110 protein-coding genes (1 of these 110 only partly in view) are annotated in these 114,300 nt (G+C 55.2%); 62 read left to right on the forward strand and 48 right to left on the reverse strand.

Annotated features, from left to right (window positions below):
* Positions 1–275: 275 nt before the first annotated feature.
* From WH277_RS09390 to mdcH, 12 genes are all read left to right on the forward strand, one after another.
* Complete coding sequence (locus WH277_RS09390; protein ID WP_339505392.1) at positions 276–758, forward strand: Hcp family type VI secretion system effector; 483 nt, start codon at positions 276–278, stop codon at positions 756–758.
* A 23-nt stretch (positions 759–781) separates the two neighbouring features.
* On the forward strand, positions 782–1,405 hold the full coding sequence (locus WH277_RS09395) for a peptidoglycan recognition protein family protein (RefSeq protein ID WP_339505394.1): 624 nt from the start codon (positions 782–784) through the stop codon (positions 1,403–1,405).
* Positions 1,406–1,824: 419 nt separating this feature from the next.
* Positions 1,825–2,331, forward strand: coding sequence for a hypothetical protein (locus WH277_RS09400; protein WP_339505396.1), 507 nt, complete (start codon positions 1,825–1,827; stop codon positions 2,329–2,331).
* On the forward strand, positions 2,325–2,822 hold the full coding sequence (locus WH277_RS09405; protein WP_339505398.1) for a hypothetical protein: 498 nt from the start codon (positions 2,325–2,327) through the stop codon (positions 2,820–2,822). Before WH277_RS09400 ends, WH277_RS09405 begins: the two co-directional genes overlap by 7 nt.
* A gap of 399 nt (positions 2,823–3,221) precedes the next feature.
* Positions 3,222–4,874, forward strand: a complete 1,653-nt coding sequence (gene mdcA, locus WH277_RS09410) for a malonate decarboxylase subunit alpha (protein ID WP_133843753.1) — start codon at positions 3,222–3,224, stop codon at positions 4,872–4,874.
* Positions 4,874–5,764 carry a triphosphoribosyl-dephospho-CoA synthase gene (locus tag WH277_RS09415; protein ID WP_167863433.1) on the forward strand — a complete coding sequence of 297 codons (891 nt, stop codon included), beginning with the start codon at positions 4,874–4,876 and terminating at the stop codon, positions 5,762–5,764. Before mdcA ends, WH277_RS09415 begins: the two co-directional genes overlap by 1 nt.
* Before the next feature lie 132 nt (positions 5,765–5,896).
* Positions 5,897–6,196, forward strand: coding sequence for a malonate decarboxylase acyl carrier protein (gene mdcC, locus WH277_RS09420; protein WP_133843749.1), 300 nt, complete (start codon positions 5,897–5,899; stop codon positions 6,194–6,196).
* Entirely contained in the window at positions 6,189–7,025 is an 837-nt protein-coding gene (locus tag WH277_RS09425; RefSeq protein WP_133843747.1) for a biotin-independent malonate decarboxylase subunit beta, read from the forward strand. Before mdcC ends, WH277_RS09425 begins: the two co-directional genes overlap by 8 nt.
* Positions 7,022–7,822 (forward strand): biotin-independent malonate decarboxylase subunit gamma, encoded by an 801-nt coding sequence (gene mdcE, locus WH277_RS09430; protein WP_159337366.1) that lies wholly within the window; start codon positions 7,022–7,024, stop codon positions 7,820–7,822. The genes WH277_RS09425 and mdcE overlap by 4 nt, the downstream gene beginning before the upstream one ends.
* A 116-nt stretch (positions 7,823–7,938) precedes the next feature.
* A complete protein-coding gene (locus WH277_RS09435) occupies positions 7,939–8,898 on the forward strand; it encodes an AEC family transporter (protein WP_133843743.1) in 960 nt (319 codons plus the stop codon).
* 1 nt (position 8,899) lies between these two features.
* Positions 8,900–9,511, forward strand: a complete 612-nt coding sequence (locus WH277_RS09440) for a malonate decarboxylase holo-ACP synthase (RefSeq protein WP_159337367.1) — start codon at positions 8,900–8,902, stop codon at positions 9,509–9,511.
* Entirely contained in the window at positions 9,508–10,413 is a 906-nt protein-coding gene (gene mdcH, locus WH277_RS09445; RefSeq protein ID WP_339505403.1) for a malonate decarboxylase subunit epsilon, read from the forward strand. The genes WH277_RS09440 and mdcH overlap by 4 nt, the downstream gene beginning before the upstream one ends.
* Before the next feature lie 3 nt (positions 10,414–10,416).
* On the opposite strand, the gene WH277_RS09450 is transcribed toward mdcH, so the two are convergent.
* Positions 10,417–11,340 (reverse strand): LysR family transcriptional regulator, encoded by a 924-nt coding sequence (locus WH277_RS09450; RefSeq protein WP_133843737.1) that lies wholly within the window; start codon positions 11,338–11,340, stop codon positions 10,417–10,419.
* Positions 11,341–11,748: 408 nt separating this feature from the next.
* Here WH277_RS09450 and WH277_RS09455 point away from each other — a divergent pair, with 408 nt between their 5' ends.
* The 4 genes from WH277_RS09455 to WH277_RS09470 all read left to right on the forward strand — a co-directional run bounded on the left by WH277_RS09455 (position 11,749) and on the right by WH277_RS09470 (position 17,261).
* Positions 11,749–12,969 (forward strand): oxalate decarboxylase family bicupin, encoded by a 1,221-nt coding sequence (locus WH277_RS09455; protein WP_159337368.1) that lies wholly within the window; start codon positions 11,749–11,751, stop codon positions 12,967–12,969.
* Between the two features lie 454 nt (positions 12,970–13,423).
* Positions 13,424–14,491, forward strand: a complete 1,068-nt coding sequence (locus WH277_RS09460) for an ABC transporter ATP-binding protein (RefSeq protein ID WP_159337369.1) — start codon at positions 13,424–13,426, stop codon at positions 14,489–14,491.
* 40 nt (positions 14,492–14,531) lie between these two features.
* Positions 14,532–15,509, forward strand: a complete 978-nt coding sequence (locus WH277_RS09465; RefSeq protein WP_171148869.1) for an ABC transporter substrate-binding protein — start codon at positions 14,532–14,534, stop codon at positions 15,507–15,509.
* A 3-nt stretch (positions 15,510–15,512) separates the two neighbouring features.
* Positions 15,513–17,261, forward strand: coding sequence for an ABC transporter permease (locus WH277_RS09470; protein WP_339505408.1), 1,749 nt, complete (start codon positions 15,513–15,515; stop codon positions 17,259–17,261).
* A 152-nt stretch (positions 17,262–17,413) separates the two neighbouring features.
* On the opposite strand, the gene abgT is transcribed toward WH277_RS09470, so the two are convergent.
* The 3 genes from abgT to WH277_RS09485 all read right to left on the reverse strand — a co-directional run bounded on the left by abgT (position 17,414) and on the right by WH277_RS09485 (position 21,802).
* Complete coding sequence (gene abgT / locus WH277_RS09475; RefSeq protein WP_133843727.1) at positions 17,414–18,937, reverse strand: p-aminobenzoyl-glutamate transporter; 1,524 nt, start codon at positions 18,935–18,937, stop codon at positions 17,414–17,416.
* Positions 18,938–19,037: 100 nt separating this feature from the next.
* The gene (locus tag WH277_RS09480) at positions 19,038–20,486 is read right to left on the reverse strand and encodes a M20 family metallopeptidase (RefSeq protein WP_339505411.1); all 1,449 of its coding nucleotides are present in this window, start codon (positions 20,484–20,486) and stop codon (positions 19,038–19,040) included.
* Entirely contained in the window at positions 20,486–21,802 is a 1,317-nt protein-coding gene (locus tag WH277_RS09485) for an amidohydrolase (protein WP_159337371.1), read from the reverse strand. Before WH277_RS09485 ends, WH277_RS09480 begins: the two co-directional genes overlap by 1 nt.
* Positions 21,803–21,931: 129 nt before the next feature.
* On the opposite strand from WH277_RS09485, the gene WH277_RS09490 reads away from it, so the two are divergent.
* The 7 genes from WH277_RS09490 to WH277_RS09520 all read left to right on the forward strand — a co-directional run bounded on the left by WH277_RS09490 (position 21,932) and on the right by WH277_RS09520 (position 29,924).
* On the forward strand, positions 21,932–22,846 hold the full coding sequence (locus tag WH277_RS09490; RefSeq protein WP_133843723.1) for a LysR family transcriptional regulator: 915 nt from the start codon (positions 21,932–21,934) through the stop codon (positions 22,844–22,846).
* Positions 22,847–22,956: 110 nt separating this feature from the next.
* Complete coding sequence (locus tag WH277_RS09495) at positions 22,957–24,078, forward strand: porin (RefSeq protein WP_339505414.1); 1,122 nt, start codon at positions 22,957–22,959, stop codon at positions 24,076–24,078.
* Between the two features lie 139 nt (positions 24,079–24,217).
* Positions 24,218–24,736: a GNAT family N-acetyltransferase gene (locus WH277_RS09500; protein WP_133843721.1), complete on the forward strand. Its 519-nt coding sequence runs from the start codon at positions 24,218–24,220 to the stop codon at positions 24,734–24,736.
* Between the two features lie 89 nt (positions 24,737–24,825).
* Positions 24,826–25,953: an ABC transporter substrate-binding protein gene (locus WH277_RS09505; protein WP_133843718.1), complete on the forward strand. Its 1,128-nt coding sequence runs from the start codon at positions 24,826–24,828 to the stop codon at positions 25,951–25,953.
* 230 nt (positions 25,954–26,183) lie between these two features.
* On the forward strand, positions 26,184–26,909 hold the full coding sequence (locus WH277_RS09510) for a gluconate 2-dehydrogenase subunit 3 family protein (RefSeq protein ID WP_133843716.1): 726 nt from the start codon (positions 26,184–26,186) through the stop codon (positions 26,907–26,909).
* Positions 26,906–28,684: a GMC family oxidoreductase gene (locus WH277_RS09515; RefSeq protein ID WP_133843714.1), complete on the forward strand. Its 1,779-nt coding sequence runs from the start codon at positions 26,906–26,908 to the stop codon at positions 28,682–28,684. The genes WH277_RS09510 and WH277_RS09515 overlap by 4 nt, the downstream gene beginning before the upstream one ends.
* A 13-nt stretch (positions 28,685–28,697) precedes the next feature.
* Complete coding sequence (locus WH277_RS09520; protein WP_339505417.1) at positions 28,698–29,924, forward strand: c-type cytochrome; 1,227 nt, start codon at positions 28,698–28,700, stop codon at positions 29,922–29,924.
* Positions 29,925–29,982: 58 nt separating this feature from the next.
* On the opposite strand, the gene ftnA is transcribed toward WH277_RS09520, so the two are convergent.
* Positions 29,983–30,492 carry a non-heme ferritin gene (ftnA, locus tag WH277_RS09525; RefSeq protein ID WP_133843710.1) on the reverse strand — a complete coding sequence of 170 codons (510 nt, stop codon included), beginning with the start codon at positions 30,490–30,492 and terminating at the stop codon, positions 29,983–29,985.
* A gap of 395 nt (positions 30,493–30,887) precedes the next feature.
* Positions 30,888–31,865, reverse strand: a complete 978-nt coding sequence (locus tag WH277_RS09530; RefSeq protein WP_244290481.1) for a sugar-binding transcriptional regulator — start codon at positions 31,863–31,865, stop codon at positions 30,888–30,890.
* A 198-nt stretch (positions 31,866–32,063) separates the two neighbouring features.
* Between WH277_RS09530 and WH277_RS09535 the strand changes: the two genes are divergently transcribed.
* From WH277_RS09535 to WH277_RS09560, 6 genes are all read left to right on the forward strand, one after another.
* A complete protein-coding gene (locus WH277_RS09535) occupies positions 32,064–32,993 on the forward strand; it encodes a tagatose-bisphosphate aldolase (protein WP_159337375.1) in 930 nt (309 codons plus the stop codon).
* A complete protein-coding gene (locus tag WH277_RS09540) occupies positions 32,986–33,567 on the forward strand; it encodes an AAA family ATPase (protein ID WP_166653728.1) in 582 nt (193 codons plus the stop codon). Before WH277_RS09535 ends, WH277_RS09540 begins: the two co-directional genes overlap by 8 nt.
* A 232-nt stretch (positions 33,568–33,799) precedes the next feature.
* Positions 33,800–34,243 (forward strand): PTS sugar transporter subunit IIA, encoded by a 444-nt coding sequence (locus WH277_RS09545; RefSeq protein WP_133843704.1) that lies wholly within the window; start codon positions 33,800–33,802, stop codon positions 34,241–34,243.
* Between the two features lie 83 nt (positions 34,244–34,326).
* Positions 34,327–34,626 carry a PTS sugar transporter subunit IIB gene (locus tag WH277_RS09550; protein ID WP_133843702.1) on the forward strand — a complete coding sequence of 100 codons (300 nt, stop codon included), beginning with the start codon at positions 34,327–34,329 and terminating at the stop codon, positions 34,624–34,626.
* A gap of 149 nt (positions 34,627–34,775) precedes the next feature.
* Positions 34,776–36,041 (forward strand): PTS sugar transporter subunit IIC, encoded by a 1,266-nt coding sequence (locus WH277_RS09555; protein WP_133843700.1) that lies wholly within the window; start codon positions 34,776–34,778, stop codon positions 36,039–36,041.
* A gap of 16 nt (positions 36,042–36,057) precedes the next feature.
* A complete protein-coding gene (locus tag WH277_RS09560) occupies positions 36,058–36,360 on the forward strand; it encodes a hypothetical protein (protein WP_133843698.1) in 303 nt (100 codons plus the stop codon).
* Between the two features lie 137 nt (positions 36,361–36,497).
* Here WH277_RS09560 and WH277_RS09565 read toward each other — a convergent pair whose 3' ends face one another.
* A complete protein-coding gene (locus tag WH277_RS09565) occupies positions 36,498–38,684 on the reverse strand; it encodes a TonB-dependent siderophore receptor (protein ID WP_133843696.1) in 2,187 nt (728 codons plus the stop codon).
* 455 nt (positions 38,685–39,139) lie between these two features.
* Between WH277_RS09565 and WH277_RS09570 the strand changes: the two genes are divergently transcribed.
* The 5 genes from WH277_RS09570 to WH277_RS09590 are packed head-to-tail and all read left to right on the forward strand — an operon-like array spanning position 39,140 to position 43,943.
* Positions 39,140–39,985: an ABC transporter ATP-binding protein gene (locus tag WH277_RS09570; protein WP_133843694.1), complete on the forward strand. Its 846-nt coding sequence runs from the start codon at positions 39,140–39,142 to the stop codon at positions 39,983–39,985.
* Positions 39,982–41,007 (forward strand): FecCD family ABC transporter permease, encoded by a 1,026-nt coding sequence (locus tag WH277_RS09575; RefSeq protein WP_133843692.1) that lies wholly within the window; start codon positions 39,982–39,984, stop codon positions 41,005–41,007. Before WH277_RS09570 ends, WH277_RS09575 begins: the two co-directional genes overlap by 4 nt.
* Entirely contained in the window at positions 41,004–42,056 is a 1,053-nt protein-coding gene (locus WH277_RS09580) for a FecCD family ABC transporter permease (protein WP_339505421.1), read from the forward strand. Before WH277_RS09575 ends, WH277_RS09580 begins: the two co-directional genes overlap by 4 nt.
* 40 nt (positions 42,057–42,096) lie before the next feature.
* The gene (locus WH277_RS09585; protein WP_339505423.1) at positions 42,097–43,053 is read left to right on the forward strand and encodes an ABC transporter substrate-binding protein; all 957 of its coding nucleotides are present in this window, start codon (positions 42,097–42,099) and stop codon (positions 43,051–43,053) included.
* The gene (locus WH277_RS09590) at positions 43,050–43,943 is read left to right on the forward strand and encodes a MurR/RpiR family transcriptional regulator (protein WP_133843687.1); all 894 of its coding nucleotides are present in this window, start codon (positions 43,050–43,052) and stop codon (positions 43,941–43,943) included. The genes WH277_RS09585 and WH277_RS09590 overlap by 4 nt, the downstream gene beginning before the upstream one ends.
* Positions 43,944–44,269: 326 nt before the next feature.
* On the opposite strand, the gene WH277_RS09595 is transcribed toward WH277_RS09590, so the two are convergent.
* The 5 genes from WH277_RS09595 to WH277_RS09615 all read right to left on the reverse strand — a co-directional run bounded on the left by WH277_RS09595 (position 44,270) and on the right by WH277_RS09615 (position 49,390).
* Positions 44,270–45,712 carry a 6-phospho-beta-glucosidase gene (locus WH277_RS09595; RefSeq protein ID WP_133843686.1) on the reverse strand — a complete coding sequence of 481 codons (1,443 nt, stop codon included), beginning with the start codon at positions 45,710–45,712 and terminating at the stop codon, positions 44,270–44,272.
* Between the two features lie 92 nt (positions 45,713–45,804).
* Positions 45,805–47,232 (reverse strand): glycoside hydrolase family 1 protein, encoded by a 1,428-nt coding sequence (locus tag WH277_RS09600; RefSeq protein WP_133843685.1) that lies wholly within the window; start codon positions 47,230–47,232, stop codon positions 45,805–45,807.
* Positions 47,233–47,424: 192 nt separating this feature from the next.
* Positions 47,425–47,748 carry a PTS lactose/cellobiose transporter subunit IIA gene (locus WH277_RS09605; RefSeq protein ID WP_133843684.1) on the reverse strand — a complete coding sequence of 108 codons (324 nt, stop codon included), beginning with the start codon at positions 47,746–47,748 and terminating at the stop codon, positions 47,425–47,427.
* Between the two features lie 2 nt (positions 47,749–47,750).
* Positions 47,751–49,070 carry a PTS sugar transporter subunit IIC gene (locus WH277_RS09610; RefSeq protein ID WP_133843683.1) on the reverse strand — a complete coding sequence of 440 codons (1,320 nt, stop codon included), beginning with the start codon at positions 49,068–49,070 and terminating at the stop codon, positions 47,751–47,753.
* Positions 49,067–49,390 carry a PTS sugar transporter subunit IIB gene (locus WH277_RS09615; RefSeq protein ID WP_133843682.1) on the reverse strand — a complete coding sequence of 108 codons (324 nt, stop codon included), beginning with the start codon at positions 49,388–49,390 and terminating at the stop codon, positions 49,067–49,069. Before WH277_RS09615 ends, WH277_RS09610 begins: the two co-directional genes overlap by 4 nt.
* A 336-nt stretch (positions 49,391–49,726) precedes the next feature.
* Between WH277_RS09615 and WH277_RS09620 the strand changes: the two genes are divergently transcribed.
* Positions 49,727–50,752, forward strand: coding sequence for a LacI family DNA-binding transcriptional regulator (locus tag WH277_RS09620; protein WP_159337380.1), 1,026 nt, complete (start codon positions 49,727–49,729; stop codon positions 50,750–50,752).
* 237 nt (positions 50,753–50,989) lie between these two features.
* Positions 50,990–52,117 carry an LPS O-antigen length regulator Wzz(fepE) gene (gene wzz(fepE), locus WH277_RS09625; RefSeq protein WP_167863878.1) on the forward strand — a complete coding sequence of 376 codons (1,128 nt, stop codon included), beginning with the start codon at positions 50,990–50,992 and terminating at the stop codon, positions 52,115–52,117.
* Between the two features lie 65 nt (positions 52,118–52,182).
* Here wzz(fepE) and WH277_RS09630 read toward each other — a convergent pair whose 3' ends face one another.
* The 3 genes from WH277_RS09630 to WH277_RS09640 are packed head-to-tail and all read right to left on the reverse strand — an operon-like array spanning position 52,183 to position 54,618.
* Positions 52,183–53,478 (reverse strand): cytosine permease, encoded by a 1,296-nt coding sequence (locus WH277_RS09630; RefSeq protein ID WP_339505428.1) that lies wholly within the window; start codon positions 53,476–53,478, stop codon positions 52,183–52,185.
* 19 nt (positions 53,479–53,497) lie between these two features.
* Positions 53,498–54,187 carry a helix-turn-helix transcriptional regulator gene (locus tag WH277_RS09635; RefSeq protein ID WP_133843678.1) on the reverse strand — a complete coding sequence of 230 codons (690 nt, stop codon included), beginning with the start codon at positions 54,185–54,187 and terminating at the stop codon, positions 53,498–53,500.
* Positions 54,188–54,207: 20 nt separating this feature from the next.
* Entirely contained in the window at positions 54,208–54,618 is a 411-nt protein-coding gene (locus WH277_RS09640; RefSeq protein WP_339505429.1) for a GNAT family N-acetyltransferase, read from the reverse strand.
* Between the two features lie 517 nt (positions 54,619–55,135).
* Between WH277_RS09640 and WH277_RS09645 the strand changes: the two genes are divergently transcribed.
* Positions 55,136–56,587, forward strand: a complete 1,452-nt coding sequence (locus WH277_RS09645; RefSeq protein ID WP_133843675.1) for a methyl-accepting chemotaxis protein — start codon at positions 55,136–55,138, stop codon at positions 56,585–56,587.
* A 6-nt stretch (positions 56,588–56,593) separates the two neighbouring features.
* Here WH277_RS09645 and WH277_RS09650 read toward each other — a convergent pair whose 3' ends face one another.
* From WH277_RS09650 to gatZ, 9 genes are all read right to left on the reverse strand, one after another.
* On the reverse strand, positions 56,594–56,932 hold the full coding sequence (locus WH277_RS09650) for a hypothetical protein (protein WP_171148863.1): 339 nt from the start codon (positions 56,930–56,932) through the stop codon (positions 56,594–56,596).
* A gap of 94 nt (positions 56,933–57,026) precedes the next feature.
* Complete coding sequence (locus WH277_RS09655; protein WP_339505430.1) at positions 57,027–59,159, reverse strand: putative bifunctional diguanylate cyclase/phosphodiesterase; 2,133 nt, start codon at positions 59,157–59,159, stop codon at positions 57,027–57,029.
* 243 nt (positions 59,160–59,402) lie between these two features.
* Positions 59,403–60,152, reverse strand: coding sequence for an NAD-dependent epimerase/dehydratase family protein (locus WH277_RS09660; RefSeq protein ID WP_133843669.1), 750 nt, complete (start codon positions 60,150–60,152; stop codon positions 59,403–59,405).
* 116 nt (positions 60,153–60,268) lie between these two features.
* On the reverse strand, positions 60,269–61,123 hold the full coding sequence (locus WH277_RS09665; RefSeq protein ID WP_133843667.1) for a tagatose bisphosphate family class II aldolase: 855 nt from the start codon (positions 61,121–61,123) through the stop codon (positions 60,269–60,271).
* Positions 61,124–61,138: 15 nt separating this feature from the next.
* Positions 61,139–62,188 (reverse strand): alcohol dehydrogenase catalytic domain-containing protein, encoded by a 1,050-nt coding sequence (locus WH277_RS09670; protein ID WP_159337387.1) that lies wholly within the window; start codon positions 62,186–62,188, stop codon positions 61,139–61,141.
* A gap of 38 nt (positions 62,189–62,226) precedes the next feature.
* On the reverse strand, positions 62,227–63,597 hold the full coding sequence (locus WH277_RS09675; protein ID WP_133843663.1) for a PTS galactitol transporter subunit IIC: 1,371 nt from the start codon (positions 63,595–63,597) through the stop codon (positions 62,227–62,229).
* Between the two features lie 4 nt (positions 63,598–63,601).
* Positions 63,602–63,886, reverse strand: a complete 285-nt coding sequence (gene gatB, locus WH277_RS09680) for a PTS galactitol transporter subunit IIB (protein WP_133843661.1) — start codon at positions 63,884–63,886, stop codon at positions 63,602–63,604.
* 36 nt (positions 63,887–63,922) lie between these two features.
* A complete protein-coding gene (gene gatA, locus WH277_RS09685) occupies positions 63,923–64,381 on the reverse strand; it encodes a PTS galactitol transporter subunit IIA (protein ID WP_133843659.1) in 459 nt (152 codons plus the stop codon).
* Entirely contained in the window at positions 64,374–65,669 is a 1,296-nt protein-coding gene (gene gatZ / locus WH277_RS09690) for a tagatose-bisphosphate aldolase subunit GatZ (protein WP_339505437.1), read from the reverse strand. The genes gatA and gatZ overlap by 8 nt, the downstream gene beginning before the upstream one ends.
* 185 nt (positions 65,670–65,854) lie before the next feature.
* On the opposite strand from gatZ, the gene WH277_RS09695 reads away from it, so the two are divergent.
* Entirely contained in the window at positions 65,855–66,640 is a 786-nt protein-coding gene (locus WH277_RS09695) for a DeoR/GlpR family DNA-binding transcription regulator (RefSeq protein ID WP_133843655.1), read from the forward strand.
* A gap of 16 nt (positions 66,641–66,656) precedes the next feature.
* Here WH277_RS09695 and WH277_RS09700 read toward each other — a convergent pair whose 3' ends face one another.
* From WH277_RS09700 to WH277_RS09710, 3 genes are all read right to left on the reverse strand, one after another.
* Entirely contained in the window at positions 66,657–66,929 is a 273-nt protein-coding gene (locus WH277_RS09700; protein WP_133843653.1) for a type II toxin-antitoxin system RelE/ParE family toxin, read from the reverse strand.
* 2 nt (positions 66,930–66,931) lie between these two features.
* The gene (locus WH277_RS09705; protein ID WP_133843651.1) at positions 66,932–67,366 is read right to left on the reverse strand and encodes a hypothetical protein; all 435 of its coding nucleotides are present in this window, start codon (positions 67,364–67,366) and stop codon (positions 66,932–66,934) included.
* Positions 67,367–67,447: 81 nt separating this feature from the next.
* Positions 67,448–67,915, reverse strand: coding sequence for an Lrp/AsnC family transcriptional regulator (locus tag WH277_RS09710; RefSeq protein WP_133843649.1), 468 nt, complete (start codon positions 67,913–67,915; stop codon positions 67,448–67,450).
* Positions 67,916–68,059: 144 nt separating this feature from the next.
* Here WH277_RS09710 and WH277_RS09715 point away from each other — a divergent pair, with 144 nt between their 5' ends.
* From WH277_RS09715 to WH277_RS09725, 3 genes are all read left to right on the forward strand, one after another.
* The gene (locus WH277_RS09715; RefSeq protein ID WP_167863871.1) at positions 68,060–68,482 is read left to right on the forward strand and encodes a DUF2000 domain-containing protein; all 423 of its coding nucleotides are present in this window, start codon (positions 68,060–68,062) and stop codon (positions 68,480–68,482) included.
* An 8-nt stretch (positions 68,483–68,490) separates the two neighbouring features.
* Positions 68,491–68,943, forward strand: coding sequence for an acyltransferase (locus WH277_RS09720; RefSeq protein WP_133843645.1), 453 nt, complete (start codon positions 68,491–68,493; stop codon positions 68,941–68,943).
* Positions 68,944–69,233: 290 nt separating this feature from the next.
* Positions 69,234–69,806 (forward strand): MepB family protein, encoded by a 573-nt coding sequence (locus WH277_RS09725; RefSeq protein WP_208868841.1) that lies wholly within the window; start codon positions 69,234–69,236, stop codon positions 69,804–69,806.
* An 88-nt stretch (positions 69,807–69,894) separates the two neighbouring features.
* Here WH277_RS09725 and WH277_RS09730 read toward each other — a convergent pair whose 3' ends face one another.
* Together WH277_RS09730 and WH277_RS09735 are read right to left on the reverse strand one after the other, a co-directional pair.
* Positions 69,895–70,221, reverse strand: coding sequence for a helix-turn-helix domain-containing protein (locus WH277_RS09730; RefSeq protein ID WP_238337068.1), 327 nt, complete (start codon positions 70,219–70,221; stop codon positions 69,895–69,897).
* Entirely contained in the window at positions 70,208–70,594 is a 387-nt protein-coding gene (locus WH277_RS09735) for a type II toxin-antitoxin system RelE/ParE family toxin (RefSeq protein WP_339506323.1), read from the reverse strand. Before WH277_RS09735 ends, WH277_RS09730 begins: the two co-directional genes overlap by 14 nt.
* 526 nt (positions 70,595–71,120) lie before the next feature.
* Here WH277_RS09735 and WH277_RS09740 point away from each other — a divergent pair.
* The 6 genes from WH277_RS09740 to WH277_RS09765 all read left to right on the forward strand — a co-directional run bounded on the left by WH277_RS09740 (position 71,121) and on the right by WH277_RS09765 (position 76,442).
* Positions 71,121–72,359 (forward strand): urea ABC transporter substrate-binding protein, encoded by a 1,239-nt coding sequence (locus tag WH277_RS09740; RefSeq protein WP_133843643.1) that lies wholly within the window; start codon positions 71,121–71,123, stop codon positions 72,357–72,359.
* 9 nt (positions 72,360–72,368) lie between these two features.
* A complete protein-coding gene (locus tag WH277_RS09745; RefSeq protein ID WP_133843641.1) occupies positions 72,369–73,238 on the forward strand; it encodes a branched-chain amino acid ABC transporter permease in 870 nt (289 codons plus the stop codon).
* On the forward strand, positions 73,238–74,260 hold the full coding sequence (locus WH277_RS09750) for a branched-chain amino acid ABC transporter permease (protein ID WP_133843639.1): 1,023 nt from the start codon (positions 73,238–73,240) through the stop codon (positions 74,258–74,260). The genes WH277_RS09745 and WH277_RS09750 overlap by 1 nt, the downstream gene beginning before the upstream one ends.
* On the forward strand, positions 74,257–74,988 hold the full coding sequence (locus WH277_RS09755; RefSeq protein WP_192933189.1) for an ATP-binding cassette domain-containing protein: 732 nt from the start codon (positions 74,257–74,259) through the stop codon (positions 74,986–74,988). Before WH277_RS09750 ends, WH277_RS09755 begins: the two co-directional genes overlap by 4 nt.
* On the forward strand, positions 74,981–75,688 hold the full coding sequence (locus tag WH277_RS09760; protein WP_133843637.1) for an ABC transporter ATP-binding protein: 708 nt from the start codon (positions 74,981–74,983) through the stop codon (positions 75,686–75,688). Before WH277_RS09755 ends, WH277_RS09760 begins: the two co-directional genes overlap by 8 nt.
* A gap of 151 nt (positions 75,689–75,839) precedes the next feature.
* Positions 75,840–76,442 (forward strand): ANTAR domain-containing response regulator, encoded by a 603-nt coding sequence (locus tag WH277_RS09765; RefSeq protein ID WP_167863869.1) that lies wholly within the window; start codon positions 75,840–75,842, stop codon positions 76,440–76,442.
* Here the strand turns inward: WH277_RS09765 and WH277_RS09770 are convergent.
* Together WH277_RS09770 and WH277_RS09775 are read right to left on the reverse strand one after the other, a co-directional pair.
* Positions 76,423–77,373 (reverse strand): helix-turn-helix domain-containing protein, encoded by a 951-nt coding sequence (locus tag WH277_RS09770; protein WP_133843633.1) that lies wholly within the window; start codon positions 77,371–77,373, stop codon positions 76,423–76,425. The genes WH277_RS09765 and WH277_RS09770 overlap by 20 nt on opposite strands.
* Before the next feature lie 209 nt (positions 77,374–77,582).
* Entirely contained in the window at positions 77,583–78,977 is a 1,395-nt protein-coding gene (locus WH277_RS09775) for an amidase (RefSeq protein WP_339505446.1), read from the reverse strand.
* A 36-nt stretch (positions 78,978–79,013) separates the two neighbouring features.
* On the opposite strand from WH277_RS09775, the gene WH277_RS09780 reads away from it, so the two are divergent.
* Complete coding sequence (locus tag WH277_RS09780; RefSeq protein WP_339505448.1) at positions 79,014–79,280, forward strand: hypothetical protein; 267 nt, start codon at positions 79,014–79,016, stop codon at positions 79,278–79,280.
* 166 nt (positions 79,281–79,446) lie between these two features.
* On the opposite strand, the gene lldD is transcribed toward WH277_RS09780, so the two are convergent.
* From lldD to WH277_RS09805, 5 genes are all read right to left on the reverse strand, one after another.
* The gene (lldD, locus tag WH277_RS09785; protein WP_159337394.1) at positions 79,447–80,592 is read right to left on the reverse strand and encodes an FMN-dependent L-lactate dehydrogenase LldD; all 1,146 of its coding nucleotides are present in this window, start codon (positions 80,590–80,592) and stop codon (positions 79,447–79,449) included.
* Positions 80,589–81,359 (reverse strand): transcriptional regulator LldR, encoded by a 771-nt coding sequence (gene lldR / locus WH277_RS09790; protein ID WP_133843625.1) that lies wholly within the window; start codon positions 81,357–81,359, stop codon positions 80,589–80,591. Before lldR ends, lldD begins: the two co-directional genes overlap by 4 nt.
* Complete coding sequence (gene lldP, locus WH277_RS09795) at positions 81,356–83,008, reverse strand: L-lactate permease (RefSeq protein ID WP_133843623.1); 1,653 nt, start codon at positions 83,006–83,008, stop codon at positions 81,356–81,358. Before lldP ends, lldR begins: the two co-directional genes overlap by 4 nt.
* Positions 83,009–83,261: 253 nt before the next feature.
* Complete coding sequence (locus WH277_RS09800; RefSeq protein WP_171148940.1) at positions 83,262–83,696, reverse strand: DoxX family protein; 435 nt, start codon at positions 83,694–83,696, stop codon at positions 83,262–83,264.
* A gap of 210 nt (positions 83,697–83,906) precedes the next feature.
* Positions 83,907–86,105: a TonB-dependent siderophore receptor gene (locus tag WH277_RS09805; protein WP_339505450.1), complete on the reverse strand. Its 2,199-nt coding sequence runs from the start codon at positions 86,103–86,105 to the stop codon at positions 83,907–83,909.
* Between the two features lie 346 nt (positions 86,106–86,451).
* On the opposite strand from WH277_RS09805, the gene WH277_RS09810 reads away from it, so the two are divergent.
* The 7 genes from WH277_RS09810 to WH277_RS09840 all read left to right on the forward strand — a co-directional run bounded on the left by WH277_RS09810 (position 86,452) and on the right by WH277_RS09840 (position 93,318).
* The gene (locus tag WH277_RS09810) at positions 86,452–87,393 is read left to right on the forward strand and encodes a siderophore ABC transporter substrate-binding protein (RefSeq protein ID WP_133843618.1); all 942 of its coding nucleotides are present in this window, start codon (positions 86,452–86,454) and stop codon (positions 87,391–87,393) included.
* The gene (locus tag WH277_RS09815) at positions 87,394–88,353 is read left to right on the forward strand and encodes an ABC transporter permease (protein ID WP_133843616.1); all 960 of its coding nucleotides are present in this window, start codon (positions 87,394–87,396) and stop codon (positions 88,351–88,353) included.
* On the forward strand, positions 88,343–89,305 hold the full coding sequence (locus WH277_RS09820) for an iron chelate uptake ABC transporter family permease subunit (RefSeq protein ID WP_339505452.1): 963 nt from the start codon (positions 88,343–88,345) through the stop codon (positions 89,303–89,305). The genes WH277_RS09815 and WH277_RS09820 overlap by 11 nt, the downstream gene beginning before the upstream one ends.
* Complete coding sequence (locus WH277_RS09825) at positions 89,302–90,060, forward strand: iron ABC transporter ATP-binding protein (RefSeq protein ID WP_339505454.1); 759 nt, start codon at positions 89,302–89,304, stop codon at positions 90,058–90,060. The genes WH277_RS09820 and WH277_RS09825 overlap by 4 nt, the downstream gene beginning before the upstream one ends.
* 320 nt (positions 90,061–90,380) lie before the next feature.
* A complete protein-coding gene (maiA, locus tag WH277_RS09830; RefSeq protein WP_133843610.1) occupies positions 90,381–91,016 on the forward strand; it encodes a maleylacetoacetate isomerase in 636 nt (211 codons plus the stop codon).
* A gap of 24 nt (positions 91,017–91,040) precedes the next feature.
* Positions 91,041–92,003, forward strand: coding sequence for a VOC family protein (locus WH277_RS09835; protein ID WP_339505457.1), 963 nt, complete (start codon positions 91,041–91,043; stop codon positions 92,001–92,003).
* A 64-nt stretch (positions 92,004–92,067) separates the two neighbouring features.
* A complete protein-coding gene (locus tag WH277_RS09840) occupies positions 92,068–93,318 on the forward strand; it encodes an MFS transporter (RefSeq protein ID WP_339505458.1) in 1,251 nt (416 codons plus the stop codon).
* 89 nt (positions 93,319–93,407) lie between these two features.
* On the opposite strand, the gene yddG is transcribed toward WH277_RS09840, so the two are convergent.
* The 7 genes from yddG to WH277_RS09875 form a co-directional block, all read right to left on the reverse strand.
* Positions 93,408–94,292, reverse strand: a complete 885-nt coding sequence (gene yddG / locus WH277_RS09845; protein WP_339505459.1) for an aromatic amino acid DMT transporter YddG — start codon at positions 94,290–94,292, stop codon at positions 93,408–93,410.
* 77 nt (positions 94,293–94,369) lie between these two features.
* On the reverse strand, positions 94,370–95,203 hold the full coding sequence (locus WH277_RS09850; protein ID WP_133843603.1) for a PRD domain-containing protein: 834 nt from the start codon (positions 95,201–95,203) through the stop codon (positions 94,370–94,372).
* A gap of 19 nt (positions 95,204–95,222) precedes the next feature.
* The gene (locus WH277_RS09855; protein WP_339505460.1) at positions 95,223–96,689 is read right to left on the reverse strand and encodes a glycoside hydrolase family 1 protein; all 1,467 of its coding nucleotides are present in this window, start codon (positions 96,687–96,689) and stop codon (positions 95,223–95,225) included.
* Positions 96,686–98,518 carry a beta-glucoside-specific PTS transporter subunit IIABC gene (locus tag WH277_RS09860; protein ID WP_159337402.1) on the reverse strand — a complete coding sequence of 611 codons (1,833 nt, stop codon included), beginning with the start codon at positions 98,516–98,518 and terminating at the stop codon, positions 96,686–96,688. The genes WH277_RS09855 and WH277_RS09860 overlap by 4 nt, the downstream gene beginning before the upstream one ends.
* 180 nt (positions 98,519–98,698) lie before the next feature.
* Entirely contained in the window at positions 98,699–99,028 is a 330-nt protein-coding gene (gene mdtI / locus WH277_RS09865; protein WP_133843596.1) for a multidrug/spermidine efflux SMR transporter subunit MdtI, read from the reverse strand.
* Positions 99,015–99,359, reverse strand: a complete 345-nt coding sequence (gene mdtJ, locus WH277_RS09870) for a multidrug/spermidine efflux SMR transporter subunit MdtJ (RefSeq protein WP_133843594.1) — start codon at positions 99,357–99,359, stop codon at positions 99,015–99,017. Before mdtJ ends, mdtI begins: the two co-directional genes overlap by 14 nt.
* Before the next feature lie 352 nt (positions 99,360–99,711).
* Positions 99,712–100,722 (reverse strand): LacI family DNA-binding transcriptional regulator, encoded by a 1,011-nt coding sequence (locus tag WH277_RS09875; RefSeq protein WP_339505463.1) that lies wholly within the window; start codon positions 100,720–100,722, stop codon positions 99,712–99,714.
* Positions 100,723–100,873: 151 nt separating this feature from the next.
* Between WH277_RS09875 and WH277_RS09880 the strand changes: the two genes are divergently transcribed.
* The 5 genes from WH277_RS09880 to btsR all read left to right on the forward strand — a co-directional run bounded on the left by WH277_RS09880 (position 100,874) and on the right by btsR (position 106,450).
* Positions 100,874–101,992, forward strand: a complete 1,119-nt coding sequence (locus tag WH277_RS09880; RefSeq protein WP_133843592.1) for an ABC transporter substrate-binding protein — start codon at positions 100,874–100,876, stop codon at positions 101,990–101,992.
* A gap of 65 nt (positions 101,993–102,057) precedes the next feature.
* The gene (locus tag WH277_RS09885) at positions 102,058–103,110 is read left to right on the forward strand and encodes a FecCD family ABC transporter permease (RefSeq protein WP_133843590.1); all 1,053 of its coding nucleotides are present in this window, start codon (positions 102,058–102,060) and stop codon (positions 103,108–103,110) included.
* Positions 103,107–103,892 carry an ABC transporter ATP-binding protein gene (locus WH277_RS09890; protein WP_133843588.1) on the forward strand — a complete coding sequence of 262 codons (786 nt, stop codon included), beginning with the start codon at positions 103,107–103,109 and terminating at the stop codon, positions 103,890–103,892. The genes WH277_RS09885 and WH277_RS09890 overlap by 4 nt, the downstream gene beginning before the upstream one ends.
* Positions 103,893–104,048: 156 nt before the next feature.
* Positions 104,049–105,734, forward strand: coding sequence for a sensor histidine kinase (locus tag WH277_RS09895; RefSeq protein ID WP_339505466.1), 1,686 nt, complete (start codon positions 104,049–104,051; stop codon positions 105,732–105,734).
* Positions 105,731–106,450 (forward strand): two-component system response regulator BtsR, encoded by a 720-nt coding sequence (gene btsR, locus WH277_RS09900; protein ID WP_133843584.1) that lies wholly within the window; start codon positions 105,731–105,733, stop codon positions 106,448–106,450. Before WH277_RS09895 ends, btsR begins: the two co-directional genes overlap by 4 nt.
* Before the next feature lies 1 nt (position 106,451).
* Here btsR and yjiA read toward each other — a convergent pair whose 3' ends face one another.
* The 5 genes from yjiA to WH277_RS09925 all read right to left on the reverse strand — a co-directional run bounded on the left by yjiA (position 106,452) and on the right by WH277_RS09925 (position 111,015).
* Positions 106,452–107,411 (reverse strand): GTPase, encoded by a 960-nt coding sequence (yjiA, locus tag WH277_RS09905; RefSeq protein ID WP_167864012.1) that lies wholly within the window; start codon positions 107,409–107,411, stop codon positions 106,452–106,454.
* A gap of 29 nt (positions 107,412–107,440) precedes the next feature.
* A complete protein-coding gene (locus WH277_RS09910; RefSeq protein WP_133843580.1) occupies positions 107,441–107,644 on the reverse strand; it encodes a YbdD/YjiX family protein in 204 nt (67 codons plus the stop codon).
* A 65-nt stretch (positions 107,645–107,709) separates the two neighbouring features.
* Positions 107,710–109,863, reverse strand: a complete 2,154-nt coding sequence (locus WH277_RS09915) for a carbon starvation CstA family protein (RefSeq protein ID WP_133843578.1) — start codon at positions 109,861–109,863, stop codon at positions 107,710–107,712.
* A gap of 281 nt (positions 109,864–110,144) precedes the next feature.
* A complete protein-coding gene (locus tag WH277_RS09920) occupies positions 110,145–110,630 on the reverse strand; it encodes a GNAT family N-acetyltransferase (RefSeq protein ID WP_167864014.1) in 486 nt (161 codons plus the stop codon).
* A gap of 73 nt (positions 110,631–110,703) precedes the next feature.
* A complete protein-coding gene (locus WH277_RS09925) occupies positions 110,704–111,015 on the reverse strand; it encodes a chorismate mutase (RefSeq protein WP_339505471.1) in 312 nt (103 codons plus the stop codon).
* Between the two features lie 227 nt (positions 111,016–111,242).
* On the opposite strand from WH277_RS09925, the gene WH277_RS09930 reads away from it, so the two are divergent.
* Together WH277_RS09930 and WH277_RS09935 are read left to right on the forward strand one after the other, a co-directional pair.
* On the forward strand, positions 111,243–113,354 hold the full coding sequence (locus tag WH277_RS09930; protein ID WP_339505473.1) for a DUF4034 domain-containing protein: 2,112 nt from the start codon (positions 111,243–111,245) through the stop codon (positions 113,352–113,354).
* A gap of 180 nt (positions 113,355–113,534) precedes the next feature.
* On the forward strand, positions 113,535–114,300 hold the 5' portion of the coding sequence (locus tag WH277_RS09935; protein ID WP_133843572.1) for a DUF4225 domain-containing protein. It continues 44 nt past the right edge of the window; 766 of the gene's 810 nt are visible here — the first part of the coding sequence; the start codon lies at positions 113,535–113,537; the stop codon falls past the right edge of the window.

A 114,300-nucleotide genomic window follows, 5' to 3' on the forward strand; every position in this document is an offset into this window, starting at 1 on the left:
CGCCATCCCTGGCGCGTGCCGCCCGGCTTACCTCAAACTGGCCCCCTCCCCGTAATAGAGTGCTCGCTGTGTGTGTTAAAACAGCCACGATGGTGTGTTTCTTTATTCTCCCGTAATCTTTTATAAATCGTTTTTTTACTATTTGTTATTCACCGCCATTGGCTTTACCTTTCCCTGTCCTTAACAGATTAAATCTATTAATCAATCCACTAACAGGTTCCGTTTAAATAAACAGCCATTCGTTTTATGATTTTATTCATCAACAAGGAAGAGATATGGCTCAGGATATTTTTATCAGATTTACCGGTATTGAGGGCGAATCCCAGGATTTTGCACATAAAGGCGAAATTGACGTTCTGCGCTGGACGTGGGCTGCCCGCCAGCCATCCAATATGCACTCAGGAAGCGGCGGTGGCGCAGGGAAATCCACCGTCGGCGATCTTTACTTCGATCACTTTATTGATAAATCCAGCCCCAATCTTCTCCAGTATTCCCTTAGCGGTAAATCGATCCCCGAAGCGGTGCTGACCGTGCGCAAAGCGGGCGGATCGCCGCTGGAATATCAGATCATCACCCTGCAAGAGGTCATCATTACCCGGGTGGCGTTGATCTGCTATGACAACATGCCCGCACCACTCGAAAAGGTCGCCATCGCGTTCTCGCGGGTGAAGATGGATTACGTGCTGCAAAATGCAGAGGGGAAAACGGCGGGAACCGTTTCAATGGGCTATGACATCAAAGCCAATACGGTGATCTAAATCGCCTCAAGGGAGGGAAACCAATGCTATACGTTAATGAAAATGGTCATATTTATGCCGACCGTATTAAGATCAAAATATTCAATAATATCGAGCATGAAAAAATGGATGCGGTGAATGGCATTGTCGTGCATCAGACCAATGCCTCTACAGCCAGCAGCACCTTTCATAGCTATCAAAACAAACGCGCCGCTGGCGCTCACTTTCTGATTGACAGAGATGGCACCATCTATCAAACCGCCTCATTGTTTAAAGTCACCTGGCATGTGGGAAGGCTACAATCCCGCTGCTATCTGACGAAAAAATGCGAGCCGGCAGATTTGCAAAAAGTGGCCGATCTGGAAAAGTCATGGAGAAATTACGATAAGGTGCATCAGATTGAAAAAGTAAAAAATTATCCGGATCGATTCTCCAGCAATATAGATAGTATTGGGATAGAAATTGTGGGTGAGTCAAAAAGAATGAAAAATAAAATAACAGGAAAAATAGAACCTGTTTATGAATCAGTCAACGATCAGCAAAATGACTCTTTGAAGTGGCTAATAAAGGAGTTATCTGAGACGTTAAGTGTTTCTATGAATGAAATATATCGCCATCCCGAAATTGGTCGAAAAAATCCAACAGAAGCGAGTACAGCAAAATGGTAAAAAAAAAATATACTTCTTGCTATTTTATCTTGTGTTGTTTTCTTTTCAAATCAAGTTAATGGTCGTGAAATTATTGATATTAAAGTCAAAGATATTGGGCAGTATGATGAAGGTCGAGGTTATAAAAATGAAAGAGAATCTTGTAAACATTTTAGGCCGACTAAAAAACAAATAATCCGTTTTTTTAATATTGCAAAGGAGTCAAAAGAAAGTGGTAATCTACTTCATGAGTATTACTCACCTTGCCTGTCATCAGGAACAATAAAATTCAAAGACGGTTCATCCGGGGACTGGACGGTACAATCCAGTGGCCTGGCATTTGCTATTCTGGATAATGGAGAGTCACTCGTCTTCTTCCATAAAGACAACCAATGGACCGATCCTTATGCCTGCACCTACGGATTAGGCAATGATCCCATATGTTAAATCAACCACTGCGCCAGGGATGGCGCAGTTTTCATGTTCAAAGCGAAAGGGAATTCAGTCTGGAAATGGAAAAGTTTATCACCAAAACTATTATTATTTTTTGGACGTTTATGGTCGTTTCAGTTCATGCGCAGGCAAGAGTTGTCAGCCACCTCGAGGTTAAAGGTATCGGGTTGTACTCTGACCAACGGAATGATAAGGATGAAGAAATAGCCTGCAAGGTCTTCAGGCCGACAAAAAAACAGATGACCCGATATTTCAATCTTTCTAAAGAATCGGAAGAAAGTGGAAATCTACTTCATGAATATTACTCACCGTGCCTGGCGATAGGTAGCGTCAAATTTAAAGACGGCACTTCAGGCCGATGGACAGTACAATCCAGCGGTTTAGGGATTGTTGTTTTTGAGAATGGGAAATCATCCGTCTTCTTCCATAAAGACAACCAATGGACAGATCCTTATGCCTGTACCTACGGTTTAGGCGACGATCCAATATGTTAAATCACCACTGCGCCAGAGATGGCGCAGTTTTTTCTGAAAAGGGAAATATATTTTCAATAATGAATGTAAATAAATCATTAATTATTATTTTTTTATCTCTGTTTTTTTGCTCGATGCAAGTTCAGGGAAGGACGGTTATCGATATCGATATCAAAGATGTTGGTCAACAGTCTCAAGGTCGTGAAGATAAAAATGAAGAAGAAGCCTGTAAAGTATTTATACCGAATAAAAAACAAATGATTCGTTTTTTTAATCTGGCAAAAGAATATAAAAAAAGTGGGAGTCTACTTCATGAATATTATTCTCCCTGTGTTTCATCTGGTTCAGTGAAATTCAAAGATGGTTCATCCGGAGACTGGACGGTACAATCCAGTGGCCTGGCATTTGCTATTCTGGATAATGGAGAGTCACTCGTCTTCTTCCATAAAGACAACCAATGGACCGATCCTTATGCCTGCACCTACGGTTTACAAAACGATCCTATATGCTAATTAACCCCCTTTTCTAACACGGGCACCGTTTGTGCGGGGATGGGGCTGGGGTGAGGTAAGCCGGACGTCACGCGCCAGAACGCTGCGTGCCGAGGCCCTCATGGGTGCGTCTTTTGCCGATCCGGCGTGCCCACCCCGGCTCCAGCCCTGTCACTGCACTACGAGCACACAGGCTTCTGCCATTATCTGCCCGCCTTTGTGCATTTAGCGCGAAAGCATTGTGACCACGATCCCGATTTAAAATCATTACACATCTGATTTAATTAATATTTAAAAAACCGTTACGCCTGGCGTAATGGTTATAGCACTGGGTGTAATTGTTTGACTGCGCCCCGGCGTGCAGACTCGGTAATCAGACTGAAGCATCCCTGACAGGATGCGCTTACAGGAGGTTACATCATGCTTACCCAATCATCCCCCAGAATCTGGGATACGCGCCGCCGCGAAAAACAGCGCCGTATTGCCAGCCTCGGGCTCACCCACAAAGTTCTCCCTACCGATGATTTGATCGCCATGCTGGAAAAACTGATTGTCCCTGGCGACCGCGTCGTTATGGAGGGTAACAACCAGAAACAGGCCGATTTTCTGTCCCGATCGCTGGCGCAGGTCAACCCGAAAAAACTGCACGATCTGCATATGATCATGCCGAGCGTCGGCCGTAGCGAGCATCTTGATATCTTCGAAAAAGGGATTGCCCGCAAGCTCGATTTCTCATTTTCCGGCACCCAGAGCCTGCGTATTTCGCAGCTGCTGGAGGACGGCCTGCTGGAAATTGGCGCCATTCACACCTACATCGAACTCTATTCGCGGCTGTATGTTGACCTGATCCCTAACGTGGCGCTGGTCGCGGGTTTCAAAGCCGATCGTAAAGGCAATCTCTACACCGGTCCCAGTACGGAAGACACCCCGGCACTGGTCGAAGCGGCGGCATTCCATGATGGCATCGTCATTGCCCAGGTGAATGAACTGGTGGATGACGAGAGCGATCTGCCGCGCGTCGATATCCCCGGTTCGTGGATCGACTTTGTGGTGGTGGCGGATAAACCCTTCTTTATCGAACCGTTGTTCACCCGTGACCCACGCCTGATCAAACAGGAGCATGTGCTGATGGCGATGCTGGCGATCAAAGGCATCTACGCCGAGCACAAAGTGCAGTCGCTCAACCACGGTATTGGGTTTAACACCGCCGCCATCGAACTGCTGCTACCCACTTACGGCGAACAGCTGGGCCTGAAAGGCAAAATCTGCCGTCACTGGACCCTGAATCCGCACCCGACGTTAATCCCGGCGATTGAAAGCGGCTGGGTGGAAAGCGTGCACTGCTTCGGCGGTGAGCTGGGAATGGAAAAATACGTTGCAGCGCGCCCGGACGTGTTCTTCACCGGGGCCGATGGTTCTATGAGATCCAACCGCGCCTTCTGCCAGATGGCGGGCCAGTATGCCGCCGATATGTTTATCGGCTCCACCTTACAGGTGGACGGCGATGCGAACTCCTCCACCGTGACGCGTGGCCGCCTGTCGGGCTTTGGCGGTGCGCCCAATATGGGGCACGACCCGCATGGTCGCCGCCATGCCACCCCAGCCTGGCTGGCTATGATCAACGAACCTGACCCGATGGCACGGGGTCGCAAGCTGGTGGTGCAGATGGTGGAAACCTTCCAGGCTGGCGCAAAACCGACCTTTGTTGAAAAACTGGAAGCGGTCGAGGTGGCAAAAGCGTCCGGCATGCCGCTGGCCCCGGTCATGATCTACGGCGATGACGTTACCCACGTACTGACCGAAGAGGGGATTGCTTACCTCTATCGTGCGCAGTCGCTGGAAGAACGGCGGGCGATGGTGGCGGCGGTCGCCGGGATTACCGATATCGGTCTGGGCGTGGATGCGAAGCGGGTGCAGCAGCTGCGGCGCGAAGGGAAGGTGGCCTTCCCGGAAGATCTTGGCATTCGCCGTACCGATGCCACCCGTTCCCTGCTGGCGGCAGGCAGCGTGGCTGACCTGGTCGAATGGTCCGGCGGGTTGTATGAGCCTCCGGCCAAATTCAGGAGCTGGTAATGAACCTGCAACGGCAGTGGGCTGCAAGTTCGGCGGAACGCCATGCACAGCGCCTGGCCGCGCTGGCAACACGTTGCCTGGTCATAGAAGCCAACCTCACGCCGAAACCAGGATTGGTGGATCGCCGGGGTAGCGGGGCGCATCACGACCTGACGTTGGCGCTGATGGAGCGTTCTGCTCACAGTCTGACGCCAATGTTCCGCGAGATGGCGCGACAGAGCTGGCAGCGTCCGGCGGATATCGCTCTGCGCCAGTTGGCGGGCCGACTGGGACGTGAAGGCGAAGCGGTGATGATGCAGGTGACGGGCGGAGTGAATACCCATCGCGGTGCTATCTGGGCTCTGGGGTTGCTGGTCTCTGCGGCTGCCATGTGCGGAGGGCGCGGTAGCCCGACGCAGATAACCCGTATGGCCGCGCGCCTGGCACAGCTGCCGGATGACGCTGCGCCGACGTTGTTCAGCAACGGCCTGCGCGCCTGTTCACGTTATCGTCTGCCCGGAGCACGGGAAGAGGCTCAGCAGGGGTTCCCCCATGTGATGAATCTGGCTCTGCCGCAGCTCTGGCAAAGTCGCCAGCAGGGGGCGAACAGCAACGCAGCACGGCTGGATGCGCTGATGGCGATCATGACCTCGCTCAGCGATACCTGTGTACTGTCGCGTGCCGGAATGCCAGGGCTGGAAGCGATGCAGCAGGGGGCGCGGGCGGTACTGGTGGCAGGCGGGGTGCAGCAACCTGCAGGGCAGCAGGCGCTTCAGCGGCTGGATGCAGCAATGCTGGCGCTGAATGCTTCACCAGGCGGTGCAGCCGACCTGCTGTCTGCCACGATTTTCCTGGACCATGTCCATTGCTCGGGCCGGGCATGCCCGACCCCTACAAAAGGATGGGCGTAGGGGCATGCCCCGCCCGCAACAAACGGTCGTCCTGGCGATGTGTGGCAACCCGATGTTCGTAGGGGCGGGGCATGCCCCGCCCGCAACAATTGCTCATCCCCGCAGACGAGCAATCAATTTTAAGAGGATCTTATGCAACAGATAACCTTGTCTTTTCCGGCTACACGCCACCTCAGCGGTAAGGCGCTGGCGGGTGTGGTAGGGTCCGGCGATATGGAAGTGCTGTTCACAGCGAACAGCAGCCATGTCCTGAGCGTGGCAATCACCACCTCGGTCGATAACAGCAGCCCGCGCTGGCAGGCGCTGTTTGAGCGTATCAGCAGCTTTGGCTCACTACCTGCCGGGCAGATGACCATTCATGATTTTGGTGCCACCCCCGGTGTGGCCCGCATCCGCATTGAACAGGTGTTTGAGGAGGTAGCCGATGCGTAATGACAGCAGCTTTATCGAACTGAAAGCGCGTGAGCGCGCACGTCTGCTGCTGGATGACGGTAGCTTCCGCGAACTGCTCGACCCGTTCGACGGCATCATGTCGCCGTGGCTGGGTGCACAAGGCGTTGTGCCGCAGTCTGATGACGGCATGGTGGTGGCAAAAGGCACCATCGATGGTCAACCCGCCGTGGTGATTGCCATTGAAGGGGCATTCCAGGGCGGCAGCATGGGCGAAGTCTCCGGGGCGAAAATGGCGGCTGCACTGGAACTGGCCGCTGAGGATAACCGCAAGGGCATCGCCACTCGCGCAGTGCTCTGCCTGGAAACGGGTGGCGTACGGCTACAGGAAGCCAACCTCGGTCTGGCAGCGATTGCGGATATCCACGCCGCCATTGTCGACCTGCGGCGCTACACCCCGGTGGTTGGCATTATCGCGGGCACGGTGGGCTGCTTTGGCGGGATGTCGATCGCCGCCGGGCTGTGCAGCTATCTGATTGTCACCCGTGAGGCCCGGCTGGGGCTGAATGGTCCGCAGGTGATTGAACAGGAAGCGGGTATTGATGAGTACGACTCTCGCGACAGGCCATTTATCTGGAGCATGACCGGAGGAGAAGTGCGCGCCCGCAGCGGCCTGGTGGATGCGATTGTCGCTGACGGTCAGCATGTCGTTCAACAGGCCATGCGTACGGCGCTGGCGAAGGGCGTTCCGGCGTTACATCGCTCACAGCATTATCAGCACTATCTGCCGCGTCTGGCACAGTTTGATACCCGCCAGCAGGCCGATGCACAACAGATTACACAGCTATTCAGTGGGGAGGATCACAAATGAAACAGCCAACAGGACGCGGTGAAATCTGGCTACAGCAACTCAGTGCTGGAGCGGCCCGTTTACCGGGGTTATGCCCGTCTGTGCAGGTCGCTGACGGTCACGTAAACGGGGAAGCCGTGCGTTTTATTGCCGTGGTACCGGATGCCGATAACCACTATCCCCGCGCCAGACAGGGCGAAGTCGGACTGTTAGAGGGCTGGACGCTGGCGAAAGTGGTCAGTGAAACCGTGGCGCAGGATGCCAAAAAAGCCGACAAGCGGCCGATTATCGCGGTGATTGACGTTGCCAGCCAGGCCTACGGTCGGCGTGAAGAGGCTTTTGGTATTCATCAGGCGCTGGCCGCTGCCGCCGGGGCTTACGCTGAAGCGCGGCTGGCGGGTCATGTGGTGATTGGGCTGATTGTTGGCAAAGCGATGTCGGGGGCTTTCCTGGCACACGGCTACCAGGCTAACCGGCTGATCGCCTTTAACGACAGCGGCGTGCTGATTCATGCGATGGGCAAAGCGGCGGCGGCGCGTATTACGCTGCGCAGCGTCGAGGCACTGGAAAAACTGGCGCAGACCATCCCGCCGATGGCTTACGACATCAAAAATTACCACAGTCTGGGATTGCTGGAAGCGCTGCTGGATATTCGTCAGCCTGATGCACCCGATGCTGCTGATGTGGCACAGGTGCAACAGGCGCTGACGGCGGCTATTACTGCGGCACGCCATGATCCTGGGTTGCAGTGCCGGCTAAAAGCAGAGAACCGTCGCAGTTCACACACCGTCAGAGAACGGATGCGTCAACTCTGGTAAGGCCCGTTGTGAAATCGATAAGACAACCTGCGAGACTGGCGGATATCTGACAGACATCCGCCAGTCTGAACTAATAATCATCGCGCCTGTGCTTACTTCAACTAACAGGTGATGTTATGACTTACGTGATTGTTCATGCTCTTGCCCCCATCTTTATCATTATGCTCCTGGGCTTTTACGCCGGCAAAGCCGGGATGGTGGATAATAAGAATGTCTCTTTACTGAATATTTTTGTGATGGATTTTGCTCTGCCAGCGGCCTTGTTCAGTGCCACTGTGCAGACGCCGTGGGCCGGGATTATCCAGCAGTCGCCACTGATTCTGGTGCTGGTGCTGGCGATGTGGATTGTCTATGCCGCGATCTACTTTATCAGTACGCGGATGTTTAAAAAGTCACCACAGGATGCGGCGGTACTGACGCTGACCGTAGCATTGCCGAACTATGCTGCCCTGGGCTTGCCGATCCTCGGTAGCGTGCTGGGAGAAGGTGCATCCACCTCGCTGTCGGTCGCGGTGTCGATTGCCTGCGGCTCAGTGCTGATGACGCCGTTCTGTCTGCTGACGCTGGAGCGCGAAAAAGCGCGTGCAGCGGGTGATGCGGGCAGTGCGGGAATCGGCATGTTGCCGGTGCTGATGTGGCGTTCGGTGATCAAGCCGATTGTCTGGGGACCGCTGCTCGGTGTGGTGTTATCGGGGCTGGGTGTGAAGATGCCGGAGCTGGTGCTGGCGGCAATCAAACCGCTCGGACTGTCGGCCACGGCGGGCGCACTGTTCCTGACCGGGGTGATTCTGTCGGCGCGTCAGCTGAAAATCAACGGCGTGGTGGTGATATCGAGTATCACAACGATGCTTATTCAGCCGTTTATTGCCTGGGGGCTGGTGCTGGCCTTGGGTATCAGCGGACAGGTGGCGATCACGGCGATCCTGATGGTGGCGTTGTCAGCCGGTTTCTTCGGCGTCGTCTTTGGCAACCGTTTTGGCGTGCAGTCGCCGGATTCAGAAGCGACACTGTTGATCAGTTCGCTATTGTGTATCATCACGTTACCGCTGTTTATCACCCTGACATCCGGAATGTAAGATGACTATAACGCCACATGATTTGATCTGGATCCGCACTGCTGACGCGATGGAGGGCGACCTGCCCGACTGGGTTGCCAGCCAGTGGCGGCGAACTTTGCCGCTGGTCGTGCGTCGCGACCATGATCAGGATGGGCGTATTCCTGTTGGGGTGCGTGGCTTGCTCCGCGATCAGCGTGCCGCAGGTTGGGTAGCAGCAAAGCATGTGGTCCGCACGCTGTCGCCGGAGGCACTCAGTGTGGCGGAGCATCTGCTGGCTTCTCCTTTTGTTTCCCAGCCGCCAGTACAGGCGGCTATTCAACTGGCGCAGCAGCGCTGGTGGTGGACATGGGGCATTACCGGCAGCGTAGGCTATGCGCTGGCAACGGAAATCCCGGTACTGCATAACGATAGCGATCTCGACCTGCTGATCCGCTGCCCGGAACCCGTGGCGCAGCAGGAGCTGGAACGCTGGCAGCAGTTTGTCAGCCAACTGCCTTGTCGTGTGGATACACAGGTGGAAGTGCCACAAGGCGCCTTTGCCTTAAGTGAATGGCTGCGTGACGGGCGCGTGCTGCTGAAAACCAACGCAGGCCCGCGCATCACCACCCAGCCGTGGAGTGTCATACCATGAAAATACTGTTCTCTTTTCCAGGTCAGGGGCCACAGCGCCCCGGAATGCTGCAACAGCTCCCCAACGGACAGGCGTTACTTGATCAGGCCAGTGAGGTGCTGGCGGAGGATGCTCGCGAGTTAGATCAGGCCAGCGCGCTGCAACATACCCGGGCGGTACAGCTCTGTCTGCTGATTGCCGGCGTGGCGCATGCGCGTGAACTCCAGCGGCAGGGCATTGTGCCGGATATCACCTGCGGCCTGTCAATTGGGGCTTTTCCGGCGGCGGTGGTGGCCGGGGCGCTGGCGTTTGATGATGCCTTACGGCTGGTTGCGCTGCGCGGTACGCTGATGGAGGAGGCTTATCCGCAAGGCTACGGCTTGACGGCGATTATCGGGCTGGAGGTATCACAGCTGACACCGCTGCTGGGCAACGACTGCTGGCTGGCTAACATCAATGCGCCTCAGCAACTGGTGATTGCTGGCAGTGACGCCGCGATGAGCGCCGTCGCCACCCGCGCACGTCACGCCGGGGCGCAGAAAGTTCATCGACTGGCAGTGAGTGTGCCTTCTCACTGCGCGCTGCTGGCCGAACCGGCTATGAAACTGGCGATGGCATTTCAGACGGTGTCACTGACGCGCCCACACTGTGCGTATCTCAGTGGCAGCACGGCACGTGTGCTGTGGCAGCCGGAGCAGATTGCTGACGACCTGGCGAAAAATATGTCGCGTACGGTGCGCTGGCATGAGGCGATGGTGGCGGCCCGCGAACGGGATGTGGGGCTGGCGATTGAGATGCCGCCGGGATCGGTACTGACCGGCCTTGCGCGCAAAGCATTCTGTGGCAGCGCAGGGGAAGCGATCGCACTGGAACAGAGCGGTGAGCTGCTGGCTAAGCGCCTGGCGGAACGTCTAACGCGGTAGTCATTATGTTGTGCTGCGTTGGCGGCTGTACATGCGCCCTTCGGCCACCAGCGCCAGCAGATTCGGGTCATGCTCGCGGTTACGCTCAAAGACAATCCCGATCTTCTGGCGCATCTGATACGGCTCGGCCAGCCTGAGCAACTGCACGGAGTTCTCATACACCCGCTTCATTCTGCCCGGCAGTAGTGTAAACCCCACCCCCGCCTGCACCAGACTCAGCATCGAGAAAATATCATTCACCCGGGTGACAATATTCGGTGCATATCCGGCAACATGAAACGCTTCCTGGAAGCCCTGCCAGGTGGCGAAACCCTCCGCCAGGGAGACAAATTTTTGCTGACGAAAATCGCGCAGATCCGCCGGGAAGCGAGTGTCCAGCCCAGAAGTGGAAGGCGCGGCAAGAAAGATATCATCATCAAATAAAGGCAGACATTCGAAGCGATTGTAGTCCAGATCACCGGGGGCGATGGCGATCAGAATGGCATCCAGCGAGCCTTCTGAAAGGCGCGTGGTGAGCGTCTGGTTTGAACCCATAGTCAGTTCAAGCTCCAGATCGGGGCGGCGTAGTTTCATCCCCATAATCAACTGTGGAATCGTTTCCAGCGTCAGCGAATAGAGCGTTCCCAGACGCATATGTCCCTGTCCTATGCCCGCCGTTTTCCTCGTTTCTTCTACGCCGCGCGACATCATATCCAGCGCTTCTTGACTGTACTCCCACAGCGTATGCGCGGCAGGCAGCGGGACCAGGCTGCGGCCTTTATGAATGAACAGCGGGCAGCGTACGCTCTCTTCCAGACTGTGCAGCGCCCGATGAACACTGACGCTGCTGATACCGAGGGCATCAGCGGTACGCGACAGATTACCCCGGTTCATAAAGGCGATGAAAATTCCCAGTTTGCGAAAAGTGATGTCTGAATCAATGTTCATAGCAGCCTGTACTCAGGTGGCAGGAAAGTGTGGAAACAGGCTTTATTCTAGGCTCTAACAGAGCGCGTTGTTTAACGCAATCATGCGTTATCGCCTGTAACCAGGTGTTTCTTCGCACGGAAAACAGTCGATAAATAACATTAATGGCTGACCGCTGTTTTGTGCTTTTGGTGGATGAGGACAAAACAGAAAAGCAACAAGCGACAAAAAATTCGCTAATCATCCGTGTTATCGGTTTTATTCACTGTTATGCGATGAAATTTACTGATGGATCCTTGCTTACATTTCACTGAGTTTAGCGCCAATTATCTGACTGGCAGGGGAAAAAATATCGAATAGTCTTATCCACTATCGGTGCCTGTGCGCCGTAAAAAATGTTTATTTTGACTGACATAAGGAAATCAAAGGATGAATCCTCTTTCACGTCGCAGTTTTATGGCTTTTGCCGCCGGTGGTACCGTGGCGCTGGCCGCCGGTACGGTTCATGCTCACGAACAGCCCGCAGCCCAGCCCTGGAATGGGAAAATGGGCGGCACCGATCCCGGCCCGCGAGACCCGATCCGTGAGGGGGAAAACCCTGACATTGTAAATCCCCCGGCGACCGATAGCGGCACCTTACCGAATTTGCGTTTTTCCTTCAGCGACGCGCATGTGCGCAAAGGCAGCGGCGGATGGACTCGCCAGGTGACTCAGCGTGAGCTGGGGATCTCGACCACTATTGCGGGTGTGGATATGCGTCTGAACAGCGGTGGTATCCGTGAGCTGCACTGGCATAAAGAGGGCGAGTGGGCCTATATGCTGTATGGCAATGCGCGCATTACCGCGCTGGATACCGAGGGTGGCTGGTTTGTGGATGATGTCGGCGTGGGCGATTTGTGGTATTTCCCGTCAGGTATGCCGCACTCGATTCAGGGACTGGGGCCGGATGGCTGCGAGTTTTTGCTGGCTTTCGACGACGGCAACTTTGATGAAGACAGCACGTTCTTACTCAGTGACTGGTTCAAACATATTCCCCCGGACGTGCTGGCGAAAAACTTCGGCGTGCCTGCCAGCACGTTCAGCTCGCTGCCGTCACCGTCTGACGAGTATATTTTTGCCGGGCAGGTGCCGGGAGCGCTCAGTGCCGATGCCATCGCCGGAGCAAAACCTTCTACGCTGAAGTTTAGCCATCGTATGATGGCGCAAACGCCGATTAAGCTGAAAGGCGGGACGGTGCGCATTACCGACTCCTCCAACTTTAAAATCTCGAAAACCGTCGCCGCCGCGCTGGTGGAGTTACTGCCGGGGGCGATGCGTGAGCTGCACTGGCATCCGAATAACGATGAGTGGCAGTACTATCTGGAAGGGGAAGGGCGCATGGGGGTGTTTGCTTCCTCGGGTGAGGCGCGAACCTTTGATTTTCGCGCCGGTGATGTCGGCTATGTGCCGTTTGCCATGGGCCACTACATCGAGAACACCGGTGATAAACCGCTGCGTTTTTTAGAGCTGTTTAAAAGCGATTATTATGCGGATCTGTCGCTTAATCAGTGGCTGGCACTGACCCCTCCGGCGCTGGTGAAACAGCACCTGCACCTTGATGATGCCTTTATGAAGGCCCTGAACAAAACCAAAACTCCGATCGTGGAATAACCCTGCATCGCTTCGGGCGGGGCATGCCCCGCCCCTACGGCGGGGTCAGGCACGTCCGGCCCATTCCAACAACCCGCAGCATTCCGTAGGGGTCAGGCACGCCTGGCCCATTCCAACAACCCGCAGCATTCCGCAGGGGTCAGGCACGTCCGGCCCATTCCAACAACCCGCAGCATTCCGTAGGGGTCAGGCACGCCCGGCCCATTCCAATAACCCGCAGCATTCCGTAGGGGTCAGGCACGCCCGGCCCATTCCAACAACCCGCAGCATTCCGTAGGGGTCAGGCACGCCCGGCCCATTCCAATAACCCGCAGCATTCCGTAGGGGTCAGGCACGCCTGACCCGCCCTGGTCAGCAACGTCACAGCCGTTCGCTATCGCACTGTCACCTGCCTGTCATCTACGCTCAGTATGTTTTAACGCGTTACTGTGACTGACGGAGCTGAACTGCATTTATGTCTGCGATCCTGATCGACAACCTGTGTAAATCCTTTGGTTCGCAGCCGGTGCTGCGCGATGTGTCACTCCATATTGAACACGGTGAATTTATTGCGGTACTCGGCCCTTCCGGCTGCGGTAAGACCACTCTGTTGCGTACGCTGGCCGGTTTTGAAACCCCGGATGCGGGAACGATCAGCATAGGTGAACGCTGTTACAGCGCGCCGGGGCAGCATCTGCCGCCGGAACAGCGCGATCTGAGCATTGTCTTTCAGAACTACGCGCTGTGGCCGCATATGTCAGTGGCGGAAAACGTGGAATACGGTCTGAAAGTGAAAGGGATGGCACGTGAGCTGCGTCAGCAGCGGGTGGTTGCGGCTCTGTTACAGGTCGGGTTGGAAGGAATGGCCGAACGTAAGCCGGCCGATCTCTCAGGCGGCCAGCGGCAGCGTGTGGCACTGGCCCGCTGTCTGGTAACGCGTCCTCAGGTGGTGCTGCTCGACGAGCCTCTGGCCAACCTCGATGTGCATCTGCGCGCCACCATGGAAGAGGAATTCACCCGCTTTCACCAGCACTCTGGTGCCACGCTGTTGTATATCACTCACGATCAGCATGAAGCGATGGCGCTGGCCGACCGCATTGTGGTGATGCACGCCGGGCAGGTGATGCAGTTCGCCAGCCCGCAAACTCTCTACCGCCAGCCCGCCTGTGAAATGGTGGCGCGCTTTATTGACGATGGCCGCGTGGTCACCGTCAGCGATATTGAAGCGGACGGACACGGCCGCGCCTGGGTCACGCTTTACGGACAGCGCATCTCCCTGCGTGCCAGCCCCCAACAGCCCGTACTGCCTGTTGGGAAAATCTGTTTGCATGCAGCCGATTTACGTCTGGCAACGGAAGAACAGCCGGGCTTCTGGGGCACTATTCAGCGGGTGATTTACCGTGGCAGTTACCGCCAGTTGGAGATCGCGCCGGAGGCTGACCCGGAAAACCGCCTGACCCTGATGCTTACCGATGCGCCACTGTGGCAGACGGGTGAGCGCCTGAAGCTGTCGGTCGTTGATGGCTGGGTCATTCCTGCTTAATTTTTCTCTCATTTACCATCACTTAAAGGACTTCAGGGATATGCGTAACACGATAAAAATTCTGGCGCTGCTGGTGGGCTTCTCTTCACTGTCCACCCTGGCGGCCGATGGCAAACTGGTGGTGTATACCTCGCAGGCACCGGAAATTGCCCAGCAAACCATGGATGCCTTTAAAGCGGCGAACCCCGGCATCGAGGTGTCCTGGACGCGTAACGGCACCACGCAATTGATGAACGTGCTGCGGACCGAAATGATGAGCGGTGAGGTGAAAGCCGATGTGCTGCTGGTGGCAGATGCCATTAACCTTGGCGCGCTGAAAAAAGAGGGCAAACTGATGGCCTGGCCGGATGCGCCGGTCAGCAACATCAGCCCTGATTTCTATGACAAAGATAAGACCTGGTTTGGCACCAAAATCATCGCCACGGTGATTGGCTATAACACCCAAAAGGCCAAACCGGTAAACAGCTGGATGGCGTTGACGGCGGCAGATAACCGGGGGCAGGTGGCGGTGCCAAGCCCGCTTTACTCCGGTGCGGCGCTCTATCATCTGCACACGGTGATCAATACGCCGACGATTGGCTGGGATTTTTATCAGAAGCTGGCCGCGAACGGCGTGACCCCGGAAGGTGGCAACGGCCCGGCGCTGAAAGCGGTGGCCAGCGGCATGGCGAAATATGGCGTGATCACCGATGCCGATATCATCCGTGCTAAGAAGCAGGGATCCCCGGTGGACCTGGTCTATCCGCAGGAAGGCGTGTCCTATGTGACAGAGCCGGTGGCGATCCTCAAAGGGGCACATAACGTTGCGGCTGCCAAAGTCTTCGTCAGCTTTATGCTGTCGGAGAAAGGTCAGCAGTTAGTCGCGACCCAGGGGAACCGTCCTGTCGACAAACGTGTGGCTGCGCCGGAAGGCTTTGCGCCGATGGAGAGCATCAAACTGCTGACGCTGGATACCGATAAAGCGGTGGCCGACGATAAGCAGGTGCGGGATAAATTCACTGAAATTTTTGGTGGCTAAAGGATGAGCGTGCTGCCTTCTCTGACGCGCAGCCTGCCGGGGCAGCGCAGGTTGCGTCTGCCTGGCAGCGAGCACTGGGTGCTGTGGCTGCTGGCGCTGATGATCGGCCTGCTGTCGGTGGCCCCGCTGGCGCGGCTGGTCTGGGCCGCCGTGGCGCCGCAGGGTGTGCCGGACAGTCAGCGTCTGTTTGAGCTGCTTGCCACCCCGCGGGTGCTGCGTGCAACGGGCAACACGCTGCTGATTGCGCTGGCCTCGACGGCACTGGCGCTGCTGCTGGGTACGCTGGCTGCCTGGCTGGTGGCGCTGAGTAATATGCGTGCGAAAGCGGCATGGGTCTTTGCGTTTATCCTGCCACTGATGATCCCCCCACAGGTCACGGCGCTTGCGTGGGTACAGGCGCTGTCGCCGTCCAGTCTGGTTATGCAGGCGCTGGTGGCCCTTGGGTTGCCGTTTGACAGCGGCGGGCCACCGCCGCTCTATTCACTGGGTGGTATTATTCTGCTGCTCGGCCTGCACAATGCGCCGCTGGTGTTTCTGGCGGTGCGCGCCGGGTTGCAACGTCTGCCTGCTGAACTGGTGGAGGCGGCTCGCATTACCGGCGCATCGCCGCTGCACGTTCTGTTGACGGTGGTCCTGCCGCTGGCGCGTCCGGCGATCTTTGCCGGTGCGGCGCTGTCGTTTGTGGCGGCGGCAGGCAACTTTGGTATTCAGGCTATGCTCGGTATTCCTGGCCGGGTGCCCACGTTGATCACGCTGGTTTATCAGCAGCTTAATACCACCGGACCGGGCGCATTGCCTGATATGGCGGTGCTCTCGCTACTGCTGACGGCGATCACTCTGGGCGGTATGCTGGTCAGTAATCTGCTGGGCGGGCGACGCGATGTGCGCGTGAATGGCAGCACGCAGCCGTTCACTCAGTCCCTCGGGCGCTGGCGTCTGCCGGTGGAGTGTGCGGTATGGTTGCTGATGGTGCTGATGGTGCTGATCCTGCTGCTGCCGCTCTCGGCGCTGCTGACCACCTCGTTGACGCAGGGTTTTGGTCAGTCACTGAACCTGCAATCACTGACGCTGCTTAACTACCGCAATGCGCTGTTTGACTACCCCGCAGTGCGTCATGCTTTTCTCACCAGTCTGGGCCTGACGCTGCTGGCAGTGGCGATCCTCACGGTGATGGCGCTGTTTATGGCCTGTTTCCTCAGCTGGCGCCGCAGTCGCCTGGTACGGGTGCTGCATCTCTCCAGCGAACTGGCTTACGCTTTGCCTGGTGTGGTGACCGGGATTGCCGCGCTGCTGTTCTTCCTGAAACCGCTGCCGTTGGTGAATGTCAGTCTTTACGGCACGGTGTGGATTATTCTCGCGGCCTATCTTTCCAACTTTCTGGCGCTGGTGCTGCGGCCAACGCTGGCCGGTTTTGCCCGCATCGAGCGTTCGCTGGATGAAGCCGCACAGCTGGCGGGAGCGGGGTTTCTGCGGCGCATGCGTGACATTGTGCTGCCGCTGGTGGCGCCTTCGGCGATTGCCGGGGCGATTCTGGTATTCCTGACCGCGCTGAACGAAATTCAGGTATCGATTCTGTTGGTGACCTCTGCAACCCAGACCCTTGGGCCGACGATTGTCTTCCTCGATGAGGGCGGTTCCTCAACGCTGGCCGCCGCCGTTGGCTGTCTGATGATCCTGCTGGTGGTGCTGCTGATGCTGCTGGCGTCATGGCTGGCACGACGTCATCGTGGCGTGCTGCCATGGCAGGTTTAAACCGTTATCTTACGGCGTTTACGGTCAACGGCAGGTCAAGATTAACGGCCAGGCCAAGGGCGTTTCGCTTTCCCACTTTGTGGGCGAAGCGACCAAAGGGCGGCAGTCGCCCCGCCCTTTGGAATCCGCGCTTGCGGCAGGCGTCACGCCCCCTACGGCAACACCGGATATACCCCCGGCCCAATCGGCAGCCCCAGCGCATACCACGCCAGCAGCAGTGCAATCCACACGGCAAAAAACACCAGCGGATACGGCATAATCAGCGTGTAATAGGTCCCGAGCTGCGCGTCTTTGCGGTAGCGTTGCAGGAAGCCAAGGAACAGCGGCAGGAACGGTGACATTGGCGACAGCGGCAACACAGCAGAGTCAGCGATGCGGAAAATCATCTGTGCGAAGGCCGGGTGGAAGCCAAGCAGCATAAACATCGGCACGAAAATTGGTGCCAGGATCGACCAGATAGCTGACCCACTGGCGATAAACATGCAAAGAAACGCCGACAGGAACATCAGCCCGATAAACGCCGGTGCGCCGGTCATGGACATTTGCTCCAGCACATCCGTCAGCCCCACCGCCATAAATGTGCCCATATTGCTCCAGTTAAACATCGCGACAAACTGGGCGAGCGGGAACACCATCACGATAAATCCGGCCATGCTTTTCATCGGTTCAATCAGCAGGGCAGGTACATCATCCGGGCGGGTGATCTGCTTTGTCGCCACGCCGTAAGTGATCGCCACCACAAAGAAGAACAGAATAATCAGCGGCACAATGCCCTGAATAAACGGCGAAGGGATGATCGCGCCGCTGCCCGGATTGCGCAGCATCGCCCCTTCAGGTACCACCATCAGCGCCACCAGACCGATAAACACGACTGCCGCCAGCGCACTCATCAGCAGGCCACGGTTCTGCAACGGTGTCAGGCTGGCGAGCTTCTCTTCACTGTCTCCCTGCCAGGCGGGCAGGCGGGGTTCAACAAACTTATCCGTCAGCAGCCCGCCCGCGAAGGTCAGCACGATCACCGAACTGGCCATAAAGAACCAGTTATCGATGACGCTGACGTGTACGGTATCGCTCACCGCTTTGGCCGCCTCACTGCTGATGCCCGAGAGCAGCACATCGGTGGTCACAATCAGCAGGTTGGCGGTAAAGCCGGAAGCCACCCCGGCAATTGCGGCAAGCAGCCCGGCGACCGGATGACGACCGACGGCAATAAACATCAGGGCACCCAGTGGCGGCATCACCACCAGTGCAGCATCCGACGAAATATGGCTGAAGAAGGCGATAAACAGCACCATATAACTGGCGTAGCGGGCGCTGACAAACGAGGCCATCTTATTCATCAGTGCCTGCAACAGCCCGGTTTTTTCGGCCAGTCCGGCACCAATCATCAGCGCGAGGATCGAACCCAGCGGGGCAAAGCCGCTGAAGTTTTTGATGATATTCGGCAGGACCCACTGGATGCCCGCCACGCTCAGCAGGTTTTTGACCTCGACCATCTTACCGCTGGCCGGATTTTTCACCGCCACGCCGAACCAGGAGAGCAGCGCGGTCGATATCATCAGTACAGCAATCAGATAAACAAATAACAGAAACGGATTAGGTATCTTGTTGCCGATGCGTTCAATCCAGTAAAAAATCTTTCCCGGGCTTTTGTTGGCCGCTGTTGTTTCGCTCATTGATTAACCCTATTGCCTTGTCGTCGTTATGATGGTGTTTGCGTGTTATTTTTTTAACGGGGCCGGGATCGAGCCAGGCCTCCGGGAACGTCGAATATCGTTACGCCAGCGGCGTTGGTTTAACGCCTGCCGGAATGGGGCAGTGGTAAGGCTGTCTGGCCCGCTGCTGACGGAACTCCTGCTGCGCATTATCCAGGACATCCGCATCGCTGAATAATGCCAGCGCGGTTGCCGCCAGGGTTTTACCTGCAAGACACATGCCTTTATGGGCAATCGGGGTGCGGCCCTGGGCCACTAACTGCCAGCTGTGCAGTGCCGTGCCGAAGGCAAAACAGGGGGTAAAACACTGTGCGGTCGGTGCCACCCAACTGACGTCACCCACATCGGTTGAGCCGTACAGCACCTCTTCGCTGGCGCAGTACGGAGCAACGCTCTCCATCAGCACGCGATCGCCCAGCGCCTCTACCCAGGCGTGGCCCGCACTCCCCCCGGTACGCGCAGCGTTCAGCCGGGCGTTACGCAGATCGTCGGCGTTCAGCGTCTGGCGAATATCGGCGGCAAACTGGCGTTCTTCGTCGGTATAATCGGGCAATCCAAAATGCGTGAGCTGGCGATACATCAGCTGTTCCAGCACCCGGTTGGGCTGATAGTTGGAGCAGGCTTTTTCAAAGCGCACGCTCATCTGCGTACCTGTCATCAGTGCGGCGCCACGGGCGATATCGGTTACCCGCTGGTAAATATCCTCCAGCTGCTCAAGCTGCGGTGCGCGCACCAGATACAGTACTTCAGCCTCCGCCTGCACCACATTGGGGGAACTGCCGCCGCTGTTGGTCACCGCATAGTGCAGCCGCGCTTCAGGAATAATGTGTTCGCGCAGGAAGTTAGCGCCGGTATTCATCAATGTGACGGCATCCAGCGCGCTGCGTCCGAGGTGCGGTGCATTGGCCGCATGAGAGGCGATGCCGCTGAAGTGAAACGCCGCCTGGATATTGGCGAGGGTGGCGGTATTAAACATGCCGCTGAAGCCCTCCGGGTGCCAGGTCAGCGCGGCATCGACATCGTCGAACAGCCCTTCACGCACCATAAAGGTTTTACCGGAGCCACCCTCTTCGCCGGGGCAGCCGTAAAAGCGGATCGTGCCTGTTGCGCTGTTCTGTTGCAGCCAGGCCTTGACCGCACAGGCCGCCGCCAGCGCGGCAGTGCCCAACAGATTGTGGCCGCAGCCGTGGCCGTTGCCATCCGTGACCAGCGGCGTGCGCGTGCTGCATCCCGCCTGCTGGCTCAGCCCGGCCAGCGCGTCATACTCACCCAGCAGGGCAATCACCGGCTGACCCTTCCCGTAGCTGGCGATAAACGCAGTTTCAATGCCACCCGCCGCCTGTTCAATGCTAAAACCTTCCTGTTCCAGTGCCCCGGAGAGCAGCCCGGCGGCGAAGGTTTCGGTAAAGCGCGTTTCTGGCTGGTCCCAGATGGCATCGCTTAATGCGCTGAATCGCGCCTGGTGCTGGTCGATGTAGTGCGCCACAAAGTCATTCATTGCCTGGTTCATCACGCCTCCGCTTCGAATTCAGCAATATTGAGTGCAATCGCCGCGAGGGTTTTCACCGCCACCGCCATCACCTGCTCATTGAAGTCGAATTTTTCGTTGTGGTGCCCGGCGCTCAGTTCGGTGCCGAAAATGATGTAGGAAGCCTGCCCGCCGTGCTGCTTGACCCGCTCCATCATGTAGGTGGCATCTTCCGATCCGGCCGCCACACCGCGCTTGTCGACCCGCGAGGTCAGCTCGGGAATATGCCTCGCCTGGTGGCGAATATAACGCACCCATGGGGCGGTGGGCTGGCTGCTGCGCGCCGCGCCCATCAGCGTGACCTGATGCTCCACGCCGTACATCTCTGCCGCCCCTTTCAGGGTTTGCAGCGCACGCTGGTAGATAAAATCGTTGATTTCATTGGTTGCGCCACGGGTTTCCACTTTCATCATTGCACGGTCAGCGACGACGTTACGCCCGGTACCTGCCTGCAAGACGCCAACGTTGACACGGGCGCTGCCGCCGCTGTGCTGGGTCAGGGTGTGCAATCCCAGCGTGGCCTGTGCGGCGGCCAGCAGCGCGTTGCTGCCCTCTTCGGGGCGAGCACCCGCATGGGCAGCATTGCCACGGAAGCTGACGTCGAGCTTGGTGGTGGCCATAAAGTTATCGCTGCCGCACACCAGTTCACCCGCTGGAACGCCGGTGCCGATATGGATGGCGGTAAAGAAGTCGACGTCATCGACCACGCCCGCTTCGACCATCGATTTTGCGCCGCGAGTGCCTTCCTCTGCTGGCTGGAAAATCAGCTTGATGGTGCCGCTCAGTTCGGCTTCGAACTGCTTCAGGACCTGCGCCAGGCCAAGGCCGATGGTGGTGTGGCCGTCGTGGCCGCAGGCGTGCATCATGCCTGCATTGACGGAGCCAAAGCCCTCGGCGTGCGGGCGATGCTCCTCCGTCTGGTTTTCAATCACGTCCAGCGCATCCATATCCACGCGGAATGCCATCACCGGGCCGGGGCGGCCAGTTGCCAGCGTGGCGACAATCGCGCAGAAACCGCCGGAGAAGTGCGGCAGCCACTCCGGCAGCGCCCCCTGTTCCCGTGCACGCTGTTCGTGTTGCGCCAGTACCTCCGGCGCAGGCAGGCCCATGCGCGCTTCGGCCTTCACCACCTCTTTACCCAGCTGGAGCTGATAGCCAAGTCGATGGAGTTCGGCGGCCACGAGGGTGGCGGTGCGGAACTCCAGCCAGCCGGATTCGGCAAATTTATGCAGGTCACGCCGCCGCGCCTGTAGACGGGGTGCAATCTCTTTCACAAAGTCAGCAATAGCCTGGTGCATGGGTCATCCTTCTGATTGGGCATCATGATTTCAGTGTTATTACTTTCTGTTCTACACAATGGAATCCACGGGCAGAAGATGCCAATATCTTGTGACTGATAATCAGCGGTTATCACATAAGGAAAACCTATGCCTGCCTCCATCAAGTTACACCAGCTACGCGCTTTTGTTGACGTTGCCCGTCACGGCAGCATTCGTGCTGCCAGCCGGGCCGCCGGGTTGTCACAGCCCGCGCTGACTAAATCGATTCAGGAGCTGGAGGAGGTGCTGGGTGCAAGGTTGTTTATCCGGCGCAGTCAGGGCGTGGCGCTCACCGAGATTGGTGATAACTTTTTTCAACATGCGAGCCTGGTCCTTGAAGAGTTGCGCGTTGCGCAGGAGGACATTCAGCAGCGGCTGGGGCTGGCGGGTGGCACGGTGAACATCGGTGTGGGCGGCAGCATTGCGCGAACGCTGATGCCACAGGTGATCACCCAGTTTCGTCGCCAGTTTCCCAATGTGAAGATCCGCATTGTGGAAGGGCAACTGGTCTCAATGATCCCTGAGCTGCGACAGGGCGAGCTGGATTTCACCATCAATACGTCCTATCCCGGTCATCTGGACAGCGAGCTGAGCTATGAAAGGTTGATGGAGCGCGAATATCGCGTCGTGGTGCGCAAAGGGCATCCGTGTGAGCACGTGACGTCGCTGGCGGAATTGCAGCACTGCGACTGGACGATGCCAACGCCACGCGGCAGCTATTATCGCCTGCTGCATGATCTTCTGCACGATATGGGCATGGCCCCGGCGATCAGCGTCACCTGCGAAACCTTTATGGCCTGCACCAGCCTGATCGCACAGAGTGATTTTGTCAGTATTCTCTCCAGTGATGTGATCGGCGATCCGATCCTCGGCAACCAACTGGTGGCGCTGAATATTAAAGAGGTGCTGCCCAATGCCACGTTTTATCTCATCCAGCGGAAGGACAGTACGCTGACGCCGATGGGGGCAGAGCTGGCGCGCTTATTCCGTCTTCATTGCTGCCATTCACAAAAAGAGAACTAAGCACCGCACATCCCACTAAAACACACGCGGGAAAAACGCTATTTATTGATGATGTCGCCTGGCAGAACTCCCGGCAGTGGGCTGGTTGGAGCAATAAGGTGATATTCAGGATGCAAAAAACAGGGAAGGTGCTGGCGATCGTGATGCTGCTCCTTGCGTCATCTTCGGCCAGTGCGACGATCACCGTGCTGAAAAAAAACACCTTCACCGATCCGTGGTTATCCCCACTGAGTCTTGGCATCAGCGGCAGTATTCGCCCGGAGTTTATCTGGCATAAGGGAGAAGATAACCACGGTGGGCATGATGGCGGTACGCGTTTTCGCTTCAGCGCCGATTACCTGCTCAGGCCCGGCACATCGGTTATCGGCTTCTATTCACTGGGTGTGGATACGGCACATGTACTCGGGCTGAAGCACCACTACGATCATGACAATAACTGGGGGATTCAGCGTAAGCTGTTTGGTGGCATTAAAGATGACCGCTACGGTACGCTCACTTTTGGACACCAGTACAGCGTCTATTACGACACGATTGGGATAAAAAGTGACGTTTGGGACAATGACGGGCATGCCAGTGCTAACTGGATTGGCGTCGGTGGGGACTATGACGGGGGAGAACGCCCACGCAATAGTCTGAAGTACACCAACATCTTCGGTGACCTGACGCTCTATGTTGACTATTTGCTGCCGCAGGATGAACTGGTGTTGGGTGACAGCCAGTATTACCGACGCAAACGCGGTGGTGGCATTGGTGTTGACTATCAGATGGCAAAAGATCTGACGATGAGCGCCAGCTGGAATCAGACCAACGCCACGGTCAGAGGTTCGGGCAGAAAACAACGCGGTTATCGCCAGCAGTTTAGCGGCGCTGCCATGACCTGGCAGCCGGGCAACTGGTATCTGGTCGAAACTGCCACCCTGTATCGACATTATGTTCCTGCCACGATACGGCAGAGCACCGACAACTATTTTGCGCGACGCGGTTATGGGCTGGAGGCCTTTGCCGGTTATACCTTTCCGATCGACAAGCGTTATCTTCACTCCGTTCAGCCCTATTTTGCGGTGGATACGCTGCGCTTGCAGGGAAATGAAAATTATCATGCGAATCATGGATATCTGGGGGTTTACACGCAGCTGGCTTATGGCTTCTCCATTTATCTGGAACACACCTTCACCGCAGCGTCTGACAATGACCCAGACCAGACCTGGCTATCGGTTTACTATGATTTTTAAGCGCCCAACAATGAGTCGCGAACAGAATAGCCGGAGAGCATTTAATCTCCCTGTGGGGATTTTTCATTCGCCAAGGTATTAGTAAAAGCGATAGATTAATCTGCATCGCCGAATGATCTTAACCCCAGCGGAGCCACGCATGATGCCCACCGAGCTTATCACTATCCAGCGCTACCGATCGGAATACCAGCCTGGCGTCGTACAGCTTATCCTGCCGATCCAGAATGAGGAGTTTGGCATTGCCATCACGGCAGCACAGCAGCCGGATCTCAGCGATATCGGCCATTTTTATCAGCAGGGAAACGGTGATTTCTGGCTGGCGCAGATTGGTGAACGCGTGGTGGGCTGTATTGGTCTGAAAGATATAGGTCAACAGCAAACGGCGCTGCGTAAGATGTTTGTTGCCGCGCCGTATCGCGGGCGGGAGTGGGGGGTGGCGTCTGCGTTGCTTAACACCCTGATGATGCATGCACGACACCGGAGGGTGGACGATATCTTCCTTGGAACCACCGCGAAGTTTCTCGCGGCACACCGTTTTTACGAGAAAAACGGTTTTAGCGAGATCCCGGTGACGGAGCTACCCGTCAGCTTCCCGGTGATGACGGTGGACACGAAGTTCTACCGTTTTACCTTCTCATCCTCATGCGAAATTTCCTGACACATATTGTAATAACCCCGGCCTCGTCGTAGCATTCCTCAGCAAAATTGAGATTGAGAATAATTATTATTTCCTCTGTGGAGAGTGCTATGACGTTCTGGGGTAAAGCAGTGATCTTTGCTGGCGGTTTGTTCGCGTCGGCCAGCCTGCTGGCGGCACCGTTTGTGGTGGAAGATGTCAGCGGCCGTAAGGTCGAAATCAAATCCGAAGTGAAACGCGTGATCCTCGGTGAAGGGCGGCAGATCTACCTGCTGGCGGCCTTTGATACCGATGCACCGTTCCAGCGTGTGGTGGGCTGGCGCGACGATCTGCCAAAAGCGGATTTTGACAGCTATCAGATCTACGCCAAAAAATATCCGTCCATTACTTCACTACCGACCTTCGGCGGCGCGAAAGATGGCACCTTTAACGTTGAGCAGGCGCTGACGCTGAAGCCCGATCTGGTGTTGATGAACCTGGAATCGAAAGCGGCCACCGATGAATCTAAACTGACGGAAAAACTCGACAAGCTGGGCATCCCGGTGGTGTTTATCGATTTCCGCGAAAAGCCGTTTGAGAACGCGGTGAAAAGCATCCGCATTATGGGGCAGCTGGTTGGTAAACCTGAACGTGCGGAAGAGATCATCGCCTTCCGTCAGCAGCAGATCGATATCGTCACCGAACGCCTGAAAAACTATCAGGGCCCGCGTCCTAAAGTGATGCTGGATCGTGCCGGTGGCTATACCGAAGAGTGCTGCATGTCCTTCGGCGACGAAAACTTCGGCCGTATGGTCGAAGTGGCAGGGGGAACGAATATTGCCAAAGGGCTGATCCCAGGCACCTTCGGTACGCTGAATCCTGAGCAGATTATCGCTTCGCGTCCGGATGTGGTGGTGGTGACCGGTGCGAACTGGAAAAACTACAATACGGCCGGTGGCTGGGTGGGTGTCGGGCCAGGTGCGGATGTGACGCTGGCGACCCAGCGTTTAACCGCCCTGATGGCGCGTCCGGCATTCCGTACGTTGCCGGTGGCCACCAACGGTAACGCACACGCTATCTGGCATCAGTTCTACGACAGCCCTTATCAGTTTGTCGCGATTCAGATGCTGGCAAAATGGCTGCATCCGGAGTTGTTTAAAGATATCGACCCGGACGCTACGTTCCGTGAGTTCCATCAGCGGTTCTTGCCGATTGATTATCAGCCAGGTTACTGGGTTACCCTGAAACCGACGCCATAAATCTCTGAACAAAGGGTGCGATTCGCACCCTTTGTTCATTATGGAGGTTATCAATGAGCTGAAGCGATTATCCTGGAATAATCTTTATCCAAACTCATATCTGCTAACACGTTTCCCGCCCCCGTCGTCTTCCTTTGTCGCCTATTCTATCCCCCGCAGAAAATAAGGTTTTATGCTGCAGCACTGGCCCCTGTGCGGGCTGAATACCGACTATTCACAGGAAGAAGACAATGGTAGATCATGATGATGTTGCCCGTGGCAGGCGACGTTTCCTGCAACAATCGCTGGCGTTTATCCCGCTGGCTACGGTGGTGGGACGCGGAGTCGCTCCCCTCAGTGCGCAGGCTGCCCCGGCGCAGGGCGTCTCTCCTGGCCCGGTTCCTTTGTGGTTTAACCCCCGTGAATGGCGCTTTATTATTGCCGCCTGCGGCCGACTGATCCCGGAGGATGCGCTAGGCCCCGGTGCCGTTAGCGAAGGGGTGCCGGTTTTTATCGACAGACAGATGGAACAACCCTACGGCCACGGTCAGCTGTGGTATATGCAGCCACCGTTTGCGGAGGCGATCCCGGAGTTGGGATATCAGTCACCGCTGGTACCGCGCGAGATCTACCGCCGGGGAATCGCCGCGATAGACCAGCACTGCCAGCAGCATGAGCAGGCAGACTTTGCCGACCTGAAACCCCGGCAGCAGGATGCCCTGTTAACGCAGCTGGAAGCCGGTGAACTTAACTTTAGCGGATTGCCTGGCGCGCTGTTCTTTACCCAACTGCTGGATAACACCAAAGAGGGCTATTTGGCTGACCCGCAGCACGGCGGAAATCAGACGCTGGCCAGCTGGACGCTGATCGGTTTCCCCGGTGCACGTGCCGATTATCAGGATCAGATGGATAACCCGAATAAACCCTATCCGCTGCCTCCGGTCAGTATTTCTGGCTATCGGGGGCGCAGCGCATGAGTACAATCAAACACCCCCCGGTTGACGTTGTGATTGTTGGGTTTGGCTGGACGGGGGCGCTGATGGCCCGCGAGTTGGCGGAAACCGGGCTGAATATCCTGGCACTGGAGCGCGGTGAACAGCGCGATACCTGGCCGGACTTTGCTTACCCGCGCATAACGGATGAACTGACCTACGGTATCCGGCTGAAGCTGTTCCAGAACCCGGCGCGTGAGACGGTGACGGTGCGCCACACCTCAGCCGACCATGCCATGCCTTACCGCCGCTTTGGTTCTTTCCTGCCCGGTAACGGCGTAGGCGGGGCGGGGGTTCACTGGAACGGGATGCTGTGGCGGCCTCGGGAAACCGACCTGAAGATGCACAGTACCGTCACCGAACGTTACGGGGCCAGCGTGATCCCGGCGGATATGACGTTGCAGGACTATCCGGTGAGTTATCAGGAGCTGGAACCCTTCTTTGAGAAATTCGAAAAAATCTGCGGCACAGCAGGGCAGGTGGGTAACCTCCGTGGGGAGACCGTCGCCGGGGGCAATCCGTTTGAAGCGCCACGGCGTGCACCTTACCCGACAAAGCCCCTGAAGCAACAGTATGCCGGGCAGCTTTTTGCCCGGGCGGCAGAAAGCCTGGGGTACAGCCCGTTCCCTATTCCGGCAGCCAACTGCACCGAAGCCTGGAAGAACCCTTATGGTGTGCAGCTGGGCGTCTGCAACTACTGCGGGTTCTGTGAACGTTTCGGCTGTTTCAACGGTTCCAAAGCCTCGCCGCAGTCAACTATCCTGCCTTCACTTCGCCAGTTTTCGAACTTTTCGCTGCGCACTCAGGCACAGGTGTTGCGTATTAATACTGATGCCAGTGGGAAAAAAGCCACTGGCGTGACCTGGGTGGATGAGCTGGGGGTACAGCATGAACAGCCTGCGGATCTGGTGATCCTCAGCGCCTTCCAGCTGCATAACGTTCGCCTGCTGCTGCTGTCGGGGATAGGTAAACCCTACAATGCGCAGAGCGGAGAGGGCGTGGTTGGCCGTAACTATGCTTACCAGATGAATGGCAGCCTCAATCTGTTCTTTGGCGAGAAGCATAACTTTAATCCGTTTGCCGCCTCTGGCGTGACCGGGACGTTTATTGATGATTTCAATGCCGGGAATTTTGACCAGAGCGGGCTGGGTTTTATTGGCGGCGCCACCATCGGGGCTGCCACCAGCGGCGGGCGGCCGATCCAGCAGATGCCGTTGCCTGCGGCATCCCCGCAGTGGGGCAGCGGCTGGAAAAAAAGCATCAAACAGCACTATCTGCACACCATGACCATCGGTTCATCGGGATCGGTCATGCCGTATAAACAGTGTTATCTCGACCTCGACCCGACCTACAAGGATGTCCACGGCCAGCCGCTGCTGCGCATGACGTTTGACTGGCAGCCGAATGAACTGAAAATGACGCAGTTTATGCAAGGCAAAGCGGAGCAGATAGCCCGTGTAATGGGGGCACAGCAGGTTGAATCGGGTTTTATGAAGCCCGGTGACCACTATGATGTGCGGCCTTACCAGTCCACGCATACCACGGGGGGGACTGTGATGGGTGATAACCCGAAAAACAGTGTGGTGAACAAATATTTGCAAAGCTGGGATGTGCACAATTTGTTTGTGCTGGGGGCATCTGTCTTCCCTCAAAATCTTGCCTACAACCCCACCGGTATTGTTTGCGCCACTGCACTGTGGGCAGCGCACGCCATCCGTACTCAATATTTCGCCCAGCCCGGACCGCTGGTGCAGGCCTGACAGGGAGTGAGCCATGAATATCAGACAATACGGTCTGTGTGTGCTGCTGGCAGTGGCCAGTAACAGCATTGCCGCTGTGCCTGAGCGCAGCATCAGTCCGGGGCACTATCTGGCCCTGGCGGCAGATTGTGCAGCCTGCCACACCGCAGAAAAAGGCACGCCTTTTGCCGGGGGACTGAAGATGGATACCCCCATCGGGGCTATTTACTCCACCAATATTACCCCGGATGCACAAACCGGCATCGGTCAATACAGCTATCAGGATTTTGCGCGGGCGCTTCGTGAGGGGAAGGCCCGGAATGGTCATTATCTGTATCCGGCGATGCCTTATACCGCGTTCAGCAAGTTTGACGACCAGCAGCTGCACGATTTGTATGCGTACTTCACACAGGAGGTTCCTGCCGTCCGGCAGGCAAACCGAAAAAGCGATATCCCCTGGCCGTTAAATATACGCTGGCCGTTGTGGGTGTGTAATATGATGTTTCATGACGATGAACGCTATCTTAACGACCCGCTGAAAAGCGCCGAGTGGAACCGGGGCGCCTGGCTGGTGATGGCTCCGGGGCACTGCGGTAGCTGCCACACGCCACGCGGTATAGCGATGCAGGAAAAAGGGCTGGACCACAATGACAGCGCCTATCTGTCCGGAGGAACCATTAACGGCTGGCATGCACCGGATCTGCGGGGCAACAACGTTCGCGGGCTGGGGAGCTGGACGCAGCAGGATATTATCAATTTCCTGAAAACAGGGCAGAACGACCGCACAATGGCATTTGGTTCCATGGCCGATGTGGTGCAGCAGAGTACGCAGCATCTTACGCCGGCGGATCTTAGTGCTATTGCGGTGTTTCTGAAGAGCCTGCCTCCCGGTAAATTCTCTTCTTCGCCAGCCAGTGAAGATTATGCCGAAGCTCAATATCCGGGGGCGGCGCTGTATCAGGATAACTGTGCCGCCTGCCACCGTAGCGATGGTCGGGGATACACTCACACCTTCCCGGCACTGGCAAGTAACCCGGCGCTGTTGGGGGATGATCCTTCGTCACTGGTTTCAATGATTTTGCACGGAGGCCGGGCTGCGGTGACAGAAAGAGCATTGACAGGTATGCGAATGCCGGGATTTGGCTGGCGGCTGACGGATCAACAGGTGGCCGAGCTGAGTAACTATGTGCGCAACAGTTGGGGAAATCAGGCCAGCGATGTGACGGCGGAGCAGGTGAAAAAATTGCGGAAAGGGGAGTAAAAGAGCAAGAAAAGGAAAAAAACGTCGTCCCTGAAAAAGGGGCGACGTTTGTCAGCGATTACGCCTGGTGTGCACCAGGTTCGCTCAGTTTCTGCAAATCTTTATCCACGAAGAACAGGGCCTGACCGCTGTTACCCACCAGTGCCAGTTTATCCAGTACAGATTTGAACAGCTTCTCTTCCTCGTGCTGCTCAGACACATACCACTGCAGGAAGTTAAAGGTGGAGTAGTCCTGGGTGGTCATGGCTGCGTGCGCCAGTTCGTTGATTTTAGCGGTGATCAACTGCTCGTGCTGATAAGCCTGCTCCAGCACTTCGTGCAGGGAGTTGAAGGTGACCGGTGGGGCTTCAATGGTGCCCAGTACCGGCATCGCGCCCGTATCGCTCAGGTAGTTGAACAGACGCTGCATGTGCTGCATCTCTTCTGTGGAGTGCTCACGCATAAACGCAGCCGCACCCTCGAAGCCTTTGTCGTTGCACCATGCGCTCATCTGCAGGTACAGGTTGGCAGAATAGAATTCCAGATTCAGTTGATCGTTCAACTGAGCGGTCATTTCATTAGTCAGCATGGTGACTCCTTTAACATTATATTTTGCGATTTATTACTCTCAATAATTCATGTTACAGGGACAGAGTGAATGTTTCTGTAACGTGAAGTATAACGAGTAAAACAGGTGATTTCTGCGCATTATGCACGCAGATTGATAAAATAAAAACCGTTTTATATAGCATAGGCTAATTTTATTGTTATCGCCTAAGAGTATGATTGGTAAGTGATAATCATTCCATGATGAATATAAACAGTTCTGCTTTTTAAATGATTATGATAACTATTCCTATTAAAATATAAATTGGATCAATATTACGGAATGAGAATTAATCCGTAATAGGTTATTTCTTATAAGGTGTTATTTTTACAGAGAATGAACTGCCTTTATCCGCCAGGGATAAAGGCAGTTATGGTTTACTGCGGCTCGGTGACCAGACGGTCGAGGATGGCCTGAGCTGTTTTAATATCGGTCACCAGTGCGTTGATCATGCCGGAACGTACGGCACCAATAATACCGGCGGCTTTCTCTGCCGTGGCCGCCACCCCGATGCATAACGGGGTCTGACGAAGTTGGTCTGGTGATGCTGCAATCATCCGCTGTTCGCCCTCCCAGTGCAGCACTTCCCCCTGTTCGGTCACGTAGTGGCGCAGAACATCGCCCGCTGCATGGCTGAGCGCCTGCTCATCAGGGGTGGCCGTGCTGGTTTCGCTGGGGTGGGGCGCATGATGCGTCAGGCCGACGCCCACGATGGCCACGTCCAGCTTATCCCATAGCGAGGTAATTTGTTGCACGCCCGGATCGCAGAGAAATGCATCACGCAGCACCGGCGACGAGATATAGGGCGCGTGCAGGAAATGCGGCGTTCCCTCCATCTGTTCTGCGGCCTGGCGCACAAATTCGTTAATCTGAAAATGCGCTGCCGCCTGCTGCATACCGCCGTTGAGTGCCACCGTCATCACCCCCGGCAGGCGCGGCAGGCCGGATAGCGTCACTTCACGTACCGCCCGTCCCCAGCCAATGCCCACGACCGAACCACTGACCAGGTCGGCCTGCTGAAGCAGCGAGGCCAGCGGCGCATTCAGGGCACTGAGGATATTGGCAGGTGGGGAATCCACCACGGCAGCGGTTTTTAACCCCAGCCGGGCAATCAGATCCGCCGTGATCTCCTCAGGGGACGTCAGCTCAATCACCTCTATTCGCACAATCCCCGCCGCGCGCGCTTTGGTCAGCAGACGCGAGATCGTGGCGGTGGACACGCCCAGTTTTTTAGCGATATCGACCTGCGACATATCGGACTGATAGTGCAGCTTCGCCACCATATGCATCATTGCCCGCGTGGTGGCGGGATCTTGTAAAAGTGGCTCTTTCAGGGTTGTAATTCCTTTCTGCAATGTATTACACTCAGTTCATCGGTTGGAGAATTATTGCTCAACACCAGCAAAATTGCAACGTGCACAGGTGGCTGAAACCCCTGACAGGACTGGAGATTCACCGGCAACAGCCCGGCGTCGTGCACACAGGCTAAAGGTAACTTTCGGGTCGTCTACGACGGCTTTTTTACCCTGTAATCTGTATAGGAGTTCACCCTAATGTCACACATGTCCACTTCTGAACTGCGCGGTTATCAGCAAATTTGCGGCAGCAACGGCGCGATGCTGGTGATTGCCTGCGACCAGCGCGGTGCGATGCGAACGCTGTTAAGTGCCGATCCCGACCAGCAAAAAGCCATTTCCGAGCAGCAGCTCGGCGGTATCAAGGCGGATATCACCCGCTATCTCGCCAGTCAGGCTTCCTGCGTGCTGGTGGATGCCGTCTGTGCTGTACCGGATCTGGTGGATCACGGGATCATCAATCGCGATACCGCTCTGCTGATTGGCCTGGATGCGTCGGGTTTTGATACCACCCCGGAAGGCTACCGCAATTCACGCCTTGTGGAGGGCATCAGCGCCCGCCGCGTGCGCGAGCTGGGCGCTAACGGCGGTAAAATTATGGTCTATTTACGCGCCGACCGCCCGGATGCGAATCAACATAACCTCGATATTCTGCGCCACTGCATCGAAGACTTTGCCCGCGAAGATCTGCTGCTGGTGGTGGAGTTTCTTACCTATCCCCTGCCGGAAGAGACGGACGACGCGTATAAAAGCCGTGTGCCGTCACTGATCTATGAAGGCACCAAACTGTCACTGGAGCTGGGTGCCAAAGTGCTGAAGATCCCGTATCCTGGATCGGCTAAAGCTTGTGCCGATATCACCGAGCTTGCCGGGGATGTGCCCTGGGCCGTACTCTCGGCGGGAGTGGATCATACAACTTTCCTGACCCAGGTGGCGGATGCTATGAGCAACGGCGCTTCCGGTGTGATTGCCGGGCGTGCATTGTGGAAAGACTGCATCTCGCTGGACCGCCGTATCACCCGCGAAAAACTGGAAACGCTGGCCATCCCACGCCTGCGTGAAATCCAGGCGGTGATCGGCAAGTACTTCCATGCCCGTAGCACAGAGGAAAAAACCAGCCATGCCTGAGCAGCCCGTTTTGCAGCACTCTGCCCCCCGGAACCACGGTAAACGCCTGGTGATGGTGAACGGCGTACCCGCATCGGGAAAAAGCCATATCGCCACCCGTCTGTCGACGGCGACCGGTTGGCCACTGCTGACGCTGGATCAGATTAAAGAGCCGTTTATGCGTCAGATTGACGGTATTGACCGCCCGATGAACCGTAAGCTGGGCATTGCCGCTTATCAGGTGATTTGGTCGATTATTGCCGCTGCCCCGGCAGGTAACACCTTTATTGTTGATGCGTGGTTTGGCTTCCAGCCAAAAGCGGATCTGTCAGGGTTTATCGACGCGGCGGGCATTGATCGCATTGCTGAGATCTGGTGCCAGATCCCTGGTGAGATGGCAGCGCAGCGTTACAGCAGCAGGCTGGGCGCAAGGTTGCCGGGACATCCGGGAGCGGAATACGTGGCAGAACTGCAACAACTGGCTGACCGCGCCGAACCGATGCAACTCGGGCCGGTATGGGTTGCCGATCAACGCAGCGAGATCGACTTCAATGGGTTAATTCGCTGGACGCAGGAGATCGTGAATCAGGCTTAGTTAATTTATTCGCCTCTGCCAAAAATAAACAGGATTAATCCTGAATATTTACGGCGTATTAAATAAAGAGTGTTACCACTGGTGTAATTAACCAGGGCGAAGCTATGGTTATTAATCTAATTAACTGATGTTTAATAATTTATTATTAAATAAGTCATATTGATCACGTTTTTATCATTCTGCGGAAAGTATAGTGAATTAACTTGCTGAATAATGAACAGGGCGACGATGTATGTTAACCGACTGGATTAATGACAGTAACCTGAAACTGTTAACGCATACGGATAACTGGCGTAAAGCCGTTGAGATTGCATTGCAACCGATGATCGATAATGGTGCAGTACAACCCCGATACCTTAATGCTATTTATGATATGCATGAACAGATTGGTCCCTATTATGTTCTGGGTGAAGGTATTGCGATGCCCCACGCCCGGCCAGAGGAAGGGGTGAATCATACGGCACTCTCCTTATTAATTATTTCTGAGGGTGTGAACTTTGGCAGTGAAGATAATGATCCGGTGTATGTAATATTTGCACTGGCCGCTATCGATAGCCACTCGCATATTGAAATGATCGCCAGCCTGTCGCAGCTTTTTTGCCAGGACGGCGTGGTCGAACAGTTAAGGCAGGCACGGGATAAGTCAGCGGTACTGAACATTCTGCAGCAGTTCTGAACCGCCGTCAGGGCTGGGATGCCCGTCATCATACCCGCAGTCAGAGGTCGCGGACTTACAGACACTTAATTAAGGTATGCCTGATGAAAAAGTTATCTATTCTGGCCGTATGCGGTGCCGGGCTGGGCAGTAGTTTTGCCTGTGAAATGAGTATTGAAGCGGCACTGAAAGATCTGGGTGTGGATGCCGACTTATCTCACTGTGATATTTCCAGCGCGACCTCATCGCGTGCAGATATTATCATGACCGGTGAAAATTTCCGTTCGCAGTTCCAGCATTACACCATCAATTCCACCATTATTTATCTTAAGCGTCTGGTGGATAAGAACGAAATAAAACTAAAACTAGAGCCGATCCTTAAAGAGAAAGGCTATCTTATCTAATTTTTTTTAAAAATCCGATTAAATCCAAAATGGTTTACGTCGCCTTCGGCACCTTAAATCATAAATAATATCTACCCAAAATAATTCGAGCCAACACATCTGTAGCTTGAAGTATGAAGGGTATATGTGAAAGTAAACAGGGGAGTTCTATGTCTTTCCTTACCTTTATTGTCCATGATGTTCTGGGGCAGGCGTCTATCCTGATCTCTTTAATTGCCATGATTGGCCTGATTGCTTTGCGAAAAAGCCCGGGCCAGGTGATCACCGGAACATTAAAAACGTTACTGGGTTTCTTAGTGCTGCTGTCGGGTGCCAGTATTATTGTTGCCACATTAACCTTCCTCGGCGATATCTTCCAGAAAGGCTTTAATATGCGCGGTGTGGTGACCGATGTGGGTTCCATCGCCGGTATCGCCCAGCAAACCCTCGGGCGTGAAACAGCCCTGATTATGGTGGTCGCCTTTGTCGTCAATATTCTGATCGCCCGTCTGACGCGCTACAAATATATCTTCCTCACCGGGCAGGCATCGCTGTGGATGGCGACCGTCTGCTCGGTGATTGGTTATATGGGCGGGCTGCGCGGCGTGGAGCTGATCCTGCTTGGCGGGGGCATTGCCGGGGTGATGGCGGTATTGATGCCCGCGATTGCCCAGCCGATTGTGCGTAAGATCACCGGCGGTGATGATATTGCCCTCGGCCACTTCTGTACTATCGGCTATATGGTGCAGGCGGGTGTGGCAAAAGTGACCGGCGATGTCAGCAAAAGCACTGAAGATGTGGAGCTGCCGCAGGCGCTGTCCTTCCTGCAAGACACCTATCTGTCGATGATGGTGGTGATGATCCCGATCTACCTGATCCCGGCGATTGCCGCAGGTCCGGAAGTGGTGGCCGCCTCCTCTAATGGTGTGAACTACCTGGTTTATGCCTTCCTGCAATCTATCCAGTTTGTCGTCGGTGTGTACGTGCTGCTGGCGGGTGTGCGCCTGCTGCTGGCTGAAATTGTCCCGGCGTTTCGCGGTATTGCGCTGCGCATCGTGCCGGATGCGGTTCCGGCACTCGACTGCCCGGTGCTGTTCCCCTATGCGCCTAACGCGGTGATCATCGGCTTTATTTCGACCACCATTGGTGCAGTGATCGGCATGTTCCTGTTCCCGTGGGTGGGGCTGGCGATGATCCTGCCGGGCATGCTGACCAACTTCTTTGCCGGGGGTACCGCCGGGATCTTTGCTAACGCCGTGGGTGGACGGCGCGGTGCGGTGATTGGTGGCGTATTCCACGGACTGTTTATCACGCTGCTGCCCGCGCTGTTACTGCCGCTGCTCGGCCAGTATGGCTTCCAGAACGTGACCTTTAGCGACTCGGATGTGATCGGTGTCGGGCTGGTGTTCGGCCATATCCTTAACTTCTTCCATTAATGAATCAGGAGGTTTTATGGACGCAATTGAGAAGATCTTACAGCAGGAACTGCCGGCTAAAGCCTGTGCTGACGCGCTGAATGAGCTGGGTAAGCAGTTTATGGCGCAGCAGGACAGCGACAGTGCCATCCAGTGCTGGGAGCAGAGCATGGCCCGCTACGGGAAACCGGGTTTTGCCCAGGCCCAGCTGATGAAGGCCTGGAATGCGAAGCGTCGCGCCTGTTCACTGGCGGGTGACGGCAAGGGCGTGGAGCTTTACTCAGAGAAAATCGACGGGTTGATGCAGCAGAGTAAGGATGCGATCCGCTACGGTTTTTGAACACGGACCATAAAAGGACCGGGCATGCCCGGTCGCTACGGTTGTGGTGCGGTTTTGCCGCGCGGGGCATGGTGGTCCCGATTTTCGTAGGGGTCAGGCATGCCTGACCCGTATTTCAACTGACCCAAATTTGACTATCAGAAATCCATCTTCACGGTGAACTGCACTTCACGCGGATCGCCAATCTGGTTGGACAGATTGTTGGTGGCGATCGACGAGGTATAGTACGTCTTATCGAACAGGTTCTTCACGTTTACCTGCAAGGTCACCGGGTTCTGCGTTTTGATCTTATAAGACGCGAATGCATCCGCTACCGCGTAGCCCTGTAACGAGTAATCCTCGCCATTGTCACCGGAACGACGGCTCACCGCATGACCGCCGCCGCCAACGGTCAGCGTATTGCCGCCAATCACGTTGTGGAAGTCATAGGTCAGGAACAGTGAACCGGTGTGACGCGGCACGTTAGGCAACATCTTGCCCTGATAATCCGGGTCTTCCATCACCTTAGCATCGGTATAACCGTAGCTGGCAATGACGTTGACGTTCTGCGTCAGCGCACCCGCCACATCCACTTCTACCCCACGCGAACGCACTTTCCCGGCGGTTTTCGCCACGCTCTCGCCGTTAACCGTATCGGTATACAGCACGTGGCTCTTATCGATATTGAACATTGTCACGTTAGCGGTCACACCGCTGAACAGGTCAAACTTGGCACCCACTTCATAGGCGGTCGCGGTTTCCGGCGGCAGCTCACCGATGTAGCTGGCAATCGAATACTGCGGCATAAACGAACGCGAAACGTTACCGAAGAACGAGATATTCGGTGTGGCTTTATACACCAGACCAAATTTCGGCACCCACGCGCTGTCGCGGCTGTCAGTATTGACGTTGAACGGGCGGCCTTTACCGGCATATTCGGTAAAGGTGGTGTAGCGCATGGCGCTGACCGCAATCCACTTATCGGTCAGGTAGAGCGAGTCCTGCACGTAGCCGGAGTAACTGACCTGCTGGATGCGCTGGTCGCTGTCGGCGGCCGATACCGTGGTGCATTTCCCGGTAGTGCCGTAGGACGGGGTGTAAATATTGAAATCTTTCACGTTCTTACAGCGGATCATATCGGTGCGCAGCAGATCGTAGTTCTCATACGACAGCCCGGTCAGGATCTCATTATAGAAACCGCCGATGACCACGTCGCCCTGGAGATCGAAACGTGCGGAGTGCTGGCGCTGGGTCGATCCCTGGGTGGCATCGACACGACGCGTCAGGTTGCCGGTGGCGGAATCATAGGCCATCACGCGCGCCTGATTATCGCTGTATTTGTCCTGGCTGAAGCTGTAATCGAACTTCGCCGTCCACTGATTATTGATGCGGTACTCGGTATTCAACTGGGCCAGATCCGACTCACCGTCGGTAATGTTATAGGCTTCATCGAAACGGGTTTCGCGATTCACATCCACCGCATGGCCGGTATCCAAATCGAAAATGGTGCCGCGGTCGAACGGGGTGCTGTAGTTACGGTGTGAGTAAGCAACGGTCACTGTGGCATCATCGCCAAACCAGGTCAGAGACGGGGCAATAAAGCTGCTGCGTTCTTTGCCGAAATTACGCCAGTAATCTTCATGCTGATAAGAACCGATCAGGCGGTAAGCAAGATTGGTGCCTTCAATCGGGCCGGTAACATCCACGCTGCCGGTGCCGCCGCCAAAGCTGGTGGAGGTGGCCTGAATCGAGCCACCGAAGGTTTTTTCCGGGCGTTTAGTTATCACATTGATCAGGCCGCCGGGATCGAGAATACCGTACAGCGTTGATGCCGGGCCTTTCAGCACTTCAACGCGATCGGTTGCAGCGTTAAAGCTGCGCGGCAGCACGGTTTTCAGGCCGTTGGTCATCACCGAACCATCACGGTTGCTACCAAAACCACGGCGTACAAACGCGTCCTGAGTGCCGCCGAGGGTGTTGGTCTGAACCACGTTACTGACGTTGTTCAGCACTTCATCCAGCGTGGTAGCGTGCTGATCCTCAATCACCCGGTCGCTGACGGTGTTCACCACCTGCGGAATATCCAGCAGCGGGGTATTGGTCAGCGTGGCGGTGGAAGAGTTCAGCGGCTGATAGCCGGAGGTCATTGGCTGGTCGGCATCGGATACTTTCGCTTCGACCGTCAGCGTGCCGCTATCATTGCTGCTGTCGGCATCGCTTTTGTTCACGTTGCTGGCTGGCGTGACTGCTGCCATCGCTACCGGCGTTGTCAGCACCCCGATAAAGAGCATTGAAAACAGTACGCGCCCTTTTTTCCCCAGAAAAGAAGGTGATAATTCAGTCATTTATTGTATTTTCCGCAAGCTTTCTCATTCCCTGTTGAATGAGAAAAGGTGTGTTGTCTTCATTGCCCGATGGGTTGCGTCACGCGCAGTCCTATCCGTTAAACCCGGTGTTCATGGCTCGGATATGTAATTGAGAATCATTCAAACACGCCGTTATGTAGTAGTAAATGTAAAAAACATCAAAAAAACAGACAGGCTGATTACCGCTGAATTATCACATTCGCATTGCGGGTATTATTTTTTAATCTTTTGATAAATAGGTTAAATAATTTCATATCCAGCATCTTTTTATGGCTTTTATAACCGGGTATCGCTCTGTCAGTAAGCTGTCTATTATTTCTTGACTACTACAGGCATTCTACGCATGATCGAGAAAACGAATGAGATTTATTTTTATTTAAGGCGTACGCGCGCGCTGGCCCGTTTGCCACGCCGTTGCGGTGCAGGAGCGGTAGATGCCACAGCGGGTGGAAAAGACAGCAGGCGCACTCCCGGCGTCCGCAGAACAGGGTATTGTCCTCGACAAACTCTCTGCCGGTTATGGCAAAAAAATCATTGTTGACGGTGTCAGCCTGACCATCGAACACGGCAAAATGACCGTACTGGTCGGCGCGAACGGTTCCGGTAAATCCACATTGCTGACCACCATTGCCCGTATGCTGGCGCCTCTCGACGGCTGCGTGCGGCTCGACGGTAAAATCATCCACGATCAGCCCACCAAAGCGGTGGCACGCCAGCTGGGCATGTTGCCGCAATCGCCGCTGTTACCGGATGGATTAACCGTATTTGAACTGGTGTCACGCGGGCGCTATCCCTGGCAAAACTTTATGCGTCAGTGGTCAACGGAAGATGAAGAAGCGGTGCACGATGCCCTGCGGATGACCGGCACGCTGGAGTTTGCCCATCTGCCTGTCGACAGTCTGTCCGGCGGCCAGCGCCAGCGCTGCTGGATTGCGATGGCGCTGGCACAGCAAACCGCCACTATCCTGCTGGACGAACCCACCACGTTCCTCGATTTGCGTTATCAGGTCGATATTCTCGAACTGCTGCATGATCTGACGCGACTGCATGGCCGTACCGTTGTCGTCGTGCTGCACGACCTGAACTTTGCCGTGAACTATGCCGATACAGTGGTATTCCTGCGACAGGGGCGCCTGGAGGGTGTGATCCGCGAAGGAGAGCACTGTACACCCGCGTTGATCAAAACGGTGTTTGATGTCGACGTTCAGATGTCGGTAAACCCGCTGACCGGAAAACCCTTCTTTATGCCGTTCCGGGCGCCCGGTGACCGCACCGGATGAGTGATTTTGCTGCGGTGGTACGCCGTCGTCGCGCCCGTTCGGGCGTGGCACTGATCATCCTGCTGGTGGCCCTGCTGGGCTGCGCGCTGATCCACCTCGGTCTGGGGGCGCGTTATATCGGCCCCGGTACGGTATTACAGGCGCTGCTGGAATTTAACCCACGTAACTTTGACCATAAGGTGATCGTGGATCTGCGGTTGCTGCGACTGGTTGCTGCACTGATGACCGGTGCGGTGCTGGGCGTGGCCGGAATGCTGCTCCAGGCGGTGATCCGCAACCCGCTGGGCGAACCCCATATCCTCGGGCTGAATGCCGGGGCGGCACTGGCAGTCGTCATTGCGTCCGCGCTGGGCAGTCAGTGGGGCGGGCTGCTGTTGGGTCGCCCGCTGATTGCGGCTGGGGGCGCTGCCGCGTTGTTTGCGCTGGTGATGCTGCTGGCATCCGCCGGGCGTACCGGTCTGACGCCGCTGAAGGTGACCCTCTGTGGCGTGGCGGTCTCCTCTTTTGCCTCGTCAGTCACGGCGGCTATCCTGATCCTCGATGAACAAACGCTGATGGAAATACGCACCTGGCTGGCGGGCGATCTTGCCGGGCTAAGCTGGACGGTGACGCGCGCTGCTGCGCTGCCGGGTGCGGTAGGGATGGTTCTGGCACTGTGGATTGCCCCGCGTCTGAATGTGCTGGCACTGGGCGATGTGATTGCCAGCGGGCTGGGGGTGAATATTGCCCGTACCCGGCTACTGGGGCTGATCGCCACCGCGCTGCTGTGCGGTGCGGCGGTGTCGGTGGCAGGACCCATTGGCTTTATTGGTCTGGTGGTGCCGCATATCGTGCGGCGACTGATCACCGATGATATTCGCCTGGCAATCCCGCTGTCGGCCTTGTGCGGCGCACTGTTGTTGCTGCTGGCGGATATTGCCGCCCGCACGCTGATTGCCCCTCAGGAACTGGCGACGGGCGTGATGACGGCGCTGGTCGGTGCGCCGGTATTTATCTTTATCGCGTCGAGATTTTTTAAATGAAAATGTCGCTTCAACGGGTGGGCTATCGGCGCTGGCAGTGGGGTGCCTTTAGCCTGCTGCTGCGCCCGCGTGCACTGGCCTGCGCTGCGCTGTTGGCGTTGCTGGCGCTGGCGCTGGTGATTTTTGGCGTTACCCAGGGATCGCTGCCCGTCCCTGCATCGGCCATTGGCCGGGCACTGTTCTACCCGCAACCGTTGCCGTCACAGCAGGACTACATTGTCTGGGATATTCGTCTGCCGCGCCTGCTGATGGCCGCCCTGAGTGGAGCGATGCTGGGGATGGCGGGCGCTGCGATGCAATCCATTACCCGTAACGGGCTGGCCGATCCGGGGTTGATCGGGGTGAAAGAAGGCACCAGCGCGGTGGTGTTGACGCTGATCCTGTTGTTCCCATCGCTCGGTCTGCTGTGGCGGCCGCTGGCGGGGATGGCGGGCGGGCTGCTGGTGGCATTGCTGGTGGTGGCACTGGCGCGGGATTTCTCGCGTCCCCGTTTTATTCTGATCGGCATCGGCGTTTCCTGGGCATTCTCGGCTGGGATAGGGGTATTTATGACCACCGCCGACGTGCGCGATGTGCAGACGGCGCTGGTGTGGATTGCGGGCAGCCTGCATGCCGCGACCTGGTCACTGCTGGCCGTTGCCGCCTGCTGGGCGCTGCCGGGCGCGCTGATCCTGTTTCTTACTGCCCGTGCCTCTGATGTGGCGCTGCTCGGTAATCAGGCGGCCAGCGGTCTGGGCGTGCGGCTACAGCATCTGGCGTTGATCCGCTTTGCCGCACCAGTCCTGCTGACGGCGGCCAGCGTCTCGTGCGTGGGCAGCCTGGGGTTTGTCGGGCTGATCGCCCCGCATATGGCGCGTTTTCTGCTGCGCGGCGGGCAGGTTGCGCTGCTCAGCGGCAGCGCGCTGATTGGGGCGTTGCTGGTGCTGGTCACGGACACCATCGGGCGGCTGGCCTTTGCCCCGTTGCAAATTCCGGCGGGCATTGTGATTGCCCTGGTGGGCGGGCCGTTTTTCCTGCTGTTGCTCTGGCGCCGTCGTGATGCGCTGTAATCCGGACGAGGCGTGCCTCGCCCCTACTAAAGGAACTGCTATGCGTTTTCTCTTTTCTCTGCTGCTGCTAATCGGGGCTACCGCTGTTGCTGCGGTGCCCACGCAGTCGTTTACCGACGATCTGGGTCGCACGGTGGTCGTGCCGATGCATCCGAAACGTATCGTCTCGCTACATGATCTGGATATCACCATTCCCCTGATTGAACTGGGTGTACCGCCTGTGGCCAGCCACGGACGCACGCGCCCGGACGGCAGCCATTTTTTGCGTTCAAGCGGTCTGCTCACCGGGGTGGATTTCGATAACTCGTCCATTCAGTTTATTGGCACTGCCGATATGGATATTGAAGCGATTGCTGCGGCCAAACCGGATCTGATCATCACCGAGCCTGCCCGTAATGTGGCGGTTGAACAGCTGGAGAAAATTGCCCCGACGGTCAGTATTGACCACCTTAAAGGGGGCGCTCCGCGTATCTACAGCAAGCTGGCGCAACTGACGGGCAGCCAGGCACAGCTCGCGATTCTGGAACGCCGCTACCAGGAGCAGATCAAACAGCTTAAACACGTGGTGGATACGCAGCACATTACCGTATCGGTATTACAGGCCAACAATGGCAAGCTAACCGTGCATCACAGCTACCATTCGCTTGGGCGGGTGCTTCGCGATGCCGGTTTTCGTTTTCCTCCGTTGGTGGACGCGATCCCTGAGGGAGGAAGAGTCGATGTCAGCGCAGAAAGACTCCCTGAATTGGATGCAGATTATATTTTTGATACCTGGCGGGCTGATACCGGAGGTAAACCTGCTGATGAGATCGCCGATATGAATCGGGTCATGCCGGGATTCTGTGATTTCTTACGCGCCTGTCGCGAAGGGCATTACATTTTATTGTCACGCGACGAAGTGATCTCGAACTCTTATGCCTCGCTGGGGCTGCTGGTGGCACAGGTGCAGTCGCATCTTTCCGGGCGCACGCTGCCGGAAAAAGCGGGGCAACCATGAGTTTGTCTACCGGGCGCAGGCGTGTGGATCTGTACGGTGAGCGTTTTCGCGCACGTGCGCATCAACTCTCCCCACGGTTATATGCGGTGGCCAGCTATATCAACGAGCACCGTCATGTGGTGCTGGAGAATACGGCGATGGAGATCGCCGCTGCGACGCAGAGTTCAGATGCGACGGTAATCCGGGCCATGCAGGCGCTGGGTTTCGCCGGGTTACGTGATTTAAAGCTGACTATCGAGCGTTTCCTGGGGCCAGGGATCAACTCAGCGGAGAAGATGAATACCACGGTCAGCGCGCTGTCCTGCGATATTAATGCCAGCATTGATTTTGTGGTGGAAGGGCATCAGCGTGCTTGTGAAGCGCTAAGTGAACCGCAGAATCGTCGGGCGATGGCACAAGCCGTCGCTCTGCTGGCCGAGGCGCGACAGGTGGCGATTTTTGGGATTGGGGCTTCCGGTATTCTGGCTGACTACACGGCGCGATTATTAACGCGTATCGGTACGCCTGCGTATGCGCTGAATCGCACCGGAATTTTGCTGGCGGAACAGTTGTTAGATCTCCAACGCGGCGATGTACTGATCATGATGGGGCAGAAATCGGCGCATCGCGAAGGGCTCACCACGCTGGCCGAAGCGCGCCGGCTGGGGATCCCTGCCATCTTACTGACCAATGCGCCCGACTCCCGTTTTAGCCGGGAAGCGCATACGGTGATCACCGTGCCGCGCGGCGGGGAAAACGGCAAAGTCCCTCTGCACGGTTCCGTCCTGCTATGCCTGGAGATGCTGGTCATGTCGCTGGCGTCTACTGCACCGCAGAAAACCATGAAGTCGATGAAGCGCATTCAGGATCTGCATCGGTCGATTGGTAAATCGGGGGGGAAGAAGGGCTAAAATACCGGGCTGTAGGTTCAGGAGATCGGTGAGCGTTATGGGCAGAACGTCGGGACGCCGTAAACCCCTCCCTGGGGGCTCCAGCTGCCGCATCCATGCGGCAGAGGCCCGACTAACCTGTCCCATAACGCTCACCTTTACCAACATTGGCGTCGCGGTTGACATTCTTAACAGCAACACCGGAACGTCAATGCCACCGGGGGTATCCGGGTTAGCGGACCGTTGAGCGCAGGGATGCGCGAACACGAGCCCCCAGGGAGGGGTTCACGGCGAGTCCGCGTTCCGGATATCCCCGGTAAGGCTGTCATCAGCCTTACCGCAACACGTTACAGATCCGCACCGTTGCTGGCGATCACCTGCTTATACCAGTCGAAGCTTTTCTTCTTCGAACGCGCCATGGTGCCGGTACCGTCATCGTTTTTATCCACATGGATAAAGCCATAACGTTTGTTGTACTGGCCGGTGGTGAATGACACGCAGTCGAGGCAGCCCCATGGGGTGTAACCCATCAGATCAACGCCATCTTCCAGTACCGCAATTTTCATCTGCTCAATATGTGCCTGCAAATAAGCAATACGGTAGTCATCGTTGATCTGACCATCGGCTTCAACGGTATCGTAGGCACCAAAGCCGTTCTCAACGATAAACATCGGCTTCTGATAGCGTTCCCAGAAGGCATTCAGCGTGTAGCGCAGGCCGACCGGGTCAATCTGCCAGCCCCAGTCGGAGGCTTTTACATGCGGGTTCGGACGGCTGCCCGGGAAACCTTCAATATGACGACCGTCGTCGCTGTCTTTCGCAGAGAACTGCACCGCATTACTCATGTAGTAACTGAAGCCCAGATAGTCAGCACAGCCATCACGCAGCGCCTGCTCATCGCCCGGCTGCATCTCAATCTGGTAACCCTTACGCTCCCACTCTTTCAGAATGTACGATGGGTAGTAACCGCGCAGGTGCACATCACCGAACAGATAGCGCTCACGCATCGATTCCTGCGCGAACATCACATCATCCGGGTGGCATGACCACGGGTAGAGCGGCACAATCGCCAGCATGCAGCCGATCTGCAAGTTCGGGTTGATCTCGTGACCCAGTTTTACCACCTGCGCACTGGCAACAAACTGGTGATGCAGAACCTGATACATCGCCTGCTCGGGTTTTTCGTGGTCGTTAAAAATCACCCCGGAGTTACAGTAACCGAACAGCGGATAACGCCAGTTACGCTGGTTATTGATCTCATTAAAGGTCATCCAGTATTTCACTTTGTGCTGATAGCGCTTCAGTACCACTTCGCTGTAACGCACAAAGAAATCCACCACTTTACGGTTCAGCCAGCCGCCGTACTCTTTCACCAGATGCTCAGGCATCTCGAAGTGGGAGAGGGTGATCACCGGTTCAATATTGTATTTCAGCAGTTCATCAAACAGGTCGTCGTAGAACTGTAAGCCCGCTTCGTTTGGCTCCAGCTCGTCGCCTTTCGGGAAAATGCGCGTCCAGGCAATCGAGGTACGGAAACACTTAAAGCCCATCTCGGCAAACAGCGCGATATCTTCTTTGTAGCGATGGTAGAAATCCACCGCCAGGTGATTCGGGTAGTGATGCGCCGGGTCAATGCCATCGGTGATCACGCGGTCCACGCCGTGCGCGCCGCCGGATAAGACATCGACAATACTTGGACCTTTACCGCCCTGGTCCCAACCGCCTTCAACCTGGTGTGCCGCAACCGCGCCGCCCCATAAAAAATCTTTTGGTAATTGCTGCTCTGACATAATCCATCCTTTCTGGTGAGATTAACAACGTCTTAATGATGCGGGCGAGGCGTGCCTCGCCCCTACAAATCCCCAACGATTGATGCCGGGATTTAATACTCGATATCTTTATTTAAATTCGCCCCGTTGGTCTGGATCACGCGCTGATACCAGCTAAAGCTTTTCTTACGGTAGCGTGCCAGATCCTTCAGGTCGTGCTCATCACGGTTAACGTAGATAAAGCCGTAACGCTTGCTGATCCCCTGATGCGTACTGACCAGATCGATCGCTGACCACGGGCAGTAACCGAAGAGGTCGACGCCATCGCTGATCGCTAACTGGAGTTGCTCAAGATGGTCACTGAGATAAGCAATACGGTAGTCGTCATACACTTTATTCCCGGCGGCCAGCTCGTCAAAGGCACCGAGACCATTCTCAGTGACAATCAGCGGCAGGTGGTAACGATCGTAGATCTCGCGGGCAGTGATGCGGAAGCCAACCGGGTCAACATACCAGTTAAACTGATTTTTCTTCAGATGCGGGTTATTGGTGCCAACGTAAACGCTTTTATCGATACCGGCCATCTGCTGGTCAACTTTCTGGTTGCCTTCCCCTTCATCGCTCAACTCGGCGGCAACGGTCGCGGAGGCATAATAGTTGAAGGCGATAAAGTCAGGTTTCGCCTGCTTCAGCAACGCCATCTCGGCATCGGTAATCGTTGGCAGCCAGCCTTTCTCCTGCATAAAGCGCCAGGCAATGGTGTTGTAACGGCCATAACAGGCGAGGTCGAGGTACAGCCAGTTGCGAATAGAGGTGAAGTTATTCGCCGCCAGCACGTCTTCGGGCTTGGAACTGGCCGGGTAGACGCAGGAGATATTCGGTGCCGGGCCGATTTTTGCCGCAGGCAACATCTCGTGGCAGGCGATCATCGCCCGCGCCTGCGCCAGCATCATATGGTGGTTCTGTTGATACAGGGTTTTGTGCGGGTCCGGTGTGCCGGCGGGCAGCGTACCAATGACATCCCCTTTGAGGATCATCATGTTCTGCTCGTTTATGGTCAGCCAGTATTTCACCCGATCGCCGTACAACTCAAAGCAGGTGCGGGCAAAGTGCTCAAACGCCGCGATGGTGGCGGGATCGGACCAGCCACCTTTCTCCTGTAACGCCCAGGGCAGATCGAAATGGTACAGCGTGACCAGCGGCTCAATCCCTTTGTCGGTGAGTGCGGTGATCAGCTTCTGATAGAACTCAACGCCTTTGGCATTGATCTCACCGGTTCCCTGCGGGAACAGGCGGCTCCAGGAAATAGAAAGACGGTAGGTTTTCAGGCCCAGTTCAGCGAACAGTGCCACATCTTCGGCAAAGCGGTGGTAGTGATCGCTGGTCACAGTGAAGTCTGTCAGGCGCGGATCGAAACGGGCTTTATCAATGACCGAGGGTCCTTTACCGTCCTGGTTCGACGCCCCCTCTACCTGATAGGCCGAGGTGGAAGCTCCCCATAAAAAACCGTCAGGGAAGGGCGATAGCTTGCGGTATTGCATCCTGTTCTCCTTGCGTTTTTGACGGGTCAGGCATGCCTGACCCCTACGAAATACGTGCAGGGCGAGGCATGCCTGACCCCTGCGAAATACGTGCAGGGCGAGGCATGCCTGACCCCTGCGAAATACGTGCAGGGTGAGGCATGCATGATCCCTGCGAAATACGTGTAGGGGCGAGGCATGCCTCGCCCAAGATTATTTGGCCTGTTTCAACGCCTGCACTTCACGATGCAGGATGATGATCTCTTCCGCTAGCTCACGGCACAGCATGGCGTTCATCAGGTGATCCTGCGCATGGACCAGAATCAGGTTCACCGGCACCTTGCCGACCCCTTCATCAGCACCAATCAGCGCCGTCTGGATCTTATGCGCGGCTCTGGCAGCGGCTGTCGCGGCCGTCAGCTGTGCGTCCGCTTCCTGCCAGTCATAAGTCCGTGCTGCACGCAGCGCCTGCATTGAGCAGGAGCGGGCTTCGCCGGCGTGAATGATGAGTTCCATTACGGTGGTTTCCATATCCATGATCAGTTCTCCACGGCTTTCAGTTCAGTATCCGACGGGGTTGGCTTCTCCTGCTTCAACAGCTCGCGCTCATACATTTTGAAGAAGGGATAGTAAATCAGCGTTGATACCACAATCAGCACGCCCACCAGAATCACGGCGCGGAAGTCCCAGCCCGTTGACCAGGCGGCACCAATCGGGCCGGGTGTGGTCCAGGGGGCCAGCGAAACCACGTGGTTCACCAGGTCAGTACGCGTGGCCACCCAGGCAATAATGGCATTGACCAGCGGTGCGGTAATAAACGGGATAAACAGCAGCGGGTTCATCACCACCGGGGAACCGAAGATAATCGGCTCATTGATATTGAACATACTCGGCACCAGACCCAGCTTGCCGATGGAGCGCAGGTGTGCCGAACGGCTCCGCAGATAGAGGAACACCAGGCCCATGGTGGAACCGGAACCGCCCACCACGATAAAGAACTGCCAGAATGGCTCAATAAAGATTTGCGTGATCGGCTGGCCTGCGTTTAATTCCTGCTGGTTAATGCCGAGGTTGGTCAGCCAGAAGGCCTGCAAAATCCCACCGACGATCACCGCACCGTGGATACCGGCAAACCACAACAGATGGCACAGCAGCACGGCAATCAGTACCGCTGGCAGTGAGTCAGACGCGGAGATAATGGGTTTGAAGATCGCCATAATCGCCTGCGGCAGCAGCATACCGAACTGATCCTGTACCAGCAGACTGAGGGGGAACAGTGTCAGGAAGATGGCAAGGATCGGGATCAGCAGATCGAACGACTGGCGAATTTTCGGCGGAACCTGCTCTGGCAGCTTAAAGCCGATATGGTGTTTTTGCAGGAAGTGCATCAGCTCAGTGGAGTAGAGGCTGACGATAATCGCCGTAAAGATCCCTTCTCCCCCCAGCGAACCCACAGGAAGTGCGCCATTGCCCTGCGGCGCGGCGACCAGCAGAAACGACATTAGCGACAGACAGGCGGCCATAAAACCGTTCATCTTATAGCTGATGGCGAGGTTATAGGAGATGGCGGCGGCGATATAGACCGCCATAATGCCCATCGTCATATTGTAGGGCATCATGATTTGCGCTGAATGACGCTCCACCATGCCCAGCCACCACTGAGCAAAAGCCCACTGGCTGTCGGCACCGAACGGTGGATGAGCGAACAACAGCATGAACGAACCCACAATCAGGAACGGCATCGACGAGATAAAGCCATCTTTGATCGCCACCACGTGGCGCTGGCTGGAGAGCCTGGCCGCGATCGGGCTGATGCGATTCTCGATCACGCCGAACAGGGACTCGCTGAAGCGACTCATTTGGCGGCCCCGCCGTTCTGGATCATCAAGAGGGCGTCTGCGAGGATTTTTTCGCCGTTCATCATGCCGTAATCCATGGTGTTGATCACGGCGATCGGCTTGTTGAGTTCATCGGCCAGCGGCTTGAAATCCACCAGCTTGTATTTGATTTGCGGGCCGAGCAGGCAGCAGTCGTAATCGGCGATCTGCTCAACAAACTCGTCCAGCCCAACCGCATTAATCTCCACGGCAATATTTTTTTCTTTAGCGGCTTTTTCCATACGCTGCACCACCATGCTGGTGGACATACCTGCGGCACAACAGAGTAAGATTTTATTCATGGTTGTTCTCCGGTCTAGGTTTCTTTAATAGATAGCTGAAACTGACCTGTTTCTGCAACCGGTTTCATATTCAATAATTTGTTCTGTGAGCGGGATCGCATCGGTCAGAGACAACGCAGGTGAAACAGCAAAATTGTGCGGGTAATGGATATATCACCAATAACGTTACAGGCAGGTTTAAACGGATTTTTTCCGTAGTAAAAGGCGAGAGTCAGATGAGGTGAAAACGTCACTAACAGACACTAAAGCTAATAATTTCATTGTGTTATCATATTAGGTATGGGCGCACGATAAAACAGGTTATTATAACAAGCAGAACTTAGCTTTCAGGAAACCATGATGATTACCATGCTGGATGTCGCAAAAAAAGCCGGTGTTTCAAAAGCCACGGTTTCACGGGTGCTGGCAGGAAATAGTTACGTCAGTAAAACCACGCAGGATCGGGTATTTAAAGCGATTGAAGAAACTGGCTATCGGCCTAATTTGCTGGCACGTAATCTGGCGACCAATAAATCACAAAATATCGGGCTGGTGGTCACCAATACCTTATATAACGGTCCTTATTTTAGTGAGCTGTTATTCCAGGCGGCAACGTTAACCGAGCAGCATGGCCGCCAGCTGTTACTGGCCGACGGTAAGCATGATGCCCGTCAGGAGCGCCAGGCCATTGAGTTCCTGCTGGATCTGCGCTGCGATGCGATCATCATCTATCCCCGTTTCCTCAATACCGCCGAACTGGATGAGATTATTGAGCAAACCCGCAAGCCGATTATTGTGGTGAACCGCCAGCTGGAAAAACATCCTCAGCACTGCGTCTTTGCCGCCCATGAACAGAACACCCTGGACGCCGTTAATTATCTGGTTTCTCAGGGGCACCGTGATATTGCCTTTATTTCGGGATCCGACGGTTCGCCTACGGGCATCAGCCGCTTGAAAGGTTACCGTGAAGCGCTTCAGGCGCACCATATCGCCTTTAACCCGCAGCGGGTGGCACAGGGCAGCTGGTCGCTCCAGAGCGGCTATGAAGCCGGTCTGGAGCTGCTGGCGCGCGGCGCTGAGTTTACCGCGCTGGTTGCGAGTAACGATGATATGGCCATCGGTGCTGCCCGGGCGCTGTCTGCCGCGGGAAAACGCATTCCGCAGGATGTGTCTCTGCTGAGCTTCGATGATATTCCGATGGCATCGTTTTTTGTTCCACCGCTCACCACGGTTCATGTCCCCGTTGGAGAGATGATCCGGCATACGCTGGAAAAGTTGGTACTGATGCTCGATGGGCAGCCCGGTGAGCCGTTACCGGCATTTAACGGCCAGCTTATCGTGCGTGAATCAGTGGTGGCGGGGCCTTATCTGGGGCGAACCTGACGTTTCAGTTGTTGCAGAATGATTGGCCCGAAAAAAATCAGTAATTTTACTGATTTTTTTTGGCGCCCATTTGCGCTATTATTCAGAGCGATTTTATCTAAGCCAATATTGTTAAGAAAACATTGTTAAGTAACGATGATTTAATTATCGTTTTTATAAGTATTATCTTATCGCTAAATACTGCACTGGACTGTGTTGAGAATATTCCTACCTTACTGGCGCTACAGGAGTTATGCCATGAATCCCCCCAGAATAATAGACCCTGTGCGTTCTGCGCACGTCGGCGGATTGTCTCAACCGGATCATTCCGATGATGAAATAAATTTAATTGAACTACTGAGTATTCTGGTGAGAAGTAAATTCACCATTATGTTCTTTTGCGTTATTGCCATGTCAGGTGGCGTGGCGGTGAGCTACCTGTTGCCGCAGCGCTGGACCAGTTCAGCGGAGCTGATCATACCGCAAGCGACGCAGCTGCAAGGCATGGATAAGATGCTCGCCGCGCTGGAGGTGCTGGATATTCAGTCGGATATCTCGCCGGGTTCTTTGTTATCCGAGTTTATGCGTAATTTTGACGCCTATAATCTGCGTGAAAAATATCTGGTCAGTACCGATTATTTTAAACAACTCTCTAAAAATAAAGCGAATACGCCGGAAATGCGTCATCGCTTAATCAATGCTATTCTGCAGGGGAATATTTCATCGCGCAGCTCTTTGCAGGATAAAGCCGCGAATCAGAAAGAATATCTTTACTACGATGTGACCTTTAGTGCTGAAAATCCGGTTGTCGCGCGTGACCTGCTGCAGGGCTATATTAACTATGTGACAACCGTGGTTGAAGATGATGTATATCATCGTCTTCGCTATCAGGTTGAAATGCGTAAAAGCCAGGCCATTGGGAAATATAATTTCGACAGCGCGCGCGCGGAAACGGCCTATCGTATCAATCTCGAACGCCTGCAATATGCCCTTGAAATCGCCAAGGCTGCCGGGTTGCAGAAACCGTCATGGAGCCATGGTTCATCCAATCAGGATGACCCGGATTTTCCGGTGACGCTGGGGGCAGATGGCCTCGATCGTAAGCTGAAAATCGTCGAGTCTCTTAAGACCCCGACCGTGCTGAATGCTGATTTGCAGAATCGTCATCTGTATATTGAAAAAATCAATGAGCTGAACATCGACAAGCTGATTTTCCAGCCATTTAAATATATGCGCGCTCCCATGGTGCCGCTTCAACGTGATGCACCAAAACGCTCGCTGATTGTCCTGTTATCTGCTCTGGCGGGCTTGATTGCGGGCTGTGGCTATGTGCTGTTAAATACAGCGATTAAGCAGCATCGTCTGACAACGGACAGGTTATCATAGCGCTTGAATGGTGTGTCCAACCGGGCAGAGGCGAAGCGTGCTCTGCCCGATTTTTTAAGGGTTTCTTAACGCGACGGAACCACCGCCCGGTCACGCAACGCCAGCGATAACACGTAATAAATCACGCACGACACCAGCAGCGAGTTAATCGTTGGCACACCCCACTCGGTCATCAGGCCAATCACACTGCCGACAAGCGTCGCGATAATCGCTATCCAGCCAATGGTTGGTGTTTCGCTGTCCCCAGGCAGTTTTCCTTCTGCACGGCTTTTATCCAGCGCGGCACGGTGTGTGCGCAGCAGCAGATAGTCAACCAGCATAATGCCGAGGATCGGAGGGAACACCACGCCCAGCACGGTGAGGAAGTCAACGAAGCGGTCAAGGATACCCAGCACCGAGAGCAGGGTGCCCAGCACGCCAATCACCAGCGTGGTATTCCGGTATTGTAACTTTTTACCGGAGATACCTTCGACGGCGTTAATCACCCCGAGAGAAGAGGAGTAGAGGTTTAAATCGTTCACGCGCAGTGTGGAAAGAATCACCACCAGTAACCCGACGCCGCCGGCTACCTGCGACATAATCGTCACGACATCGGCCGTTTGCAGCGTGCGGGCAATCATAATGGCCAACCCGTTCACGATAAACTCTCCGGCAATAATCGTCAGCAGAGTTACGCCGGCCACATGCCTGGATGAGCGTGAATAACGGGTCAGATCCGGCGTCATCAGGCTGGCAACAATCGCCCCGCCAACCACCATGGTGATGGCCGCGCTGATGGTCAGCGGGCTACCGGTGGGCGGCAGGTCAATAATTTGCTGAAGAGTGTGGCCGGACAACGTCTGGAAGGAGATAAACGCCACCAGACAAATAAACAGCGGCACGGCGATACGGGCGGTTACGCGCAGCGCTTTAAACCCGAAGGTCACCAGCACGGTCAGCAGCAGGCCGGAAAGACTGGCGGCCAGCGGGAACCCCAGGGCGCCACCGAGGGCAAAATTCAACGACTTGGCGAAGATGGCATTTTGAATGCCAAACCAGCCGAGAAGGCTGACGGCGACGACCAGACCAATCAACACCGAACCGATGCGACCAAAACCGCACCAGCGCGCCAGTAAGCTCCCGGATATGCCTTCTTTCATCCCGGCATAGCCCAGCCCGAAGGTCACGATGCCAAAGATCACGCTGCCGGCCAGAATGGCCACGAAAGCGGAGGCCAGACTCATCGAATCCCCCAGTACCGCCCCCAGCATAAATTGGTCGAGTGCGGTAAGCATACCCATATGGACCACGGCAACGCTTAAAAATGAGACGCGCTTATTTTCAGGTACGCGACTTAACGGGTAGTCTTCAATACGAATCACGGAGTTTCCTTAGCAAAAATTAAATAAACTGGATGCCCTTTTCAATCAGACGGTCCGGTATAAAATTGTCCAACCCTGCGTGGCGGCAATACTCTTCGAACTGGCTCAGGGTATGCACCCCCGCTTTTTGATAGATGTTATAAATCCGGTTCTCTACGGTGCGATGGCTGAGATTATAAATCCGCGCTATTTCTTTCGTAGATAAGCGTTGCAGCATCAAAAAAAGCGTATCCAGTTCGGAACGGGTAAACACATCGTTATCGACTTCGGTTGTCAGCACCCCGGGTTTTTGCTGAGTGATATATTTCAGCGGTGACATGGTGTTGAGCAGTTTAGCGTTCCATGCAATACCGATAAAATCCCCATTTTCTCCATACAGTGGGATTTTTTCACAGACATAGGGCGTTAAGGTTTTCTGCCCATACCAGTAGTGAGTTTCGATCACGGCAACCCGTCCGTTACACGCCTGAGTGCGACGATCGTGCTCAATAAGCTCGTCTTCACATTCGGCCCATGCGGCAGGAAAATCACTGTCGAATCGGCCTTCAATCGCAAAGTTTTTCGGCGTATTGGTATATAAGTACGCCGCTTTATTCATATACAGGTGTTCTGAATCGGGGGCCTTGATACCCCAGGGTTCGGATAAGTGTTCCATCATGGCAATCAGAGCATTGAGGCTTGATCGTGGTTTATCTTCCGGTGATTCCATTTTTCCCCCTGAGGTGTATTTCAGATCTTCTTAGCCAGATAGTGGCGCGTATGCAAATGTGCATAATCGCCGAGTTCGCCATAAGCGGAGTAGCCTAACTTCTCGTAAAATCCGACGGCCTGGAAATTGAACGTATCAACATAGGCCATATGACAGCCGCGTTGTTTTGCTTCTTGTTCTGCTGCCAGCATCAGGTCACGCCCCCCACCTTTACCCCGGCAGGCATCGCTGACCCACAAATACTGCACTTCCAACCCCCCCCACCAGGTTCTTGCGACCAGGCCTGCAAAGATTTGCTGGTTTTCGTCGCGTAACGTAAGAAAAAGGGGGTGGATATCAACGGGGGTTATTTTTGCATTGTGCTGCCACAGGCTGTTGATAACAAACGCTTCATCAGCATTTTCGGGCGTATCAGTTACAGTGATTTTCATTAGCCTCATGCTCTCATTATTCGAATAACAATTAATAAGATAACTTGTATATTAACCACGCGTAATTATCATTTATTCCCAGGTATTTCAAGAGTGTTTTTCCCCCTATCCCGGAATGATAAAAATGCCTAAAGTATGAGTCATGGGCGGCGATGTGAATCAGACGATACTAATATCCTGCTGTCCTTCCAGTTTGGCAAGGCAAAATTTCGGCCTCACCAGGGAAATTTCTACATGCAGTCCTTTTTCAGCGACCCTGTCTGCGGCGGATGAGAAAGTGAATAAATAAAGAAGTCTGAAGATGACGCCGGATGTCACTTTAGTAAATCTTTTTAAAATGATGTCGTTTCAGTAAAAGGCTGCTGCTAAAGCGGCCTTTTTTACTTGTTTCCTCACAGATTGATAACGCCCCCGTAACCCCACCCGCAAGATAACGCTATATAGTTGTAAAGATCCTCGCCAATTCTGCCGTTAATGATCTTTCAGGATGCCCACTTTACTTGCCCGGGAAACAATTATGGTCGATACATCGTTACCGCCGGCTATTGGCGGGAGCAGTGAGATGGTTTCATTGGTAAAAATCTGGCAACAGGCTGATTTTTTGATGCTTTTCCTGTCGTGGGGCATGTGGGCCATTGCCTGTCTCATTGGCTGGATGATGGACTCCTTCATGCTGGCGCTCGGCGTTGGCGGGGCGCTGGCGATTGTCGCCACGCTGGTACGTTATGTCTGGCCTGGCCGCCTGATCACCCGGCTGTGGTTTGCTTTTACGTTGATCGCGTTTTCCGCGCTGTTGATTCAACTCGGTCAGGGAGAGGTTGAATACCACTTCTCCATCTTTGTCCTGCTTTCCGCATTACTCGCTTACCGCGACTTTCGTCCGCTGCTGATGGGCGCTGCCACCGCTGCCGTGCACCATGCTCTGTTCAACTATTTTCAGGAAAACGACCTCTACGGCATCGTCTGTTTTACGCATCCCGGTTTCCATATGGTGGTGTTCCACGCCATTTTCGTCGTGGCACAAACCGCTATCCTGATCTTTATCGCCCACCGTATGGCGGCGGATGCCCGCGCGGCGTGCGAAGTGGCTGAGCTGGCGGCGTGGATTAACCGCGAACCCGGGCGCCTGACGCTGGGGCAGGGAAGCAATGAAAGCAAAACGCCGTTTGCCCGCACGTTCAGCAGTACGCTGGGTACCATGCGGGGCACGCTCAATCAGGTGAGCGAAGGGGTCAGCACATTGCTGGAGGAGTCAGACAGTATTCTGCAACGTAATGCTGCGCTTTCGCAGCGCACCGATGAGCAGGCGAATGCACTGGCCGTTGCTGCAACGGCGATGGAGCAGATGAGTGAAGCCGCCACGTTGACCAGTGAAAAAGCGCATGCCGCACAGCAGCTGGCGCAGGGCGCGAACAGGGTGGCAAAACGCGGCGGAGAGAATATCGCCTCAGCGGTGAACTCGATGACGCAGATCGAGCAGGAGTCGCAACGCATTAATGTCATTCTGGAACTGATCGACGGCATCGCTTTCCAGACCAATATCCTGTCACTGAATGCGTCCGTTGAGGCGGCTAACGCGGGTCAGCACGGTCAGGGTTTTGCCGTGGTGGCGGCGGAAGTACGCATTCTGGCCGGGCGTTGCGAAAATGCGGCGAAAGATATTCGCCAACTGATCTCGACCTCTGTAGAACGCACCCACAGCGGTACTGAGCAGGTCGCCGAGGCGGGAAAAACCATGCAGGAAATTATTCAAACCATCAACGGATTGAATGACCTGGTGAAGGAGCTGGCCGATATGAACGACCAGCAGCTCACCAGTATCACGCAGATGAAAGACAGCGTGGAGAGCATTGACAGCAGCGTGCAGCACAACCTGAAGCATGTGGCAGAAACGCTGGAAGTGGCTCAACTGCAACAGCGTCAGGCTGAGGCTGTTCAGCAGGCGATTGCGGTCTTCCGCTTTGCCTGAGGAGCGTCAGTATCCGGCGGCGTTCATCACATCAATGCAGCTGGCTACATCCTTTGCGGCAGCCTTTTTTTGCTCCACGCTGAGCGCCTGGTACTTCTCAATCGACGATCGACCCAGCCGCTCGTCGTAGCTGACCTGTTTGACCGAGTAAGAGCTGTTTTCGTTAATAATAACTGTACGAATTTTATCGGCGAAGTCCTGCTCGCTGGTCGGCGTGCCCAGCACATCGACGGCGGCACAGGCAGCGGCGTCATAATGCGGATCGTGGGCCGGGCTTCTGAACATAAACCACCACAACGACAGTACGGCGGCAGCGAGCACTAACAGCGAGAACAGCTTTTTCATCACATCAACTCAATTCACCCGGAGCGGGCTATCATCAGGGGGCGCATTATACGGAGATATGCGCCCGGGGCGACCAAAATAAGCCTGACGGCGCTCAGCCATGCCTCTCGCGCAGCAGCGCATGCAGTTGTTCCGCCGGCTGTGGCTTACTGAGAAGGAATCCCTGTAAACGATCGCAACCTGCCGAGGCCAGCATCAATCGCTGCTCTTCGGTTTCCACCCCTTCGGCGGTAACGGTAATACCCAGACTGTGCCCCAGCTTGATCACCGATTCAACGATGGTGGCTGAGTTTTCGCGTACCCCTAGCGACTGAGTGAAGGCGCGGTCGATTTTAATGGTATCAACCGGGAACTGGACCAGATAGCTCAGGCTGGAATAACCGGTGCCGAAATCGTCGAGTGCAATACAGAATCCGGCGGCGCGTAGGGTCTTAATGGTTTTCAGCGCATGCTGTTCATTTTCCAGCAGCACGCCTTCGGTAATTTCCAGTTCGATTTGCTGCGGATTGATCCCATGCCGCGCCATAATCGCCATCAGATTGTCAATAAACCCAGGGGCAAGGAATTGCAGGGGTGAAACATTGACGGCAACGATCAGTTTTGGACAGGTGATCGCCAGTTTACAGGCCTGCTCCAGCACCCACTCGCCCAGAGCAATAATCAGCCCGGTCTCTTCGGCAATCGGCACAAACTCCGCCGGCGAGATGTTGCCAAGCTGCGAATGCTGCCAGCGCAATAGCGCTTCGACGGCAATGATTTTTTGGCCACTGACATCCATAATCGGCTGATACCACTGCATTAATCCCGTCTCATTTTCCAGCGCCAGATGGAGTTGCTGCGCCAGCCGCTGACGTTTTTGCAGGGCTTCATCCATGGCCGGAACAAACAGGCAGTAGCGCCCGCGTCCTTCCGCTTTGGCAGCGTAGAGGGAAATATCGGCCTTGCGCATCAGTTCCAGCCGCTCCAGCCCATGTCGTGGTGACAGTGCCACCCCAATACTGACGCCTACCCATAGCGTATGACCGCGCAGCGTCATCGGTTCGGCCAGCCGGGCAATAATTTTTTGGCACAGTTCGGCAACCTGCTGATCGTCTTCTACATCACCGATCATCACCACAAATTCATCACCCCCAAGACGCCCGACGGCATCCTGTACTGGTAACAGCGACGACAGCCGTTGACCGATCTCGACGATCAGATCATCGCCCGTATGGTGGCCATAGGTGTCGTTGATCATTTTAAAGCGATCGAGGTCGAGCAGCAGCAGCGCCAGCTTCCCGCGCTTCAGAGGTAACTGATGCAATCGCTCATTGAGCTGTTCTTCTATCCAGGCGCGGTTGGGCAAGCCGGTGAGCACATCATGGCGGGCCAGATGCTGGGCGTGCGCTTCGCTGGCGGCGAGGCGGCGCATTGAGCTGGAGAGCTTGAGGGATGAATGCCACAGGCGGCGCGTCATAATGATGCACATCAGTGTGATACTCAAAATGGCCACCGCAATCAGCGGGCCTGTCACCATCAGCATCTGGCTGCCGGGGCGCATGGGTATCCAGGAGACACTGCTGACGGGAATACCGCTTGCTGAGGTCAGAAGAAAACCAGCGCTATTGGGCTGGTCTGGCACGCTGGGGGTAAAGCGAAAATGGCTGACCACACCGCGATGCTCAAGGAAATCGATAAAGCTGTAATGCAGATAGCGGATAAACACCAGTCGTCGCCCGGAATTATCCGGCAGAGTGCCGATCACCACCTCCGCAACCCGGCCACGCAGGCGGATAAAATCATGGATAAGAGCCGGCGATGCCGTGGGAAGCAGCCAGTGCGATAGTGACGGGCTGAGCGCATCGTAGCTGGAAACGGGGGTCAGCTTGCCCTCCAGCCAGCTGACCACTGGACGCTGCTCTGCATCCAGAAGATACATTTCATTATCGCCAACAAGATGAAACAGCCAGCTGCCAAATTCTGTGGGCTTCGCCAGCTGTGAAATTAGATCCGGTCCATTCAATAGATTTTTGTGCTGAAGAGTAAAGTCGACCAGGTGCTGGGCGAAAATGTTTTCAATAACCTGTTGTTGTTTTTCTTGTGCTTTGGCATTGCTTTGCACGGTGACCCAATATGCAGTAAACCCACATCCCATAAGGGAAAAAAGCACCACGGCCACAACGGGTGCAACAACGCTACGCATAAACTCGCGGCGCAGTTCAGCTACCGTGCTGTATTCGATTTTCATTGATATTCCAGGATGGTCGAGTCGTTGCCTCAGGAAATACTGGCCCTGTTAAGCGCAAACATTACCTCATTACGTATTATTGGCAAAGTCAAAGACGTTATAAAATATCCGTTTATCTGAAATTCATCTCAGGAGAGGGGGGGTTATCTCGGGCGCAATACACATCAATAATGAAAGGGTCGTCTGTCGGGGAGAGAGGCGCCCGGGAGGGTCATCAGCATGAACACCCCGGGAGCGTATTCATCAGAACGCGAGTTTCTCAGGTGTAAATTCTCTGAATGCATTATCTGAAGGGTGATAGCCCAGCACTTCCCGGGTACGGGTCAGATCAAAACGCTTGAAACGATTATCCGAAATGCCGTAACCGATGAAGAACGTTATATTCTCTGCTTCAACCGCCCCCGTCAGCAGCCTGACAGCATCTTCCGGACTGAGCCATGCACTGTAATCACGTGCGTTATGAAGGTTGTCGGCGTGCCTTTGTTCAAACGCACCGATTCTGAGTGCGACGCAGCTCAGGCCGCGCTGCGTGGCATAAAATGAGCACAGCGCTTCACCGTAACATTTCGTGACGCCGTATAAATTGGCAGGAGACACCTCCATTCCGGGATGGATCTGTACATCGACAGGATATCCTTCAATGGTCTGTGCACTGCTGGCAAAAATGAAGCGCTGGCAGGGGGTTTCTGCCACGGCTTCCATCAGATAGGTCGTGGTCAAAATATTCGCGGGCAGCAGATCGGTGAAAGACGCATCGGCGTCAGGTATTCCCGCCAGATGAATGACCACATCAACCGGCTCTTCCGCCAGCAGTTCCGCTGCCGCACCCGGCTTTGACAGATCCAGCGATATAAAACGGTGTGGTGAGGAGACGTCATAATCTGCTGCCACCCGGTCAGTCAGGACAAATCTGTAATGATCTTTCATCGCGCTGAAGAAGGTTCGCCCTATACGTCCACTGGCACCTGTCATCAATATTTTTTTTAACGCCATTCAGTCAAACTCCAGAGGTTGATCAGGCAGCCATTGTGCAGGGTCCAGGCCGTGCTGCAAACAGGATCCTATGCTCATTAATAAGTACAGAGACCCGCCCGTCATTCTGTGGCGTTTTACAGCCGCCCGGTGCTGCCACAAATGCGGATTTTCTCTGCCACCACCTGCTTCATCGCGGCCTTGCCCGGTGCCATATATTCTCGTGGGTCACTGGCGGCGGGATGTTCACCAAACCAGGACTTCACCGCGCTGGAGAAAGCGATTTTCAGCTCGGTGGCAACGTTCACCTTGCATATCCCCAGCGCTATGGCTTCGCGCAGCATCGCCTCCGGAATACCGGAAGCGCCGTGCAGCACCAGCGGAATATCTACCTGTTCACGGATTGCCGCCAGCCGGGCAAAATCCAGCTGAGGTTCACCCTGATACATCCCATGTGCCGAGCCAATGGCTACCGCCAGAGAATCAATACCAGTGCGCGTCACATACTCTTTCGCTTTTGCCGGATCGGTAAAGAAACTGTCCTCTTCATTGACGACCATGTCATCTTCCTGACCGCCAAGGCGGCCCAGCTCGGCTTCCACACTGGCATCGTAACGCTGACACAACGCCACGACCTGTTGTACCCGCTCAATATTCTGTGCGAAGGCAAAATGTGAGGCGTCAATCATTACCGAGCGGATACCCCCCTGCACTTTATGGCGGATATCATCGAAGGTTTCGTGATGGTCAAGGTGCAGCGCTATCGGCAGGTCGTACTGGCGTGCAGCGTCCTGACAGATGGAAACCAGATAGTTCAGCCCGGCGTACTGATAGGTGCCCGGTGTCCCGGCCATAATTACCGGGGAACGCAGTTCGGCGGCAGTTTCCGCAATGACCTGGACGGTTTCCAGGTTGTGGATATTAAACGCCGGAACGGCATAGCCCTCGCGCTGGGCTTTCTTCAACATTTCACGGTTAGACACTAAGTACATAACGCCTCCTGTTGCTTAATTATTCTGAAAATTCAGCATGATCTTGCCGTTCATCGGCTGACCATGAAGGGCACTGATGGCGCTGGCGTAAGTGTCGGCATCGCCCAGTTCGGCCATCAGCGGGGTGAGCTGAATGCACCCGGCGTTGAACAGCGCCACGGCCTGCTGCCACTCCACGCCTGGCCAGCGCCCGGAGTAGTTCATCCAGCTACCGAGAATGTGCAGCTCTTTGCGCAGGATCAGCCCAAAGGTGCTGCTGCTGAGGTTGAGATCGCGATGTAGCGTGCCGATCAACGCCAGTTGTGCCTGGGGGCCGGCCAGGGTAATGGCCAGTTCTACTGTTTGCGGGGTGCCTGCGGTTTCGAGGATCAACTGATCAAAGCGCTGATCATGCAGCAGGGGCTGCATATCAGCAGCGGTCAGCTCAGCGCTGTTAAACACCCGATCGGCTCCCAGCTGCTGCGCCAGTGCCAGACGTTGCGGATTGATATCAATCGCGCTAACGCTGCGAGCGCCCAGCGCTTTTGCCGCCTGCAACGCCAGCTGACCAATGGTGCCGGCACCGATAACCAACACCTCTTTACCCTCACAGCCCCCCGCCAACTGCATGGCGTGCAGGCTGACGGTCAGCGGTTCAAAAAAGGCCCCCGCCAGCGCGGTAGTTCCCGGAGGAAGGAGGAACAGATTACGGCGCGGCAGGACGATAAACTCCCGGTTGCCGCCATCGCTGCGTGAGCCGATAAACTGATAATGCCGACACTGCGACCACAGTTGACGCTGGCACTCTTCACAGGCAAAACAGGGCTGCAATGGCACGCAGGCGACCCGATCGCCAGGATGTAAATCGGTAATATCGCTGCCGCAGGCGGCAACCCGGCCGCTGAACTCATGGCCGAGGATAATTGGGTAAAAGTGCGCCCCCTCGTGGAAGATGCGCGGAATATCGGAGCCGCACAGCCCGGCACATTCAACCTGTACCAGCACCTGATCGGGCTGTTCGAGATGAGGCAACGGTCTTTCTTCAACCGTAACGCTGCCTCCGGCGTGTATAACGACAGATTTCATGTTGATTACTCCGGTAACGCGGGGTTGACCCCCGCGAGTTATTTCGACGGTTCGGTGAGATCAGACGCCTCAGGTGCGGGTATCGCCTGACGTGCACGCCGCCAGGTCAGGAACACGCCGATGGCATAGACCGAGCCAATCGCCATCAGGGCCGTGACGTTTTGCCAGGTCAGTAGCTGGATGAACAGATAAGTGATCGGTGAGCCGCCCTGGTCCATGGACGCTACCATGCCGCCGGGGGTTTTCAGCGCACCGGCATTGGCCGCCAACTGGGTATGCAGGCCGATGGTTTGCGTGGCAATCCAGAGCGTGATGCTCATGATGATCACGCCGGAGATCAGTGTGCGGAACAGATTGCCCTGGTGTACCGCAACCGCCATCGCAACAAAGAAACCAATGGTTGCGAGGTCACCAAACGGCAGCACTTTGTTACCCGGCAGCAGAACCGCGACCAGAATTGTCAGTGGGATAAAGATCAGGCTGGCAGATACTACGGCGGTATGACCGAGCAGCAGGGCAGGATCGAGACCAATCAGGAACTCCTGGCCGCCAAATTTAGCCTGGAGCCGCTTGCGTGCATGTCGGGCGATCGGTGTCAGGCCGTCCATGATCGGTTTGATTACGCGCGGCATCAGCAGCATTACCGCTGCGGTTTTCACCGCCAGTTGCAGGATATCTTTCACATCATAGGAGGCCAGCACGCCAATAATCAGCCCCATGATAAAGCCCACCGTGACCGGTTCGCCAAAGGCGCCAAAGCGCTTCTGAACATCGTCGGCACTGAAGTGGATCTTGCGCAGGCCGGGGATCTTTTCGATCACGGCATCCACCAGTACGGCGAAAGGCCCCATATAAGCAGAGGTGCCGTGTGGAATGGCAATCCCATCCAGACCAAAGAAGTCACGCGTATCGCGGGCAAACCAGTCGCCCAGTTTGTAGACGAACGCGGCATGCACCACCACACCCAGAATGCCGAGCCAGTAGGATCCCGTCGCCAGATGCACGAGTGCACCGGTGAAGGTCATATGCCAGATATTCCAGATATCCACGTTCACCACGCGCGTCATGCGGGTGATCAGCATCAGGATATTCACCCCGATGGCGATTGGGATCGCCACTAACGCAATCTGTGATGCCCAGGTCATGGGGGACGATCCCGGCCAGCCCACGTCCACCACCTCCAGGCCGATCTGGAAATGCTCGGCCATGGCTTTTGCGGCCGGGCCAATGGAGTCCAGCATCAGGCCAATCACCAGCCCGATACCGACAAAGCCAATGCCGATATGCAGCCCGGATTTAAACGCATCCCCCAGCTTCATACCCAGCGCGACCGAGAAGAGAATGATCACCAGCGGCAGCATCACCGTCGGGCCGAGATCGAGGATGTAACGCATAATTTCAGTAAACATAGAATTACCCCTGCAACAGCGTCAGGATTTTTTGCCGGAGCGCATCAATTCCTACGCCGGAAACGAAAGGCATCCCATGGACCACCGGGATATCACCGAACGTGCGATCCACGCGAGCGGTCGTGCAGATCAGGTCGGCATCGTCCATATAGGTTTCGATCTCGGTGACGCGGCACTGCACCAGGTCTAGGGTGATGTCGTGCTCTTCACACAGCTCTTTGATCTCTTCTGCTGCCAGAGTGGAGGTCGCGACGGCACCGCCGCAGGCAACGATAATTTTTCTTTTCATAGGTCACTCCTGTTGTAGGGTCAGGTAAGACAAGGGTCAGGCCGCCGTCGCCAGCAGTTGCCGGTTAAAACAGGTGGCAATCTCTGCTTCCGGGACGTTAAGTAGCGTTTCAATAAATTCTGGCTGTTGCAGCTGGCTAAACAGTGCCCGCAGTAACGTCATTTGCTGTTGTGGATGGGTAACCACCAGCGCGATAATCAGCGTGGCGGCCACTTTTCCGTCGTCATCGGCCTGGTCAAATTCGATCGGGATAGTTGGGCGGATCAGATAAATGGCCGGTTCAATCGCATGGATAGCTTCACAGTGCGGGATGGCAACGGCGTGATTTTCCAGCGCAATACCCGTCGGGTAACGGTGTTCCCGCGCCAGCAGTGCCGCCGGGTAACCCGGAAGCACTACACCTTCGGCCAGCATCCGTTCTCCTATATGCGTCAGCACCTGCTGTGCGTTGTCGAAATGCACGCCTGACGTGATGAACAACCGATAATCATGCATGGCTGACCCCTTTCAGTGTCTGTGGTTGACGTTCGCAGCCAAAGGCATAGTCGCGCAGGACGTCCTGAATTTTATCGATGATTAAACGGGTCGGTGTCGGGGTGAGTTCGCCGCACAGCACGCGGGAAAACTGCTGTGGCAGATACTGGCTGAGCAAACCTAACGGGATCGCTGTCGTTGCCAGGTTATCCATCAACTGGCTGAAGGCGCGATGAATGCGCGGATGTGGCCAGTAATAACGGATGCGGTCAGACAGACTGAAATGAATATCCACCAGCGAGTCGCTGAATACCGGGCGGTAGTACTTCTTCCAGTAGCCGGGTTCGTTAAGCATGACCTGGTCAATCACGGCAAGGATCTGGCTCTGCTGTTCCGGGGCGATCAACACCAGCTCAATCGCGGCCAGAGCGAATACGGCCTCGCGCAGGGCAAAGGTCAGTGCCGGGCCGACTTTCAAAATGGCGAAGTGATCCTGCACCAGTGCACGATAGGCGCTGCGGGTTTGGTAGTCCGTTGAGTGGGCTTCATACACCAGCGGCGTGGTGGCAATGAAGTCGCGCAACCCTTGTGCCAGTGCGGGCTGATAGTGCACCACGCTGCTGTGATCGAACTCAACCCCAGGTTGCACCACGATGGCGATGATCCGCCCGATGGCGTCTTCCAGCCCTGCAGTGCGGAACGCCTGATGATGCAGCTCAATCGTCGCCGCTGCATCCGCTACGTGGGTGATATGCACTGTATTAATGGCGCTGGCTTCGCCACCCGGCACCGGAACTTCCGTGCCGATCACATAGGTCAGTGCGGCTTTCTGCTGAGGTGTTGCGGTAATCTCGGCAATACAACACAGCTCAGCGGCACGCTGCGCCACCGTTTCCGGTGGTAACGGGTTGGGATCGTCTGCGCAGGGCATGGACGCATCAAGATGGATCTTGCTGAAACCCGCCTGCACATAGGCAGCGATCAGATCCCGGGATTTGGCCATCGCCTGCTCTGCGGGCTCATGTTGCCAGCAGTTCGGCCCAAGATGATCGCCGCCGAGGATCAGACGTTGTGACGGAAACCCCACCTGGTCGGCAATCGTCAGCACGTAATCACGAAAGCTCTCCGGCGTCATGCCAGTGTAGCCACCAAACTGATTGACCTGATTGGATGTGGCCTCGATTAATACCGCACGATCGCTGTGCAGATCCATTCTCAGTGCCGCTTCGATCACTAACGGGTGTGCAGAACAGACTGAGCAGATGCCAATCTGTGGATCTCGCTGGTGTTGTTCAATGATCTTTCTCATATACCCTCCGGTTGACTACGCAAACAATCGTTTGTTTTCGAATGTGGCGCAATTGGCTTCCTGTTCTTTTGTGATCGGAGTCATAATCTTTTCGTATTCTTTCGTTGTCTTTCTTTGTCTTTATTGTCTTTTACTTTCTAATACTTCCGTTTAAGCTTTCGCCTATCATCATTTCAGGAGCCGTTATGAATACGTTTGAACGCCGGAGGAAGATTGTTGAGCTGGTCAATGCTCAGGGAAGCCTGTTGGTTAACGATATTTCGGGGAAGTTAGGCGTGACCGAAGTCACCATCCGTGCAGATTTACGGCTGCTGGAAGAGAGAGGGTTACTGACACGTTTTCACGGCGGTGCCGCCAGAGTCAGCAGTGTGCTTCAGGAGCCTGAGGCCGTGCAGTATCATGCGGAAGTCAGCCTGACGGACCGTTATCAGCTGGCCTCCTGGCCGAAAAAACGCATTGCCATTGCGGCCGCAGGGCTGGTGCAGGAAGGCGATACGCTGATCCTCGACAGTGGCAGCACCACCAAACTGATCGCCGAGGAGCTGGTGGCTTTCAGCAATATCACGGTGATCACCAACAATCTGCCCGCGGCTTTTATCCTGGCGGAAAACAAAGATATTACGCTGGTGGTGTGCGGCGGCACGCTGCGGCATAAAACCATTTCGCTGCACGGCTCCATTGCGGAATATGCCCTGCGCGACGTCTCTGCCAATCTGATGTTTGTCGGGGCCGATGGGCTGGACCCGGATAACGGCATCACCACCTTTAACGAAGGGTTTGCCATCAGCAGCGTCATGGCGGCGGCCGCGCATAAAGTGGTGGTGGTAACCGATGCCAGTAAGTTCGGCCGCAAAGGTTTTAACCAGGTCCTGCCGCTGGCAAAAATCGACACCATCATTACCGATGATGCCGCCCCGCCAGAGGTGCTGGATCAACTGATCGGCAAAGGGAAGACAGTGATGGTCGTGTAGGCGAGAATGGTGGCGGTTATGGCCATTGACGGGCAGTGTGCAGGATACGCAGTATCTGCAGGCTACAACTATCGACCTGATAAATCATGACGTAATGGGGATGTACCACCGCCTCATGAGTGCCGGGCACTCGCCCCATTTTGTACATGTCCGGGTGACGACATGCTGATTCTGCGATAATTTCAAAGCGATCATCCAGTTCAACTGCGGCCAGCGGGTTGTCTTTGGCAATATAATCCATGATGGTTTCCCTGTCCTTCAGGGCATGTGGCTTCCATACCAGTTCCATGATTATTCCTTAAGCAGAGCGCGCTTCCTCGCGGCAAAAATTTCCCGGACTTGCTGATGATCAAGGGAAGGGCTGTCATCATTCTGTGAAATCAAAACCTGTTCACTAAACCACTGCTCATACGCTGCGGCTTCATGGGCGCGTTTAAGCGCCGCAGAACGATCGGGCCGTGTACCCGTTGGTCCTATTTGTGGGTCAAAGCCTGAAGAGTCAATATCAAAGCGTTCGATGCCCAGGTCTTTCAAATAGATAACCAATGACTCCAGTCGTTTAAACAGACGCGTCTTGCGGCTGCGTTGCGTAGTCAGTTGGCTCTCTATGCGTCCATAGCGGATCAACAATATCCAGCCTCCGGGCTGAGCCACCACCTGGACGGAGTTGATTGCACCGGCTTCTGCCAACTTATTGAACGTGGCGTGATCGATTGTTTCGTTCATCGTTATGCACCTTAATTCTTGCGCGCAAATAATAATCGAATTATACGCAATTAACTGTTAATCGCAATTCTGCCGGGGTATTTACCCGGCTTTAATGGGATAGCTGACCAGCGGCTTAATCTCTTTCAGCACAAACATACTCTGCATCTCTTTGATGCCTGGCAGGCGGCGGATCACTTTCATGGCAAAGTCAGCGTAGGCATCCAGATCCTGGGCTACCACCTGTAACAGAAAGTCTGCATCGCCGCCGATACTGTAGCAGGCCACCACATCCTCCAGTGCGGTGACTTCCTGTTCAAATTTGCGTGCTTCGGCCTCGTTGTGGCTATCGATCGATACGCGGACAAAGACCATTACCCCCAGGCCAATTTTCTTGCGATTCAGCACGGCGCGATAGCCCTGAATGACTTCATCCTCTTCCAGCTTGCGCACTTTACGCCAGCATGGCGATGCCGACATACCGATATGGTCGGCCAACGTCTGATTGGTGACGCGCGCATCGTTTTGCAGCAGCGCCAGAATTTTCATGTCGATTGTGTTTAAGGTCATCAGGTCCATTTCTTCTCATATTGATATTTCAATAGGTTAATCTTGCCCTTTTTAGGCATTTTACAACAGATTGAGACAACCTTTTCCCGCCACGCTGCGCAATAATATTCGCCTGATTATTGTGACTGACACCAGGAAATTTCGATGAAATTTGACGCCACGCAGCACCGTTGTACGATTATTATCGACAATCAACTCAGCCCCGGGCTGGCGATGAATGCTGCCAGCGTGATTGGCATCAGCTTTGGCCGCACGGTCGACAATCTGGTGGGGCCGGATCTGCAAAGTGGCGATGGGGTGAACTATCCGGGGGTGATCTATGCCCCGTTGCCTGTGCTGCTGGCAGAGGGCAGTTATGTGCAACAATTACTGTCTATCGCCAGTCAGGATGAGGATATCTACGCCATGCCGTTTAGCGCGCTGGCACAGTCGTGCCGGACGTATGAAGAGTATGGGGAACGTATTTCCACAGTCAGCAGCCCACAGATTGAGCTGGTCGCGATTGGCTTAATCGGGCCAAAGAAGAAGATCACGCAACTGACGGGGAATCTGGCGCTGTATAAGTAGAGGGTGCAATGAAGATTATCGACAGTGACATTCGCAATGTGGTCAGCGGGCAAAATGTTCGGGTGATGACCCCGGCAAACATCTATGAATGTGTGTTACAGGATGATGTGTTTGTCGGCCCGTTTGTCGAGATCCAGAAAGGATGCGTGATTGGGCGCGGCAGTCGTATTCAGTCGCACACGTTTATCTGTGAGAACGTCACGCTGGGCGATCACTGCTTTATCGGGCATAACGTCACCTTTGCCAACGATCTGTTTCACAGCGGTAAACCGGATGCGGATGCGCAAAACTGGCTGCGCATCACGCTGGGCGACCATGTTACCGTGGGCAGCGGCGCGACCATTCTGACGGAAACGATATGCAGCGGTGCGGTGATTGGCGCGGGCAGTGTGGTCGTGAAGCCGGTGACCATCAAGGGAATTTATGCCGGCAATCCTGCCCGGCTAATCAGAACGCTGTGAACCTCTTCGCCTGTCAAGGCAACCCTTTTTCCATACTGGTCCATCCCCGCAAGAGCGTGCCCGCTGTGGGATTTTAAAACCTCCACGGCATATCGATCTGATGAAGGGGGGCGATCATCTTTTCCGATCGCCCCGTACCAACGCTGGACAGCGGCCTGATCAACGTGACCCGGAATGGAAAAGGATTATCTTCAGAACGATGCTGCCATCGGTGTTTTACTGACGGCATAATCGACTAAAGTGATTGCCGGAGTGCCTAACTGATACGTGCTTTTAACAGGGAGTGATCTGTGTCTGATACCGTTACCCACCCATTGACCTGGCAGACCGACCCGGCAAACGGCCTGCTGCCAGTGCAACTCTGCGAGTGTATTGAAAACCTTTTGCTGCCTGCCGGGCTGGTCGTGACCCATGCGCCGCAGCGCGAGGCAGAAAGTGCCGACTACGGAGCCTGCCGCCTGTCGGTCAATCATCAAACCGTGGTTTTCCGTGTTGCGCGTACTACCCCGACGAAAGTCGGTCAGTTTGTCACGCTATGGCAGCGGCCAGGCGTGGGTGATGAGATTGCCCCGCTGGACAGCGAGCAGGACATTGCCGCCGTGATGGTGGCCGTTTTTGATGAGGAGAACCGCGGTATTTTTCTGTTTGATGACGATATTCTGGTGAAACAGGGCGTGTTCTCCCGCCAGGGCGTGGGCGGCAAGCGTGCGTTGCGGGTTTACGCGCCCTGGGTCACACCTCTGTCGCGCCAGGCGCTCAAAACACAGCAGTGGCAGAGCCGCTATTTTTATCCGCTACATTCTGAATACTCTGCGGGTGGCGATGTGTGGCGGGGGCTGAGTCGGGAGAACCGGGGAAGCTAGCCCCACGACATGATGATGTTGGCGTACGGGCCAGCTCTTTTTTCCGGTCGGCCGTGTTGATGGTGTGCACCTTCTTTTCAGCTCGACGTTACTCCGCAAAAACCTCAATCCCTTTACGATCAAGGGTGTTTAACAGGCGAAGTGCGGCACCATTTGGCTTTTTCTCTCCACGTTCCCATTTTGAGATGCTGGCTACTGTCATATTCATCGTATAGGCAAGTCCGGCCTGGCTGATCCCCAAACGGTCACGCATCGCCCGGATATCTTTGCCTTCCATTACCATGATTTTTGGCAACTTTTCGCGAATTTCCTGCGCTCTGATGCGAGCATCCAGGCGTTTCACTGTCTCATCTGAAACGGCACCTATTTCATTAAAACTGTGCGCCATTTCCTGTAGTTGTTTAAGACGGCTCATAACAATGTACCTCTCTTAATCTGCCTGTCTCTATTGCCTTATTAATAGTCTGAGCTGACATGCTGAGAAAATCGTGAGCAATATCGCGATAGGTTTCCAAATCATCATCTGGAATTTCTTTCTGTCCGCGTTTGCTGACATCGCTTTTAATCCAGCCATCAATGAAAAATAGGTTTTCGCCCAATCTGAAGGCAACAATTGAGCGCGACCCTCCGCTTTTGCCTCGCTGTAAAGGGATGCGCTTTTTGTAAACATTTCCGCCTAAATCTGCATCGAAAAGTCCGCTGACAATTTCCTGAGCGATTTTGCACAGTGTTGTGTCAGGGATATTTTGCTTCTTAAGGCTTCTTTCGAAAAGGTTGGTCACATAAATACCCTTCCATAATCGTTCACCACGCTGTAATGCCTCTTTTCCTTGTGGTACTGAGTACTATAGTTTTGTGAGGAGCATTCTGCAATATGGATGAACAAAAAAACATCAGTTGCAGAAGAGGAAATGACGCCTTCTTATTCATGATTAAGTGGTCTGATGGGCTTGCCGATGATGATTTTAAAACATCTTTTTCATCATAATACTGTGTTCAAAATGCCAACCTCCGTTACCTGCCTGCCATAACAATAAATAATTAAATCAATATGTTATGCACCATATCTGCACATTGCTGTGTGCCAGGATAGTGCATATATCGCTCTGATAAACACACCGACAGTGCCCACGCGGCGTACTGCCTGCCCCCGCAATCCTGGCCTGTTAATTGCTTAGTTAATCCTGCTAACCCTTTAGCCTGACAATGGCGTCAGTCAACGTTAACCATCCCAACATCCCCTTTCTCTTTCATGGCGATCATGAAGGGCTTCCCGTGGGGGAAATAAATTAAAAAACAGCATCAGGAGTGTTTATGGCTATCAGTCGGCGTTCATTTATCAGTGGCAGTGTGGCATCCGCAGTCGGCATGGCAACGCTGGGGTTACCGAAGTTCAGCTTTGCCGCGGGCGACAACCCGATCAAAGTGGCGACCATTCTCGACCTGTCAGGCGGCCTGGATATTTACGGTAAACCGATGGCCGATGCCATCAACCTCGCGGCGTCCGAAATTAACGCCAGCGGCGGCCTGCTGGGGCGGCCGTTGCAGATGATTACCTATGACGCGCAGTCGAATATGCAGCTCTATGCGCAGTACGCACAGCAGGCCGCGCTGAAAGATAAAGTGGCCGTGGTACACGCCGGGATCACCTCTGCTTCACGCGAAGTGATCCGCCCGGTACTCGACCGCTTCCGCACCCTCTATTTCTACCCGGCGCAGTATGAAGGCGGTGTCTGCGACCGTAACTACTTCTCCTCCGGCTCCACCCCGGCGCAAACCGTTGAGAAGATGGTGCCTTATGCGATGAAGAAGTGGGGCAAAAAGGTTTACATCCTGGCGGCCGACTACAACTACGGCCAGATCATCTCCTCCTGGGTGAAGAAGTATGTTGCCGATAACGGTGGGGAAACCGTGGCCGTCGAATTCTTCCCGCTGGACGTCACCGACTTTGGTGCCGCCATCTCGAAAATCCAGACGGCGAAACCGGACTTTATCTGGTCGGCGCTGGTGGGCGGGGCGCACCTGTCGTTCTACCGCCAGTGGCACGCGGCAGGCATGACCGGAAAAATCCCGATGACCTCCACCAGCTTCGGCAGCGGTAATGAACACATCATCCTCTCGCCGGAAGAGAGTAACGGCATGCTGATCTGCGCCAACTATATGCAGGAGATCAACCAGCCGACCAATATCGACTTCGTTAAGCGTTTCAAAGAGAAGTATGGCCCGAATGCCCCTTATGTCAGCGACCTGGCGATGGGCGCCTATCAGGGCTTCCTGCTATGGGCGGAAGGGGTGAGAAAAGCGGGGGATACCGACCGGATGAAGGTGATTGAAGCACTGGAAAGCGGATTGTCGATTGATTCACCCAGCGGTAAAGCGACCGTCGATGCGGGCACCCATCATCTGACGCTGGATGTGCATATCGCGGAGGTCAAAGACCACCAGATGCAGATCCTCGAAACCTATGCGCAGCAGCCACCGCTGGATACTGCAATGGTGTGCGATCTGAAAAAGAATCCGCGTGACACCAAGCAGTATCAGATACAGCTGTAAGGAGGGAATATGGACTGGATCATTATCTACAGCGTTGAAGTGCTGAACGCGATTGCCACGCTGATTGTCATGAGCCTTGGGCTGGCGGTGGTGTTCGGCATGATGAAGATCGTCAATATGGCACACGGTGAATTTATGATGCTGGGGGGCTATGTGGCGATCCTCGCGACCAATCAGTGGGGCGTGCCGATCTGGATCTCCATGCTGGTGCTGGCACCGCTGGTGGTGGGGATCTTTGGCATCGTGGTGGAGCGGGTGATCATCCGTAACCTCTATGGGCGCATCATCGACACCATGCTGGCGACCTGGGGGTTGAGCCTGGCGATTATCGGCTCGGCAACCATGGTGTTTGGCAATACGACGCTCGGCATCAGCTCCCCGCTTGGGGGCGTGACCATCGGCAGCCTGAATACCAGCGGTTATGCGCTGTTTATGATCGGCTTCTCGCTGTGCCTGATGCTGGCGCTGTGGCTGCTGCTGAAGTTCACCACCATCGGCCTGTGCGCCCGCGCTACCATGCAAAATGCACGGATGGCAGCGGCGCTGGGCACCAACCCCGGAAAAATCTACAGCCTGACCTTTGGTCTGGGGGCGGCGCTCTCCGGCCTCGGCGGGGCACTGCTGGCGCCGATCACCGGGGTGATCCCGACGATCGGCATCAGCTATATCGCCAAAGCTTTTATCACCGTGATCGGCGGCGGTAGCGCGATCATTGCCGGAACGCTCACCTCCTCAACGCTGTTTGGTTCTATTTCGCAGGTGGTCACCTTTATGTCTACGCCGGTGTTTGGTGCGGTAGCGCTGCTGCTGTCGGCCATTGTTCTGCTGCGCCTGTTACCGCAGGGCATTACTGGTCGCTTCTTTCGGAGATCCCTGTGATGAAAACATGGCCTGAATGGGTAAAAACACTGCTGGTGGTGATCCCGGCGGCGGGGGTGACGCTGTGGTTATCCGGTGCGCTGGAGCTGTACACGCTGCTGTCGCTGACGGTATTTCTGGTGATGGCGATCCTGTCGCTCAGCCTGGCATTTATCTGGGGCTACGGCGGTATTCTCTGCTTCGGTCAGGCGGCGTTTTTCGGTATTGGCGCTTACACCTACGCTATCTGTGCGATTAACTTTGGCGACTCCACCTGGGCTGTGGTGGCAGCGATTGTCGTGCCAACGCTGTTCTCGCTACTGCTGGGGTACGTGATTTTTTACGGCGGCGTCAGCGACGTCTATCTGGGAGCGATCACCCTGGCGGTCAGCCTGGTGCTGTTTAACTGGATGAACTCCACCTCCGGCAGCGAATACCGCCTGGGTGAAGCGCTGCTCGGCGGTTTTAACGGCATGCCATCCGTGCCAACGCTGAACGGCCTGTTCAGCCCCGACGATATTCTGTCGCCGGAAGCGATTTTCACCGTCACCGGTTTCTGCCTGATCCTCTGTTACGCGCTGCTGAAGCTGACGCTGGCCAGCCGCTTTGGCAAAACCGTGGTGGCGATCCGTGAAAACGAACAGCGCGCCGGGCTGCTGGGCTATAACGTCCCGGCCCATAAGCTCGGCACTTTTGCCATCGGCGGTGCGATTGCCGGGGCGGCGGGCTGCCTGTACGTCAACTGGGGGGCATTCGTCAGCCCCGGCGTCTTCAGCATCAGCCAGTCGGCGCAGATCATTATCTGGGTGATTGTCGGCGGGCGCGGCACCTTAATCGGCCCGGTGATCAGCTGTGTGGCGTTGCAGTGGCTGGTGACCCGGCTTGGGGCGCAGCAGAGCGTCGACACCAATCTGGTACTGGGGGTGATCCTCACCGCCTTTGTGCTGCTGATTCCTGGTGGACTGCTGCCTACCTTACAGCGGCTGATACGGCGTAAAGCCAGACCACAAGCGGATGCTGAGATGTCGGAGGTGAAACTGTGAACAGCCGGATTATTCTGCAGACAACGAAAATGGGCGTCAGTTTTGGCGGCGTCCATGCGGTGAAAGAGGTGGATTTTACCCTGCGTGAGGGCGAGCTACGCTGCCTGATCGGGCCGAACGGCGCGGGGAAGAGCACCTTCTTCAAGATGCTGAGTGGCCAGGTGCTGCCTACGCGCGGCGAGTGCCGTTACCGCGACCAGGTCATCTCCGGCCTGAAACCCTGGGCCATCGCCCGGCTCGGCATCGGAATTAAAACCCAGGTGCCCAGCGTATTCGAGGGCTTAAGCGTCTATGAAAATCTGTGGCAGGCGGCAGCGGTCAAACTGCCGAAAGCGCAGATCCCGCAGCATATTGCCCAGGTGCTGGAGCAGATCGATCTGGTTGCCAGCGCCGACACGGTGCTGTCTGAGATGTCGCACGGTCAGCGGCAATGGGTGGAGCTGGGGATGATCCTGATTTCAAAACCCGATCTGGTGCTGCTGGACGAGCCTGCCGCCGGGATGACCTGGCACGAAGTGCGCAAAACCGCCGAGCTTATCAAAGAGATCAACCTCAACAGCACGGTCGTGGTGGTGGAGCATGACATGGAATTTATCAGCATGATCGCTCAGCAGGTGACGGTGTTTAACCAGGGGGAGGTACTGGCGGAAGGCACCTTCCGCGAGGTCACGCAGAACCCGGCGGTCAAAGAAGCTTACCTCGGAAATACGGAGATCAAACATGCTTGAACTGAAAGGGCTGGTTTCCGGTTATGACAAAGTGCCGGTGCTGCATAACGTTGATCTGTTTGTCGGTGCCAAAGCCTTTACTGGCATTCTGGGCCGTAACGGCATGGGGAAAACCACGCTGCTGCGCGCCATCATGGGCGAACTGCCCGGCTGGCAGGGGCAGGTGTTGCTGAACGGCATTGATATCAGCCGCTATGAGGCGCATCAGCGCGCGGTGGCGGGCATTGGCTTTGTGCCGCAGGGGCGGCAGATTTTTCCCACGCTGACGGTGGAAGAAAACCTGCGCATGGGCTGTGTGAAAAACTTCGCCAAGGCGGCACCGATGGTGGAGCGGATGCTGGAGCTGTTTCCGCGATTGAAGCGGCTGGTGGCTCAGCCCGGCGGATCGCTGTCCGGCGGTGAGCAGCAGTTGCTGGCGCTGGCCCGCTGCCTGTGCGGTGAACCGCAGCTGGTGTTGCTGGATGAGCCAACGGAAGGGATCCAGCCGAATATCTGTGAGGAGATCATCGAGACGCTACGCGTGCTGCGCCATGAAATGGATATTTCTATTATCCTGGTTGAGCAGGACATCGAGTTCCTTTATGCGCTGTCCGACCGTATTCATGTGATTGAGAAGGGGGCGATTGTTGAAGTGATTGACCCGCGCCAGACCAGCGCGCAGGCGATTGCCGAACAGCATATCGGGTTCCATGTAGCGTAGGGATGACCTTCTGTTTCGGTCTGCCCGCAAACCCTGGCGCGTTGAATATAATACCCGTCCTGCGCGGCACAGTGTGGCACAGCACAACGCGTTACCTTCTCTGATGATGGTACGGCCTGTTGTCGTGCTGCACTGACGGGAAATGCATGCGATGGGTACTGATACAACGCTGGGTGGGTTAAACGGCCTGAAGGTGTGCATGGTGCATCCGGCCAACCGCGAGATTGATGCCGTTGCCGGGCAATTGGTTGCGCTGGGCTGCACAATGTTGCACTGCTGGCCGCTGGCACAGCCGATGCCGCAGGCGGATGTGGTGGTGGTGCGCATCGATTGCCGTTATCGCCCGGCGCTGCTGGCCCTGAGCCAGGCGCTGCGCGAGCGCGAAGTGCCGCTGATAGCGCTGGTGAACTATCAGGATCTCGCCGCGCTGGCACTGATGCTGGAACTCTCCCCACAGGCAAGCATCGCCGAACCGCTTAACCCGTTCGCCCTGGCGGCACAGCTAAACGCCTGCGCGCAGGTGGCGCAACAGCTGCGTCATCTGAAGCAGGAACTGACGCAAAGCCAGCGCCGTCTGTTTCTTCACACCAAACTCAGCCGGGCCAAACTGCTGCTGATGAGTGAGCGCCACCTTGATGAAGGGAGCGCCCACCGTTTACTGCGCTCTGAAGCGATGAACCGACGTTGTACGCTGGAGCAGGTGGCCGACCGCATTATTGATGACAGCCTGAACCTCACTCGCCAGGCAGGCTGACGCTGCGTTTTTTTATCAGTGAGGTGGGCGAACAGCCAAAGGCCTTGCGGAAGGCCAGGCTGAAATGTGACATATCGTTAAAGCCGTGATCGAACGCCACTTCGGTGATGCTGCGCGCCCGTCCTTCCAGCAGCACTTTGCGGCAGGCGACCAGGCGCAGCTGCCAGAGCGTGCCGATCGGCGTACTGTCGTGGGCGGCAAACAGGCGGCTGACGGTGCGGGGGGAAACGTGGTGGGCGCTGGCGAGGCTGGCAATCGAAAGCTGCTGTTGATGCAGGTTCTGCTTCAGCCAGGCGACCATGCGGGCATACAGATCCGGTTTGCCTGACGCATCGCTTTTTTGCAGGTTAATGGCGGCGGCAATCAGTTCAAACAACGTGCTGGCAAACTGCCCGGTGTGCCCGGCACTCTCGGTATCACTGTTGTAATCGAAGGCTTCCAGCATCATCTGCCGTAAGGTGGTGACGCCCGGACGATGGGCATCAAGCCTGACACCGGCAAGCGCATCAATCCCCGGTGCGCTGTGATCAAACACGGTGCGCGGCAGGCGGATTATATTGATCGCGGCCTGATCCATGGCGAAGTTAAACGGCCGTGCAGCATCATAAATCACCATATCCCCTGACTGCGCCGTACTGCGGTGACCATTCTGCTCCAGCTGACCGCTACCGCTACGAAATAACCCGATATAGTAGTCACTGGCCGGGTGCTGGCGGATGCACTGTGGGGTGCGCTGCCACACCAGCGCAGTGCGCGAGGTATGGCTGGCAATATCAACATCGGCCAGTGTGCTGTAGGTGAAACTACCCGAGAACTCCGTGGCCTGGGTCTGCTGTGCCCGGGCATTGATCAGCCGCGAACACACGGCATCGCGCCAGGCATCAAAACGGTGGCGGGATTCAAAATCCTCAGTGGAAAAATACTCTTTCATGCTCTTTCCTCGCAGAGTGACCGGGCATCAGCGCAATATTCTTCGCGAACTCATCACTGATACTGCAAAAACAGGGCCATAACGCGCGGACAAAGAGAAAATTAACGGTTTTTAACGTGATGATGTTAAAGGGATTTTTTCAGCATGGCAGAAGGGCAAAGCCGGGCGCACCATCGCGGGGAGCGGGTGCGCCGCAGCAGGGCGAAAGGTTACAGTTCGGGGTGCATCCGGTGCCACTCGGTCACCTGTTGCCAGGCCCAGCCGCCCTGGATGGCGCGGGTTTCATCAAAGTGGGCCGCGACCAGCTGGAAGCCAATCGGTGCACCCGCGGCGGTTTTGCCGCAGGGCAGGGTGATAGTCGGGTGGCCGCTGCTGTCAAACGCGCTGGTAAAGCGCAGCACACCCCGGAACAGCTCGTCGTCGGTGCCGAAGCGGTCCATGGTTTCCCAGGTCAGCCCGGCAAAGCTGTTGGCGGGGGCGAAGATCAGATCGACCTGCTCAAACAGCGCATTAAGGGTGCCGCGCAGGCTGGCACGGCGCAGCCACAGCTTCTGGTACTCCAGCGCACTCAGCGAGTGGCCGAGGTCGAGTAATCCGGCCAGCCCTGGCCCGTACTGGTCGCGCTGCGCCGGGAAGGTTTTTTCATGAGCGACGGCCGTTTCTACCGCGCACAGTGCGCTCCAGTCACGGGCCGCTTCATCGGTGTCTGGCATGGTGATCGGGACTATTTCTGCCCCCAGCGAGGTCAGGGTGGTGAGCACCTGAGTCAGGGCGCTGCGTGTCTCGGCATCCACACCGTCCAGCGCCCAGGCGCTGTCGAGGCCGATGCGGCATTTTTTCAGCCCTTTGGTCATCAGCGCCAGGTAGTCGGGAACGGGCTGGGTGCTGGAGGTCGGGTCTTTTTCATCGCGCCCGGCAATGGCCTGCAACATGGCGGCGGCATCGGCGACGGAACGCGCCATCGGGCCGATATGGTCAAGCGACGCGGCCAGTTCAAATGCACCGTGGCGGGTGACGCGGCCCCAGGTCGGTTTGATGCCCGTCAGGCCATTGGCGCTGGACGGGAAGCGAATGGAGCCGCCCGTGTCGGTACCTATCGCGCCAAAGCACAGCCCGGCGGCGGTGGCCACACCGGACCCACTGGACGACACGCCGGTCCACAGCGCCTCTCCCCAGGGATTGATGGGATGGGTGACCTCGGGATGGTGATCGGCAAAGGCGCTTTCTGTCTGTACCAGCTTGCCTAAGATGACCGCCCCGGCTGCCCGGAACCGTTCCACGACCGTGGAGTCTTCCGCCGGATAGAAATCTTTATGGATGCTCATACCGTGGGTGGTGGGGGCATCTTTGGTCCAGATCAGATCTTTCAGGGCGATGGGAACGCCGTGCAAGGGGCCACGGAAGTGCCCCCGGGCAATCTCATCATCGGCCTGCTGCGCCTGTTGCAGTGCGCTTTCGTTCATGACATGCAGGTAGCTGTGCAGCGTCGGGTCGAGGCGGGCGATACGTGCGAGCAGGTGTTGTGTGACCTCGACGGAAGAGAGTTCGCGTGACTGAATACGCTGGCCGACTTCTGACAGGCTGAGATAGTGCACATCGTTCATGATTGAGCTTCCCGTAGGCAAAGTGGAGTTGACCTGTTGAAGCTAAAGCAGTGGGCAACGGTGGGCTTTGTTGAGATGGACAAGAAGTGTGGCGGGGCAGCCACTGAGTTTTCATGGCGCTCCCTATGGTTTCAAAGCTGCCATAATATTGCGATAATTTGTTCTGATCGATCTGTGACGATGGCCTGCAGGATTGTTCAGGTCAACGTCAAGGGCATTTCGCTTTCCCGCTTAGAGCGTCATGTGATGGTGGTTTTAAAACTGACCGCGAGCACAGTTTTTGCGGGGATGGGGCCAGCTTGAGGTAAGCCGGACGTCACGCGGCAGGGATGCCGCGAGCCGAGGCCCGCAAGGATGCGGGTTTTGCCGATCCGGCGTGCTCAAACTGGCCTCAGACCGGAAGCCAAACTGGCAGCCACAAAAAATGACTGGGGATCTCTCAGTGGTCGGCCCTTGCGCTAAGTTGAGTTTAACCCAATCCGTTCTCCACCAGTGCCGAACGCGAAATATCCGCCACTGATTTCATGCCGGTCAGCGTCATCGCCACGCGCATCTCTTTCTCGATCAACGTCAGCAGATTTTCCACCCCAGCCTGACCTGCTGTTGCCAGCGCATAAAGATACGCACGGCCCAGCAACACGGTATCCGCGCCCAGCGCCATCATCCGCACCACGTCCAGCCCGTTGCGGATGCCGCTGTCGGCCAGAATGGCGATATCGCCTTTCACCGCATCGGCAATGGCGGGCAGCGCACGCGCCGTTGACAGCACGCCGTCCAGCTGACGGCCGCCGTGGTTGGATACCACAATGCCGTCGGCACCGAAGCGCACCGCATCGCGTGCGTCGTCAGGATCGAGAATGCCTTTGATGATCATCGGGCCATCCCAGAACTCGCGGATCCACTCCAGATCGCTCCAGCTTATAGAGGGATCGAAGTTATTCGCCAGCCAGCCAATATAATCTTCCAGCCCGGTGGGTTTCCCGAGATAGGCGGAGATATTGCCCAGGTCATGCGGCTTGCCGTGCAGCCCAACGTCCCAGGCCCACTGCGGATGGGTAACGGACTGCAAGTAGCGGCGCAGGGCGGCGTTCGGGCCGCTCATCCCCGAATGCGCATCGCGATAGCGCGCGCCAGGCGTCGGCATATCCACGGTAAACACCAGCGTGGAACAGCCTGCGGCTTTGGCACGCTCGAGCGCATTACGCATAAAACCGCGATCTTTCAGTACATAGAGCTGAAACCACATCGGGCGGGAGATCGCCGGGGCCACCTCTTCAATCGGACACACCGATACGGTGGAGAGGGTAAACGGAATACCCTTCGCCGCGGCGGCCTTCGCTGCCTGCACTTCACCACGGCGGGCGTACATCCCGCACAGCCCGACCGGGGCCAGCGCCACCGGCATCGACAGTGTTTCGTTAAACAGCGTGGTTTGCAGGCTGAGGGTGGACATATCGTTCAGCACACGCTGTTTTAGCGCGATCTGCGCCAGGTCATCGACGTTACGCCGCAGCGTATGTTCTGCGTAAGCGCCACCGTCAATATAGTGAAACAGGAACGGGGGCAGGATGCGTTTGGCTGCGGCACGGTAGTCGGTTCCGGCTGAAATAATCATCGATTTTCTTCCCTTGTGACATCGGTATCGTCATCCGGCAGGCGAGTGCTGCGCTGCTGCCGGGCTTCATTTTCATGCAGGGTTTTGAGCGTGGTCTGCACAAAACCCAGGTGACTTTTCGCCGCCTGGCTGGCCCGTTCCGCATCGCCCGCGAGGATCGCCAGCAGCAGTTCTTCATGCTGCTCCGTCAGGTGAGCAAAAATCGTCGGTACGGTGTACATACGCTGGCGGCTGTGTGCCACGGAGGATTGCAGCAGATCGAAGAAGCCGCGCATGGTCTGTAACAGCACCACGTTATGCGAGGCTTCAGCAATCGCCAGATGAAAGCGCACATCGGCCTGCGTGGCCATCTCCGGTGACAGACTCTCCTGCTGCTGGATGGCGTCAAAACAGCTCTGCAGCTTTTCTTTATCAGCATCGGTCGCCCGCAGCGCCGCATACCAGGCGGTGCTGGCTTCGATGGCATGACGTGCTTCCAGAATATCGTTACGGTAGTCCGGATCATCTGCCACCAGCGCTTTCAGCGGCTGGACGATGCGCTGTTCCGACCACGGTGGCGGCGCTTCACACAGGTAATATCCCCCGCCGTGGCGGCTGAACAGCACCCCTTCACCCACCAGCTTTTTCAGGGCTTCACGCAGTGAGGATCGCGACACCGTCAGTTCATCCGCCAGTTTACGCTCGGATGGCAGGCGGGCGCCTGCCATCAGCTGGCGATCGGCGATCAGCGTTCGCAGACGATCGATCAGTGAGCCTGAGGCGGTCATGGGATCATCCAGGTCAGCACGTAGGCCTGTAGCGTGGTGATCACCCCAACCATACAGGTGAAGATCAGGCTGTGTTTCACGGTAAAGCGGAACAGGTCCGACTCTTTCCCGACCAGCCCCACCGCCGCACAGGCAATGGCAATCGACTGCGGAGAGATCATCTTCCCGGTCACGCCGCCCGTAGTATTCGCTGCCACCAGCAGCAGATCGGACACGCCAATCTGCTGCGCCGTGGTGGCCTGCAAGGCGGCAAACAGGGCGTTAGACGAGGTATCCGACCCGGTCAGGAACACGCCCAGCCAGCCGAGGAACGGCGAGAAGAAGGTGAACGCAGGGCCGGTATGGGCCAGCGCCAGTGCCAGCGTGGCTGACAGTCCGGAGTAGTTAGAAATAAAGGCGAAGGCCAGAACCATGCCGATAGAGTAGATGGGCAATGCCAGTTCTTTCAGCGTGCTGCGGAACGTCGACAGGGCATCAGCAGGTTTCATCTTCAGATAGACGATGGAGATCAGCGCCGCCACGATAATCGCGGTACCGGTCGCCGACAGCCAGTCGAATTTAAACACCGCCGCGTAAGGCGTGATGGCGTTGACCACGGGGGGCATCTTCGCCACCAGCTTGTCGAGGAACGGGATGGGGATATTCACCACCAGGTTGTACAACGCACCGCCAGGTGCAAACAGCGCCTTGAACGGGGGAATACTCCACAGCGTAACGGTGGCGGTCAGGAACAGGAACGGCATCCAGGCACGGACAATCTGCCCGGTGCGGTATTTCTCCACCACCAGTGGCTGTTCAGGGGCATTATCCGCCGGTTTAAAGCGGAAGATGCGCACCGGTTTCCACACGCGCAGGAACAGCGTCAGACATACCAGCGACACCAGCGAAGAGATAATGTCCGGCAGTTCAGGGCCGAGGAAGTTAGAGCTGAGATACTGGGCAAGGGCGAACGATCCCCCGGCCACCATCACCGCAGGCCAGGTCTCTTTGATCCCACGCCAGCCATCCATGATCGCCATGATCCAGAACAGCACGATAATGGTCAGGAACGGCAGCTGGCGGCCAACCATCTGGCCGATCTCAAAGCTGTCCAGCCCCGTGACCTGCCCGGCAACAATAATCGGTATCCCCATTGCCCCGAAGGCCACGGGGGCCGTATTGACGATCAGGCACAGACCCGCCGCATACAGTGGATTAAAGCCAAGGCCGACCAGCAGCGCAGCGGTGATCGCCACCGGTGCACCGAACCCGGCGGCCCCTTCAAGAAACGCACCGAACGAGAAGCCGACAATCAGCATCTGCAAGCGCTGATCGGGGGTGATCGACAAAATTGAGGCACGAATAATATCGAACTGCCCGGTTTTCACCGAAATTTTATAAACAAAAACAGCGGCGATAATAATCCAGGCAATCGGCCAGAGTCCGTAGAAGAAGCCATACACCACCGAAGCCAGCGCGCGATCCACCGGCATGCGGTAAAGAAACAGCGCCACCATCAGCGCCAGCACCACGGTGATGGTGGCGGCGAGGTAGCCTTTCAGCTTGAGCTTAATCAGCGCAAAGAAGAAAAACAGGATAGGGATGGCGGCAATCAGGCTGGATAGCCAGATATTGTTCAACGGGTCATACACTTGTTGCCAGGGTTGCATGCAGGGTTCTCCAGAGTTTTTTCACCCCTGCTGATTACGGTCCTACCAATTCAGCTGTATGGGGGTTAACAGCTGCTGATAGTTAATATTTTGTTAGTTGAATACAATGATTGTTGCCCAATTTTTGCTTTTATGTGGCCGGTATGGCTGTTTTTTTACGATTGGTAGGACCATGTTGGGCGAAGAAGTGAGGTCAGAGGGGGGAGATAAAAAACGCACCCGCAGCGGATGCGTTGAACAGAAGAGGGCCCGATTAACGCCAGGCGCTGTGGCCGACGACCGAATATTTTCCGCCGCCCTGGAACAGGATCGCCAGTGAGGCGAACGCAAAGAAAGCCATGCTCTCAATCGCCCAGGCTCCGACCGGGCTCAGGCTGAAGGTGTCGCCGAGACCCGCCAGCAGCCACGCCACCACCATGGTGCCAATGATTGTCAGGGCTGAGAGGCGGCAGAGAATGCCGAAGATCAACAGCAGCGGGGCCACCACTTCTCCGATCAGCACGCCGTAACCGATGAAAGACGGAAGCCCGTGCGCGGCCAGCATGCCCTGAATGCCGCCAATGCCGGAATGCAGCTTATGCCAGCCGTGGAACAGCATCAGGCCGCCGACCGTCAGGCGCAGCAATAATTTGGCAAAATCAGGATGAGAAAACAGCTGGTTAAAGCGGGTAAGCGTATTGGCTATCATCATTGTTATTCCCGTGTGAGGTTATCATCAGATAATACTCATTCTCATCTTTTGGCATACGGCTACTGACGGTAGCCTTGTCCAAAGTCAAAAAATGCGGGGAATAGTGGGAAGGTTTCAGGAAAGGCGTGGATGGGTCCAAGGGACTGACCGAAACAAAAGGTCAGCCCCCACAGGAACCGTGTTGCTCTGTGTTGTTGAAACCGGCTATCAGAAGCCCATCGTTACGCCCGCATAGTACGCGCGACCCGGTTCATTATAAGTAGAAGCGCCGTCATTTTCGCGGTAAATCTGCTTATCAAACAGGTTGCTGACGCCGCCTTTCACACTCAGGTTTTTGGTGAACTTATAGTTGAGATTCAGCCCGACAAGGGAATATGCCCCGATCTCTTTACTGGATAGCCCGCTACTGCCTTCCAGACGGCTTTCCACAAATTCACGCGGCTTCTGGCGTCCGTACAGCGTCCAGTTCAGCTCGGTGGAGAACTTATCGGTAATCTGATAATCCAGCATCGAGTTGATGGTGTACTTAGGGATGATCGACAGCGGGTTACCGGTTTTTTTGTCTTTCGACTCCAGCATATAGGTGGCATTAGTCCGCCAGTCGAGCACGTCACGCACCACCGGGATCGTCAGGCTGGCTTCCAGCCCTTCCACCAGCGCTTTGCCACCATTTTCCCATTGCAGGATGTTATAGCCGTTAGAGGCGGTGCCGAGCAGGTCGGTGCCGGAGACGATTTTATTTTTGTAGTCATTGCGGAACCAGGTCACACCCGCGGCATAGCCATCAGCAGCAAACTCCAGCCCCAGCTCTTTATTGACGCTGACTTCGGCATCCAGATTGGTGTTACCCAGCAGATAGCAACTGCCGGTAGCAACTGAAGTCGGACAGCCGTTACCCCGGGTGGCCAGCAGGTAGCCTTCGCTTGACTGGTAGAGGTTCGGGGCTTTAAACACCCGCGCAATACCGGCTTTCAGTTTGAACCCTTCACCCAGGTCCTGAGAGAAGTTAAAACTCGGGCTAAAGTTACTGCCGAATTCACTGTGGTGATCAAAACGCACGCCCGGGATCAGGAAGGTGCCTTCCCATGGCTGGATATTATCTTCGACGTAGAGTGCGGCCGTGGTCGCGCTGTTCTTGCTGCTGCGATTGGCCGGATCCCCCGACATATCGCCGATGATCACGCCGCTGGCATCGGTGGCTGACATGGAGGCGCTGTCGTCCAGCTTTTCGTGATTCCACTCAGCGCCGAGGGTCACGGTTTGCTCAATCCAGCGGTCCATCGGCATATTGGCTTCCGCGCTGGCACGGTAATTTTCCAGTCGACTGGTGCTGTACTCGTCGCTGTTAATCATCCCTTCCACGCGTCCGGTAGAACCTTCTTTCAGGCGCGTGTTATTGGTTTTTTCATAGTTGAAGGCGAGCTTAGAATCGCCCCATTCCCAGAAGCCGTTATGGGTCAGGCCGTAAGACTGACGGTACAGGCGATTCGTCTCGGAACCGTACAGCGAGTCGACCAGGCCACCGGGGCTGATGTTGCCATTGCTGTACTGGGTATCTCCGGCGTAGATATTGCCCTGGCGGCTGTAGCCATAGCTGAAGTCGAGGATCTGCGAGGGGGTCATTTTCCAGGAAACCAGCGCATTAATATCTTTGTTACGCACCCCTTCACGGCCCGCGGCATACGCGCCGTTTTGCGCCTGGTTGATATCGGCGGCATCGGCGTCGGTTTTGTTGAGGTTACCGTAGAGGCGCATGGTCAACGCGTCACCCGCCAGCGGGCCGCTCAGGCTAAAGTTGGCACGTTTGGTGTCACCTTCTTTGCTGTTTTCCGGCTGGTTGGTAAACAGCGACAGGGAACCGTGCCAGTCTTTGGTCGGGCGCTTGGTGTGAATATTGATCACGCCACCGGCGGCACCGGATCCGTAGCGGGCGGCGGCCGGGCCACGCAGCACTTCAATACGCTCGACCATTTCAGCTGGTACCCAGTTGCTGTCGCCACGGGTATCACGTTCGCCTTTCCAGCTGTAACGCACGGAGTTACGCGAGCTGACCGGCACGCCGTCAATCAGGATCAGGGTGTTTTCCGGGCCCATACCGCGAATATCAATCTGGCGGTTATTCCCCCGGCTGCCGTTAGCACTGTTTCCGGTCAGGTTGACGCCGGGCATTTTGCGGATGATGTCGGACAAATCGTTCACTGGCGGGTTCTTCGCGATATCCTCTGCCGTGATGATAGAGACGCCAGGCTGTTGTTTTAACTCCTGTTCTGCTGTTTTTTGTACCAGCAGCACATCTTCCACGTCACTGGCGGGGGCGGTATCGTCATCGGCACTGGCCGTCCCGGCCAGCGTGGCGGTCAGTAGCAGTGCCAGAGGGTGTAATCGAAAGCGTCCATTCCTGTTCATCGCATCATCTCAAATTGTTCGGTGTTGTAAGAGAATGTGCATGATAACGATAATTGTTATCATTTCTATGGTGGGAAATACGAATCCTTAAAATCTCCACAATTGGCCAGTTTTGTCAGTAAAAGTCAGTGGTTATATTTAATTCGCTATAAATCAATTGATTGCATCCTTCACATTTGGCTCGCAATCTTCTTATTTGATACGGATTGTGAGGTTTGTCTGTTTTGTGAACAGCGGATGCCATGTTCTGTCTACCCATCCTGCCAGGCAGTCGTTATTATCCCGCAACAAAATCGAACGCGAATCGTTCTCATTTTTGCTACTTATCTGATTCTCAGGAGAGAAAATGCGCTTCCCTCAGGCCTTCGTTTTATCGCTGTTTTCCGCCATGCTCGCCTGTGCGCCTGCGGCCTTTGCAGCAGATGCTCCCGCACTGACGGTCGTGCACGCGCAGGGTTCCACCGCTGTGCCGAAACATCCGCAACGTGTGGTGATCCTCAGCCCGGCAACGCTGGATATTGCTGATGCCCTGGGGATTAACCCGATGGGGGTGCCACAAACCAGCGCGCACTATCCGCAGCATCTGGCGAAGTACAATGGCAAGGCGTATCTGAATGCCGGCACGCTGTTTGAACCCAACTTTGAAGCCCTGAGCAATGCCAAACCCGATCTGATTCTGGCCGGTGCCCGCGCTCATGATGCCTATGGCAAGCTGAGTGAAATTGCCCCGACCCTCTCACTGGATCTCGACCCGAAACACTTCGTGCAAAGCCTGACCGAACGTACCGAACAACTGGGAGCGATCTTCGGTAAAGAAGAGAAGGCACAACAGGTGATTGCGGCGTTTAATGCCCAGATTGCTGACGTGCGTAAAGAGTCCGCCACCGCCGGTAGCGCGATGATGCTGATGATTAACGGCGGCAAGATCAGCGCGCACTCACCGGGTTCACGTTTTGGTTTTATCTACGATGTGCTGGGATTTAAACCGGCCACGGCTTTCCCGGAAACCGGCAAACACGGTAATGCGGTGTCGCCTGAGTTCATCATGGAAGCGAATCCTGACTGGCTGTTTGTGCTGGATCGCGACAGCGCCATTGGCCGCAAAGAGGGCGTATCCGCACAGCAGGTGCTGGATAACCCGCTGGTGCGTAAAACCAATGCCTGGAAAAAACAGCAGGTGGTCTATCTCGATTCCGGTTCGCTTTATATTGCAGGCGGCATTCAGAGCTACAGCAATCTGATGACTCAGGTGAAGCAGGTGCTGGATAAAACGAAAACCCAGCCGTAAATGAAATCCGTAGCCTTTATTGCAGGCCTGGCATTACTGCTGGGCCTGATTGTTTGCAGCCTGTTTGTCGGCGTCAGCCGTGTCACTCTGCTCAGTCTGTGGTCAGATCCTGAAATGCGGGAGATCCTGCTGATCAGCCGTTTTCCCCGTACCGCCGCGTTACTGCTGGCGGGGAGCGCGATGAGCGTGGCAGGGCTGATGATGCAGATGCTGACGCAAAACCGCTTTGTTGAGCCTTCGGTGGTCGGCACCACGCAGTCTGCCAGTCTGGGACTGCTACTGGTGATGATCATCAGCCCTGCCGCGCCGATCATGCTGAAAATGGGCGTTGCCACACTGTTTGCCCTCGCAGGCACCGCGTTGTTTATGCTGATGATCCAGCGTATCCGTATGAAATCCTCCCTGATGGTTCCACTGGCCGGCATTATGCTGGGCGCGGTTTTCAGTTCAGTCACCACCTTCCTTGCGATGAAGTTTGATCTGCTCCAGTCGCTGGGCGGTTGGGAATCAGGCGACTTTTCCAGCGTGATGCAGGGACGCTATGAACTGCTGTGGGCGGTGGGCGTGATCACACTGCTGGCAGCGGTGATGGCTGACCGCTTTACGGTGGCGGGCATGGGGCGTGATTTTTCGGTCAATGTCGGGCTGCACTATCGCCGCGTGATGCTGATGGGGATGGCAATGATCGCCATGATCAGTGGCGTGGTGGTAGTGGTGGTCGGCGTGCTGCCATTCCTGGGGTTGATTGTGCCTAATATTGTCAGCCTGGCGCTGGGTGACAACCTGCGGCGCACCGTGCCCTGGGTGGCACTGGTGGGCGCGATGCTGGTGATCGGCTGCGATATTCTCGGCCGTCTGATCATCCACCCGTTTGAAATTCCGGTCAGTGCGCTGCTTGGCGTGCTGGGCGCGATGATCTTCCTCGTGCTGATTGTGAGGTCGAAACGCCATGCGCACTGATGCTTTGTCACCCGGCAAACGCCTGTTGCTGCTGACGACGCTGCTGCTGGTGCTGATGGGGATTTTCATGACCCTCGGTCTGCACGGCAATATCGCTTATATCCTGCGGCATCGCGGGCAGATCCTCGCCACGATGGTGCTGGTCGGTTTCGCCTCCGGCATCAGTACGTTGCTGTTTCAGACCCTGACCCGTAACCGCATTCTGACGCCGTCGGTGATGGGGCTGGAGTCGCTGTTTGTGTTGATGCAGACGCTGCTGATCTTCGCGCTGGATGTCGGCGGGCTGAATATGCTGGGCAGCGTAGGGCGCTTCATCGCCGAAAGCGCACTGCTGGTGATGTTTGCCACGTTGCTGTATCGCTGGCTGTTAGGGGGCGCCGGGCTGGATCTGCACCGGGTGCTGCTGATAGGCCTGGTGTGCGGCACGCTGTTCCGCAGTATCTCGGGCCTGATGCAGCGCCTGATGGAACCGGGTGAGTTCGCGGTGTTGCAAAGCCGCATCTTCGCCACGTTTACCCGTGCCGACAGCGATGTGCTGCTGATTTCAGCCGGGGTGATTGCCGTGGTTGCCACGCTGGTCTGGCGATTGCGTCACCGTCTGGATGTGATGGCGCTGGGGCCGGATAGCGCTATTGCGCTTGGTATTGCCTGGCAACGTCATGTCACCGGTTTACTGCTGCTGATCTCGCTGCTGGTGGCGGTCTCGACCGCGCTGGTGGGGCCGATGATGTTCCTCGGCCTGCTGATCGTCAATCTGGCCTATCCGCTGATGGGAAGCTGGCGACATGCGTATCTGCTGCCCGGCTGTGGGCTGATTGGCATCATCACGCTGGTGGGCGGGCAGTTGATTTTGGAACGGCTGCTGGATATGGCCGGGACGCTGTCGGTGGTGATTGAGTTTAGCGGTGGGGCATTGTTCATCTATTTACTGCTGAGAAAGGGCGCGAAGTGATCGACATTAAGCAGGTCAGCAAACAGTACGATAATCAGCCGGTGTTACAGAACATCTGCGAAACCCTGCCATCGTCAGGCATTACCTCTATTATCGGGCCAAACGGTGCCGGCAAGTCAACGTTACTGTCGGTGATCAGCCGCCTGCTGAAAGCGGACAGCGGCGTGGTGACGGTGGACGCGCTGGACGTCAGCGATGCCAACAGTGAAAAACTGGCAAAGGTACTGTCAGTGCTGCGCCAGGAGAACCATTTTACCAGCCGTCTGACGGTGTGGGATCTGGTGAGCTTTGGCCGTTATCCCTACAGCAAAGGGCGGCTTAATGAAAATGATCGCCAGCATATTGAGCAGTCGCTGGCGTTTCTTGATTTGCTGCCGTTGCGTCATCGCTATCTGGATGAGTTATACGGCGGTCAGCGCCAGCGCGCCTTTGTGGCGATGGTGCTGTGCCAGGACACGCAATATGTCCTGCTGGACGAGCCGCTGAACAATCTGGATATGAAGCACAGCGTGGCGATGATGAAGCAGCTACGACGCGCCGCCGATCAGTTAGAGAAATCCATCGTGCTGGTGATCCACGACATTAACTTTGCCTCGGCGTACTCCGACTTCATCCTGGCGATGAAGGACGGACAGGTGGTATTCCGCGGTACGCCTGAGCAGGTGATGGTGCCAGAGGTGATTGAGCAGATCTTCGATCTGCCCGTGACCGTTGAGCAGGTCAATGGCCAGCGTATTGCGATGTATTACCGCTAACACAGTAGGGCAGGAAAAAGTGCTGCCCTGCACATCATTTTATTGCGTACCACCATCAATCTCATCCTCATCTTCCTGCGTATACAAAATGTGTCTGTGTTATTGACAGAAACCTCACATCTCGTGATCTCATTAAATTCACCATGTCATCAATTCATTTATGAAAGTTTCACGGCGTTTTTACAATGATTACTTTTATTTCCATGTTTTTTGAATGAAAAAGCAAGATTTGGAGTGTTGTGTCGATAGGGTGTTTATATTGTTGGGGGCGGTGTGAGAATAACAACGGATATGTGTTTTGAAAAATATAAGGATATGTAATGAAACTCTACTCATTTCATTTGTCATCAGCATCAATACGCATTCGCCTTTCACTGGAATATAAGAAGCTTGATTATAAACTGATCGAAGTGGATTTATCCAAGGGGGGCCATCAGACAGGGGGGTATCATGAATTAAACCCTCAAAAACTGGTTCCAACACTGGTTGATGGTGATGTTACCTTGACTCAATCAATCGCTATTATTGAATACTTAGAAGAGAAATACCCTGACAGATATCCACTTATTCCTGAATCTCCAGAAGATCGGGCAAGGGTGAGATCTATCTGCCAGTTTATAGCAAGCGAAATGCAACCTTTAACAAATGCCCGAGTCAGGTTGTATATGACCAGTCATCATGTAACACCGCAAGATATTCATGCATGGTGTGTACACTGGATACGGTCCGGTCTTGAAATATTGGAAGCTATTTTAGTTAATGAGTCAAAAAAAGGACGTTATTGTTATGGTGATAAACCCACCATTGCTGACGTGTTTTTAGCTTCTCAATTGTTTCTTGCTCGTCGTTTCATTTCTGATTTTAATCATTACCCCAGAATTATGTATCTGGATAATATTATTTCTCAGGTTCCCGGTTTTAAAAAAGTACTGGAACAATCTTATCTTGGCGTTTAATGATAAAAATGCATAGGAAAAATTATGAATGCTATTAACGGGCATCTGACAGGAATCCATCATATAACCAGCGGGGTTTCTGGAGCGCAAGAGGACGTCGATTTTTTTACAAAAATACTGGGCCAAAGGATGATCAAACAAACCGTGTTGTTTGATGGTGAAAACCCTGTTTATCATTTGTATTATGGCAGTCAGGATGCTCAGGCGGGATCGATTATGACAACGCTACCCTTTAAAGATCTCGGATACAAAGGGCGAAAAGGAAGCGGCCAGATCAGTGCAGTTGCCTATGCTATTCCACCCGGATCGATGGCGTTTTGGGAACAACGTTTATCCTTGCATTTAATAAAACCCATCACGAAAAAATATAAATTTGGTGCGGAATATATTGAATTTGAACACCCCTCTGGACTTGTTTTTGAATTAACGGAATCAGAGGTTAATGATATCCAGGGTTGGGTAACTGATGAAATCCATGACGATCATGCTATTCGAGGTATTTTTGGCGTGACACTTTCTGTGCGGGATTACACTGAACAAGCACGTTTTTTCACGGATGGTCTTAAGATGACGCTGGCCGCTGAAGATGGCGCTTATCAACGCTTTCACATTGGCGCGGGCGGCCCGCAGCGTACCATCGATGTCCTGTACGATCCATCCCTACCGCAGGGAACCTGGGGATTTGCACAAGGTATCGTGCACCATATTGCATTTGCTGTTGAGACAGAGAAAGAACAGTTAGAAATTAAAGAACACCTTGTCGGATTAGGCTTTCCTGATGTGTCAGAAATTAAAGATAGAAATTACTTTCATTCTATCTATGTACGATCGCCTGGCGGTGTTCTCATCGAGTTTGCTACTTCTGATATTGGTTTTTGTATTGATGAAACCCCACAGGCACTAGGCAGTAATCTGATGATTCCTCCCTGGTGGAAAGATAAGGAAAGTGAATTTATGGATAAGCTAGAGAAAATAAAAATTGATTAAACTTTTTTTAAATTCAATGAGTGCAGATGTTTTTTGATGTAATTTTCAGTTAAGGCGGTCAGGTATGATGGCATCAAAGCAAGAGCGGTTGCCGCGGGAGTTTAATAAGATCTCATTTTCTAATCTTTTTGCTCAACTTTCGGAACAATTGGCTTTGGCGGGTGCGTTAATGTACGCCGCTATTTATTTGAATGCATCTGTCAGCGAGATAAGTTTTTTACAGTTAACGCAAACTCTACCCTTTTTATTGATGTCTATTCCTGCAGGATTGTTGGTTGATCGACTTTCAAGAACGCTGACGATGCTCACTGCTGAAGTATTACGCGCTTTGTCGTTAGTACTTATTTGTTTTTTTATATTCAAATCAAGTCTTTCTATTCCTGTTTTGGCTGTGTTAGGTTTTATTGGTGCCACGAGTACCGTGGTATACAGTATTGCGGTGCCTTCTCTGGTTCCTGCATTAGTACCCAAACATAATATGGCCATAGCGAATGGACGAGTCGAATTAGCCCGCTGCCTTGCACTGGCTATTGGCCCCACTATTGCAGGTTATTTAATCGCTCATAGTGGACTTTCAGTGTCCTTTGTCATTTCTGTTGTATTTTCGATGATCGCATTTATTCTTATATTAAATTTAAAAGAACCTCCTCGTGTTAAGCAAGGGAAAAAACATATTTTATCGGATTTGAAAGTTGGGGCATTGTTTGTTGCCAGGAATTTACATCTGAGGCAGATGCTGTATACATCGATTGTTTTCAACATATCATGGTTTATATTGCAATCCATATATATTATTTATGCAATGAATAAGCTGAGTTTTACAACGGACTTAATTGGCAGCAGTATGGGGGTTTATGGTATTGGGATGGTTGCAGGTGCAGTGATTATGCCATTTATCAGCAGGCGTTTATCTTTTGGAACACTGCTGAAGTTGGGCCCAACAAGCGCACTCTTTGGCGCGGTTTTGATGGCGGTGACACTATTTTATCCCTCTTATCCGATTGTGATTTTGAGCTATTTTTTCTTCGGTGTAGGACCAATAATATGGACAATTTCTTCCGTGACCTTACGACAAGCTATTACACCTGAGAATATGTTAGGCCGTGTATCCTCCCTGGTGATGATGGCGACTTTCGGCGCGCGCCCTATTGGGGCGGCATTAGGCGGTGTGCTGGGAACATATATTGGTATTGATAATTGCATCTGGGTTGTTTTGATTGGTTTTCTGATTCAGTTCATTATTATTTATACGGCAGGTGTTTCAAAACTGGCGAGCCTGGAATCATTGCCTGAACCGATCCCTCTTGAAAAATGAGATCGGGTCACTTCGTCCGCGTAGCGGGGAAGCGACCGCCATTCGCGACATCGGTACACTTAGCGTTGCTGACGTGAAAGCAGGGGGGGTTAGGTTTTGATACGCGTTGACCACCAGCACAGCAGCGAGCCGAGACTGACCATGCCAGCGCCTTGCCAGAAGTTGACCGACAGGCTGGCGTTCAGCATCCAGGCGGCCAGCATGGCCGAAAGCACGGGAATAAAATAGGACGCGGTGGCCAGCAACGTCACATTACCGTGCAGGATGCCGATGTTCCATGCCGCATAACCCAGGCCCATTGCCAGCGCAGCCAGTGCCAGACTCACCAGCACCGGAAACGTGATGGCCATCTCTGGCTGAGGTGCAGAGAAATATTTTATCCACAACGCCAGTGCGGTCAGCATAAAGAACAGTGTGATGCCGTTACTTCCCCGGGCTATTTTTTGCGTCAGTACGCAGTAAATTGCCCAGATCACGGCGCCCGCGAGGGCCAGCCCATAACTGAGGGGATTTGAGGCGATGTTATTGCCGATCTCCGCCAGCGACAACGTATGCTCACCCGCCAGCACTTTGGCGATCCCGACGAGGGAGACCGCCATTCCCAGGACGATCAGCAGGCTGCATTTTTGCCGGGCGATAAACACGGATAACAGGACGGTGAGGCTGGGCCAGAGATAGTTCACCATGCCCACTTCAATCGCCTGCGTGCCGCTACGGGCATAGCCCAGCGAGAGAGACAGGCAGATTTCATAGCTGACAAACAGCAGGCTGCCCAACAGCAGATAGGCGCGGGGAAATGTTTTTACCTTCGGGAATCCCACCGTCAGCAGCAACAGCAGCGAGCTGAGCGTGTAGATCATCGCGGCTCCGCCGACAGCGCCGAGCCCCTCACTGACACCGCGTATCAGCCCGACAATGGCGCTCCACAGAATGATGGCGATAAGCCCGGTCAGCGTGGCTTTTTTGTGAGTCATGGTGCGGTCCCTGCTGTGATGATGTTATCCGTGAGGATTTTACAGGGTAGAGGGCCTTTTCACATCGAATTGATGGCTTATGATGTCGTATCCGCTAAACGGCTGATATGAATACCCATCCAGGTTAATTCATCATTAGGTAAGCGGTACTGATATTTTTCCTGAATATAGTCGCGTACGGTACAGGCAATCGACATTGCCTGTGGGTGGAACTTCATCATCTCGTGATAAAAGTCATCACTGTGCTGTGTTGCGATTTTTTGTGCCATCACGCGCTCGGCGAAATAACGCAGGTGGGTAATAAAGCGATTGTAATTCACGCTGTTAATATCGATATTTCTATTCAATTTATATCTGACGATTTCGGCAATACGGTTCACTAACTGAACCTGCTGATGCGCATCCCCGCTGTCCGGATCGCCGGAGGCATTAATCAGATGAAAGGCGATATGTACCGCTTCGTCATCATCCAGCACCACCCGAAAACGGTCGTTGGCGAGGTCGCGCGCCTGCACGCCGATCTGATATTCACGTGGGTAATAACGCTTCACTTCCCAGTTCAGCTTATTTGCCAGCGGATTGCCCGCTTTGCAGCGCTCAACCGCATAGAAAAGATGCTCCGCCAGGGTGAAAAACAGTACGTTGTTCAGTTTCTCAACGTACTGTTTTTGCGCCAGCGCAATAATGTCGTGGGTCAGGTCAAAATACGCTGCCGGAACCGTATCGGTGAGTGAGAGAAAGTGCTGAGTTTTAACCCCTTCCAGTGGGATAAACACCTGTTCGATGGCATCCCTATCCACATCAGCACCGGGTTTGGCACCAAAGCCGATCCCCTTGCCGAACAGAATCAGCTCGCTCTGGTCCCGTTGGACCAGCAGCATGCTGTTATTCAGCGATTTCTTCACTTTCATCGAGAGAGTTCCTTGACGGTCAGCTCAGGTCGCTGCCGTTACTGGCAATAACCTGTTGATACCAGTAAAACGAATCTTTACGCAGACGCGCCAGGCTGCCCTGTCCTTCATCATCCTGATCGACGTAGATAAAGCCGTAACGTTTGGACATCTGCGATGTGCCGGCACTAATAATGTCAATGGTTCCCCAACTGGTAAAGCCCAACAGATCAACACCTTCATCAATCGCGGCCTGCATTTGTTCAAAGTGTGATCTGAAGTAGTCAATGCGGTAGTCATCGTGTATCTGTCCCTCGACCACCACGTCTTTTGCCCCCAGGCCATTCTCGACAATAAACAGCGGTTTCTGGTAGCGGTCATACAGCTCCAGCAACGAAATTTTCAGGCCGACCGGGTCAATCTGCCATCCCCATTCTGACGCCGGCAGGTAGGGGTTTTTGACGCCCAGAACGGTATTGCCCGGAATGCGCTCGGCATCGGGCTGGGTGGATTCGGTGATCGACATGTAGTAACTGAACGACAGGAAGTCGACGGTGTGCTGGCGCAGGATCGTCAGATCGTCAGGCTGCATTTCCAGATGAATACCGCGCCGTTCCAGGTCGCGCAGGATCAGCGGCGGGTATTCGCCTTTGACCTGAACATCGGTGTAGAAGTAATTTTCCAGGTTCTTCTTCAGCGTGGCTTCCACATCCTGCGGATGGCAGGTGCGGGAATAGGTTGTCAGTTTGGTCAGCATACAACCCACCTGGCTGCCGGGGATTTTCGCATGACAGTCACGCGTCACCAGCGCCGAGGCAACAAACTGGTGATGCAGCCCCTGATAGATGTCCTGCACCGCCTGGCCGGGTGCGCATTTCTCTTCGCGGATCCCGGCGGTGGTGAACGGATGGCGATGAATACTGTCGATCTCGTTAAAGGTCAGCCAGTAGCGCACCAGATCTTTATAGCGATCAAAGCAGGCATTGCTGTAGTGCACAAAGGCATCCACCACCTTGCGATCAACCCAGCCGTTGTATTTTTCACTCAGCTTCAGCGGCATCTCATAATGAGACAGCGTGACCAGCGGTTCGATATTGTGCTTACGCATTTCACGGAACAGATCTTCATAGAATTGCAGGCCCGCTTCATTGGGCTCGGCCTCTTCGCCCGCGGGGAAGATGCGTGACCAGGCAATGGAAACGCGCAGCACTTTAATGCCTATCTCCGCAAACAGCGCGAGGTCCTCTTTATAACGGTGATAGAAGTCGATGCCGCGACGTTTCGGGTAGCGGGCGTCGTTAGTGCCGTTCAGTGCATCCTGGATGTTCTCATCGGTCAGCGCCATATGGCCGCTGTAATCCGTCAGGTCGAGATTGGATTTGTGCGCAATGGCATCGGCAACCGACGGGCCTTTACCCGCCACGTTCCATGCGCCTTCGGCCTGGTTAGCGGCAATGGCCGCGCCCCACAGAAAGTTTGGGGGGAAAACCGGGGTGTTCTGTTTCATACCGACTCCTTTAAAGTCATCACGTTCCAGGGATGGTCAACCGCAGTGGCGGAGGTGTTCGCTGACACCTGAAAACGCTCACTGTTGGTCACCACCATGACAACCACCGGATCAAATCCGGCGGCGATAATCGCCTCAAGATCGAACTCAACTAACAGATCGCCGGATTTAACCGACTGATTTTCTTTAACCTTAGGAGAGAAGCCGCGACCGTCCATTTTGATGGTGTCGATGCCAATATGGAAAATAAGCTCTGCGCCGCTGTCGGTGAGCATGCTGAGCGCGTGACCACTTTCGAACACGCTGCTGATGGTGCCGTCAGCCGGGGCAAACAGCGCGCCGCGGGTGGGGATCACCGCAATGCCGTCGCCCATCATGCCGGAGGAGAACACGTCATCATTCACCTGGGCTAAGGGGATAACGGTGCCCTCTGCCGGGCTGCTGAGCGCGAAGTCACTGACGGTCGTGGGAACGGGGCTGGCCGCCTGCTGCGGCTCTTCATGCCAGAACAGCAGGGTGGCAACAAAGGTGATGACAAACGCCAGCGCGGCACCCAGCAGGGCATAGAGGATATTGTATGGGTTATCGGCGGAGACAAACATCGAGATACTCGCCAGCCCCGGCCCCACCAGCGCAAAGGCTTCTACCGCCATCCAGCCAATAAAGCCACCGCCGATCACGCTGCCAACGATCACCGCATACAGCGCCTTTTTGTTCAGTAGCGTGATGCCATACAGCGCCGGTTCCGTAATGCCGCACAGGGCGGAAATGGCCGCCGACAGCGCGGTGGATTTTTTAATTTTGTCCCGGCTTTTGAAGTAGATGGCGAAGCAGGTCGCGGCTTCCGCTATGTTATGCGCCAGCGAAGCGGGCAGGTAGAGCATCTCCCGGCCAAACTGTGACATGGAGGCCACGACGTAAGGGATCATCGGTTTGTGCATTCCGGATGCCACCATAAAGGGCAGCACGCCTGCCAGCAGCGCGGTAGCCACAAAACCCAGTTTGCTGAACAGCCAGAAGATCACTGTGGCCATGCCTGCGCCCAACTCATAGCCCAGCGGGCCGAGGAACAGCAGCGTTACCGGCACGGTGACCATCAGCGACAGCATCGGTGAGAGAAACACCCGTACGGCAGAGGGAGAGTAGCGGTTAAACAGCTTCTCGGTTTGCGCATAGAGCAGGACGCACAGAATGGCGGGAAACACCTGCGAGGCATAAGCGACATTTTGCAGGTCGAGGGAGAGAAACTGCGCGCCCTCTGCCAGCTGTTTGGCCATCGCGGGCAGCACCATCACCGACACCGCTGAGACAGCCACCAGAATATTCACCTTCAGCTTGGTGGCGGTGGTGATCGCCACCAGGATCGGCAGGAAGTAGAGCGGGGCGGAACCGATGTTATCCAGCACTTTCCAGGTGGAGCTGCTGCGGCTGAGCCAGCCCATCAGATCCAGCAAAAGCAGCAGGGATTTCAGTACCCCGCCACCGGCAATCGCCGGGATCAGCGGCTGGAAAATGCTGATTACAAAGTCGATAAACCAGGCTCCGGGGCTGACGCGTGCAGACGCGGTTTTCGTGCCCGGCTCGCGCCCGGCGGCCATGTCTCGCACGGCCTCATAAATGCCGATCACCTCTTTGCCAATGATCACCTGGCACTGCACATTGACGCGCACGCCGAGGATGCCGGGCACTTTTTCCAGCGCGCTCTGCTGGACCAGCCCGTTGTCATTGAGCGTCAGCCGCAGGCGGGTTGAGCAGTGCTCAATGTGGTCAATGTTATTGATGCCACCCACCAGGGTAATAATTTGCTTTGCCGTTTCCATGTGGTTCATCTGACGACCCTCTTTTGCGCAAAAAAAAAGACCTGAAGCCCTCCGGTGAGAGAGAGCTTCAGGTCTTGCCTGGTGGATACCAGTGACACGCCTGGGATCACTTCTATATTTTGTCGCGGTTAAAGGCAACCAGATTGCGTTTTGCAGAACAGAATTTGTGAGCGGTATGGCAGATAGAGATCAGGCCAGCTTGATCAGCACCATGCCCATCAGTAGCAGTGCCACCCCAATCCAGCCTTTGTAATTGAGGCGCTGCCCGAACATTACCCAGCCTGCTGCAATGGTCGCGACCAGCCCGAATCCACCCCATAATGCGTAAGCGACAGACAGCTCAATGCCTTTTACTGCCTGCGACAGCGCACTAAAGGCCGCCAGTACGGCCAGCAGTGACAGCACGCCCCAGACTTTATGCTTAAAACCATTCGACAGTTTAAGGAAGATATTGGCAGCGATTTCCAGCAGGGTCGCTGCGCACAGCCAGACGGCGTGTACCCATTCAAACGCTTGCATGCTGCCTCCTGCTGGTGGTACCTGATTTAATCAGGGCAATACCCGCGACCAGCGTCGCCAGACCGAGCATTTTGGCGGGCGAGATCGACTCATCGAATAACAGCACGCTGAACAGCGTAATAAATAAAATACCGATCCCTTCCCACATGGCATAGGCAACGCCGAGCGCAATTTTTTTAATCGAAACGGAAAGGGCAATATAAGAGAGGGCAATCATGATCAGCATGAGGAAATATCCCAGCTGATTATCGCTGACGCTCGACCACTTCATAAACAGCGTCCCGGTGATCTCAAGAGCGATCGCCAGTGCCAGTAACATCCAGTAAAACATGATTTTTTCCATCAACAAACATAACTACACGCCAGCCCGAAAAGAAGTCAGGCTGCCTGAAACAGCAGGGGATATGTTTTAGGAAAGGGGACTAAAGCGCGTTACGCCAGTGTTGTTCACCGGAAAGGGAATAAGCGGAAGAAAAAAGGGAAGAGCGGTTTTGCCAGGCCTTGCACATATTATCCATAATATTTACAACTTATCCGCGTTGTTGCTTCTCGTCGATGCGGAAAGAAAATTGTCCTCGGTGGTTAATGTTGCTCCTCTTTTACCCGATCATTGAGGGTTATGCTGGTTAATTTGCAATTCTTTACGCTGGTTTTTTACGTTATTTGCAGTCGATTTCACTGCCTTACATGTTGTAAGGCGTGATAACGCTGACTTTAGAAAATGGCGTCTGTTCTTCGGGAGGCGAAATAAAACCGTGAAACGCCAGAATACTGTGAAAAATGCGTCGGGCGTCCTGCTGTAATTCATGGTGGATAATCGCATCCAGCTTACCGTCACTGAGTAGCTGACGGTTTTCACTGTCGAGATCATGGCCAATAAACACCTCAATCGCGCGCCCCGCATCAGCAAAGGCGCGCAGGATCGCGGTGTTGCCTCCGCCTGCGCAGTAGACAGCGCCCAGCGATGGATGCTGTTCCAACTGCTGTGACAGGGCGCCGTAGGTCGGGGAATCAATGCCATACCCTTCACTGATCCGGCGTACTTTCAGCCCCGGTGCCATCGTCGACATCGCGGCACAGAACCCGTCTGCGCGCTCTTCCTCACCCAGAAAATGCGCACTGCCCGTGACCACCGCCACGTCCGGCTGATGCTGCCCCAGCAGGCGGGACATCAACCAGGCGGCGGTTTTACCCGCAGACGAATTGTCCATGCCCACATAGCGAATACGCTGGCTGTCCGGCAGGTCGGTCACCAGTGTGACTACCGGCACGCGCTGTTTAAGCAGCTCTTCAATCACCTGCGTCAGGTCCCGGCTGCTTTCCGCTTTCAGGATGATGCCGTAACTGTCGCTGGCGCAGCGTAGCATCAGCTGGCGGATCTTCTGCGCGATGATCTCCTCGAAAAGATGCAGTCGCAGGGTGAGACGAAAGGGGGCAAAGCTGCCCAGCTCGGCCAGCAGCGCATCGGTGACCAGCTGGCTGAAGCGGGCGGGAGTATGCATGATGACATCAACGGTAAGGGTTCTGCCGCTGGCCAGATTCATGCGCTGCTGCTGCTCCAGATCGCGGATTGCCTGCGAGATCCTTCGTTCGGTTTGGGCATGAACGGCACCGCGATTGTGAAGGGCGCGGTCTACCGTGGCTTTACTGACGCCTGCCTGGGCGGCGATCTGTTTAATGGAAAATTTCATCATTGAGGTCTTTCTGAGGTTATCCGTTCCGTAGAGAAATAATGTAGCGGTTAAATGAGTTGCAGGAAATCGTTTAATTGTGTAAAAAACCGTGTCAAATCTAACTGATAATCATTTTTATTTGCCTTTAGTTTCTTACCAGGAACCTGCATCCATGAATACCTCTCTGTTTAACCCGCGCGCGCTGGCTTGCGCGTTATCGTTTGCTGTACTTGCGGTGACCACCTCCGTATCGGCAAAAGTCCAGACCCTGACCGATGTCATTGGCCGTGAAGTGAAAGTTGACCTGCCCGCTAAGCGCGTCGTGCTGGGCTTTTACTTTGAAGACTACATGTCCGTGGGGGGCGAAAAAGCCTATGACTCAGTCGTAGGGATTTCCCGTGAAGCCTGGGAAGGCTGGGTGCCAGCGAACTGGAATATGCACGTCGCGCATCGTCCATCGCTGAAAAACATCCCGGATGTGGGTGAAGTGGAAGCACAGAGCTTCTCGGTAGAAAAAGTGCTGAGTCTGAACCCGGATCTGGTCATTCTTGCCGACTGGCAGTTCCAGGCTCTGGGCCAGGATGTTCAGCGCATTGAAAAACAGGGTATCCCGATTGTGGTCGTCGACTACAACGCGCAGACCGTTGAGCGCCATGTGGCCTCCACCCGCGTGCTGGGCACGCTGACCGGGCAGGATGCGCGCGCCAGTGAAATGGCGGCACTGTATGCCGGTGCATTGAAGCAGGTGGCGGATCGTATTGCTGCGGCGGGTAAACCTCAGCCAAAAGTGTATGTTGAGTTCGGCAATAAAGGCCCGGAAGAGTACTCCTTTACCTACGGCAAAAATATGTGGGGCTCAATGGCAACCGCCGCTGGCGGCAATAATATCGCCACGCCGTTCGTGGAGTGGTGGGGCCCGTTGAACCCTGAGCAGGTGCTGGCTTCAAAACCGGATGCGATCTTTATCTCCGGCCGTGAGAACAACAAAAATCCGCATGCGCTGCCGATGGGCCAGGGCGTGGATCTTGCTGAAGCGCGCACGAAGCTGAAAGGCTTTGAACAACGTCGTGGCTGGAACGAGTTACCGGCGGTGAAAAATGGCAAAGTCTTTGGCGTTTATCAGGGCGCATCGCGCACGCTGTCTGACTTCGCGATGGTGCAGTATATGGCGAAGCAGCTTTATCCTGAGCTGTTTAAGGATATCGACCCGCTGGCTAACTATCTGAACTTCTACAAAAAATACCTGCCGGTTACCCCGGAAGGGACGTTTGTGGTGAGTGTAAAAGAGTAAGTTGAAGATATCCCGCAAGGGCGGCCGCTTCTGGGCCGCCCCTTGTTGTGACACAGGACCGCTGAATGAACACTCCCACCGACAACCGTGCAGCCATTGCTGCGCATCGCGCGCGTGAAGGCAAACGCTGGCGCTACGTATTCCTCTTCCTGCTGCTGACCGCTCTCTGTCTGGTGCTGGATATTGCTACCGGCCCGTCGATGCTGGCGCCCTCTGAAGTGATTCGTTCACTGACCGGCATCGGTGAACGTGCGGCCATGACCGATGCTATTGTGCGTGAGTTTCGCCTGCCGATGGCGCTGATGGCGCTGGTGGTGGGTGCCGCGCTGGGGGCGGGCGGGGCACAGATGCAAACCCTGCTGAATAACCCGATGGCCAGCCCTTATACCCTGGGGATGGCGGCGGCGGCAGGCTTTGGCGCGGCGTTAAGCCTGGCCTTTGGCGGCTTTGGGTTGAATCCCATGATTGCTGTGCCGATTGGCGCTTTTATCTTCTCCATGCTGGCGGCACTGTTCCTGTTTATGCTGGCCTCAATGCGTCGGGTGCGTACCGAAACCATCATTTTGGGCGGCATCGCGCTGCTGTTTCTGTTCCAGTCGATGCTGTCGCTGATCCAGTTCCTCTCCTCCCCGGAGTTGTCGCAGCAGATTTTATTCTGGCTGTTTGGCAGCCTGACGAAAGCGACCTGGCCCACGCTGACGCTGACGGCGGCAGTCACGCTGGTGTGCTGCCTGCTGTTGATGGCGGACTCGTGGAAGCTGGCTGCGCTGCGTATGGGGGAAATGCGTGCGCTCAGCCTGGGGGTTAACGTGCGGCAACTGCGGATGAAAGTGCTGGTGATTGTCGCGGTCATGACCGCCACAGCCACCAGTTTTGTCGGTGTTATCGGGTTTATCGGGCTGGTGGCACCGCACATTGCACGCATGATGGTGGGGGAAGATCAGCGATTTTCCCTGCCGATGTCGGTGCTCAGTGGCGCACTGATGCTGTCAGCGGCGTCGGTGCTGTCTAAATCCATCGTGCCCGGTGCGCTGTTCCCGGTCGGGATCGTCACCGCCATTGTCGGCGTGCCTTTCCTGCTATGGCTGATTTTTTCTCCCCGGAGGAGCGCCCTGTGATCCAGCTTGATAATGTCTCTGTTCATCGCCAGGGACGGCCGATTATTGATGCAGTGAGCGCCGGGCTGGAAGCCGGTAAAATCCATGTGATTATCGGCCCGAACGGCACCGGAAAAACGACGCTGTTGAGTGCCATCTTTGGTGAGCTGGCGCTGGCATCCGGGCAGATCGGCTGTGGTGGACATCATCTGGCGGCAGGAAAACAGCCTGGCCGGGTGCTGCATGCCTGGCGTGAGATCTTCGCGTATTTACCGCAGGACAGCAGCGCCGATATTGGCCTGACGGTGCTGGAAGTGGTGGTACTTGGGCGGCTGGGCAAACTCTCGCTGCATATTGATGATGAAACGCTGGAAGCTGCCATGCAGCGCCTGGCGCAGGCCGGAATTGCCCATCTTGCCGGGCGCGACATCGCTTCGTTAAGCGGCGGTCAGCGCCAGATGGTGCTGTTTGCTCAGGTCATGATGCGTGAGCCTCTGGCGATGTTGCTGGATGAGCCGGTCAGCGCACTGGATCTCAAGCATCAGCTGGCGCTGCTCGACCTGGTCCGGCGTGAAACCCGGGCACGGGGTTGGGTGACGGTGATTGTGCTGCACGATCTTAACCTGGCCTGCCAGTATGCGGATAACCTGCTGGTGGTCGCGCAGGGGAAAATTCAGGCTGCCGGGAATCCGCGTGATGTGGTGACCGCCGAACTGATTGCCGCCACGTACGGCGTTGAGGTTGAGATCTTGCGCGATCGCGCAGGCAATCCGGTGATCCAGCCGCTCAGCACGGCGGTGTGATAAATCCTCAGGCAAGGGCACGGTGATCCTTTCGTGCCGCTGTCTGAGGTAATTTTAAAAAAAATCAGTACCAGCTCGCATTTCAAGGAATGATGGAGGGAAAGATCGCTCCGTCCGGTGTACGCTGCTCCCACAGGAGAATGTGGATTACAGGGCATGTACGAATTTACGTTGATTTTATTGTTACTACAGCAGATGTGTGTGTTTCTGGTCATCGCATGGCTGATGAGTAAAACCCGTCTGTTCATCCCTCTTATGCAGGTTACGGTGCGTCTGCCCCATAAGCTGCTGTGCTATATCACCTTCTCCATTTTCTGCATTATGGGCACCTATTTCGGTCTGCATATTGAAGACTCGATTGCTAACACGCGCGCCATTGGTGCCGTGATGGGCGGCCTGCTAGGCGGCCCGGTGGTCGGCGGTCTGGTGGGGCTGACGGGCGGATTGCATCGCTATTCTCTGGGCGGCATGACGGCGCTCAGTTGCATGATCTCCACGATCGCCGAGGGGCTGCTGGGCGGCCTGATGCACAGTTATTTGATCAAACGTGGACGCAGTAACAACGTCTTCAGCCCGCTGACGGCGGGCGTCATTACGTTTGTCGCTGAACTGGTGCAGATGGCGATTATCCTGCTGATTGCCCGACCCTTCCAGGATGCTTTGCATCTGGTGCAGAGCATTGCGGCACCCATGATGGTGACCAATACCGTGGGGGCAGCGATGTTTATGCGCATCCTGCTGGATAAGCGGGCGATGTTTGAGAAGTACACCACGGCGTTTTCGGCCACGGCGCTGAAGGTGGCTGCCTCGACCGAGGGGATATTGCGCCAGGGGTTTAATGAAGAGAACAGCATGAAGGTGGCGCAGGTGCTCTACAAAGAGCTGGATATCGGCGCCGTGGCCATCACTGACCGTGAACGCCTGCTGGCCTTTACCGGCACCGGTGACGATCACCATCTGCCGGGCAAGCCGATCTCCTCCTCCTATACCTGGCGTGCTATCGACAGCGGAGAAGTGGTCTATGCCGACGGTAACGAAGTGCCTTACCGCTGTTCGCTGCACCCCAATTGCAAACTTGGCTCGACGCTGGTGATCCCGCTCAGAGGCGAAAACCAGAAGGTGATCGGCACGATAAAGCTGTATGAACCGCGCAACCGCCTGTTCAGCTCCATCAACCGTACGCTGGGCGAAGGCATCGCGCAGTTGCTGTCTGCGCAGATCCTCGCCGGGCAGTATGAACGTCAGGAAGCGCTGCTGGCCCAGTCCGAAATCAAACTACTGCACGCTCAGGTAAACCCCCATTTTCTGTTTAATGCGTTGAATACGCTGATGGCGGTGATCCGCCATGACAGCGAAAAAGCCGGGCAACTGGTGCAGTATCTCTCCACGTTCTTCAGGAAAAACCTGAAGCGTCCGTCGGAGGTTGTCACGCTTGCGAATGAAATCGAACATGTGAACGCCTACCTGCAAATTGAGCAGGCGCGTTTTCAGTCGCGACTGAGCATCCGGTTGTGGGTGCCGCAGGAGCTGGCTTACTACCAGCTTCCTGCCTTTACCCTGCAACCGATTGTGGAAAATGCAATAAAACACGGCACCTCACAGCTGCCTGGCATCGGTGAAATTACCCTGAAGGCCAGCCGTGACGGGCAGCATCTGGTGCTGGATATTGAAGATAACGCCGGGCTTTATCAGCCCAAAGAGAGCGGTGGTGGGCTGGGGATGAGCCTGGTGGATAAACGTTTGCGCGTGCGATATGGCGACGCTTACGGTATCACCGTCACCTGTGAACCGGATTGTCTCACCCGCATTACACTGCGGTTACCGCTGGAGGAGCCCCTATGATCAGCGTATTGATTGTCGATGATGAACCACTGGCGCGCGAGAACCTGCGCGTCATGTTACAGAAAGAGCCGGATATCGAAATTGTCGGCGAGTGTGGAAATGCTGTTGAGGCGATCGGCATGGTGCATAAACTGCGCCCTGACGTACTGTTCCTCGATATCCAGATGCCGCGCATCAGCGGCCTGGAAATGGTCAGTATGCTTGACCCGGAGGACCGTCCCTGGATTGTCTTCCTCACCGCCTATGATGAGTTTGCGGTGCAGGCATTTGAAGAACATGCTTTTGACTACCTGTTGAAACCGGTGGAGGTTCCGCGACTGGAGAAAACGCTGATGCGCCTGCGTCAGGATCGCCACGGGCAGGATGTCTCCGTGCTGCCGGATAATCAGCAGGATCTGAAGTTTATTCCCTGCAGCGGTCAGAGCCGTATCTATCTGTTACAGATGCAGGACGTGGTATTTGTCAGTAGCCGCCTGAGCGGGGTGTATGTCACCAGCCAGGAAGGGAAAGAGGGCTTTACCGAGCTGAAGTTACGCACGCTGGAAAATCGCACACCGCTGCTGCGATGCCACCGTCAGTTTCTGGTGAACATGGCGCATCTGAAAGAGATCCGCCTTGAGGATAATGGCCAGGGAGAGCTGTTACTGAGCAGCGGTCACACCGTGCCGGTGAGCCGCCGCTATCTGAAAAGCCTGAAGGAGGCCGTGGGCTTGTAAGCTACGGTTTTAAGCCGGCAAAGGCCGCACGGATTTCCTCTTCCGGTAGCTCAATGCCGATAAATACCAGCGTGCTGGCAGGCTGTTCATCAGCCTGCCACTCGCGATCCCAGTCAGCACTGTACAGTCGCTGTACGCCCTGGAACAGCAGGCGGCACGGCTGATCGGCAATCCACAACATCCCTTTGTAGCGCAGCAGCTTATCGGCAAAACCGGCCAGCAGATCCTCCATCACTTTCGACACCGCCTCCAGTGCCAGCGGGTAGTCCAGCTCCAGCACTATGGAGGAGATGGCATTCTGCTGCTGTGGGATAAACTGAAAACGCGGTTTTGGCGTGACGATCGCCTCTTCCAGCATAAATCCCCGGGTATCAAACAACAGCGCCAGGTCAATATCGCCATGGATCACCGGGTAAATCGGTGCACGCGCATTGATGCGTTGCAAACGCTCCATCAGCTCCGGCGGCGTGCCACTGATATCCGTCTTGGTCAGCAGAATGCGGTCGGCGTAGCCTATTTGCGACTGCGCCAGAGTAAACTGATCCATCTGCTGCCCGGCATGTACGGCATCAACCAGCGCGATCACGCCGTCCAGCAGATAGCGCTCGCACAGGATCTCATGGGAGAAAAAGGTCTGAATAATCGGGCCAGGATCGGCCATGCCGGTGCATTCGATGATTAAGCGATCGAAGGTGATGTCGCCGTTATCCCGGCTGTCCAGCAGGTCGAGCAAGGCGGTTTCCAGCTCCCCGGAACGGGTACAGCAAATACAGCCGTTAGTAAGGGTAGTGATTTGCGTGGCGCGATCGCCAAGTAGCTGATTATCGACGGCGACGGCACCAAACTCATTCTCAATCACCGCAATTTTGTAGTCCTGCTGTTCATGCAGAATATGACGTAACAGCGTGGTTTTTCCCGCGCCGAGAAAACCGGTCAGTACCGTGACAGCAATGGGGGTCATAGGTTATCTACCTTGATAGTCGTCTTGCATCAGCAGCAGCGCATGCCGCCTTTTCCATCTCCGCCATAGCGCGCCTGCTGGCGCTCTCGGAAGAACTCTTTATAGGTCATCACCGGTTTATCCGGGTGATTGGTCTGCATGTGTTCAACGTAGGTATCGTAATCAGGAATGCCGACCAGCATACGCGCCGCCTGGCCGAGGTATTTCTTCGCCGCGCCTAAGTTATCGAACATGATGTATTCCCTGTTGTACAGATCGGAGTAAGGGCGAGGCATGCCTCGCCCGTCTTTTAACAGGGTTAATGGCCGGATGACACCTTAACCCCTTCTTTCGGCACCGGAACGTAAGCGGTTTCCGTATCGGTTGGTTCACTGGACTGGCGTGCGTTCAGCCAGGCTTTAATGCCGTAGAAGATAATACTGTACACCACTATGAGGAACAGAATACTCAGACCCGCGTTAGTGTAGTTGTTGATCACAATATGATTCATATTGCTCACCTGTTGAGCCGTCAGCTCAGCGCCTCCGGCGGCCACTTTGGCTTTGTACTCGCTGGCCATATAGAAGAAACCTTCCATCTGCGGATTGGTGCTGAACAGCTTGAGCGCCAGCGCCCAGGTGGTACAAATCAGCAGCCATACAGCAGGTAGCATCGTCACCCAGATGTATTGCGTACGCTTCATCTTAATCAGCACCACGCTCGCCAGTACCAGCGCCACCGCGGCCAGCATCTGGTTGGAAATACCAAACAGCGGCCACAGGCTTTTCACGCCGCCCAGTGGGTCAACCACGCCCTGATACAGCAGGTAGCCCCACAGCCCGACACAGCCTGCGGTGCCGACAACACCCGCCAGCAGTGAATCGGTTTTCTTCAGGAAAGGCACAAAGTTACCCAACAAATCCTGCAACATAAAGCGGCCGGAACGGGTACCGGCATCCAGCGCGGTCAGGATAAACAGCGCTTCAAACAGAATGCCAAAGTGATACCAGAAGCCCATATCGGCAATTGGCATAATTTTGTCAAACACATGGGCAATCCCGACGGCCAGCGTTGGCGCACCACCCGCACGGTTCAGCACCGACGGCTCACCAATATCTTTCGCGGTTTGCAGGATTTGCTCAGGAGAAATCACAAAGCCCCAGGAGCTGACGGTGGCTGCCGCCTGAGCGGTCACATCCTGCAGCTGCGCCATAATCATTGGCGCGTTGGCACCGCCGAGCTCATGCAGGTTTGGCATGACGATGCCGAGGCCTGCGGGGGGAGTGTTCATCGCGAAGTAGAGACCCGGTTCGATAATCGAGGCCGCGACCAGCGCCATCACCGCAACAAACGACTCCATCAGCATGGCGCCGTAACCGATAAAGCGCGCATCGGTTTCACAGGCCAGCAGTTTCGGCGTGGTGCCGGAAGCGATCAGCGCATGGAAGCCGGAAACGGCACCGCAGGCGATCGTAATAAACAGGAACGGGAACAACGCGCCTTTCCACAGCGGGCCAGTACCATCAATGTACTGTGTCAGCGCCGGCATTTTCAGTTCAGGATTGAGAATGACAATCCCGATGGCCAGGCCAACAATCACCCCAATTTTCAGGAAGGTGGCCAGATAGTCACGCGGGGCCAGAATCAGCCACACGGGCAGCAATGCAGAAATAAAGGCATAGCCAATCAGCGTGAAGGTGATGGTGGTGTCTTTAAAGGTCAGTGCCGGGCCCCAGTACGGATCGTGGGCAATCACGCCACCAAAGTAGATCGACGCTATCAGCAGGATCACGCCAATAACGGAGATTTCCCCGACCCGCCCCGGCCGGATAAAGCGCATATAGATGCCCATAAACAGCGCAATCGGCACCGTTGAGCAGACGGTAAACACGCCCCACGGACTTTCAGCCAGCGCTTTCACTACGATCAGGGCCAGCACCGCAAGGATGATAATCATGATCAGGAAGCAGCCGAACAGCGCAATGGTACCGGGAACCGGGCCCATCTCATTTTTGATCATCTCACCGAGTGAAGCACCGTTACGGCGCTGGGAGATAAACAGCACCATAAAGTCCTGTACCGCCCCGGCCAGCACCACGCCCGCCAGCAGCCACAGCACGCCGGGCAGGTAGCCCATCTGCGCCGCCAGCACCGGACCGACCAGCGGCCCCGCCCCGGCAATCGCCGCGAAGTGGTGCCCAAACAAGACGTTACGGTTGGTTGGCACATAGTTCAGGCCATCGTTATTGATCACCGCAGGCGTCGCGCGGGTCGGGTCGAGTCTCATCACCTTCTGGGCGATGTAGAGGCTGTAATAACGATATGCCACCAGATAGACCGACACGGATGCCACAACGATCCACAGCGCACTGATATGTTCGCCGCGTCTGAGTGCGACCACGGCCAGACAACACGCACCGATGATCCCGAGAATCATCCATGGTATGTGCTTGAATAGCTTGTTTTTATTCATAGGGAAACCTGGCTTTATACGAAGTTAGATGGTGTGCAATCGAAAGAGTTTTATACCAGCGATATGGTGGCGAATTTATACAGAAAGCAGGGGGATAATTCGTTGAGTGGCGATATGGGGGATTAAGCGGTAGCTTACCGACGTAAAGCGGTTTCGCCGGTAAACTTAAGGGTGGAAATATGTGACTGGGGTCTCACTGAGGCTGTCTGTTTTTTCAGGGGCTTGGAAACGTCTCGTCGCGGGTTGCATGCGAGACCGACGCTCGTCTCAAATGAATATCATCAGTTATTCTGGCCTGCGATAATCTTGCTCATGTTGATACCCGTGACGCCAAAACCGCTGGTCTCATAGATATGGCGAGCACGAGCATTATCTCCTGCAACGCGCAGTCTAATCTCTTTAAAACCCTTTTCCCGAAGATTATCTTCAAAGGCGCGAAGAGTTTGTTTACCCAGCCCTGTGCCCTGGAAAGAGCTGAAGATATGAAAATCGTAGATAAAAACTGTACGCATAATCGTATCTGGTTTATACCAGAGATAGCCTACATGCATTTCAGTCTTATCTAATCGCGCAACCAGGGACATTAAAACCTGCCCACAGGTATTAACGCCTTCCGCAAGCGCTTCTGTTATTTCCTGCTTTGCTCTCACAAGAGAAGCACTTGGGGATAGTCCATAATTTGCCCCTATCTCGTTGGCATAATCTGGAATAAAATATTCAAGATAAGCAGGGAACTCGTCTTCTGTCATTAAGCGGAAGGTGATCATCTCTTACTCCTTAGTGATGAATACAACTGATAAACAGGACAATATTAACAGCATACCACCCTACCACTCCCTGTTATCTGGAAGACGGCGGCGTCCTGCTTTCGCTCAGTTGTCGGTGCTGTTCCAGTTCATAATCAATAAATGCGCCAATCATTGCGCGGTACACTTTCTCGATAATCTCTTCCGGCAGATGGTGTTCTGCGGCCTGCTGACGCACTTTATCAATCACCTTCTGCACACGATCCGGTGCACGTACGGCATCACTGTCTTTCTTAAATGCCGCGGCGGCTTTTACACATTCTCCCCGTTGGGCAATCAGCGCCACCAGGCGGATGTCGATCTGGTCGATGCTCTTTCTCACATCGTCAATAGAAGTAAAGGTCATGGTTGATCTCTTGTACTAGTTTTGTAGATCAAGCTTACCTAAAGTGATGCACATTGACCAGCAGGAAAAGCGGTCAGCCTCGTTAATGTAAATTTCTCTGGTTTGGATCATTTTTATCCTGAATTTGCTCAATATTGCTGATATAACGAAGGCTCAAAAAATTATCTTTTATGAAACTTTTCAATAGCTCAGGGACTTTTCGCTGAATTTGACTTAAAGGAAGGGCGATGAGCGAACACTCAGGAAGAACAGATAATATGGCCTCTGATTATGAACCTCTGGCGTCAATTCTTGCACGCCGTGCGCACCTGCGTGCGTTGTTTGTCAGCCAGCAGTTTGCGGCACTCGATGCATTACTTGAACAGCAATCCCAGCCCTGGCTGAACGGTGTCAGTGAAGCGTACGACTATGAGTGGAGCATCGACATGCTGTTCGACCCGCTCCAGCCGGTGGCTGATACCCTGGCCGCGCTGGAGGCGTGGGTCGCCCTTCATCCTGATTCCTACCATGCTCATCTGCTACTGGGGTGCTACTGGGAGCGTGCCGCGGGCCGTATCCGTACTCAAAATGGTGGTGATTACGTGACAGACGACCGCTGGATGGGGGCGGAACTGGCGCGTGATTCAGGCATTGCCGCCTATCTGCGCGCGCTACCTTTGCATCCGAAACCCGCGTATGCGCTGTTCCGTATTTTCCGTCTGAGCTGTTATCTGGGTGAGCCGCAGTGGTTATTCGCACTGGCGCTGGGTGAACAGCCCGACAGCTATACGCAGCGCCAGTCTGAGGTCGACCCGGAGGTCTGGGCCGCTGGCATGCAGTGGTTGCGCGAGGAAGGGGGCAGTGAGCTGGCCATTATCCCTCAGGCCCTGCCGGCATGTTTATCGCCGCGCAGTGAAGAGGAGCAACAGAACAGTAAGCTTTACTGGCTGCGGCTGCGGCTGACGCTGGACGCGCGCCCGAATCTGTACACCATCCTCAGTTCCTGGGTGCATTTCCTCTATCCGCGTTGGGGCGGGAGCCATCAGGAAATGTCGGCGTTTATCGACAGTGACTGGTGTCGTGGATTGACCGAAAGTGAACGTAACGGTTTACGCATGACACAGGCCTGGGATTATCTCGGCTATGTGGCGTTAATGCCGGAGGAGGATGATCGGGAGAACATTGCTTTTTGTCTGCGGCAATATGATGCCCTGTTAGCACTCAACCTGACTCCGCGCCAGCATGCCTCTGTGCTGCGCAGTTTTGCCAACTTCCTTTGTCACTACGCGCGCACGGAAGAGGACGGTGAGGTGCACTGGAACAAGCCAGAGATGCAGCAGGCCTACGATGCGCTGGTCAAGGCATGGCAGGTTGATCATCCGGTTGCCGATCCTGGGCTTCATGATGCGTTCAGCTCTTTACTCTCCTGCCTGGATTTTGCGGGTATTGAGGACAGCTTTGGCCTGCGCCCAATGTGGCTGGAGCGCAGTCAGCAGTGGGGCGACTGCCAGTACGAGGTGCTGGTGGCGGGGCTGGCCAGCAAATACGGCTTTTATGGCATCCGTCAGGGGCAGTTTGACCATGAGCGACTGATCCCGCTGGGCCTGGCGCTGGAGTCCGATCTTGATATCGGCCAGGCAGGTGCCAACCTGTTTGAGTCTGTATCCGAAGAGGCGGGGATTTTCCTGACGCAGGCCGCGGCTGACGCCGGTGATGCCTCTGCAATGGCCGGATTATACGACCTCTATTCGGGCCGGATGTCGCGCCGCTATGGCCGCGATGCCACAGCCTGGGAAAATCGCGAGCAGGCTCTGGCGTGGATGGAACGGGCAGCAGAGGCCGGTAACGTGATTTGCCAGTACAACCTGGGGTACGTCATTTCCCGTGAAAACGAGATTGTTAACGCACAGCAGTATCAGCGTGCACGCGATCTGTTTATCGGGGTGATGAATGCCGCTAATGTCGGGCTGGAAGTCTGGCAGCGCGCCACGCGTGAGCTGTCGGGATTGATCCTGTTTAATCAGTACGCCAGCGATGCGGATCGTCGCTTTGCGGTGGAAGAGGTGCTGGCTGCACTGTGGAACGATGAACGCCCTGACAATCAGGAGTACGCCGCCGCCTATTATGCTCACGCCTTCTTTACCGGTTCTGGCTGCGTTGCAAACCGTTATCTGGCAAAAGTCTGGGTGGATCGCGGTCTGGCCATCAGCCCGCAGGATGAATATTTGCTGGAACGTGCAGGCGAGATTTATCAGCGCGGTGCCCTGTTCGGCGGATTGCGTTCATCAATGGCTTTTCGTCGCGATAAAGCGCGCATGGATGAGCACGGCAGGGCAATGACTTTTGATGCCGTAGAATAAGATAAAAAGTGGCTGCATGCAGGGGCAGCCACGCTCTCGATGAATGATTCACATAAGCACACACGGAGTAAATACTAAAAAAATAGTGATAATAGAATCTGCACTGGTTAACCAAAAATAAAAATGATAAATATTATTCCGAATGGAAAGTAAATGTACTTCAAGGAGAAGAAGTAATTTATGGATATTTATCTAAACAGAAGAAGTAACGATAACAAGTACTTCTCTGCCATGGGGCAGTCTGCTGCCTCGGATTTATACCGGGTGGCAGAAATCGTTGCCGGGAAACATATACGCGATCACTTTATCCGCGCCCGGTTTCTTGACGAGGTGAAAGCGTTTGCTAACGCTAATCTTCATGAAATCAATAAGTCTAAAAGTGATGCTCAATGCAAAGCCGCCATTAATAATATCAGGGAGGAGAGCAATAACATCAGCACTCAGGGCGATCGACTGACGATGGGGCAGGCAAAGATCTTTCTTACTGTCAGTATGGAGAAGTATAATAAAGAGCTGGGATATACCATTGATGCTGTGAATCTTGTCGTGGGTACGGTGCAGCTAGCAGGCGGGGTTTCTATAGCAAGGAGTGCAATTAAAACGGCATCTCTGATAGGGAAGATCGCAGGTTCCTACGTTGCCATTAGCGGTGGGAGTTCAGCAACAGAAAGTCTTTATAAATTAAATGGTGATGCTAACCCACCTAGTTTTTTGAAAGATGCCTACGTTGGGGCGGCTAAGTTCATGGGCTTTAATAAGAAGTTAGGTCTGACAGCCTACCACTCGATGGAAATCATCAGTTCCGCCTATGGCGTGTTCAGACTGGGCCTCAAGCCTGGCGCACATAGGTTGTATAGATTTATTCCTGCTGATTTTCGTATTCAGGTTAACCAGATGAGTAGAGCATCGTTAACTCTTGAAATACTGGTTTCTGGTAATAATTTGA

It is taken from the genome of Erwinia sp. MYb416, assembly GCF_037479575.1.
GTDB classification, from domain to species: Bacteria; Pseudomonadota; Gammaproteobacteria; order Enterobacterales; family Enterobacteriaceae; genus Erwinia; species Erwinia rhapontici.

Excerpts from the sequence above, each read along its gene's own strand:
- WH277_RS09590 (WP_133843687.1), top strand. The coding sequence starts at position 43,050 with ATGAGTTTGTCTACCGGGCGCAGGCGTGTGGATCTGTACGGTGAGCGT.
- WH277_RS09880 (WP_133843592.1), top strand. The coding sequence starts at position 100,874 with ATGAATACCTCTCTGTTTAACCCGCGCGCGCTGGCTTGCGCGTTATCG.
- WH277_RS09740 (WP_133843643.1), top strand. The coding sequence starts at position 71,121 with ATGGCTATCAGTCGGCGTTCATTTATCAGTGGCAGTGTGGCATCCGCA.
- WH277_RS09650 (WP_171148863.1), bottom strand. The coding sequence starts at position 56,932 with ATGAAAAAGCTGTTCTCGCTGTTAGTGCTCGCTGCCGCCGTACTGTCG.
- WH277_RS09635 (WP_133843678.1), bottom strand. The coding sequence starts at position 54,187 with ATGGAATCACCGGAAGATAAACCACGATCAAGCCTCAATGCTCTGATT.
- gatB (WP_133843661.1), bottom strand. The coding sequence starts at position 63,886 with ATGAAAAGAAAAATTATCGTTGCCTGCGGCGGTGCCGTCGCGACCTCC.
- mdtI (WP_133843596.1), bottom strand. The coding sequence starts at position 99,028 with ATGCAAGCGTTTGAATGGGTACACGCCGTCTGGCTGTGCGCAGCGACC.
- WH277_RS09485 (WP_159337371.1), bottom strand. The coding sequence starts at position 21,802 with ATGCACCAGGCTATTGCTGACTTTGTGAAAGAGATTGCACCCCGTCTA.
- mdcC (WP_133843749.1), top strand. The coding sequence starts at position 5,897 with ATGCAACAGATAACCTTGTCTTTTCCGGCTACACGCCACCTCAGCGGT.
- lldP (WP_133843623.1), bottom strand. The coding sequence starts at position 83,008 with ATGCAACCCTGGCAACAAGTGTATGACCCGTTGAACAATATCTGGCTA.
- WH277_RS09675 (WP_133843663.1), bottom strand. The coding sequence starts at position 63,597 with ATGTTTACTGAAATTATGCGTTACATCCTCGATCTCGGCCCGACGGTG.
- mdcA (WP_133843753.1), top strand. The coding sequence starts at position 3,222 with ATGCTTACCCAATCATCCCCCAGAATCTGGGATACGCGCCGCCGCGAA.
- WH277_RS09605 (WP_133843684.1), bottom strand. The coding sequence starts at position 47,748 with ATGGATATGGAAACCACCGTAATGGAACTCATCATTCACGCCGGCGAA.
- WH277_RS09700 (WP_133843653.1), bottom strand. The coding sequence starts at position 66,929 with ATGGAACTGGTATGGAAGCCACATGCCCTGAAGGACAGGGAAACCATC.
- WH277_RS09820 (WP_339505452.1), top strand. The coding sequence starts at position 88,343 with ATGCGCACTGATGCTTTGTCACCCGGCAAACGCCTGTTGCTGCTGACG.
- WH277_RS09695 (WP_133843655.1), top strand. The coding sequence starts at position 65,855 with ATGAATACGTTTGAACGCCGGAGGAAGATTGTTGAGCTGGTCAATGCT.
- WH277_RS09925 (WP_339505471.1), bottom strand. The coding sequence starts at position 111,015 with ATGACCTTTACTTCTATTGACGATGTGAGAAAGAGCATCGACCAGATC.
- WH277_RS09775 (WP_339505446.1), bottom strand. The coding sequence starts at position 78,977 with ATGAACGATGTGCACTATCTCAGCCTGTCAGAAGTCGGCCAGCGTATT.
- WH277_RS09450 (WP_133843737.1), bottom strand. The coding sequence starts at position 11,340 with ATGAACATTGATTCAGACATCACTTTTCGCAAACTGGGAATTTTCATC.
- WH277_RS09665 (WP_133843667.1), bottom strand. The coding sequence starts at position 61,123 with ATGTACTTAGTGTCTAACCGTGAAATGTTGAAGAAAGCCCAGCGCGAG.
- WH277_RS09660 (WP_133843669.1), bottom strand. The coding sequence starts at position 60,152 with ATGGCGTTAAAAAAAATATTGATGACAGGTGCCAGTGGACGTATAGGG.
- WH277_RS09850 (WP_133843603.1), bottom strand. The coding sequence starts at position 95,203 with ATGAAAGTGAAGAAATCGCTGAATAACAGCATGCTGCTGGTCCAACGG.
- WH277_RS09415 (WP_167863433.1), top strand. The coding sequence starts at position 4,874 with ATGAACCTGCAACGGCAGTGGGCTGCAAGTTCGGCGGAACGCCATGCA.
- WH277_RS09920 (WP_167864014.1), bottom strand. The coding sequence starts at position 110,630 with ATGATCACCTTCCGCTTAATGACAGAAGACGAGTTCCCTGCTTATCTT.
- WH277_RS09540 (WP_166653728.1), top strand. The coding sequence starts at position 32,986 with ATGCCTGAGCAGCCCGTTTTGCAGCACTCTGCCCCCCGGAACCACGGT.
- WH277_RS09840 (WP_339505458.1), top strand. The coding sequence starts at position 92,068 with ATGATGGCATCAAAGCAAGAGCGGTTGCCGCGGGAGTTTAATAAGATC.
- WH277_RS09615 (WP_133843682.1), bottom strand. The coding sequence starts at position 49,390 with ATGAATAAAATCTTACTCTGTTGTGCCGCAGGTATGTCCACCAGCATG.
- WH277_RS09535 (WP_159337375.1), top strand. The coding sequence starts at position 32,064 with ATGTCACACATGTCCACTTCTGAACTGCGCGGTTATCAGCAAATTTGC.
- WH277_RS09480 (WP_339505411.1), bottom strand. The coding sequence starts at position 20,486 with ATGAACCAGGCAATGAATGACTTTGTGGCGCACTACATCGACCAGCAC.
- WH277_RS09570 (WP_133843694.1), top strand. The coding sequence starts at position 39,140 with ATGCCACAGCGGGTGGAAAAGACAGCAGGCGCACTCCCGGCGTCCGCA.
- gatA (WP_133843659.1), bottom strand. The coding sequence starts at position 64,381 with ATGCATGATTATCGGTTGTTCATCACGTCAGGCGTGCATTTCGACAAC.
- WH277_RS09910 (WP_133843580.1), bottom strand. The coding sequence starts at position 107,644 with ATGTTCGATAACTTAGGCGCGGCGAAGAAATACCTCGGCCAGGCGGCG.
- WH277_RS09600 (WP_133843685.1), bottom strand. The coding sequence starts at position 47,232 with ATGCAATACCGCAAGCTATCGCCCTTCCCTGACGGTTTTTTATGGGGA.
- WH277_RS09490 (WP_133843723.1), top strand. The coding sequence starts at position 21,932 with ATGCCTGCCTCCATCAAGTTACACCAGCTACGCGCTTTTGTTGACGTT.
- WH277_RS09800 (WP_171148940.1), bottom strand. The coding sequence starts at position 83,696 with ATGATAGCCAATACGCTTACCCGCTTTAACCAGCTGTTTTCTCATCCT.
- WH277_RS09715 (WP_167863871.1), top strand. The coding sequence starts at position 68,060 with ATGAAATTTGACGCCACGCAGCACCGTTGTACGATTATTATCGACAAT.
- WH277_RS09805 (WP_339505450.1), bottom strand. The coding sequence starts at position 86,105 with ATGAACAGGAATGGACGCTTTCGATTACACCCTCTGGCACTGCTACTG.
- WH277_RS09885 (WP_133843590.1), top strand. The coding sequence starts at position 102,058 with ATGAACACTCCCACCGACAACCGTGCAGCCATTGCTGCGCATCGCGCG.
- WH277_RS09595 (WP_133843686.1), bottom strand. The coding sequence starts at position 45,712 with ATGTCAGAGCAGCAATTACCAAAAGATTTTTTATGGGGCGGCGCGGTT.
- mdcH (WP_339505403.1), top strand. The coding sequence starts at position 9,508 with ATGAAAATACTGTTCTCTTTTCCAGGTCAGGGGCCACAGCGCCCCGGA.
- WH277_RS09705 (WP_133843651.1), bottom strand. The coding sequence starts at position 67,366 with ATGAACGAAACAATCGATCACGCCACGTTCAATAAGTTGGCAGAAGCC.
- maiA (WP_133843610.1), top strand. The coding sequence starts at position 90,381 with ATGAAACTCTACTCATTTCATTTGTCATCAGCATCAATACGCATTCGC.
- WH277_RS09550 (WP_133843702.1), top strand. The coding sequence starts at position 34,327 with ATGAAAAAGTTATCTATTCTGGCCGTATGCGGTGCCGGGCTGGGCAGT.
- WH277_RS09400 (WP_339505396.1), top strand. The coding sequence starts at position 1,825 with ATGTTAAATCAACCACTGCGCCAGGGATGGCGCAGTTTTCATGTTCAA.
- WH277_RS09465 (WP_171148869.1), top strand. The coding sequence starts at position 14,532 with ATGCGTAACACGATAAAAATTCTGGCGCTGCTGGTGGGCTTCTCTTCA.
- WH277_RS09655 (WP_339505430.1), bottom strand. The coding sequence starts at position 59,159 with ATGAAAATCGAATACAGCACGGTAGCTGAACTGCGCCGCGAGTTTATG.
- yddG (WP_339505459.1), bottom strand. The coding sequence starts at position 94,292 with ATGACTCACAAAAAAGCCACGCTGACCGGGCTTATCGCCATCATTCTG.
- WH277_RS09745 (WP_133843641.1), top strand. The coding sequence starts at position 72,369 with ATGGACTGGATCATTATCTACAGCGTTGAAGTGCTGAACGCGATTGCC.
- btsR (WP_133843584.1), top strand. The coding sequence starts at position 105,731 with ATGATCAGCGTATTGATTGTCGATGATGAACCACTGGCGCGCGAGAAC.
- WH277_RS09750 (WP_133843639.1), top strand. The coding sequence starts at position 73,238 with ATGAAAACATGGCCTGAATGGGTAAAAACACTGCTGGTGGTGATCCCG.
- WH277_RS09440 (WP_159337367.1), top strand. The coding sequence starts at position 8,900 with ATGACTATAACGCCACATGATTTGATCTGGATCCGCACTGCTGACGCG.
- WH277_RS09455 (WP_159337368.1), top strand. The coding sequence starts at position 11,749 with ATGAATCCTCTTTCACGTCGCAGTTTTATGGCTTTTGCCGCCGGTGGT.
- WH277_RS09585 (WP_339505423.1), top strand. The coding sequence starts at position 42,097 with ATGCGTTTTCTCTTTTCTCTGCTGCTGCTAATCGGGGCTACCGCTGTT.
- mdtJ (WP_133843594.1), bottom strand. The coding sequence starts at position 99,359 with ATGTTTTACTGGATGTTACTGGCACTGGCGATCGCTCTTGAGATCACC.
- WH277_RS09575 (WP_133843692.1), top strand. The coding sequence starts at position 39,982 with ATGAGTGATTTTGCTGCGGTGGTACGCCGTCGTCGCGCCCGTTCGGGC.
- WH277_RS09390 (WP_339505392.1), top strand. The coding sequence starts at position 276 with ATGGCTCAGGATATTTTTATCAGATTTACCGGTATTGAGGGCGAATCC.
- WH277_RS09670 (WP_159337387.1), bottom strand. The coding sequence starts at position 62,188 with ATGAAATCTGTCGTTATACACGCCGGAGGCAGCGTTACGGTTGAAGAA.
- WH277_RS09470 (WP_339505408.1), top strand. The coding sequence starts at position 15,513 with ATGAGCGTGCTGCCTTCTCTGACGCGCAGCCTGCCGGGGCAGCGCAGG.
- WH277_RS09405 (WP_339505398.1), top strand. The coding sequence starts at position 2,325 with ATGTTAAATCACCACTGCGCCAGAGATGGCGCAGTTTTTTCTGAAAAG.
- WH277_RS09855 (WP_339505460.1), bottom strand. The coding sequence starts at position 96,689 with ATGAAACAGAACACCCCGGTTTTCCCCCCAAACTTTCTGTGGGGCGCG.
- WH277_RS09515 (WP_133843714.1), top strand. The coding sequence starts at position 26,906 with ATGAGTACAATCAAACACCCCCCGGTTGACGTTGTGATTGTTGGGTTT.
- WH277_RS09730 (WP_238337068.1), bottom strand. The coding sequence starts at position 70,221 with ATGAGCCGTCTTAAACAACTACAGGAAATGGCGCACAGTTTTAATGAA.
- yjiA (WP_167864012.1), bottom strand. The coding sequence starts at position 107,411 with ATGACCCCCATTGCTGTCACGGTACTGACCGGTTTTCTCGGCGCGGGA.
- WH277_RS09645 (WP_133843675.1), top strand. The coding sequence starts at position 55,136 with ATGGTCGATACATCGTTACCGCCGGCTATTGGCGGGAGCAGTGAGATG.
- WH277_RS09505 (WP_133843718.1), top strand. The coding sequence starts at position 24,826 with ATGACGTTCTGGGGTAAAGCAGTGATCTTTGCTGGCGGTTTGTTCGCG.
- WH277_RS09815 (WP_133843616.1), top strand. The coding sequence starts at position 87,394 with ATGAAATCCGTAGCCTTTATTGCAGGCCTGGCATTACTGCTGGGCCTG.
- WH277_RS09875 (WP_339505463.1), bottom strand. The coding sequence starts at position 100,722 with ATGATGAAATTTTCCATTAAACAGATCGCCGCCCAGGCAGGCGTCAGT.
- WH277_RS09560 (WP_133843698.1), top strand. The coding sequence starts at position 36,058 with ATGGACGCAATTGAGAAGATCTTACAGCAGGAACTGCCGGCTAAAGCC.
- WH277_RS09860 (WP_159337402.1), bottom strand. The coding sequence starts at position 98,518 with ATGAACCACATGGAAACGGCAAAGCAAATTATTACCCTGGTGGGTGGC.
- WH277_RS09580 (WP_339505421.1), top strand. The coding sequence starts at position 41,004 with ATGAAAATGTCGCTTCAACGGGTGGGCTATCGGCGCTGGCAGTGGGGT.
- WH277_RS09915 (WP_133843578.1), bottom strand. The coding sequence starts at position 109,863 with ATGAATAAAAACAAGCTATTCAAGCACATACCATGGATGATTCTCGGG.
- WH277_RS09495 (WP_339505414.1), top strand. The coding sequence starts at position 22,957 with ATGCAAAAAACAGGGAAGGTGCTGGCGATCGTGATGCTGCTCCTTGCG.
- ftnA (WP_133843710.1), bottom strand. The coding sequence starts at position 30,492 with ATGCTGACTAATGAAATGACCGCTCAGTTGAACGATCAACTGAATCTG.
- WH277_RS09610 (WP_133843683.1), bottom strand. The coding sequence starts at position 49,070 with ATGAGTCGCTTCAGCGAGTCCCTGTTCGGCGTGATCGAGAATCGCATC.
- WH277_RS09895 (WP_339505466.1), top strand. The coding sequence starts at position 104,049 with ATGTACGAATTTACGTTGATTTTATTGTTACTACAGCAGATGTGTGTG.
- WH277_RS09710 (WP_133843649.1), bottom strand. The coding sequence starts at position 67,915 with ATGACCTTAAACACAATCGACATGAAAATTCTGGCGCTGCTGCAAAAC.
- WH277_RS09770 (WP_133843633.1), bottom strand. The coding sequence starts at position 77,373 with ATGAAAGAGTATTTTTCCACTGAGGATTTTGAATCCCGCCACCGTTTT.
- WH277_RS09500 (WP_133843721.1), top strand. The coding sequence starts at position 24,218 with ATGATGCCCACCGAGCTTATCACTATCCAGCGCTACCGATCGGAATAC.
- lldR (WP_133843625.1), bottom strand. The coding sequence starts at position 81,359 with ATGACCGCCTCAGGCTCACTGATCGATCGTCTGCGAACGCTGATCGCC.
- WH277_RS09835 (WP_339505457.1), top strand. The coding sequence starts at position 91,041 with ATGAATGCTATTAACGGGCATCTGACAGGAATCCATCATATAACCAGC.
- WH277_RS09510 (WP_133843716.1), top strand. The coding sequence starts at position 26,184 with ATGGTAGATCATGATGATGTTGCCCGTGGCAGGCGACGTTTCCTGCAA.
- abgT (WP_133843727.1), bottom strand. The coding sequence starts at position 18,937 with ATGAGCGAAACAACAGCGGCCAACAAAAGCCCGGGAAAGATTTTTTAC.
- lldD (WP_159337394.1), bottom strand. The coding sequence starts at position 80,592 with ATGATTATTTCAGCCGGAACCGACTACCGTGCCGCAGCCAAACGCATC.
- WH277_RS09460 (WP_159337369.1), top strand. The coding sequence starts at position 13,424 with ATGTCTGCGATCCTGATCGACAACCTGTGTAAATCCTTTGGTTCGCAG.
- WH277_RS09520 (WP_339505417.1), top strand. The coding sequence starts at position 28,698 with ATGAATATCAGACAATACGGTCTGTGTGTGCTGCTGGCAGTGGCCAGT.
- WH277_RS09765 (WP_167863869.1), top strand. The coding sequence starts at position 75,840 with ATGGGTACTGATACAACGCTGGGTGGGTTAAACGGCCTGAAGGTGTGC.
- mdcE (WP_159337366.1), top strand. The coding sequence starts at position 7,022 with ATGAAACAGCCAACAGGACGCGGTGAAATCTGGCTACAGCAACTCAGT.
- WH277_RS09620 (WP_159337380.1), top strand. The coding sequence starts at position 49,727 with ATGATGATTACCATGCTGGATGTCGCAAAAAAAGCCGGTGTTTCAAAA.
- WH277_RS09425 (WP_133843747.1), top strand. The coding sequence starts at position 6,189 with ATGCGTAATGACAGCAGCTTTATCGAACTGAAAGCGCGTGAGCGCGCA.
- WH277_RS09555 (WP_133843700.1), top strand. The coding sequence starts at position 34,776 with ATGTCTTTCCTTACCTTTATTGTCCATGATGTTCTGGGGCAGGCGTCT.
- WH277_RS09565 (WP_133843696.1), bottom strand. The coding sequence starts at position 38,684 with ATGACTGAATTATCACCTTCTTTTCTGGGGAAAAAAGGGCGCGTACTG.
- WH277_RS09395 (WP_339505394.1), top strand. The coding sequence starts at position 782 with ATGCTATACGTTAATGAAAATGGTCATATTTATGCCGACCGTATTAAG.
- WH277_RS09760 (WP_133843637.1), top strand. The coding sequence starts at position 74,981 with ATGCTTGAACTGAAAGGGCTGGTTTCCGGTTATGACAAAGTGCCGGTG.
- WH277_RS09545 (WP_133843704.1), top strand. The coding sequence starts at position 33,800 with ATGTTAACCGACTGGATTAATGACAGTAACCTGAAACTGTTAACGCAT.
- WH277_RS09810 (WP_133843618.1), top strand. The coding sequence starts at position 86,452 with ATGCGCTTCCCTCAGGCCTTCGTTTTATCGCTGTTTTCCGCCATGCTC.
- WH277_RS09435 (WP_133843743.1), top strand. The coding sequence starts at position 7,939 with ATGACTTACGTGATTGTTCATGCTCTTGCCCCCATCTTTATCATTATG.
- WH277_RS09720 (WP_133843645.1), top strand. The coding sequence starts at position 68,491 with ATGAAGATTATCGACAGTGACATTCGCAATGTGGTCAGCGGGCAAAAT.
- WH277_RS09640 (WP_339505429.1), bottom strand. The coding sequence starts at position 54,618 with ATGAAAATCACTGTAACTGATACGCCCGAAAATGCTGATGAAGCGTTT.
- WH277_RS09930 (WP_339505473.1), top strand. The coding sequence starts at position 111,243 with ATGAGCGAACACTCAGGAAGAACAGATAATATGGCCTCTGATTATGAA.
- gatZ (WP_339505437.1), bottom strand. The coding sequence starts at position 65,669 with ATGAGAAAGATCATTGAACAACACCAGCGAGATCCACAGATTGGCATC.